The organism is Streptomyces sp. NPDC042346, assembly GCF_055581845.1.
Map to the genome: position 1 here is coordinate 1417838 of NZ_JBVJEH010000001.1, position 113679 is coordinate 1531516.

At 71.9% G+C, this 113679-nt stretch carries 100 protein-coding genes (2 of these 100 only partly in view); 54 read left to right on the forward strand and 46 right to left on the reverse strand.

Annotation, left to right across the window (positions count from 1 at the left end):
• The 16 genes from prfA to ACZ6K0_RS06820 form a co-directional block, all read left to right on the forward strand.
• A protein-coding gene (prfA, locus tag ACZ6K0_RS06745; RefSeq protein ID WP_376400048.1) for a peptide chain release factor 1 crosses the window boundary here: on the forward strand, positions 1–438 show its final stretch. 639 nt of this gene lie to the left of the window's left edge; 438 of the gene's 1077 nt are visible here — the last part of the coding sequence; its start codon lies off the left edge, out of view; its stop codon occupies positions 436–438.
• A gap of 37 nt (positions 439–475) precedes the next feature.
• Complete coding sequence (prmC, locus tag ACZ6K0_RS06750; RefSeq protein WP_024761922.1) at positions 476–1321, forward strand: peptide chain release factor N(5)-glutamine methyltransferase; 846 nt, start codon at positions 476–478, stop codon at positions 1319–1321.
• Positions 1322–1370: 49 nt separating this feature from the next.
• The gene (locus tag ACZ6K0_RS06755) at positions 1371–2018 is read left to right on the forward strand and encodes an L-threonylcarbamoyladenylate synthase (RefSeq protein WP_024761921.1); all 648 of its coding nucleotides are present in this window, start codon (positions 1371–1373) and stop codon (positions 2016–2018) included.
• Positions 2015–2662: an arsenate reductase/protein-tyrosine-phosphatase family protein gene (locus tag ACZ6K0_RS06760; protein ID WP_376400044.1), complete on the forward strand. Its 648-nt coding sequence runs from the start codon at positions 2015–2017 to the stop codon at positions 2660–2662. Before ACZ6K0_RS06755 ends, ACZ6K0_RS06760 begins: the two co-directional genes overlap by 4 nt.
• 118 nt (positions 2663–2780) lie before the next feature.
• A complete protein-coding gene (locus ACZ6K0_RS06765; RefSeq protein WP_376400041.1) occupies positions 2781–4028 on the forward strand; it encodes a serine hydroxymethyltransferase in 1248 nt (415 codons plus the stop codon).
• Between the two features lie 107 nt (positions 4029–4135).
• On the forward strand, positions 4136–5470 hold the full coding sequence (locus tag ACZ6K0_RS06770; RefSeq protein ID WP_376400038.1) for an MraY family glycosyltransferase: 1335 nt from the start codon (positions 4136–4138) through the stop codon (positions 5468–5470).
• A 262-nt stretch (positions 5471–5732) separates the two neighbouring features.
• Positions 5733–6146, forward strand: coding sequence for a hypothetical protein (locus tag ACZ6K0_RS06775; RefSeq protein WP_024761917.1), 414 nt, complete (start codon positions 5733–5735; stop codon positions 6144–6146).
• A gap of 222 nt (positions 6147–6368) precedes the next feature.
• On the forward strand, positions 6369–7178 hold the full coding sequence (gene atpB, locus ACZ6K0_RS06780; protein ID WP_055641315.1) for a F0F1 ATP synthase subunit A: 810 nt from the start codon (positions 6369–6371) through the stop codon (positions 7176–7178).
• Positions 7179–7269: 91 nt separating this feature from the next.
• The gene (gene atpE / locus ACZ6K0_RS06785; RefSeq protein WP_024761915.1) at positions 7270–7536 is read left to right on the forward strand and encodes an ATP synthase F0 subunit C; all 267 of its coding nucleotides are present in this window, start codon (positions 7270–7272) and stop codon (positions 7534–7536) included.
• 40 nt (positions 7537–7576) lie between these two features.
• Positions 7577–8122, forward strand: a complete 546-nt coding sequence (locus ACZ6K0_RS06790; protein WP_024761914.1) for a F0F1 ATP synthase subunit B — start codon at positions 7577–7579, stop codon at positions 8120–8122.
• On the forward strand, positions 8119–8934 hold the full coding sequence (locus tag ACZ6K0_RS06795; protein ID WP_376400032.1) for a F0F1 ATP synthase subunit delta: 816 nt from the start codon (positions 8119–8121) through the stop codon (positions 8932–8934). The genes ACZ6K0_RS06790 and ACZ6K0_RS06795 overlap by 4 nt, the downstream gene beginning before the upstream one ends.
• A 143-nt stretch (positions 8935–9077) precedes the next feature.
• On the forward strand, positions 9078–10676 hold the full coding sequence (atpA, locus tag ACZ6K0_RS06800) for a F0F1 ATP synthase subunit alpha (protein WP_376400029.1): 1599 nt from the start codon (positions 9078–9080) through the stop codon (positions 10674–10676).
• A gap of 20 nt (positions 10677–10696) precedes the next feature.
• Entirely contained in the window at positions 10697–11614 is a 918-nt protein-coding gene (locus ACZ6K0_RS06805) for a F0F1 ATP synthase subunit gamma (protein WP_024761911.1), read from the forward strand.
• Positions 11614–13056, forward strand: a complete 1443-nt coding sequence (gene atpD, locus ACZ6K0_RS06810) for a F0F1 ATP synthase subunit beta (RefSeq protein ID WP_376400026.1) — start codon at positions 11614–11616, stop codon at positions 13054–13056. Before ACZ6K0_RS06805 ends, atpD begins: the two co-directional genes overlap by 1 nt.
• 110 nt (positions 13057–13166) lie before the next feature.
• Positions 13167–13541 (forward strand): F0F1 ATP synthase subunit epsilon, encoded by a 375-nt coding sequence (locus ACZ6K0_RS06815; RefSeq protein ID WP_317599171.1) that lies wholly within the window; start codon positions 13167–13169, stop codon positions 13539–13541.
• Between the two features lie 146 nt (positions 13542–13687).
• Positions 13688–14134 carry a DUF2550 domain-containing protein gene (locus ACZ6K0_RS06820; RefSeq protein WP_267045872.1) on the forward strand — a complete coding sequence of 149 codons (447 nt, stop codon included), beginning with the start codon at positions 13688–13690 and terminating at the stop codon, positions 14132–14134.
• A gap of 74 nt (positions 14135–14208) precedes the next feature.
• Here ACZ6K0_RS06820 and ACZ6K0_RS06825 read toward each other — a convergent pair whose 3' ends face one another.
• The 3 genes from ACZ6K0_RS06825 to ACZ6K0_RS06835 all read right to left on the reverse strand — a co-directional run bounded on the left by ACZ6K0_RS06825 (position 14209) and on the right by ACZ6K0_RS06835 (position 18022).
• Entirely contained in the window at positions 14209–16053 is a 1845-nt protein-coding gene (locus ACZ6K0_RS06825; RefSeq protein ID WP_376400022.1) for a glycoside hydrolase family 18 chitinase, read from the reverse strand.
• A gap of 122 nt (positions 16054–16175) precedes the next feature.
• The gene (locus ACZ6K0_RS06830; RefSeq protein ID WP_376400019.1) at positions 16176–16829 is read right to left on the reverse strand and encodes a response regulator; all 654 of its coding nucleotides are present in this window, start codon (positions 16827–16829) and stop codon (positions 16176–16178) included.
• Positions 16826–18022: a sensor histidine kinase gene (locus tag ACZ6K0_RS06835; RefSeq protein ID WP_376400507.1), complete on the reverse strand. Its 1197-nt coding sequence runs from the start codon at positions 18020–18022 to the stop codon at positions 16826–16828. Before ACZ6K0_RS06835 ends, ACZ6K0_RS06830 begins: the two co-directional genes overlap by 4 nt.
• Positions 18023–18210: 188 nt before the next feature.
• Here ACZ6K0_RS06835 and ACZ6K0_RS06840 point away from each other — a divergent pair, with 188 nt between their 5' ends.
• The gene (locus ACZ6K0_RS06840; RefSeq protein ID WP_469227621.1) at positions 18211–18840 is read left to right on the forward strand and encodes a hypothetical protein; all 630 of its coding nucleotides are present in this window, start codon (positions 18211–18213) and stop codon (positions 18838–18840) included.
• Here the strand turns inward: ACZ6K0_RS06840 and ACZ6K0_RS06845 are convergent.
• The 3 genes from ACZ6K0_RS06845 to ACZ6K0_RS06855 are packed head-to-tail and all read right to left on the reverse strand — an operon-like array spanning position 18757 to position 20875.
• The gene (locus ACZ6K0_RS06845) at positions 18757–19329 is read right to left on the reverse strand and encodes a cob(I)yrinic acid a,c-diamide adenosyltransferase (protein ID WP_376400013.1); all 573 of its coding nucleotides are present in this window, start codon (positions 19327–19329) and stop codon (positions 18757–18759) included. The two genes, ACZ6K0_RS06840 and ACZ6K0_RS06845, sit on opposite strands and share 84 nt — an antisense overlap.
• A 14-nt stretch (positions 19330–19343) precedes the next feature.
• Positions 19344–20093 (reverse strand): ABC transporter permease, encoded by a 750-nt coding sequence (locus ACZ6K0_RS06850; protein WP_376400011.1) that lies wholly within the window; start codon positions 20091–20093, stop codon positions 19344–19346.
• A gap of 8 nt (positions 20094–20101) precedes the next feature.
• A complete protein-coding gene (locus ACZ6K0_RS06855) occupies positions 20102–20875 on the reverse strand; it encodes an ABC transporter ATP-binding protein (RefSeq protein ID WP_376400007.1) in 774 nt (257 codons plus the stop codon).
• A gap of 88 nt (positions 20876–20963) precedes the next feature.
• Between ACZ6K0_RS06855 and ACZ6K0_RS06860 the strand changes: the two genes are divergently transcribed.
• On the forward strand, positions 20964–21602 hold the full coding sequence (locus tag ACZ6K0_RS06860) for a TetR/AcrR family transcriptional regulator (RefSeq protein ID WP_376400004.1): 639 nt from the start codon (positions 20964–20966) through the stop codon (positions 21600–21602).
• Positions 21603–21652: 50 nt separating this feature from the next.
• Here the strand turns inward: ACZ6K0_RS06860 and ACZ6K0_RS06865 are convergent, their stop codons facing one another.
• Genes ACZ6K0_RS06865 through ACZ6K0_RS06875 form a run of 3 tightly spaced genes read right to left on the reverse strand, consistent with a single transcriptional unit; the run spans position 21653 to position 24547 of the window.
• Positions 21653–22801: a cysteine desulfurase family protein gene (locus tag ACZ6K0_RS06865; protein ID WP_469227620.1), complete on the reverse strand. Its 1149-nt coding sequence runs from the start codon at positions 22799–22801 to the stop codon at positions 21653–21655.
• A 31-nt stretch (positions 22802–22832) separates the two neighbouring features.
• Positions 22833–23633, reverse strand: a complete 801-nt coding sequence (locus ACZ6K0_RS06870) for a hypothetical protein (protein ID WP_469227619.1) — start codon at positions 23631–23633, stop codon at positions 22833–22835.
• Positions 23630–24547 (reverse strand): EamA family transporter, encoded by a 918-nt coding sequence (locus tag ACZ6K0_RS06875; RefSeq protein ID WP_376399995.1) that lies wholly within the window; start codon positions 24545–24547, stop codon positions 23630–23632. The genes ACZ6K0_RS06870 and ACZ6K0_RS06875 overlap by 4 nt, the downstream gene beginning before the upstream one ends.
• Positions 24548–24782: 235 nt before the next feature.
• Between ACZ6K0_RS06875 and ACZ6K0_RS06880 the strand changes: the two genes are divergently transcribed.
• The 3 genes from ACZ6K0_RS06880 (at position 24783) to ACZ6K0_RS06890 (ending at position 29133) form a co-directional block, all read left to right on the forward strand.
• A complete protein-coding gene (locus ACZ6K0_RS06880) occupies positions 24783–25631 on the forward strand; it encodes a 3-hydroxyacyl-CoA dehydrogenase family protein (RefSeq protein ID WP_469227618.1) in 849 nt (282 codons plus the stop codon).
• A 127-nt stretch (positions 25632–25758) separates the two neighbouring features.
• The gene (locus ACZ6K0_RS06885; RefSeq protein ID WP_376399989.1) at positions 25759–26082 is read left to right on the forward strand and encodes an STAS domain-containing protein; all 324 of its coding nucleotides are present in this window, start codon (positions 25759–25761) and stop codon (positions 26080–26082) included.
• Positions 26083–26439: 357 nt separating this feature from the next.
• The gene (locus tag ACZ6K0_RS06890; RefSeq protein ID WP_469227617.1) at positions 26440–29133 is read left to right on the forward strand and encodes an ATP-binding protein; all 2694 of its coding nucleotides are present in this window, start codon (positions 26440–26442) and stop codon (positions 29131–29133) included.
• A gap of 123 nt (positions 29134–29256) precedes the next feature.
• Here the strand turns inward: ACZ6K0_RS06890 and nucS are convergent, their stop codons facing one another.
• The gene (gene nucS / locus ACZ6K0_RS06895; RefSeq protein WP_024759240.1) at positions 29257–29928 is read right to left on the reverse strand and encodes an endonuclease NucS; all 672 of its coding nucleotides are present in this window, start codon (positions 29926–29928) and stop codon (positions 29257–29259) included.
• A gap of 228 nt (positions 29929–30156) precedes the next feature.
• Between nucS and ACZ6K0_RS06900 the strand changes: the two genes are divergently transcribed.
• Complete coding sequence (locus tag ACZ6K0_RS06900; protein WP_359669716.1) at positions 30157–30549, forward strand: SCO5389 family protein; 393 nt, start codon at positions 30157–30159, stop codon at positions 30547–30549.
• A 115-nt stretch (positions 30550–30664) separates the two neighbouring features.
• Here ACZ6K0_RS06900 and ACZ6K0_RS06905 read toward each other — a convergent pair whose 3' ends face one another.
• On the reverse strand, positions 30665–31699 hold the full coding sequence (locus ACZ6K0_RS06905; protein ID WP_376399981.1) for an LLM class flavin-dependent oxidoreductase: 1035 nt from the start codon (positions 31697–31699) through the stop codon (positions 30665–30667).
• Positions 31700–31897: 198 nt separating this feature from the next.
• Here ACZ6K0_RS06905 and ACZ6K0_RS06910 point away from each other — a divergent pair, with 198 nt between their 5' ends.
• On the forward strand, positions 31898–32230 hold the full coding sequence (locus tag ACZ6K0_RS06910; RefSeq protein WP_376399978.1) for an ATP/GTP-binding protein: 333 nt from the start codon (positions 31898–31900) through the stop codon (positions 32228–32230).
• A 43-nt stretch (positions 32231–32273) separates the two neighbouring features.
• Here ACZ6K0_RS06910 and ACZ6K0_RS06915 read toward each other — a convergent pair whose 3' ends face one another.
• The 7 genes from ACZ6K0_RS06915 to mce all read right to left on the reverse strand — a co-directional run bounded on the left by ACZ6K0_RS06915 (position 32274) and on the right by mce (position 42588).
• A complete protein-coding gene (locus ACZ6K0_RS06915; RefSeq protein WP_376399975.1) occupies positions 32274–33110 on the reverse strand; it encodes an ABC transporter permease in 837 nt (278 codons plus the stop codon).
• Positions 33107–34312, reverse strand: a complete 1206-nt coding sequence (locus ACZ6K0_RS06920) for an ABC transporter ATP-binding protein (RefSeq protein ID WP_376399972.1) — start codon at positions 34310–34312, stop codon at positions 33107–33109. The genes ACZ6K0_RS06915 and ACZ6K0_RS06920 overlap by 4 nt, the downstream gene beginning before the upstream one ends.
• Before the next feature lie 165 nt (positions 34313–34477).
• The gene (locus tag ACZ6K0_RS06925; RefSeq protein WP_376399968.1) at positions 34478–35257 is read right to left on the reverse strand and encodes an ABC transporter permease; all 780 of its coding nucleotides are present in this window, start codon (positions 35255–35257) and stop codon (positions 34478–34480) included.
• Positions 35258–35260: 3 nt separating this feature from the next.
• Positions 35261–36229 (reverse strand): ATP-binding cassette domain-containing protein, encoded by a 969-nt coding sequence (locus ACZ6K0_RS06930; protein ID WP_376399965.1) that lies wholly within the window; start codon positions 36227–36229, stop codon positions 35261–35263.
• 110 nt (positions 36230–36339) lie between these two features.
• Positions 36340–37275, reverse strand: coding sequence for a coiled-coil domain-containing protein (locus ACZ6K0_RS06935; RefSeq protein ID WP_317599205.1), 936 nt, complete (start codon positions 37273–37275; stop codon positions 36340–36342).
• 114 nt (positions 37276–37389) lie between these two features.
• Complete coding sequence (scy, locus tag ACZ6K0_RS06940; RefSeq protein ID WP_469228001.1) at positions 37390–41922, reverse strand: polarized growth protein Scy; 4533 nt, start codon at positions 41920–41922, stop codon at positions 37390–37392.
• A 213-nt stretch (positions 41923–42135) separates the two neighbouring features.
• Positions 42136–42588 carry a methylmalonyl-CoA epimerase gene (gene mce / locus ACZ6K0_RS06945; RefSeq protein WP_376399961.1) on the reverse strand — a complete coding sequence of 151 codons (453 nt, stop codon included), beginning with the start codon at positions 42586–42588 and terminating at the stop codon, positions 42136–42138.
• A gap of 138 nt (positions 42589–42726) precedes the next feature.
• On the opposite strand from mce, the gene ACZ6K0_RS06950 reads away from it, so the two are divergent.
• Both ACZ6K0_RS06950 and meaB read left to right on the forward strand, forming a co-directional pair.
• Positions 42727–43929, forward strand: coding sequence for an acetyl-CoA C-acetyltransferase (locus ACZ6K0_RS06950; RefSeq protein ID WP_376399958.1), 1203 nt, complete (start codon positions 42727–42729; stop codon positions 43927–43929).
• A 36-nt stretch (positions 43930–43965) separates the two neighbouring features.
• Positions 43966–44922, forward strand: coding sequence for a methylmalonyl Co-A mutase-associated GTPase MeaB (gene meaB, locus ACZ6K0_RS06955; RefSeq protein WP_376399954.1), 957 nt, complete (start codon positions 43966–43968; stop codon positions 44920–44922).
• 61 nt (positions 44923–44983) lie between these two features.
• Here meaB and ACZ6K0_RS06960 read toward each other — a convergent pair whose 3' ends face one another.
• From ACZ6K0_RS06960 to ACZ6K0_RS06975, 4 genes are all read right to left on the reverse strand, one after another.
• The gene (locus tag ACZ6K0_RS06960) at positions 44984–45460 is read right to left on the reverse strand and encodes a MarR family winged helix-turn-helix transcriptional regulator (protein WP_376399951.1); all 477 of its coding nucleotides are present in this window, start codon (positions 45458–45460) and stop codon (positions 44984–44986) included.
• 174 nt (positions 45461–45634) lie between these two features.
• Entirely contained in the window at positions 45635–46420 is a 786-nt protein-coding gene (locus tag ACZ6K0_RS06965; protein ID WP_376399948.1) for an AIM24 family protein, read from the reverse strand.
• Positions 46417–47067, reverse strand: a complete 651-nt coding sequence (locus tag ACZ6K0_RS06970; protein WP_376399945.1) for an AIM24 family protein — start codon at positions 47065–47067, stop codon at positions 46417–46419. The genes ACZ6K0_RS06965 and ACZ6K0_RS06970 overlap by 4 nt, the downstream gene beginning before the upstream one ends.
• Entirely contained in the window at positions 47067–47705 is a 639-nt protein-coding gene (locus ACZ6K0_RS06975) for an AIM24 family protein (protein ID WP_376399942.1), read from the reverse strand. The genes ACZ6K0_RS06970 and ACZ6K0_RS06975 overlap by 1 nt, the downstream gene beginning before the upstream one ends.
• Positions 47706–47812: 107 nt before the next feature.
• Here ACZ6K0_RS06975 and ACZ6K0_RS06980 point away from each other — a divergent pair, with 107 nt between their 5' ends.
• From ACZ6K0_RS06980 to glxA, 7 genes are all read left to right on the forward strand, one after another.
• Positions 47813–48166 carry a DUF3817 domain-containing protein gene (locus ACZ6K0_RS06980; protein ID WP_376399939.1) on the forward strand — a complete coding sequence of 118 codons (354 nt, stop codon included), beginning with the start codon at positions 47813–47815 and terminating at the stop codon, positions 48164–48166.
• Entirely contained in the window at positions 48163–48456 is a 294-nt protein-coding gene (locus ACZ6K0_RS06985; RefSeq protein WP_469227616.1) for an MTH1187 family thiamine-binding protein, read from the forward strand. Before ACZ6K0_RS06980 ends, ACZ6K0_RS06985 begins: the two co-directional genes overlap by 4 nt.
• 154 nt (positions 48457–48610) lie before the next feature.
• Positions 48611–49333 (forward strand): hypothetical protein, encoded by a 723-nt coding sequence (locus ACZ6K0_RS06990; RefSeq protein WP_469227615.1) that lies wholly within the window; start codon positions 48611–48613, stop codon positions 49331–49333.
• 35 nt (positions 49334–49368) lie between these two features.
• On the forward strand, positions 49369–50028 hold the full coding sequence (locus ACZ6K0_RS06995) for a DUF4166 domain-containing protein (RefSeq protein WP_469227999.1): 660 nt from the start codon (positions 49369–49371) through the stop codon (positions 50026–50028).
• A gap of 29 nt (positions 50029–50057) precedes the next feature.
• A complete protein-coding gene (locus ACZ6K0_RS07000; protein WP_376400499.1) occupies positions 50058–50735 on the forward strand; it encodes a TetR/AcrR family transcriptional regulator in 678 nt (225 codons plus the stop codon).
• Between the two features lie 90 nt (positions 50736–50825).
• Positions 50826–52676, forward strand: a complete 1851-nt coding sequence (locus tag ACZ6K0_RS07005) for a glycosyltransferase family 2 protein (protein ID WP_469227614.1) — start codon at positions 50826–50828, stop codon at positions 52674–52676.
• A gap of 3 nt (positions 52677–52679) precedes the next feature.
• Positions 52680–54641: a radical copper oxidase GlxA gene (gene glxA, locus ACZ6K0_RS07010; protein ID WP_469227613.1), complete on the forward strand. Its 1962-nt coding sequence runs from the start codon at positions 52680–52682 to the stop codon at positions 54639–54641.
• A 58-nt stretch (positions 54642–54699) separates the two neighbouring features.
• Here the strand turns inward: glxA and ACZ6K0_RS07015 are convergent, their stop codons facing one another.
• Together ACZ6K0_RS07015 and ACZ6K0_RS07020 are read right to left on the reverse strand one after the other, a co-directional pair.
• Positions 54700–55731, reverse strand: coding sequence for a glycoside hydrolase family 6 protein (locus tag ACZ6K0_RS07015; protein WP_376400496.1), 1032 nt, complete (start codon positions 55729–55731; stop codon positions 54700–54702).
• A gap of 82 nt (positions 55732–55813) precedes the next feature.
• Entirely contained in the window at positions 55814–56806 is a 993-nt protein-coding gene (locus ACZ6K0_RS07020; RefSeq protein ID WP_376399925.1) for an ArsR/SmtB family transcription factor, read from the reverse strand.
• A 171-nt stretch (positions 56807–56977) separates the two neighbouring features.
• Here ACZ6K0_RS07020 and ACZ6K0_RS07025 point away from each other — a divergent pair, with 171 nt between their 5' ends.
• The 4 genes from ACZ6K0_RS07025 (at position 56978) to ACZ6K0_RS07040 (ending at position 60929) form a co-directional block, all read left to right on the forward strand.
• Positions 56978–58228, forward strand: coding sequence for an MFS transporter (locus ACZ6K0_RS07025; protein ID WP_469227612.1), 1251 nt, complete (start codon positions 56978–56980; stop codon positions 58226–58228).
• A 42-nt stretch (positions 58229–58270) separates the two neighbouring features.
• Entirely contained in the window at positions 58271–58780 is a 510-nt protein-coding gene (locus ACZ6K0_RS07030) for a MarR family winged helix-turn-helix transcriptional regulator (protein WP_376399919.1), read from the forward strand.
• A 43-nt stretch (positions 58781–58823) separates the two neighbouring features.
• Positions 58824–59156, forward strand: coding sequence for a DUF3817 domain-containing protein (locus ACZ6K0_RS07035; protein WP_351815410.1), 333 nt, complete (start codon positions 58824–58826; stop codon positions 59154–59156).
• Between the two features lie 72 nt (positions 59157–59228).
• Positions 59229–60929, forward strand: coding sequence for an acyl-CoA mutase large subunit family protein (locus ACZ6K0_RS07040; protein ID WP_376399915.1), 1701 nt, complete (start codon positions 59229–59231; stop codon positions 60927–60929).
• An 86-nt stretch (positions 60930–61015) separates the two neighbouring features.
• Here ACZ6K0_RS07040 and ACZ6K0_RS07045 read toward each other — a convergent pair whose 3' ends face one another.
• Positions 61016–61645 carry a TetR/AcrR family transcriptional regulator gene (locus ACZ6K0_RS07045; RefSeq protein ID WP_376399912.1) on the reverse strand — a complete coding sequence of 210 codons (630 nt, stop codon included), beginning with the start codon at positions 61643–61645 and terminating at the stop codon, positions 61016–61018.
• Between the two features lie 320 nt (positions 61646–61965).
• Here ACZ6K0_RS07045 and ACZ6K0_RS07050 point away from each other — a divergent pair, with 320 nt between their 5' ends.
• The 4 genes from ACZ6K0_RS07050 to ACZ6K0_RS07065 all read left to right on the forward strand — a co-directional run bounded on the left by ACZ6K0_RS07050 (position 61966) and on the right by ACZ6K0_RS07065 (position 66275).
• Entirely contained in the window at positions 61966–62940 is a 975-nt protein-coding gene (locus ACZ6K0_RS07050; RefSeq protein ID WP_469227611.1) for a tetratricopeptide repeat protein, read from the forward strand.
• A 626-nt stretch (positions 62941–63566) separates the two neighbouring features.
• Complete coding sequence (locus ACZ6K0_RS07055) at positions 63567–64241, forward strand: DUF6230 family protein (protein ID WP_376399906.1); 675 nt, start codon at positions 63567–63569, stop codon at positions 64239–64241.
• A 104-nt stretch (positions 64242–64345) separates the two neighbouring features.
• The gene (locus tag ACZ6K0_RS07060) at positions 64346–64915 is read left to right on the forward strand and encodes a DUF6114 domain-containing protein (protein WP_376399904.1); all 570 of its coding nucleotides are present in this window, start codon (positions 64346–64348) and stop codon (positions 64913–64915) included.
• Positions 64905–66275 carry a hypothetical protein gene (locus ACZ6K0_RS07065; RefSeq protein WP_469227610.1) on the forward strand — a complete coding sequence of 457 codons (1371 nt, stop codon included), beginning with the start codon at positions 64905–64907 and terminating at the stop codon, positions 66273–66275. Before ACZ6K0_RS07060 ends, ACZ6K0_RS07065 begins: the two co-directional genes overlap by 11 nt.
• Before the next feature lie 87 nt (positions 66276–66362).
• Here the strand turns inward: ACZ6K0_RS07065 and pyk are convergent, their stop codons facing one another.
• From pyk to pta, 3 genes are all read right to left on the reverse strand, one after another.
• Positions 66363–67793, reverse strand: coding sequence for a pyruvate kinase (gene pyk / locus ACZ6K0_RS07070; protein WP_376399898.1), 1431 nt, complete (start codon positions 67791–67793; stop codon positions 66363–66365).
• Positions 67794–67875: 82 nt separating this feature from the next.
• A complete protein-coding gene (locus ACZ6K0_RS07075) occupies positions 67876–69108 on the reverse strand; it encodes an acetate kinase (protein ID WP_376399895.1) in 1233 nt (410 codons plus the stop codon).
• On the reverse strand, positions 69105–71198 hold the full coding sequence (gene pta / locus ACZ6K0_RS07080; protein WP_469227609.1) for a phosphate acetyltransferase: 2094 nt from the start codon (positions 71196–71198) through the stop codon (positions 69105–69107). The genes ACZ6K0_RS07075 and pta overlap by 4 nt, the downstream gene beginning before the upstream one ends.
• 380 nt (positions 71199–71578) lie before the next feature.
• On the opposite strand from pta, the gene ACZ6K0_RS07085 reads away from it, so the two are divergent.
• On the forward strand, positions 71579–72604 hold the full coding sequence (locus ACZ6K0_RS07085) for an ATP-dependent 6-phosphofructokinase (RefSeq protein WP_376399889.1): 1026 nt from the start codon (positions 71579–71581) through the stop codon (positions 72602–72604).
• 301 nt (positions 72605–72905) lie between these two features.
• A complete protein-coding gene (locus tag ACZ6K0_RS07090) occupies positions 72906–73991 on the forward strand; it encodes an RICIN domain-containing protein (protein ID WP_469227608.1) in 1086 nt (361 codons plus the stop codon).
• Between the two features lie 32 nt (positions 73992–74023).
• Here ACZ6K0_RS07090 and ACZ6K0_RS07095 read toward each other — a convergent pair whose 3' ends face one another.
• The 4 genes from ACZ6K0_RS07095 to ACZ6K0_RS07110 form a co-directional block, all read right to left on the reverse strand.
• On the reverse strand, positions 74024–74764 hold the full coding sequence (locus tag ACZ6K0_RS07095) for a tyrosine-protein phosphatase (RefSeq protein ID WP_469227607.1): 741 nt from the start codon (positions 74762–74764) through the stop codon (positions 74024–74026).
• Between the two features lie 85 nt (positions 74765–74849).
• Positions 74850–75458, reverse strand: a complete 609-nt coding sequence (locus ACZ6K0_RS07100; RefSeq protein ID WP_469227996.1) for a helix-turn-helix transcriptional regulator — start codon at positions 75456–75458, stop codon at positions 74850–74852.
• Between the two features lie 241 nt (positions 75459–75699).
• On the reverse strand, positions 75700–76395 hold the full coding sequence (locus tag ACZ6K0_RS07105) for a response regulator (protein ID WP_376399879.1): 696 nt from the start codon (positions 76393–76395) through the stop codon (positions 75700–75702).
• On the reverse strand, positions 76392–78089 hold the full coding sequence (locus tag ACZ6K0_RS07110) for a sensor histidine kinase (RefSeq protein WP_469227606.1): 1698 nt from the start codon (positions 78087–78089) through the stop codon (positions 76392–76394). Before ACZ6K0_RS07110 ends, ACZ6K0_RS07105 begins: the two co-directional genes overlap by 4 nt.
• A 198-nt stretch (positions 78090–78287) precedes the next feature.
• Between ACZ6K0_RS07110 and ACZ6K0_RS07115 the strand changes: the two genes are divergently transcribed.
• On the forward strand, positions 78288–79697 hold the full coding sequence (locus tag ACZ6K0_RS07115; protein WP_376399873.1) for a cation:dicarboxylate symporter family transporter: 1410 nt from the start codon (positions 78288–78290) through the stop codon (positions 79695–79697).
• A 167-nt stretch (positions 79698–79864) separates the two neighbouring features.
• On the opposite strand, the gene ACZ6K0_RS07120 is transcribed toward ACZ6K0_RS07115, so the two are convergent.
• The 4 genes from ACZ6K0_RS07120 to ACZ6K0_RS07135 all read right to left on the reverse strand — a co-directional run bounded on the left by ACZ6K0_RS07120 (position 79865) and on the right by ACZ6K0_RS07135 (position 84331).
• A complete protein-coding gene (locus tag ACZ6K0_RS07120) occupies positions 79865–80809 on the reverse strand; it encodes a DUF1996 domain-containing protein (RefSeq protein ID WP_469227605.1) in 945 nt (314 codons plus the stop codon).
• Positions 80810–80823: 14 nt separating this feature from the next.
• Positions 80824–82332 (reverse strand): glycoside hydrolase family 16 protein, encoded by a 1509-nt coding sequence (locus ACZ6K0_RS07125; RefSeq protein ID WP_469227604.1) that lies wholly within the window; start codon positions 82330–82332, stop codon positions 80824–80826.
• 125 nt (positions 82333–82457) lie between these two features.
• Positions 82458–83339: an aldo/keto reductase gene (locus ACZ6K0_RS07130; RefSeq protein ID WP_469227603.1), complete on the reverse strand. Its 882-nt coding sequence runs from the start codon at positions 83337–83339 to the stop codon at positions 82458–82460.
• Positions 83339–84331, reverse strand: coding sequence for an NAD-dependent epimerase/dehydratase family protein (locus ACZ6K0_RS07135; protein ID WP_469227995.1), 993 nt, complete (start codon positions 84329–84331; stop codon positions 83339–83341). Before ACZ6K0_RS07135 ends, ACZ6K0_RS07130 begins: the two co-directional genes overlap by 1 nt.
• Positions 84332–84398: 67 nt before the next feature.
• Between ACZ6K0_RS07135 and ACZ6K0_RS07140 the strand changes: the two genes are divergently transcribed.
• The 3 genes from ACZ6K0_RS07140 to ACZ6K0_RS07150 all read left to right on the forward strand — a co-directional run bounded on the left by ACZ6K0_RS07140 (position 84399) and on the right by ACZ6K0_RS07150 (position 85904).
• A complete protein-coding gene (locus ACZ6K0_RS07140) occupies positions 84399–84929 on the forward strand; it encodes an Lrp/AsnC family transcriptional regulator (RefSeq protein WP_376399861.1) in 531 nt (176 codons plus the stop codon).
• 193 nt (positions 84930–85122) lie between these two features.
• Entirely contained in the window at positions 85123–85557 is a 435-nt protein-coding gene (locus ACZ6K0_RS07145) for a MerR family transcriptional regulator (RefSeq protein ID WP_376399858.1), read from the forward strand.
• A 5-nt stretch (positions 85558–85562) separates the two neighbouring features.
• Complete coding sequence (locus ACZ6K0_RS07150; RefSeq protein WP_376399856.1) at positions 85563–85904, forward strand: thioredoxin family protein; 342 nt, start codon at positions 85563–85565, stop codon at positions 85902–85904.
• Here the strand turns inward: ACZ6K0_RS07150 and ACZ6K0_RS07155 are convergent.
• Positions 85901–86602 carry a TetR/AcrR family transcriptional regulator gene (locus ACZ6K0_RS07155; protein ID WP_469227602.1) on the reverse strand — a complete coding sequence of 234 codons (702 nt, stop codon included), beginning with the start codon at positions 86600–86602 and terminating at the stop codon, positions 85901–85903. The genes ACZ6K0_RS07150 and ACZ6K0_RS07155 overlap by 4 nt on opposite strands.
• Before the next feature lie 84 nt (positions 86603–86686).
• Between ACZ6K0_RS07155 and ACZ6K0_RS07160 the strand changes: the two genes are divergently transcribed.
• Positions 86687–87364 carry a DUF4386 domain-containing protein gene (locus tag ACZ6K0_RS07160; protein WP_469227601.1) on the forward strand — a complete coding sequence of 226 codons (678 nt, stop codon included), beginning with the start codon at positions 86687–86689 and terminating at the stop codon, positions 87362–87364.
• A 108-nt stretch (positions 87365–87472) separates the two neighbouring features.
• Positions 87473–89728 carry a HelD family protein gene (locus tag ACZ6K0_RS07165; RefSeq protein WP_469227600.1) on the forward strand — a complete coding sequence of 752 codons (2256 nt, stop codon included), beginning with the start codon at positions 87473–87475 and terminating at the stop codon, positions 89726–89728.
• On the opposite strand, the gene glgB is transcribed toward ACZ6K0_RS07165, so the two are convergent.
• The 5 genes from glgB to ACZ6K0_RS07190 form a co-directional block, all read right to left on the reverse strand.
• Positions 89715–91982 (reverse strand): 1,4-alpha-glucan branching enzyme, encoded by a 2268-nt coding sequence (gene glgB / locus ACZ6K0_RS07170; RefSeq protein WP_469227599.1) that lies wholly within the window; start codon positions 91980–91982, stop codon positions 89715–89717. The two genes, ACZ6K0_RS07165 and glgB, sit on opposite strands and share 14 nt — an antisense overlap.
• A gap of 439 nt (positions 91983–92421) precedes the next feature.
• Positions 92422–93771 (reverse strand): maltokinase N-terminal cap-like domain-containing protein, encoded by a 1350-nt coding sequence (locus ACZ6K0_RS07175; RefSeq protein ID WP_469227598.1) that lies wholly within the window; start codon positions 93769–93771, stop codon positions 92422–92424.
• 233 nt (positions 93772–94004) lie between these two features.
• Positions 94005–95699: a maltose alpha-D-glucosyltransferase gene (gene treS, locus ACZ6K0_RS07180; RefSeq protein ID WP_376399839.1), complete on the reverse strand. Its 1695-nt coding sequence runs from the start codon at positions 95697–95699 to the stop codon at positions 94005–94007.
• A complete protein-coding gene (locus ACZ6K0_RS07185) occupies positions 95696–97681 on the reverse strand; it encodes an alpha-1,4-glucan--maltose-1-phosphate maltosyltransferase (protein WP_469227597.1) in 1986 nt (661 codons plus the stop codon). Before ACZ6K0_RS07185 ends, treS begins: the two co-directional genes overlap by 4 nt.
• A gap of 470 nt (positions 97682–98151) precedes the next feature.
• Positions 98152–99093 carry an SDR family oxidoreductase gene (locus tag ACZ6K0_RS07190; protein WP_469227596.1) on the reverse strand — a complete coding sequence of 314 codons (942 nt, stop codon included), beginning with the start codon at positions 99091–99093 and terminating at the stop codon, positions 98152–98154.
• 117 nt (positions 99094–99210) lie between these two features.
• Here ACZ6K0_RS07190 and ACZ6K0_RS07195 point away from each other — a divergent pair, with 117 nt between their 5' ends.
• The 6 genes from ACZ6K0_RS07195 (at position 99211) to glgP (ending at position 108681) form a co-directional block, all read left to right on the forward strand.
• Positions 99211–100176: an AraC family transcriptional regulator gene (locus ACZ6K0_RS07195; protein ID WP_376399832.1), complete on the forward strand. Its 966-nt coding sequence runs from the start codon at positions 99211–99213 to the stop codon at positions 100174–100176.
• Positions 100177–100329: 153 nt separating this feature from the next.
• Entirely contained in the window at positions 100330–101760 is a 1431-nt protein-coding gene (locus ACZ6K0_RS07200) for a 4-hydroxyphenylacetate 3-hydroxylase family protein (RefSeq protein ID WP_376399829.1), read from the forward strand.
• A 68-nt stretch (positions 101761–101828) separates the two neighbouring features.
• Positions 101829–103262: an MFS transporter gene (locus tag ACZ6K0_RS07205; RefSeq protein ID WP_469227993.1), complete on the forward strand. Its 1434-nt coding sequence runs from the start codon at positions 101829–101831 to the stop codon at positions 103260–103262.
• 182 nt (positions 103263–103444) lie between these two features.
• On the forward strand, positions 103445–104551 hold the full coding sequence (locus tag ACZ6K0_RS07210) for a monodechloroaminopyrrolnitrin synthase PrnB family protein (RefSeq protein ID WP_376399826.1): 1107 nt from the start codon (positions 103445–103447) through the stop codon (positions 104549–104551).
• Between the two features lie 19 nt (positions 104552–104570).
• Complete coding sequence (locus tag ACZ6K0_RS07215; RefSeq protein WP_469227595.1) at positions 104571–105986, forward strand: FAD-dependent monooxygenase; 1416 nt, start codon at positions 104571–104573, stop codon at positions 105984–105986.
• A 139-nt stretch (positions 105987–106125) separates the two neighbouring features.
• On the forward strand, positions 106126–108681 hold the full coding sequence (gene glgP / locus ACZ6K0_RS07220; RefSeq protein WP_469227594.1) for an alpha-glucan family phosphorylase: 2556 nt from the start codon (positions 106126–106128) through the stop codon (positions 108679–108681).
• Positions 108682–108703: 22 nt separating this feature from the next.
• On the opposite strand, the gene ACZ6K0_RS07225 is transcribed toward glgP, so the two are convergent.
• The 4 genes from ACZ6K0_RS07225 to ACZ6K0_RS07240 all read right to left on the reverse strand — a co-directional run.
• Positions 108704–110230, reverse strand: coding sequence for a sensor histidine kinase (locus ACZ6K0_RS07225; protein WP_469227593.1), 1527 nt, complete (start codon positions 110228–110230; stop codon positions 108704–108706).
• Entirely contained in the window at positions 110223–110879 is a 657-nt protein-coding gene (locus ACZ6K0_RS07230) for a response regulator (RefSeq protein ID WP_376399815.1), read from the reverse strand. The genes ACZ6K0_RS07225 and ACZ6K0_RS07230 overlap by 8 nt, the downstream gene beginning before the upstream one ends.
• A gap of 92 nt (positions 110880–110971) precedes the next feature.
• A complete protein-coding gene (locus tag ACZ6K0_RS07235) occupies positions 110972–113002 on the reverse strand; it encodes a M4 family metallopeptidase (protein ID WP_376399812.1) in 2031 nt (676 codons plus the stop codon).
• Positions 113003–113222: 220 nt separating this feature from the next.
• Positions 113223–113679, reverse strand: partial view of a TetR/AcrR family transcriptional regulator C-terminal domain-containing protein gene (locus ACZ6K0_RS07240; RefSeq protein ID WP_469227592.1) — the 3' end only. Its footprint extends 476 nt past the window's final position; the window shows 457 of its 933 coding nt (coding positions 477–933); its start codon lies beyond the right edge, outside the window; it ends in the stop codon at positions 113223–113225.

Below are 113679 nucleotides of genomic sequence, written 5' to 3' on the forward strand. Positions count from 1 at the left end.
GAGGTCGAGGTCGAGATCGTCGCCAACGACCTGCGCATCGACGTCTACCGCTCGTCGGGCCCCGGCGGCCAGTCGGTCAACACCACCGACTCCGCCGTCCGCATCACCCACCTGCCGACCGGCATCGTCGCCTCCTGCCAGAACGAGAAGAGCCAGCTCCAGAACAAGGAGCAGGCCATGCGCATCCTGCGCTCCCGGCTCCTCGCCGCCGCGCAGGAGGAGGCCGAGTCCAAGGCCGCCGACGCCCGTCGCAGCCAGGTCCGTACCGTCGACCGCTCCGAGAAGATCCGGACGTACAACTTCCCGGAGAACCGCATCTCGGACCACCGCGTCGGCTTCAAGGCGTACAACTTGGACCAGGTGCTCGACGGCGATCTGGACCCGATGATCCAGGCGTGCGTCGACGCCGACTCGGCCGCCAAGCTGGCCGCGGCGTAAGTTCCGTAAGCCCCACCCCGCACCACGGAGGACCAGCGTGAACCTGCTGCTTGCCGAGGTGGCCCAGGCCACCCAGCGGCTGGCCGACGCCGGCGTGCCCTCACCGCGTTTCGACGCGGAGGAGCTCGCCGCGTTCGTGCACGGCGTCAAGCGGGGGGAGCTGCACAACGTCAAGGACGCGGACTTCGACGCCCGCTACTGGGAGACGATCGCCCGCCGCGAGGCCCGCGAGCCGCTCCAGCACATCACCGGCCGGGCGTTCTTCCGCTACCTGGAGCTCCAGGTGGGGCCCGGCGTCTTCGTGCCCCGCCCCGAGACCGAGTCGGTCGTCGGCTGGGCCATAGACGCCGTACGCGCCATGGACGTCGTCGAACCGCTCATCGTCGACCTCTGTACCGGCTCCGGGGCCATCGCCCTAGCCATGGCGCAGGAGGTCCCGCGCTCGCGCGTGCACGCGGTGGAGCTCTCCGACGACGCCCTCGTCTGGACCCGGAAGAACGCCGAGGGCTCCCGCGTCACCGTCCACCAGGGCAACGCGCTGACCGCGCTCCCGGAGCTGGACGGCCAGGTCGACCTGGTCATCTCCAACCCGCCGTACATCCCGCTCACCGAGTGGGAGTACGTGGCACCCGAGGCCCGTGACCACGACCCGGAGATGGCCCTCTTCTCCGGCGAGGACGGCCTCGACACCATCCGCGGCATCGAGCGCACCGCCCACCGGCTGCTGCGCCCGGGCGGCCTCGTCGTCATCGAGCACGCGGACACCCAGGGCGGGCAGGTGCCGTGGATCTTCAACGAAGAGGCCGGCTGGGCCGACGCCGCCGACCACCCGGACCTGAACAACCGGCCGCGCTTCGCGACCGCCCGCAAGGCCATGCCATGACCGGCATGACCGCCATGACCAAGCACGTGTACGAGGAGGCCGGGAACTGATGGCACGGCGATACGACTGCAACGAGGCCACCGATCGTGTGACCGGTCTGCGCGAGGCCGCGTCCGCCGTCCGTCGGGGCGAGCTGGTCGTGCTGCCCACCGACACCGTGTACGGGATCGGGGCGGACGCCTTCAGCAGCGAGGCCGTCGCGGACCTGCTGGCCGCCAAGGGCCGGGGCCGCAACATGCCCACGCCCGTGCTCATCGGCTCCCCGAACACCCTCCACGGCCTGGTCACGGACTTCTCCGAGCACGCCTGGGAGCTCGTCGACGCCTTCTGGCCCGGCGCGCTGACCCTCGTCGCCAAGCACCAGCCGTCCCTCCAGTGGGACCTCGGCGACACCCGGGGCACCGTCGCCATCCGCATGCCGCTGCACCCGGTCGCCATCGAGCTGCTCACCGAGGTCGGCCCGATGGCCGTCTCCTCGGCCAACCTGACGGGCCACCCGTCCCCGGAGGACTGCGACGCGGCCCAGCAGATGCTGGGGGACTCCGTCTCCGTCTACCTCGACGGCGGCCCGACGCCCGGCATCGTCCCGTCCTCCATCGTCGACGTCACGGGCAAGGTGCCGGTGCTGCTGCGCGAGGGCGCGCTGTCCCCGGAGGAGCTCCGGAAGGTCGTACCCGACCTCGAGGTGGCACATTGACCGCCCCTGAGGGGCGTGGCATAGCGGGGTTCGACGACAGCAGCACCTTCCGCATCCTCCACGTCAGCACCGGCAACGTCTGCCGCTCGCCGATCACCGAGCGGCTGACCCGCCATGCCCTGTGCGACCGCCTCGGCGACCCTCTCGGCGGCGGCCTGATCGTGGAGAGCGCGGGCACCTGGGGCCACGAGGGCGCCCCCATGGAGGCCAACGCCGAACTGGTCCTCGCCGACTTCGGCGCGGACTACAGCGGCTTCGTGGGCCGCGAGCTCCTCGACGAGCACGTCATCCGCGCGGACCTGGTCCTCACGGCGACCCGCGACCACCGCGCACAGGTCATCTCGATGGGCCACTCGGCGGGCCTGCGCACCTTCACCCTGAAGGAGTTCACCCGCCTCGTCCGCGCGATCGACCCCGCCACGCTCCCGGACCCGCGCGACGAGGGCATGGTCGAACGCGCCCGAGCCCTGGTCCGCGCGGCCGCCGCTCTACGCGGGTGGCTCCTCGCCCCCTCGGTGGACGCGGACGAGGTCAACGACCCGTACGGCGCCCCCATCACCTTCTTCCGCTCGATCGGCGACGAGATCAACCAGGCGCTCGAACCGGTGGTGACCGCACTGACGGGCGTCTCGGCGCGCGACTGACGTCTGACGGCCTTGAGATGCGTCTCGGCGCGCGACTGACGGAGTGCGTGCGGGGTGCCGCGGTCGTGTCGGGCGCTGTCGCCGCGCGGTGTCGGGGGTGCGTGCCTACATTGGTGGCATGCCGGTCACCGCGCCCCCCGATGAGGATCTCGACGTCCTGCGCCGGCAGGACCCGGAGATCGCCGACGTGCTGCTCGGCGAGGAGCGGCGGCAGAGCGACAGTCTGCAGCTGATCGCGGCCGAGAACTTCACCTCGTCCGCCGTCCTCGCCGCCCTCGGTTCCCCGCTCGCCAACAAGTACGCCGAGGGCTATCCCGGCGCCCGGCACCACGGCGGCTGCGAGTACGCCGACGCCGCCGAGCGGATCGCCGTGGAACGGGCCACCGCGCTCTTCGGAGCCGATCACGCGAACGTCCAGGCGCACTCCGGCTCCTCGGCCGTCCTGGCGGCCTACGCGGCCCTCCTGAGGCCCGGGGACACCGTCCTCGCCATGGGCCTGGAGCACGGCGGGCACCTCACGCACGGGTCACCCGCCAACTTCTCCGGCCGCTGGTTCGACTTCGTCCCGTACGGCGTCGACGCCGAGACCGGCCTCGTCGACTACGAGCAGGTCGCCGCCCTCGCCCGGCACCACCGCCCCAAGGCGATCGTCTGCGGCTCCATCTCGTACCCCCGCCACCTCGACTACGGCATCTTCCGCGAGATCGCCGACGAGGTCGGCGCGTATCTGATCGCCGACGCGGCCCATCCCATCGGCCTGGTCGCCGGGGGAGCGGCCCCCAGCCCCGTCCCGTACGCCGACGTCGTCTGCGCGACCACGCACAAGGTCCTGCGCGGACCGCGCGGCGGGATGGTGCTGTGCGGTGCCGAGCTCGCGGACCGGATCGACCGGGCGGTGTTCCCGTTCACCCAGGGCGGCGCCCAGATGCACACGATCGCGGCCAAGGCGGTGGCGTTCGGCGAGGCGTCCACTCCGGCGTTCGCCACGTACGCCCATCAGGTGGTGGAACACGCGCAGGTCCTCGCCGCCGCGCTCGCCGCCGAGGGCTTCGCGCTCACCACCGGCGGGACCGACACCCACCTCATCACCGCCGACCCCGCGCCCCTCGGCATCGACGGCCGCACGGCCCGCGCCCGTCTCGCCGCCGCCGGCATGGTGCTCGACACCTGCGCGCTGCCGTACGGGGAGGGGCGGGGCATCCGGCTCGGCACGGCCGCCGTCACCACCCAGGGCATGGGCGCCCCGGAGATGGCGAGAATTGCCGCACTGTTCACCGCCGCGCTGCGTGATGATCCGGCCGAGACCGCCCGCGTCAGGGCGGAAGTACGTGCTCTGACCGGGCGTTTTCCCCCGTATGGTCGCTGAGTAGGACCCGAGCGCAACCGTTCGGGGGGCCCGCGTGTCTCCAAGCACATGGATGGCACGGCTAGGGTGTGGGGCTGAGATGGCCAGCGATTCCTGTGGGGCAGCCCGTGCGTGATTACCTGCTGACGCTCTGTGTCACGGCCGCGGTGACTTACCTCCTCACCGGTCCGGTGCGGAAGTTCGCCATCGCGACCGGGGCGATGCCGGAGATCCGCGCCCGCGACGTACACCGAGAACCGACACCGCGGCTCGGTGGCATCGCCATGTTCTTCGGGCTGTGCACGGGCTTGCTCGTCGCCGACCACCTGCAGAACCTGAGCAGCGTCTTCGAACTGTCCAACGAGCCGCGCGCGCTGCTCTCCGGCGCCGCGCTGATCTGGCTGATCGGCGTCCTCGACGACAAGTTCGAGCTGGACGCGCTCATCAAGCTGGGCGCGCAGATGATCTCGGCGGGCGTGATGGTCGCGCAGGGTCTGACGATCCTGTGGCTGCCGATCCCCGGCGTCGGCGTGGTCTCCCTGACCCCGGGCCAGGGCACGCTCCTCACGGTCGCCCTGGTCGTGGTCACCATCAACGCCGTCAACTTCGTCGACGGTCTCGACGGCCTCGCCGCCGGCATGGTCTGCATCGCAGCCGCCGCCTTCTTCCTGTACGCCTACCGGCTCTGGTACGGCTACACGATCGAGGCCGCCGCCCCCGCGACGCTCTTCACCGCCATCCTCATGGGCATGTGCCTGGGCTTCCTGCCGCACAACATGCACCCGGCGCGGATCTTCATGGGCGACTCGGGCTCGATGCTGATCGGCCTGATCCTGGCCGCTTCGGCGATCTCGATCACCGGCCAGGTCGACCCGGACGCGCTGAAGATCTTCGAGGGCTCGACCCGGGAGGCCACCCACGCCGCCCTGCCCGTCTTCATCCCGCTGGTGCTGCCGCTGACGATCATCGCGATCCCGATGGCGGACCTGGTCCTCGCGATCGTGCGCCGTACGTGGAAGGGCCAGTCGCCGTTCGCGGCCGACCGCGGGCACCTGCACCACCGGCTCCTGGAGATCGGGCACTCGCACAGCCGCGCGGTGCTGATCATGTACTTCTGGTCGGCGCTGATCGCCTTCGGGACGTTGGCGTACTCGGTCCACTCGGCCTCGATGTGGATCGTCCTCGGCATCACCGTGCTCAGCGCGATCGGTCTGGTGCTGCTCCTGCTGCCGCGGTTCACGCCGCGGGCCCCGCGCTGGGCGCAGGCCGTGGTGCCGCCGCGCTACCGACGCCGCAAGCCGGCAAGGGTGTTGGAGACCGCGGCGAGCGTCGGCGTCGACGCCGACGAGGACGCGGTCGTCACGGAAGAGCTGGTTCCGGTGCCCGCGGGGCTCCACGGGTCCACCGCCATCGGCAACCGCGGGCGCTTCACCGATCGGCGGAAGGCCGGAACACCGAGTTGACGAAAGCCGCTTCGGCGGCCAATAGCAGACAACTCGCCCTCGTGTCGCGCACACACGCGCGGACTAACCCTCATGTGTGACAGTTGGCACACCTTACGGGTAAAGACCTCATCAAATAGTTTGTGATACCGTTCACGAGACCCGGCGACAGAGCCGAAAGACCGTAGTGCGACGGTCCGTTGGCCCCGAGACCCACCTCGGACCGGGCTTACGCTCGTCCATGACGACACCATCGCCCCCTCCAGCAAGCGGAGACACCGCCATGCCGTCCAACGACGCACGCATCCTTCTGCACACCATCGTTCCCACCGCTGTCGTCGGCGCTGTCGCCACGGTCATCAGCGGCGTGCTCGCGGGTGGCAAGGGGGCGATCGGCGCCGTCGTCGGCACTTTGGTCGTGATCCTCTTCATGGGGATCGGGCAGTTGGTTCTGCAGCGGACGGCGAAGTCGCTTCCGCACCTCTTCCAGGCCATGGGGCTGATGCTCTACACGGCCCAGTTGCTGGTGCTCTTCATCTTTCTCGCCTTGCTCAAGAACACGACGCTGTTCGACTTCAAGGCCTTCGCCTTCACGTTGCTCGCGACGACCGTGGTGTGGGTCGCCGCGCAGGCCCGTGCGTACATGAAGGCCAAGATCACGTACATCGACCCCGGAAACACGGGGTCGAAGTCGTGAAGGGTAGGGCCGGGATAAAGCCACGTTCGGCTTCCTGCTATCGTCCGGTGCCAACTGCGGCATTGCGGGCGCGGGCATCCGAGACGCCTGTCCCAGCGCGAGGCTCGATGCCGAACCGCCGCCCCCTTATCCGTAAGACCAGTCCAGTGCCGACCCGCGGCTGCGTGCCGCGCCGACACAACGAGGTTGCCGTACCTATGCGCCACGCTGAAGGAGCCCGCGGTGAGTGCTGACCAGACGCTTGCCTTCGACCCGGATTGCCACATCTTCAGTGGATGCGGCTTCCCGGCTCCGGGCCTGCACACGTTCATGTACGAGCCCATCGCCACGGTGGCCGGCATCGAGATCACGAAGCCGATGCTGCTCGCCGTGCTCGGGTCGATCGTGGTCGTCGGGTTCTTCTGGGCCGCCTTCAACAAGCCCAAGCTGATCCCCGGCAAGATGCAGATGGTCGGCGAGGCCGGTTACGACTTCGTGCGCCGCGGCATCGTCTACGAGATCATCGGCAAGAAGGACGGCGAGAAGTACGTCCCCTTCATGGTGTCGTTGTTCTTCTTCGTCTGGATCATGAACCTCTGGTCGATCATTCCGCTCGCCCAGTTCCCGGTCACCTCGCTGATCGCCTTCCCGGCCGGTCTCGCGCTGATCGTGTACGTCATGTGGATCTCGCTCACCTTCAAGAAGCACGGCTTCGTGGGCGGCTGGAAGAACATCGTCGGCTACGACAAGTCCCTCGGTGCCATCCTCCCGATGGTCGTCGTCCTCGAGTTCTTCTCGAACCTCCTGATCCGGCCCTTCACGCACGCGGTGCGACTGTTCGCGAACATGTTCGCCGGGCACCTGCTGATCGTGATGTTCTCGCTGGCCACCTGGTACCTCATGAACGGCCTGGGCTTCGTCTACGCCGGTGCCTCGTTCGTGATGGTCCTCGTGATGACCGCCTTCGAGCTCTTCATCCAGGCCGTCCAGGCGTACGTCTTCGTGCTCCTGGCCTGCAGCTACATCCAGGGCGCGCTCTCCGAGCACCACTGAGCCGTTCCGGCCCCGTAGCTCCACCCCCGAAACCATCAGTCGTCCGGTGGCCAACCCCCACCGGGTCATTGAAAGAGAAGGAAGTAACGGCATGTCCGCTGCTCTCGACATGATCAACCTTGCCGCCGAAGGTGGCAGCGCCAAGACCAACGTCGTCGGCAACGTCGCCTCGATCGGTTACGGCCTCGCCGCGATCGGCCCCGGCGTCGGCGTCGGCATCATCTTCGGTAACGGTACGCAGGCTCTCGCCCGCCAGCCCGAGGCTGCCGGCCTGATCCGCACCAACCAGATCATGGGCTTCGCCTTCTGTGAGGCGCTCGCCCTCATCGGCATCGTCATGGGCTTCGTCTACCAGTAAGCCGGACCGACTGCCCGATTCTTTTACGGAAGGCACTGATGTGAACGCGCTTCTTCTTGCGCAGGCGGAGGAGCCCCAGCCTCCTCTGATCCCGCATCTTGACGAGCTCGTCATCGGCCTGATCGCCTTCGTCATCGTCTTCGGCTTCCTCGCCAAGAAGCTCCTCCCGAACATCAACAAGGTTCTGGACGAGCGTCGCGAGGCCATCGAGGGCGGCATCGAGAAGGCCGAGTCGGCCCAGATCGAGGCCCAGAGCGTGCTGGAGCAGTACAAGGCCCAGCTCGCCGAGGCCCGCCACGAGGCCGCGCGTCTTCGCCAGGAGGCGACGGAGCAGGGCACCGCGATCATCCAGGAGATGAAGGCGGAAGGCCAGCGCCAGCGCGAGGAGATCATCGCGGCCGGCCACTCGCAGATCGAGGCCGACCGCAAGGCCGCGTCCGCGTCGCTGCGTCAGGACGTGGGCAAGCTCGCCACCGACCTGGCCGGCAAGCTGGTCGGCGAGTCCCTCGAGGACACCGCCCGCCAGAGCCGGACGATCGACCGCTTCCTCGATGAGCTCGAGGAGAAGGCGGAGGCCGTCCGATGAACGGAGCGAGCCGCGAGGCACTGTCCGCCGCCCGCGAGTCCCTCGACGCGCTGACCGACAACACGCCGGTCGACGCGACGAAGCTCTCGGACGAGCTGACCGCCGTCACCGCGCTCCTCGACCGCGAGGTGTCGCTGCGCCGGGTCCTGACCGACCCCGCTCAGTCGGGTGAGGCCAAGGCCGAGCTCGCGCAGCGACTCCTGAGCGGTCAGGTGGGCGGCGAGGCCGTCGACCTGGTCTCGGGCATGGTGCGCAACCGCTGGTCGCGTTCGCGTGACCTCGTCGACGCGGCGGAGGAGCTGGCGAACATCGCCGACCTCACCGCGGCGCAGAAGGCGGGCGCGCTCGACGGCGTCGAGGACGAGCTGTTCCGGTTCGGCCGGATCGTGTCCTCCAGCCCCGAGCTCCGCTCGGCGCTGACGGACAAGGCCGCCACGGCCACCGCCAAGGGCGCGCTGCTCCGCAGCCTGCTCGGCGGCAAGGCCCACGCGACCACCGAGCGCCTGGTCGTCCGTCTGGTGACCCAGCCCCGGGGACGTAGCCTGGAAGCGGGACTCGAGTCCCTCTCCAAGCTCGCCGCGGCGCGCCGGAACCGGATGGTCGCCGTCGTCACCACGGCGGTGCCGCTGTCCGACCAGCAGAAGCAGCGCCTCGGTGCCGTTCTGGCCAAGCTGTACGGCCGGGAGATGCACCTGAACCTCGACGTGGACCCGGCGGTCCTCGGTGGGATCACGGTGCAGGTCGGCGACGAGGTCATCAACGGGACCATCGCGGAGCGCCTCGGCGAGGCGACCCGGCGACTGGCCGGCTGACGGCTGCGGCCACCACAGCAACAAGCATCACAGCATCATTAGCGGCCCGGTTGGGCCGTGCAGAGATTGCAGAAGATTCCTGGGGGTCGGCCCCCAGACCCCTTAAGAAACTTCGGGCCCAACAAGGAGAGCAGGGAACCCAGATGGCGGAGCTCACGATCCGGCCGGAGGAGATCCGGGACGCACTGGAGAACTTTGTCCAGTCGTACCAGCCGGACGCGGCCTCGCGCGAGGAGGTCGGCACGGTCAGCCTGGCCGGCGACGGCATCGCGAAGGTCGAGGGTCTTCCCTCGGCCATGGCGAACGAGCTGCTGAAGTTCGAGGACGGCACCCTCGGCCTCGCGCTGAACCTCGAAGAGCGCGAGATCGGTGCGATCGTCCTCGGCGAATTCAGCGGCATCGAGGAGGGACAGTCGGTGCAGCGCACCGGCGAGGTCCTCTCCGTCGGTGTCGGTGAGGGCTACCTCGGCCGCGTTGTCGACCCGCTCGGCAACCCGATCGACGGCCTCGGCGAGATCGCGACCGAGGGCCGCCGCGCCCTCGAGCTGCAGGCCCCGGGCGTTATGGCCCGTAAGTCGGTGCACGAGCCGATGGAGACCGGCTACAAGGCCGTCGACGCCATGACGCCGGTCGGCCGTGGTCAGCGTCAGCTGATCATCGGTGACCGTCAGACCGGCAAGACCGCTCTGTGTGTCGACACGATCATCAACCAGCGCGACAACTGGCGCTCGGGCGACGTGAACAAGCAGGTTCGCTGCATCTACGTCGCCGTCGGCCAGAAGGGCTCGACCATCGCGTCCGTTCGCGGCGCCCTGGAAGAGGCCGGTGCGCTCGAGTACACGACGATCGTCGCCGCCCCGGCGTCCGACCCGGCCGGCTTCAAGTACCTGGCGCCGTACACCGGTTCCGCCATCGGTCAGCACTGGATGTACCAGGGCAAGCACGTCCTGATCGTCTTCGACGACCTGTCGAAGCAGGCCGACGCCTACCGCGCCGTGTCGCTGCTGCTGCGCCGCCCGCCGGGCCGTGAGGCCTACCCGGGTGACGTCTTCTACCTGCACTCGCGTCTGCTCGAGCGCTGCGCGAAGCTCTCGGACGAGCTCGGTGCCGGTTCGATGACCGGTCTCCCGATCGTCGAGACCAAGGCGAACGACGTGTCGGCGTTCATCCCGACCAACGTCATCTCCATCACCGACGGCCAGTGCTTCCTGGAGTCCGACCTGTTCAACGCCGGCCAGCGCCCGGCCCTGAACGTCGGTATCTCGGTCTCCCGTGTCGGTGGCTCCGCCCAGCACAAGGCGATGAAGCAGATCTCCGGTCGCCTCCGTGTGGACCTGGCCCAGTTCCGTGAGCTGGAGGCGTTCGCCGCCTTCGGTTCGGACCTGGACGCCGCGTCGAAGGCGCAGCTGGAGCGTGGACAGCGCATGGTCGAGCTGCTCAAGCAGGCTCAGTACCAGCCGATGCCCACCGAGAACCAGGTCGTCTCCGTCTGGGCCGGTACCACCGGCAAGATGGACGACGTCCCGGTCGCCGACATCCGTCGCTTCGAGGCCGAGCTCCTGGCGTACCTCCGCCAGAACCACTCGGGTCTCATGACCTCCATCCGTGAGGGCGGCAAGATGTCCGACGACACCCTGCAGTCCGTCGGTGACGCCATCGCGGAGTTCAAGAAGCAGTTCGAGACCTCTGACGGCAAGCTGCTGGGCGAGGACGCTCCTGCCGCCGTCAACGTCTCGAAGTGACGACGGAAGGGACCTGACTCATGGGAGCGCAGCTCCGGGTCTACAAGCGTCGCATCAAATCCGTCACCGCGACGAAGAAGATCACCAAGGCGATGGAGATGATCGCCGCCTCGCGTGTCGTCAAGGCGCAGCGCAAGGTACAGGCATCGACTCCGTACGCGACCGAGCTGACCCGCGCGGTCACGGCGGTGGCCACGGGTGCCAATGACCGGCACCCGCTGACCACCGAGGCGGAGAACCCGATCCGTGCCGCGGTCCTGCTCCTCTCGAGCGACCGCGGTCTGGCCGGCGCCTTCAACTCCAACGCCATCAAGGCGGCGGAAAAGCTGACGGCGAAGCTGGAGGGCGAGGGCCGCGAGGTCACCGTCTACGTCGTCGGCCGTCGAGGCATCGCGCACTACAACTTCCGCGAGCGGAAGCTGGCCGGTACGTGGACCGGGTTCACGGACCAGCCGTCGTACGGCGACGCCAAGACGATCGCGGCACCGCTGATCGAGGCGATCGAGAAGGACACGGCGGAGGGCGGCGTGGACGAGCTCCACATCGTCTACACCGAGTTCGTCTCGATGATGACGCAGACCGCGGTCGAGGCCCGGCTGCTGCCCCTCAGCCTCGACGAGGTGGCGAAGGAGGCCGGCGATTCGGACACGCTCCGTCCGCTGTACGACTTCGAGCCGTCGGCGGAGGACGTCCTCGACGCCCTGCTGCCCCGGTACGTCGAGAGCCGTATCTACAACGCGCTGCTCCAGTCGGCTGCTTCCAAGCACGCCGCCACGCGCCGCGCGATGAAGTCGGCCACCGACAACGCGGGAGACTTGATCAACAATCTCTCCCGACTTGCCAACGCGGCCCGCCAGGCCGAAATCACCCAGGAAATCAGCGAGATCGTCGGTGGCACCGCAGCCCTGGCCGACGCGACCGCGGGGAGTGACAAGTAATGACGACCACTGTTGAGACGGCCGCCGCCACGGGCCGCGTCGCCCGGGTCATCGGCCCGGTCGTCGACGTGGAGTTCCCCGTCGACGCGATGCCGGCGATCTACAACGCGCTGCACGTCGAGGTCATGGACCCGACCGAGGAGGGCGCGACCAAGACGCTGACCCTCGAGGTCGCCCAGCACCTCGGTGACGGCGTCGTCCGCGCCATCTCCATGCAGCCCACCGACGGCCTGGTCCGCCAGGCCCCGGTGACCGACACCGGCACGGGCATCACCGTTCCCGTCGGTGACGTCACCAAGGGCCGTGTGTTCAACACGCTGGGTGAGGTGCTGAACGCCGATGCCTCCACCGTGGCCGACGCGCCGCGCTGGACGATCCACCGCAAGGCCCCGGCCTTCGACCAGCTCGAGTCCAAGACCGAGATGTTCGAGACCGGCCTGAAGGTCGTCGACCTCCTCACCCCGTACGTCAAGGGTGGAAAGATCGGTCTGTTCGGTGGTGCCGGTGTCGGCAAGACCGTTCTGATCCAGGAAATGATCGTCCGTGTGGCCAAGCTGCACGACGGTGTTTCGGTCTTCGCGGGCGTCGGCGAGCGCACCCGTGAGGGCAACGACCTCATGGTCGAGATGGAAGAAGCGGGCGTTCTGGACAAGACCGCGCTTGTCTTCGGCCAGATGGACGAGCCGCCGGGCACGCGTCTCCGCGTCGCCCTGGCCGGTCTGACCATGGCGGAGTACTTCCGCGATGTGCAGAAGCAGGATGTTCTCTTCTTCATCGACAACATCTTCCGCTTCACCCAGGCCGGTTCCGAGGTCTCGACCCTGCTCGGCCGTATGCCCTCCGCGGTGGGTTACCAGCCGAACCTGGCCGACGAGATGGGTCTCCTCCAGGAGCGCATCACGTCGACCCGTGGTCACTCGATCACCTCGATGCAGGCGATCTACGTCCCCGCGGACGACCTGACCGACCCGGCTCCGGCCACCACCTTCGCCCACCTCGACGCGACGACGGTTCTTTCCCGTCCGATCTCCGAGAAGGGCATCTACCCGGCCGTGGACCCGCTGGACTCCACGTCCCGGATCCTGGACCCGCGCTACATCGCGCAGGACCACTACGACGCCGCCACGCGCGTCAAGGGAATCCTGCAGAAGTACAAGGACCTCCAGGACATCATCGCGATTCTCGGTATCGACGAGCTGAGCGAGGAGGACAAGCTCGTTGTCCACCGCGCCCGCCGTGTCGAGCGCTTCCTGTCCCAGAACACCCACGCGGCGAAGCAGTTCACCGGTGTGGACGGTTCGGACGTTCCGCTCGACGAGTCGATCGCCGCGTTCAACGCGATCTGCGACGGGGACTACGACCACTTCCCCGAGCAGGCCTTCTTCATGTGTGGTGGCGTCGAGGACCTCAAGAAGAACGCCAAGGAGCTTGGCGTCTCCTGAGCCCCGTGCTCCCGAGGGGGGCGGGATCCGTCCCGCCCCCCTCACCACGCCCATTAGAATTGACCCCAACACCCGGCACGACCGCCGGGTGGTGACCCGAGGAGCCACCCTTGGCTGCTGAGCTGCACGTCGAGCTGGTCGCCGCGGACCGGAGTGTCTGGTCCGGCGAGGCCACCCTGGTCATCGCGCGTACCACCTCCGGCGACATCGGCGTCATGCCCGGCCACCAGCCGCTGCTCGGTGTGCTGGAGTCGGGCCCGGTGACCATCCGTACCAGTGAGGGCGCGACCGTCGTCGCCGCCGTCCACGGCGGATTCATCTCCTTCGCCGACGACAAGCTGTCTCTGCTCGCGGAGATCTGCGAGCTGGCGGACGAGATCGACGCCCAGCGCGCCGAGCGCGCGCTGGAGCGTGCGAAGTCGGACTCCGACGCCGCCGCCGAGCGGCGCGCCGATGTCCGGCTGCGCGCGGTATCGGTCCGCTGACGGACCGCGCCGAGTAGAAGTGCCCTCAGCCGCGGCACGGTCTGGAATTATCCGGACCGTGCCGCGGCTGAGGCGATGCAGATGCAGGTGTATTTCGGTTGGGTCGGCTGTGCCGGCCACGGGACGCAGCGAGGAGGTCGGTGAAGATGTTCCTCGCTCTGCTCGTGTGCGGCCTGGTCGTCGCACTGGTGGTGATCGGGCTCTTCGTCTTCGGCTTGCGCCGGAGGCTGATCCAGCGTGCCGGCGGCACCTTCGACTGCTCCCTGCGCTGGGACATCCCCGACGAGCCGGACCCGACCGGCAAGGGCTGGGTGTACGGCGTCGCCCGCTACAGCGGTGACGAGATCGCCTGGTTCCGTGTCTTCTCCTACGCGCCCCGCCCGCGCCGTGTCCTGGAGCGCTCGGTCATCGTGGCGCAGGAGCGCCGGATGCCCGAGGGCGAGGAGGAGCTCGCGCTGCTCTCCGACGCGGTGATCCAGGCCTGTACGTACGACGGCGTCCGGCTGGAGCTCGCGATGAGCGAGGACGCCCGGACCGGTTTCATGGCCTGGCTGGAGGCGGCGCCTCCCGGCCAGAGGGTGAACGTTGCCTGAGTTCCCGGTCGCTTGACGCGTGAAGAAGCGGGGGTCGGCGTGCTGCGCCGGCCCCCGCTTCGTCGTGCCGCTTGCTAGTTCAGGCCGGTGTTGATGGCGCCGACGAGCTCGCCGTTGGTGGTGTCACCGCTGAACTCCCAGAAGAACGCTCCGCCGAGGCCCTGGTTCTTGGCCCAGCTCATCTTCGAGTTCACGGTGGCCGGGGTGTCGTAGCTCCACCAGTTGGTGCCGCACTTGGCGTACGCCGTGCCCGCGACGGTGCCGGTGGACGGGCAGGAGGTCTTCAGGACCTTGTAGTCCTCGATCCCCGGCTCGTACGTGCCCGCCGCCGGGCCCGTCGCCGTGCCGCCGGGGGCGTCCTGGGTGACGCCGGTCCAGCCGCGGCCGTAGAAGCCGATGCCGAGGAGCAGCTTCGAGGCAGGGACGCCCTTCGCCTTGAACTTGGCGATCGCCTCGGCGGAGTTGAAGCCCGCCTGGGGGATGCCGGCGTAGGAGGTGAGCGGGGAGTGCGGGGCCGTCGGGCCCTGCGCCGCCCAGGCGCCGAAGAAGTCGTACGTCATGACGTTGAACCAGTTCATGTACTGCGCCGCACCCGCGTAGTCGGCGGCGTCGATCTTGCCGCCGGCGGAGGCGTCGGCCGTGACGGCCGCGGTGACCAGGTTGTTCGCACCGAACTTGGCGCGCATGGCCTGCATCATGTTCTTGAAGGAGGCCGCACCGCTGGTGTCGCAGGAGAGACCGCAGGCGTTCGGGTACTCCCAGTCCAGGTCGATGCCGTCGAAGACGTCGGCCCAGCGCGGGTCCTCGACCAGGTCGTAGCAGGACTGGGCGAAGGCGGTCGGGTTCTGCACGGCCTGGCCGAAGCCGCCGGACCAGGTCCAGCCGCCGAAGGACCAGAGGATCTTGATGTTCGGGTACGCCTTCTTCAGCTTGCGCAGCTGGTTGAAGTTGCCGCGCAGCGGCTGGTCCCAGGTGTCGGCGACGCCGTCGACGGACTGGTCGGCGGTGTAGGCCTTGTCGTAGTCGGCGTAGGCGTCACCGATGGTGCACTTGCCGCCCGTGACGTTGCCGAAGGCGTAGTTGATGTGGGTGATCTTGGACGCGGAGCCCGAGGTCACGATGTTCTTCACGTGGTAATTGCGGCCGTAGACGCCCCAGTTCGTGAAGTAGCCCATCTTCACCACGTTGGGGGGCGGGGTGCCGCCTCCGCCGGTGGTGCGGACGGGGACCGGGCCGGCGGCGGGGCCGGTCTGGTCGATGGTGTCGCGGGCGACGACCGTGTAGCTGTAGTCGGTGCCGGCGCTCAGGCCCTGGTCGGTGTAGGTCAGGCCGGTGAGCGTGGTGACCTTCGTGCCGTCGCGCAGGACGTCGTAGTTCTTGACGCCCTTGTCGTCGGTCGCGGCGGTCCAGGTCAGCTTCACCGAGGTGTCGGTGATGGCGGAGGCGACCGGGGTGCCGGGGGCCGAGGGCGGGTTGTCGCCCGGCTGGGAGGTGCCGTCGCAGGCGGCGCCGTTGATCTTACAGCCGGTGGGCGCGCCCGAGCCGGAGCCGTTGTAGCCGAAGGAGACGGAGGCGCCGGGCGCGAGGGTCCCGTTCCAGCCGACGTTCTTGGCGGTCCAGTGGTTTCCGGAGCTGGTGACGGTGGCGTCCCAGGCGGAGGTGACGGCGGTGCCGGCGGGGTAGTCCCACTCGACGGTCCAGGAGCTGATGCTGGTGGTGCCGGTGTTCTTGATGGTCCAGTTGGCGCCGAAGCCGGTGCCCCAGTCGGACGACTTGGTGTACGTCGCCGTGGCCGAGGTGGCCGCTTCGGCGGGGGTCGCGAGGCCGACCATGGCGGCCAGCGGCAGGATCAGGGCGGTCAGACCGGCGGCGGCCCGGTGTCTGAACCCTGTTCTGCGCGTCGGTGCTTGAGTGCTCAACGGTGCTCCTCAAGTTGCGGACGGACAAGGTGGGGGTGGTCCGTGAAGATGCGCGCGCCCCGCGAGCGTAGGAAGGTCTGGACCAATCGTCAAGAGGTCCAGACCAACGTCGCCGACTTCGCCTACACGCCCAACTCCTGTGCCAGGACCGCCGCTTGGACCCTGCTCCGCAGCTCCAGCTTCCCCAGCACCTTGCTGACGTGCGTCTTCACCGTCGCCTCCGCCATGTCGAGACGTACCGCGATCTCCGCGTTCGACAGACCGCCGCCGAGCGCCGACAGCACCTCCCGCTCCCGGGGCGTCAGGGCGTCGAGCACCGCGGGGTCCCTCCCGGTCGTCGACCGCGCCGGGCGGCCCGTCGCCGCGAACTCGGCGATCAGCCGCCGGGTCACCGCCGGGGCGATGAGACCCTCGCCGCGCCCCACCGTCCGTACCGCCTCGATCAGCTCCCGCGCCTCCGCGTTCTTCAGCAGGAAGCCCGCGGCGCCCGCCCGCAGCGCACCGAACACATACGCGTCCAGGTCGAAGGTGGTCAGGACGAGGACGTCCGCGAGCCCCTCCGACACGACGATCCCGGTCGCCGTCACCCCGTCCATCCGCGGCATCTGCACGTCCATCAGGACCAGGTCGGGGCGGAGTTCGCGGGCCAGCTCCACCGCCCGCTCCCCGTCCGCCGCCTCCCCGACCACCTCGATGTCCGGGGCGCTGCCCAGGATCAGGACGAGCCCCGCCCGTACCGCGCTCTGGTCCTCGGCGACCACCACCCGCACCGTCATGCCCGCTCCTCGTCGTTCGCGCGCACGGGCAGTTCCGCCCGGACCCGCCACCGTTTCCGTCCCTCGTCGTCCGTGACCGGACCCGCCTCGAAGACCCCGTCGAGCAGGGCCACCCGCTCCCGCATCCCCACCAGGCCGGCCCCCGAACCGGGCGCGGTCGGGCCGGACCGTTCCCCGTACGGACTGGTCACCCGCACCCACAGCGCGCCCGGATCCTGCCCCAGGGTCACCCGCACCTCGCCGGGCGCCGCGTGCTTGAGCGCGTTGGTCAGGGACTCCTGCACGATCCGGTACGCGGCCAGCTCCACCGGCGCCGGGAGGCCCGCGGTGCTCCTCCGGGTGTCGTCGAGGACGAGGACGAGACCGCTCGGCTCGGCGTTGGCCGTGGACTGGGCCACCAGCGCGTCAAGACCCGCGAGCGTGGGCGCGGCGGCCGGCTCCGCGTCCCCGCTGCTGTCCCGCAGCAGCCCGATGAGCCGCCGCATCTCGGCGAGCCCCGCCACGCTGTTCTCCCGGATCACGGTCAGCGCCTGCCGGGTCGTGGCCGGCTCGTCGAGCGAGAGCGCGGCCGTCGAGTGGATCGCGATCGCGGAGAGGTTGTTCGCCACCATGTCGTGCAGCTCGCGCGCCATCCGCGACCGCTCGGCCACCACCGCCTGCGTCCGGTCCATCTCGGCGAGGAGCGCGGTCTGCTCGGCGCGCAGCCGGGCGGCGTCCGCCGCGTCCCGGTGGTTGCGGACGACCGCGCCGGTGATCGCGGGGAGGAAGGCGACCATGCCGGTGATCACGCCCACGAGGAGCGCGATCGCGTTCTGCCACCAGACGAGGAACGTCACCGTGGTCGCGACGGTGATGAGGGCCATGGTGTACGGGATGCGCCGGGCCCGCGCGGGCGTGCCGTAGACCACGGCCGCGTAGACCACGTCCGTGAACATCAGGACCGTGGCGAGATTGCCGTTGGTGAACTGGTCGCCGACGATCGCCAGCGTCCCGATGTTCAGGGCGGCCCGGGGAGCGGTACGGCGCAGGGCCTCCGTCCCGGCCATCACGGTCAGCGGGACCAGCGTCGCCCAGCGCTGGTCGAAGACGCGGTCGCCCGTCGTGTACAGCCCGAACGACCACAGGAGCAGGCCGCAGGCGAGACCCGAGGCGGCGATGAGCAGGTCGGTGCGGTGCGGGCGGGGCAGCGTCATCGGGTGGGGGAGCGTCTTCGGGCGGGGGAGCGTCACGTACCCATCCAACACGCCCCCACGTGCGGGGACCTCCTCGTCCGGGCCGATCCGTCCCTCCGTCGAACGATGTAGACGGACTTCGTCACCGGCGACGACGAACCGCGCCCGATCCCACGGGACGCTGAGGGGGAACCGAAAGGGGAACCGTCGTGATCGTCGCGCTGGTCGTCATCTGCGAGGTCGGCTTCTGGGTCCTGCTGGCCGCAGGCCTCGCCACCCGCTATCTCCTGAAGATGCCCCGGGCGGGAGCGGCGCTGCTGCTGTGCGAGCCGCTCCTGGAGGTCCTGCTCCTGGTCGTCACCGCGATCGACCTCAAGAACGGGGCCGAACCGAGCTGGCGGCACGGGCTCGCCGCCGTCTACATCGGCTACACCGTCGGCCACGGCCACCGGACCGTGCAGTGGCTCGACGGCCACGCCGCCCACCGCCTCGGCGGCTGCCCGCCGCCCCCGAAGCCGCCGCGGTACGGCATGGCGCGCGCCCGGCACGAGGGCCGGATCTGGCTCGGCTCGGTGATCGCCGCGTCCGTCGCCTCCGTGCTGCTGCTCCTGGCGGTCTGGTACGTCGGCGGCGACGGGAACACCGATTCGCTGCGGAGCTGGATCTTCTTCGCCTGGCGTGCGGTCGGCATCCACGGCCTGATCGCGCTCAGCTACGCGATCTGGCCGAAGAGGGCCCCGCAGGGTGTCGAAGGCTCAGCGGTCCCCGCCCGGGACCCAGAGCACGTCCCCGACCTCCTTGTTCGCCGACCGGGCAAGGATGAAGAGCAGATCCGATAGCCGGTTGAGGTACGTGGCGGTCAGGGCGTTCATCGACTCGCCGTGCACCTCAAGGGCCGCCCACGTGGAGCGCTCCGCCCGCCGGACCACCGTGCACGCCTGGTGCAGCAGTGCCGCACCGGGCGTGCCACCCGGCAGGATGAAGGAGCGCAGCTTGTCGAGCTCCTCCAGGAAGCGGTCGCAGTCGGCCTCCAGCTTGTCGACGTACGCCTGCTCGACGCGCAGCGGCGGGTACTTGGGGTCCTCCACCACGGGCGTGCAGAGGTCCGCCCCCACGTCGAAGAGGTCGTTCTGGACGCGGACGAGGACCTTCACGACCTCCTCGTCCAGCTGCCCGAGGGCGACGGCCGTGCCGATGACGGCGTTGGCCTCGTTGGCGTCGGCGTAGGCCGAGATCCGCAGATCCGTCTTGGCGGTCCGGCTCATGTCACCGAGGGCGGTGGTGCCCTGGTCGCCGGTACGGGTGTAGATGCGCGTCAGATTGACCATGGGGTCCAGCCTAGTTAGGCGTGGGCGCTCCGGAACGTTCGTGTGCCGACCGTCACGGCGAGCGCCGTCAGGCCGAGGGCGACGAGCACCCCGTACAGCACGGCCGGTGTCGTGTAGTGGCCGATGTACACCTCCCGGACCGCGTCCACCAGATAACGGAACGGCATGAGGTGCGAGACGACGTCCAGCCAGCCGGGGGCGAGGGCCATCGGCAGCATCAGGCCGGACAGCAGCATCGACGGCATCGCGAGCGTGTTGATCGCGGGGCCGAACTCCTGCGGGCTCGGCAGTTTCAGCGCGAGCGCGTACGAGAGCGAGGCGAGCGCCGCCGAGAGCAGGGCGACGAAGCCGAAGCCGATCAGGATCCCGGCGAGCGGCGCCCTGAGGCCCATCGGCACGGCCACCACGACGAGCAGCAGCGCCTGGAAGACGAAGAGCGCGGCGTCCCGCAGCACCCGGCCGAGCAGCAGCGCGAGCCGGCTCACGGGCGTGACCCGCATCCGGTCGAACACGCCCCAGTTCTTCTCCATGATGATCGAGAAGCCGGCGAACGAGGCGCCGAAGAGGCCGAGTTGGAGCAGCAGGCCGGGCACGAGGATCTGCCAGGAGTCGCCCTCACGGCCCAGCGGGAGGCCGGTGAGCAGGGGCCCGAAGAAGAACAGGTAGAGCAGCGGCATCAGGGCGCCGAAGAAGATCTGGAACGGGGAGCGCAGGGTCTGGCGGGCGTAGCGCCCGAAGAGCAGCGCGGTGTCGTGGAGAAGCATCAGAGGTCCTAGACGGCTACGGGAGTGGTGTCGACGGGGGCCGGGCCGCGCCCGGTGATGGAGAGGAAGGCGTCCTGGAGGGTGGCCGCGCCGTGCTCGGCCTTGAGGGCGGCGGGGCTGCCCTCGGCGACGACCGTGCCCTTGTCCACGATCACGAGCCGGTCGGCGAGCGCGTCGGCCTCGTCCAGGTAGTGGGTGGTGAGGACGACGGTCGTGCCGTACTCGTCGCGCAGCCGCCGCACCAGGGCCCACAGGTCGGCGCGGCTGCCGGGGTCGAGGCCGGTCGTCGGCTCGTCGAGGAAGAGGACCTCCGGCCGGTGGGTGAGCCCCATCGCGAGGTCGAGGCGGCGCCGCTGGCCGCCGGAGAGCGCCGGGGTCGGCCGGTCGAGCAGGTCCGTGAGGTCGAGCTCCGCCGCGAGTTCCTCGGCGCGGGCGGTCGCGCGGGTGCGGTCGAGGCCGTAGAGCCTGCCCTGGAGGACGAGCTCGGAGCGGACCGTCTCCTGGGGGTCCAGGCCGCCGGACTGGGCGACGTACCCGATGCGCCGCCGGACGGCCGCGGGGTCCTTGACGAGGTCGTGGCCGGCGATGGTGGCGGCGCCGCCGGTGGGCGGGAGCAGGGTCGTGAGCATGCGGAGGGTGGTCGTCTTGCCGGCGCCGTTGGGGCCGAGGAGTCCGAGGATCTCGCCTGGCCGGACGGTCAGGTCGATCCCGCGGACGGCCTCCACGGGGCCGTTCTTGGTGGGGAAGGTCCGGGCGAGCCCGGCCGTGCTGATGATGGGCATGGCGACTAGAAAAACAGAGTCACTGAAATTTTGCAATGCCACCAAGTTTTGAGAGGGCGCAAAATTTCAGGGAGCCTAGGATGTGGGCATGGCCGAGGGACTCAGGGAACGCAAGAAGCGCGAGACGAAGCAGCGGATCTCCGACATCGCGACCGGGCTCTTCCTGGAGCACGGCTTCGTGGCCGTGACCGTCGCCGACGTCGCCGAGGCGGCGGACGTCTCCGTCAACACCGTCTACAACTACTTCCCGGCCAAGGAGGACCTCTTCCTCGACCGGATGGACGGCGTCACCCAGCGCCTCGCCCGGATGATCCGCGGGCGCGACCGGGGCGAGTCCGCCGCCGCCGCCGTCCTGCGCGAACTGCGCCAGGACATCGGCGCCGTCTCGCCCGCGTACGGACTCATGGACGGCTTCGACGCCTTCATGAACGTCATCGAGCACGCCCCCACCCTCAAGGCCCGGCTCTTCCACCTCCAGCAGCAGGTCCACGACGCCGTCGTCACCACCCTGCGCGAGGAGACCGGGGCCGACGCGGACGACCCGCTGCCGCTGCTCGTCGGCGGCCAGCTCGCCTGGATCGAGACCACGGTCGTCGCCTACATCACCCGGGAGATGACCGCGGGACGCAAGGCGACGACCGTCTCCCGCGAGGCCCTCGTCCTCCTCGACGAGATCGAGGAGCTGCTGGGCGAGCGGGTCCTGACCTACGCCGTACGCGAGGGCTGAGGGGCCCGCCCGGTCCTCCGGTTCCGGTACGCGGGCGCCCCCCCCCCGCGTCAGACGGCCCCGACCGCCGGGCGCGAGACCCCGGCCGCCAGCGCGCGGGCCGCACGGACGACCTCCTCCTCGGTCGTGAAGCGCCCGAAGCCCACCCGGATGCTGCCCCGGATCCGCTCCGGCGCGAGACCGGCGGCCGTGAGGACGTGCGAGGGCTCCTGAGCCGAGCTGTTGCAGGCCGAACCCGTCGACACCGCGATGTCCGTGACCTCCAGGAGGAGCTGCTGGGCGTCCGTGCCCTCGAAGGACAGGTTCACCGCGTGCGGCAGGAACCCCGGCCCCGTACCGCTGTTCAGCGTGTACGGGGCGAGCTCCGCGAGCGTGGAGAGGAACCGTTCCCGCAGCCCCGCCAGCCGTACCGCCTCCGCCTCCCGGCCGGCCGCGAGCAGGCCGACGGCCGTGCCCAGGCCGATGACGGCGGCCGTGTTGACCGTGCCCGCGCGCAGACCGCGCTCCTGCCCGCCGCCGTGCAGGAGGGGTGCCAGCGGCGCGCGGTCCGACAGGCGGTTGGCGACGTACAGCACGCCGATGCCCTTCGGGCCGTAGATCTTGTGCCCGGAGAAGGTGAGGAGATCGACCCCGAGCGCCCGGACGTCGACGGGCAGCGAACCCACGCCCTGGGTCGCGTCGCAGTGCAGCGGCACTCCGGCGGCCCGCGTGACCGCGCCGATCTCCGCCACCGGCTGGACGGTGGAGATCTCGTTGTTCGCGAGCATCACCGAGACCAGCGCGGTCTCCGGCCGGAGCGCCGCCGCCACCTGGCGCGCGGAGACCCTGCCCTCGGCGTCGACGGGCAGCACCGTCACGTCGTGCCCGTCGGCCCGCAGGGAACGGCAGCTGTCGAGCACGGACTTGTGCTCCACCGCCGTGGTCACCACATGGCGCCGCTCGCGGGACGTGACGACTCCCTTGATCGCCAGGTTGTTGCCCTCGGTCGCGCCCGAGGTGAAGTAGATCTCGCTGCGCGCCGCCCCGATGAGGCGGGCGACGGCCCCGCGCGCCCGTTCGACCTCGCGGAAGGCGCGGATGCCGGCCGCGTGCGGGCTGGACGGATTGGCGTAGCAGTGGGTGGCGGCGAAGGTCATCGCCTCGACGACCGCCGGGTCCGCCGGGGTGGTCGCCTGGTGGTCGAGATAGATCGTGGCCATGCCGGTACTCCCTGTCCTCGGTGGCGGTCCGTCAGAAGTCGTCGGCGGTGTAGGGCAGGGCGATCGGATCGGCGCAGGCCGCGTCGGCGAAGACCAGCACGATTTCCTCGCCGGGGACCGCCTGGGTGCGGAGGTAGATCTCGGCGCCCTTCGTCACCTTGTCCCGGTCGGCGAGCGAGCTGATGTCGACGACGTGGCGGCGGGCGCAGTCGGGGAAGGCGGCCCGCAGCCGGGCGAAGTAGCGCGCGAAGTACTCGGCGACGATCAACGGGCAGCGCGGGACGACGTGGTCGTCCTTGACGACCCCGGCGAGCACCTTCTCGTACTGGCGGGAACGGAAGACGATCTCGTCCCCGTCGAGGAGGAACAGCGGGTGTTCCGCCGGGTCGCGCAGCCGGCGCTTCATGGTGCGCGCGGCGCGATTGCGCAGGGTGCGCTCGCGGGTGACGGTGAAGGAGGTCCCGGCCGCGGCCGCCGCGGCGGCGAGCGGGCCGAGGTCGGTCTGCGCGGGGCCGGCGGCCGGCAGCGTACAGACGTCGTCGGAACAGGACAGGCCGAGGTCGTTGACGATGACGTCGTACACCACCTTGTTGCCCCGGTGCAGGCGGCGGGCGGCGGCGCCGGTCTCCTGGGCCAGGGCGAAGGAGCTCAGCGAGAACTCCCCGATGCCGGCGGTCGCTTCGACGTAGCCGCCCGCGACGAGGACCGCCGAGCGGTGGGCGGGGTCGACGGTCTCCAGGAGCGGGGCTACCCGCGGCGGGACGGTGCGGGTGCGGGTGCGGGTGTCGGCGTGGGTGTGGGTGTGGGTGTGAGAAGTGGTCAGGGTGTTCACGTGTGCACTCCGTTCTTCCGGGAAGGGGATCGATCGGACGGTGCGGGGCCGGGGGGTTCGTCGGGTGCGGACGGCCGGCGGGCGGTGCCGACGGCCGCCGTCACCACGCAGAGCACGGCGGCCCATTGGGCGGGGGAGAGCCGCTCGCCGAGGAGGGCGAGGCCCACCAGGGCCGCGATGACCGGCTCCACCGTGGACAGCACGGCGAAGACCCGCGGCGGCAGCCGGCGCAGCGCGGCGAACTCCAGCGAGAACGGGACGACGGTGGTGAGGACCGCCACCGCGAGGGCGGCCCCGAGCACCCGCGGTTCGAGCAGGACGCCGGGGGAGGGCAGGCCGAGCGCCGGAGCGGTGGGCAGCGCGAGGACGGCCGCCACGGCCAGGCCGAGCGCCAGTCCGGAGCCGCCGGGGACCGCGCGGCCCACCCGGCCGCCGAGCAGGATGTAGCCGGTCAGCGCCGCGCCGGTGAGCAGGCTCGCCGCGAGGCCGACCGGATCGTCCATGCCGCGCGTACCGCCGAGGACGAGCAGACCGGCGGCGGCGACCGCCACCCAGAGCCGGTCGAGCGCGCGCCGGGAGGTGAACGCGGCGAGCAGCAGCGGCCCGCTGAACTCCAGCGTCACGACGACGCCGAGGGGCAGCCGGGAGGTCGCCTCGTAGAAGGCGAACTGCATGACGGCGAAGACGGCCCCGTAGGGGAGCAGCAACCGCCAGTGGGTGCGGAGGAGCCGGGGTGCGGGCCGGGACAGCAGGCAGAGCAGGGTGGCGGCGATGAGCAGGCGCAGCAGGGTCGCGCCGGTCGGTCCGGTCTCCTCGAAGAGCCGCTTCGCGAAGGCGGACCCGAACTGCAGGCTGACCATGCCGGTCAGGAGCAGCAGGGGCGCTGGGACGGCTCCCCGGGCGTACGGACGCATGACGGCACCTCCTCTCCGGGCCTCGGCCCCGAGCCCCGACCGGCGGGCGGATGCCGGAGACTCTATACCCCCTAGGGGTATGTCGCGACCGGAATGGGGCACGGAAGAGGTGTCGCGAGTGTGACGTCCGTCAAAGAGGGCGTGACGCGCATTACTTAGCGGTCACATGGCGCCCCGCGACCGCTAATCTCCGCCGGAGAGCCAGAAGTGAACAGGCGTTGAGGGGTGGAACATCGTGGCCAGGAAGCTCGCCGTCATCGGGGCCGGACTCATGGGATCCGGCATCGCGCAGGTCTCGGCACAGGCGGGCTGGGACGTCGTCCTGCGTGACGTCACCGACGCCGCCCTGACCCGCGGCACCGACGGCATCAAGGCGTCGTACGACCGGTTCGTCGCGAAGGGCCGGATGGACGCGGCCGACGCCGAGGCCGCCCTCGGCCGGATCACCGCCACCACCGAGCTCGACGCCGTCGCCGACGCCGACATCGTCGTCGAGGCCGTCTTCGAGAACCTCGACGTCAAGCACGAGATCTTCCGCTCGCTCGACAAGATCGCCAAGGACGGCGCCGTCCTCGCCTCCAACACCTCCGCGATCCCGATCACCAAGATCGCCGCGGTGACCGAGCGCCCGGAGGCCGTCGTCGGCGTCCACTTCTTCTCGCCGGTCCCGATGATGCAGCTCGTCGAGCTGGTCCGCGGCTACAAGACCAGCGACGGCACCCTGGCCACCGCCCGGGAGTTCGCCGAGTCCGTCGGCAAGACCTGCATCGTCGTCAACCGCGACGTCGCCGGCTTCGTCACCACCCGCCTCATCTCGGCCCTCGTCGTCGAGGCCGCCAAGCTCTACGAGTCGGGCGTCGCCACCGCCGAGGACATCGACATCGCCTGCAAGCTCGGCTTCGGCCACGCCATGGGCCCGCTCGCCACGGCCGACCTCACCGGCATCGACATCCTGGTGAACGCCGCCAACAACATCTACACCGAGTCCCAGGACGAGAAGTTCGCGCCGCCGGAGCTGATGCGCCGGATGGTGGACGCGGGTGACATCGGGCGCAAGAGCGGGCAGGGCTTCTACAAGCACTGAGTCCGGCCCGCCACCCCGCCCTCACTCCGTGGGGTGAATTTCGGTATCGGTTCGCTGACAAGGCGCAACGTATCTGCCGGTGCGGCAGTCAGTTGTTGCGAAGACGGAGCACACTCGGGGAGCGCATATGCACATCAGGGGCGACCACGTCGAGCTGGTCGTCGGGGGCCGCCTCGACGTCCGCAGCGCGGCGGACGCCCGTACGGTCCTGCACTCGGCCGTCGACGACGGAGTCGGCGATCTGGTACTCGACCTGACCGGCCTCGACTCCTGGGACGCGACCGGGCTCGGCGTGATCATGGGCGTTCACCGGAGAGCCGGCCGCTGCGGCCGGCGCCTCGTCCTGCGCGGGGTGCCGCCCCAGATGCAGCGGCTGCTCGTGGCCACCAAGCTCCACCGCATCCTCGCCATCGAGGGCGGCCTCGCCGCGGAGTCGCTGCCCCGGGTGTGACCTCGCGGGTGGAACCGGTATGGGCGTGAGCTTTCGGGCGGATCCGGTACGGGCGTGAGCTCGCGGGCGGATCCGGTGCGGTGGGACCCTGCGAGGCGTCTCCGGCGCGGCGGTACCCGGCGGGGCGTCTCCGGTGCGGGTGGGACCCGGCGGGCGGAGGTGACAGGGGGGACACGGCCCTGTGAAGCAGCTGTGTGAACCAGGCGTCACGCTCAATCCTCACAAGACCGTGACGTCTTGGTCTCTGAAGCCCCCCGGCTGTTCCCGACCGCCTGACCACGGTCTAGGGTTCGGTCGCCTGCACATTGACGGACCCACCCGGCGGGCACCTGACACCGCTTCTTGGGGGCTTGGACCATGGACCCGATCAACCCTGGGTCGGAGCAGTACGGTCACGACACCGAGGGCGAGGACGCCCGCCCCGCGCTCGGCGCCGCCCTGCCCGAGCGCTCGCCCGCGGCCCCCGCACGCGCCCGCGTCGTCCGCCTCGTCTCCGGCGAGCTGCTCCTCACCGTCAACCCCGTCGACGGCAGCGAGATAGAGCCCTGCCCGCCGGGCCAGGAGCCCGAGGCCCCCCGCCGCCGCACCCCCGAGGAGCGCGCCGAGGCCGCCCGCGCCGCCGCCCCGCCCGTACCGCCCGGGCCCGCCGCCCCCGCACTGCCCCTCCTCGAACGCCAGGAACAGCGCGAGCGGCTCGCCGAGATCCTCGCCCGCGGCCGCTCCGCCCGCCTCACCGGCCCCGCCGGCTCCGGCCGCACCGTCCTCCTCGACGCGGTCGCCGCCGACTGCGCGGAGCTCGCCCCCGACGGCGTCGTCCGCCTCTCCGGCCACCACCGCACCCCCACCGAGCTCCTCCACGAGCTCTTCAGCACCGTCCGGTACGCCCCGAACCACCGGCCCGACCGGACCACGCTCCCCGACCGGCTCCGCGACATCGGCGCCGTCGTCGTCGTCGACGACCTGGAGTTCGGCGGCGCCGCCCTCGACGAACTCCTCGCCGCCGCCCCCGAGTGCGCCTTCCTCCTCGCCGCCGCCCCCGACGCGCCCGCCCCCTCGGCCGGCGCCCACGTCGAGGAGGTCGCCCTCGCCGGCCTCGGCCGCGGTGCCTCCCTCAAGCTCCTGGAGAGCGCCGTCGGCCGCACCCTCACCGACGAGGAGGCCAACTGGGCCGGCGACCTGTGGTTCGAGTCCGAGGGCCTGCCCCTCCGCTTCGTCCAGGCCGGGGCCCTGCTGCGCCAGCGCGACCGGCTGCGCGTCACCCCGGCCGAGTTCGACGCCTTCGGCGCCCTCGAAGAGGCCTTCGGCCCGACCGACCCCGCGGCGGCCGCCGCTGCCGCTGCCGCCGCCTTCGACGGCGTCGACGACCCCGACGTCGAACTCCGCGAGATACCCCTGCCCAGCCTCGGCGAGGGCGCCGCGCCCGCCGCCCTCCTCGCCTCCCGGCTCAGCCGCTCCGCCCAGGCCGCCCTGCGCTTCGCCGTGGCCCTCGGCGGCGAGGTCCCGCACCAGGCCCACCTGCCGGCCCTGGTCGGCGACACCCACGCCGACGCCGCCCTCGGCGAGCTCGTCGCCTGCGGACTGCTCTCCCCGGTCGGCACCCGCTACCGGCTCGCCGCCGGGGTCCTCACCCAGCTCCTCGCCCACGGGTACGAGCACGACGCCGCCGACCGCGTCCACACCACCGCCCAGCACTACGCCTGGTGGGCCGGCCACCCCTCCGTCACGCCCGAGCGCGCCGCCGCCGAGTCCGACGCCCTCCTCGCCGCCCTGACCGCACTCGTCGCCGGCGCCGAAGCCGGCACCGACGGAGAGCGCCGGACCACCGCCGTCCTCCTCGCCCGCGCCGCCGCGCCCGCCTTCGCCGCCGGACTGCACTGGGGCGCCTGGGAGCGGGTCCTGCGCGCCGGACAGGAGGCCGCCCGGCTCACCGGGGACGTCGCCGAGGAGGCGTACTTCCACCACGAGCTCGGCGTCCTCGCGATCTGCGCCGGAAACCTGGAGCGGGCCCGCGCCGAGCTGGAAGCCTCCATCGGCATGCGCGGGGTGCTCGCCGACAAGCGCGGCACCGTCGCCGGCCGCCGGGCGCTCGCGCTCGTCGCCGACCTCTCGGGAGAGCACGGCACGTCGGCCGCGGCCCGTGCCGAGGAGCCCGTCTCCCCGCCGCGCGGCACCCCGGCCCTGCGCCGCACCACCCCCCGTCCCGCGCCCCCGGTCCCGGAGCCGCTGACGGCCCCGCTGCCCGGTGGCCCCGTGCGCGGCCCGGCGACCTCCCCGGTGCCCGCCTTCCCGGACTTCGCCGACGAGGGCCCCACGCTCATCACCCGCCCGGACACCGTCCAGGGCAGCCGCCGCCCGGGCCTCAAGGGCGGCATCCTCACCGGCGCCCGCCGCAACCTGGCCGCCGTCGGCGCCGGTGCGCTCCTCGTGGCCGTCCTCGGCACCGTCGTCACCCTCGGCGCGACCTCCGGCAACGGCGAGGACCCCGCCACGAACCGCGTCACCTCCGACAGCACGGCGACCGACGACGGCACCGACGACGGTCTCGACGGCGCCGAAGCGCCGGCCGACGGCGACGCGGGGGAGGGCGACGAGCCGGGTGACACCGGCGAGTCGGGCAAGCCCACGGACTCCGGCTCCCCGAGCCCCTCCGGCTCCGACGGCACCTCGCCGTCGAACGGGCCGACGAGCCCCGGCGCCACCGGCTCCCCGAGCTCGACGGACGCGTCCGAGTCCTCGTCCCCGTCGTCCTCGGCGCCGTCCCCGTCGGACAGTCCTACGGGCACCACCGCCCCCACCACGACCCGGCCGCCGTCGAGCCCGTCGGCCAGCACCGGCGGGCCGCGTCCGACCTCGTCGAGCCCGGTTCCGTCGACCACCCCGCCGTCGCCGTCGACCACCCCGCCGACGACCCCGCCCCCGACGACCACCGCGCCGCCGACGACCAGCGCTCCGCCGCCGGGGGAGAACTCCCCGAGCAACTCCGCCTCGGCGTCCCTCGGCGGCCCGTCCGCCTCCGACACCCCCGCCGCCTCGGAGACGCCGATCGCCTGACCCGGGTCCGGAAGCGGAAGCGGAAACGGATACGGATACGGAAGACGAAATACGGGGACGGCCCCGGGCGCGCTCACCGCACCCGGGGCCGTCCCCGTACTCGTACCGCTTCGTCCGTCGGCTCTAGAAGAGCCGGAGCTTGTCGTCCTCGATGCCGCGCAGCGCGTTGTAGTCGAGGACCACGCAGCCGATGCCGCGGTCCGTCGCGAGCACCTTCGCCTGCGGCTTGATCTCCTGCGCCGCGAAGACGCCCTTCACGGGGGCCAGGTGCGGATCGCGGTTGAGCAGCTCCAGGTAGCGGGTCAGCTGCTCGACGCCGTCGATCTCGCCGCGCCGCTTGATCTCCACCGCGACCGTCCCGCCGTCCGCGTCGCGGCAGAGGATGTCGACCGGGCCGATCGCCGTCGGGTACTCGCGGCGGATCAGGGTGTACCCCTCGCCGAGGGTCTCGATGCGGTCGGCGAGGAGCTCCTGGAGGTGGGCCTCCACGCCGTCCTTGATGAGACCGGGGTCCACACCGAGCTCGTGCGAGGAATCGTGGAGGATTTCCTCCATCGTGATGATCAGTTTCTCGCCCGCTTTGTTGATCACGGTCCAGATGCCCGCCTCACCGTCCGCACCCTCCTTCAGGGTGCACGGCGGGGACATCCAATTGAGCGGTTTGTACGCCCGGTCGTCCGCGTGGATCGAGACGCTCCCGTCGGCCTTGATCAGGATCAGACGGGGTGCGGAGGGCAGGTGGGCGGTGAGCCGACCCGCGTAGTCCACGGAGCAACGGGCAATGACGAGACGCATGGTCCGCAACGCTACAAGACGGGCGCTCTTCCGCGCGATTCGGGCATCATCCTGAGCCGAACACCCGTCGGTTATCAGCCTGTTGTGTTCCCAATCTTCTGGTGCGACCAGGTCTGCGCGCTTACCGTGGAAGCTGGAGGTCGTCGTCCGTGCACGCTGCGTGGCGGGCGGCCCGGCCTTCGCCCCTGCCCGCAAGACCCCGTCCGCGGGGTCGCGAGAGGAGAACCCATGTCGCTCGACGTCTCACCGGCACTGTTGGAACAGGCCGAGCGAGGCGAGGTCGACGAAGCCGACTTCGTCGACTGCGTCCGGACCTCCCTGCCCTTCGCATGGGAGATGATCAGTTCTCTGGTGGCTCAGCTGAAGGTCGACGGCGGAGAATTCGCCGACAACCAGACGCCGCCGCCGAATGAGCAGGCACGTGGTCAGCTGCTGCGCGCGCTCGCGAGCGATGCCATTCGTGGCGCCCTGCAGCGGCACTTCGGGGTGCGTCTCGCCTTCCAGAACTGCCATCGCGTGGCGGTGTTCCCGCTGGACCCGGCGGTGGACGAGCGGCTCGCCCGCTTCACGTCCGTACGGGGGCAGCTGCTCAACCAGTCGCCGGAACTGCGCGACTGCTGAGACATGGTGCTGCCGCTCCGCATTGCGGGAGACGCGGTCGACGCGTGCCGACACGCGTCGACCGCGCGGAGATGCCGGAGCGGCAGCGCACTCTCTCCGCCGGGCCGCGGCCCGGTCAGACCAGCAGCGGAAGGACCTCGGCGCCGAGCCGCCGGACGTTCTCCTCGGTCGCCGCGAGGTCGCCCGAGCCCTCCGCGAGCAGAGCGAACCGCGTGATGCCCGTACGCTCCGCCGTCGCCGCGAGCCGGTCCGCCGCCAGCCGGGGCGTACCCACGGGGTGCAGTCGGCACAGCAGCTCCGTGTACGCCACGGGGTCCCGCATCGCCCGGTGCCGGCCGTCGACCGTCACATGCGCGTCGAGCCCCTGCTTCAGCCAGCCCGGCATCGCCTTCACCAGCGCCTCGGCCGCGTCCGGGCCGCGGTCCGCGAGCTGGGCCACCCCCGCCGAGACGTGCCCGGCGCCGATCCGCGCGATCTCGTCCGGGTCCCGCCCGGCCTCCCGCGCGCAGCGCGCCCAGGCCGCGACCATCTCGGCCTTGTCCTCGTCGCCGCAGTGCATCCCGAGCAGCATCGGAAGCCCCCGCTCCGCGGCGAGCCGCACGCTCTTCGGCGAGGTGCAGGCCACCACCACCTCGGGCCCCGCCCCGCCGCCGATCAGCTCGTCCGCGCGGGGCACCACCGCCACCTCGCGGAAAGCGAATCGTTCCCCCTCGGCGCCGACCCGGGGCTCGCCCAGCCACCGCAGCAGCAGATCGAGCGATTCGGGGAAGCCTCCTTCGTACGCCTCCAGGCCCGCGCCGAACACCTCCAGGTCGACCCAGGGACCGCCCCGCCCCACCCCGAGGGTGAACCTGCCGCCCGACGTGAGGTGCAGCAGCGCGGCCTGCTCTCCCAGGGCGACCGGGTGGACGGTCGGCAGCACACTCACCGCCGTGCCCACCCGCAGCCGCCGGGTGCGGCCGAGGAGCAGCGCGGCGAGCGTCACGGCCGAGGGGCAGACCCCGTACGGCACGAAGTGGTGCTCGGCGAGCCAGACGGAGTCGAGCCCCGCCTCTTCTGCGACCTCGGCGGTCCGCACCGCCCGGTGCAACGCCTCCCCTTGTCCCTGGCCCGGGAACTGGGCGGCCAGAACGAACGTACCCACGCGCATCGCCTTCTGCCTCCTTGCGGCCGACGCGTATCTCCCCTCGCACAGGCAACAACGTCTGACACGTGCCAAAGGCAACGGCCGTTCATGAAGTTCTTGCGATTTTCGGCTAAGCCGCCGTGGACGGGGCCCGGGGCACCGCATCGCGGCCCGTAGGCTGGAGAGAACGGTCCGTGTTCCCAGACCCCGTGAGGTGTGCCCGTGTCCCCGCGCCACAACCGTTCCCGAGGCGGCGATAAGCCCGAGCAGCCGCAGCCGGGCGAACCCGGCGACCGGTACGGCGGTGCGCAGCGCAGCGAGACCTGGCAGGGCGAGGAGTGGTACGTCCGCCTCGTCGCCGGAGCGAGCTCGCCCGGGAAGCGCTACCGCTGCCCCGGCTGCGACCAGGAGATCCCGCCCGGGGCCCCGCACGTCGTCGCCTGGCCCGAGTACGGGGGAGTGGACGACCGGCGCCACTGGCACAAGGCCTGCTGGAACGCGAAGGACCGCCGCACCAGCAGGGTGCAGCGGTCCCGTAACGCGCCGAAGTACTAGCCGACGTACCGGGGACTGTCCGCCCCGGTCCTCGCCGGCGTCCTCACACGTCCTTGCTGTTCAGCAGGGCGTAGGCGCCGGCCAGCGCCGCGGCCGTGACGCCGGTCACGATCAGCAGCGGCTCCCAGCCCGCCGGGCCGCTGTCGCCGAACGGCGGACGCTCGCTGTACAGCGCGATCATCTGCGAGGGGATCGCGTAGGTGAAGAGGGCCTCCTGCACCGACCGGAGCGCCTCCGAGAACATGAACAGCGCCGCCACCAGCGGAAGCAGCAGCAGGCCGATCATCACGGTGATCGCGCCGGCCGAGTGCCGGATGAGCGTCCCGAGCGCCAGCGACAGCAGACCCAGCATCGCCAGGTAGGCGCCCGCGCCGACCGTCGCCCGCAGCCATTCGCCGCCCGTGGGTTCCCGCGCGTCCACCATGGCGACCTGGGCCACCGCCACCAGCGTCGCGAAGACGGTCGTGACCGTGAAGACCAGCAGGAAGAAGACGAGCGCCTTCGCCGTCAGCACCCGCGCCCGGCTCGGGCAGGCGGTCAGGGTCGTACGGATCATGCCCGTGCCGTACTCGGAGGCGATCGTCAGGACCCCGAGCGTGATCACGCAGATCGATGCGGGAAGCATCCCGAAGAAGCCGAAGCCGAGCGCGGACTCCTCGCCCATCGGCGCCTCGGAGGTCGCGGCGATCGCCGCGACACCCAGGCCGATGCCCAGCATCAGCAGGATCATGACGCCGAGCGTCCACAACGTCGACCGGACCGAGCGGATCTTCGTCCACTCGGAGGCGAGCGCGTCCCCGAGGTGCGCCCGGCGGACCGGGATGGGGGAGACGTAGGCGGCGTGCGGCGCCGGAGCGTGGTGGTGGGTGGGGGCGGTCATCGGGCGTCCTTGGTGGTGTCGCTCGGCTGCGGGGTGCCCGGCTGCGGAGCGGCCGGAGCGGTCGGAGGGGCCGCCGGCGCGCTCGGGGCGGCCTGGTGCGGCGCGGCGTACGGGCTCGGCGCCGCGGGGGCCTGCGGAGCCCCGGCGTACGGGTTCTGTCCGGGCGGCGGCGGGGCGTACCAGCCCTGCTGCGGCACCTCGGGGGACATCGGCTGCTGCTGCGGCGGCATCCCGTACCCCGGCTGCCCGGGCTGCTGCGGCGCCTGGAGGTGGGCGAGCCGGTCGTCGGTGGAACGGTAGTCCACCGCGCCCTGCGTCATCCGCATGTACGCCTCCTCCAGGGAGGCCTGGTGCGGGGAGAGCTCCCAGAGCCGTACGTCCGCGCCGTGCGCCAGGTCGCTGATCCGCGGCAGGGGCAGGCCCGTCACGCGCAGCGCGCCGTCCGGCTCGGACAGCACCTGGCCGCCGGCCTCCATGAGCGCCGCCGTCAGCTTCTCCCGCTGCGCCGGCTCGGTCTGCGGCGTCCGCACCCGGGCGAAGTCGGCGGAGTTCGCCGAGATGAAGTCCGTGACGCTCATGTCCGCGAGCAGCTGCCCCCGGCCGATCACGATCAGGTGGTCCGCCGTCAGCGCCATCTCGCTCATGAGGTGGCTGGAGACGAAGACGGTCCGGCCCTCGGCGGCCAGCTTCTTCATCAGGTTCCGGACCCAGAGGATGCCCTCCGGGTCCAGGCCGTTCACCGGCTCGTCGAAGAGCAGCACCTGCGGGTCGCCGAGGAGCGCCGCCGCGATGCCGAGCCGCTGGCCCATGCCGAGCGAGAAGCCCTTCGAACGCCGCTTGGCCACGTCCTGGAGGCCGACGACGCCGAGGACCTCGTCGACGCGCTGCGCCGGGATGCCCGCCAGCTGGGCGAGCGACAGCAGGTGGCTGCGCGCGCTCCGGCCGCCGTGCACGGCCTTGGCGTCAAGGAGCGCGCCGACCTGCCGGGGCGCGTTCGGGAGCTGCCGGAAGGGGTGGCCGCCGATCGTCACCTGACCCGCGCTGGGCCGGTCGAGCCCGAGGATCATGCGCATCGTCGTCGACTTCCCGGACCCGTTCGGGCCCAGGAAGCCGGTGACCACACCGGGCCTCACCTGGAAGGAAAGGTTGTACACGGCCGTCTTGGCGCCGTAGCGCTTCGTCAGGCCGACTGCCTCGATCATTCTCCAGCCCCATCGACAGGTCGTCGCATCCGTGTCGGGGCGTGGCGGCCGACGGCCGGAGCCCCCCGTATGAATGAGGAGCTTATCCAGCCGTTGACGGTTCCAGCGAAGCGGAAGGGAAGCGGAAGGGAATCTCCGGGAGATTCCCAGGTGGACCCCTACGGGTCAGGCGTCGCGCTTCTTCATCACCAGGTAGCCGCCGAGGACCGCCGCCACCACCCAGACGAGCATGATCCCGAGCCCGCCCCACGGCCCGTACGGCGCCTCCTCCGTGCCCATCGCGTCCGGCACCACCTGCATGATCTTGGAGCCGGCCTGGTCGGGGAAGTAGAGGGCGACCTCCTTGGCCTTCGGGACCGCCGAGAGGATCTGCGAGATCAGGAAGAAGAACGGCACCAGGATGCCCAGCGACAGCATCGAGGAGCGCAGCATCGCCGCCACGCCCATCGAGAAGATCGCGATCAGCCCCATGTAGAGGCCTCCGCCGACCACCGCGCGCAGCACGTTGTCCGCGCCGAGGGTGGTGCGGTGCTCGCCGAGGAGCGCCTGGCCGAGGGAGAAGGAGAGGAAGCTGGTCGCCAGGCCCACGAGCAGGGCGAGCCCGCCGGCTACTGCGATCTTCGAGAAGAGGAAGGTGGCGCGCTGCGGGACCGCCGCGAGCGAGGTGCGGATCATGCCCGAGGAGTACTCGGTGCCGACCACCAGGACGCCGAAGACCACCATCGCCAGCTGGCCGAGGATCATCCCGGAGAAGCTGGCGAACGTCGGGTCGAAGGTGGCCCGCTCCACTTCGCTGAGATCGTCGAAGGTCGACTTGAACAGGGCGCAGAGCGCCGCGCTCATCACCACCGTGACGAGGAGGGCGCTCGCCAGCGTCCAGACGGTCGACGACACCGTCCGGATCTTGGTCCACTCGGACTGGAGAACCGCGGATGCCGCTGCCATCGTTCAGGCTCCCTTGGAGGTCGAGCCCCACTGGGGGCCGGGCGCCGGTGCGGCGCCGTGTACGTCGGTGCCGTGCGCGTGGTACTCCACCGCACCGGCCGTCATCTGCATGAACGCTTCTTCGAGGGAGGCGCGCTGCGAGCTCAGCTCGTGCAGTACGAGCCCGTGCTCCGCCGCCAGCTCGCCCAGCTTCTCGGTCGTCGCCCCGTCCACTTCGAGGTGTCCGTCGCCCACCTCGATGGCCGTGAATCCGTTGGTGTGGAGCACGTCCCGCAGCCGTTCCTGCTGCGGAGAACGCATCCGCACATAACTCCTGGAATTCTGCTGGATGAAATCCGCCATCGACGTGTCGGCCAGCAGCTTTCCCTGCCCGATCACGATCAGATGATCGGCCGTCAGCGCCATTTCGCTCATCAGATGGCTGGAGACGAAGATCGTCCGGCCCTCGCCGGCCAAGGCCTTCATCAGATTGCGGATCCAGTGAATTCCCTCGGGGTCCAGACCATTGACGGGTTCGTCGAACATCAGGATCTCGGGATCACCGAGCAGTGCCGAGGCGATGCCGAGCCGCTGGCCCATGCCGAGGGAGAAACCCTTCGACTTCTTCTTCGCGACCGGCGTCAGACCCACCAGGTCGAGCACCTCGCCCACCCGGCTCTGCGGGATCCGGTTGGACTGCGCGAGACACAGCAGGTTGTTGTACGCGGAGCGGCCGCCGTTCATCGCCTTGGCGTCGAGCAGCGCGCCGATGTACTTGAGCGGTTCCGCGAGGTCCCGGTAGTGCTTGCCGTCGATCCGGACCGTACCGCTGGTCGGGTTGTCCAGGTCGAGCATCATCCGCATCGTCGTCGACTTGCCCGCCCCGTTCGGCCCGAGGAAACCGGTGACGACGCCCGGCCGGACCTGGAAGGAGAGATGGTCGACCGCTGTCTTCGTTCCGTAGCGCTTGGTCAGGCCCTCAAGCTCGATCATGCGTACCAAGTTAAGGGCGCGCAAAACCCCCCGCCACCGGAGTGACGGGGGGTTTTGCGAGCTGTCGCCTACGCGTTACCGCGACGTGCTGCTCCTGGGGCCGCGGGGCCTCAGCGGGACTGCTGGGCCGGGACGCCGGCCGCGCGCTCGTCGTCGATCGGGGAGCCGGCCGCCGCGACGGCGGCACCCGTCAGGGTCGCCAGCATCTCGCGGACGTTGGTCAGCTGGGCGTTGATCGAGTCGCGGCGGTTCGTCAGCGCCGCGAGCTCGCGCTCCGACTCGCTGCGGATCCGGTCGGCCTTCGCGTTCGCGTCGGCCACGATGTCCTCGGCCTGGCGCTGCGCGGTCTCCACCGTCTGACGGGCGCGGCGCTCCGCGTCCGTACGCAGCTTCTCGGCCTCCAGGCGGAGCTGCTCGGCGCGGTGCTCGATCTCCGCGAGGCGCTTCTCGGCCTTGGCCTGACGCGAGGCCAGGTCGCGCTCCGACTGCTCGCGGCGCTTCGCCAGGTTGGTCTCGAAGTCCGCGGCGGCCTGGGCGGCCTTGGCGCGGGTCTCCTCGAAGAGGGCGTCCGCCTCCTCGCGCTTCGACTGCGCGTCCTTCTGCGCCTCGCCACGCAGCGAGTTGGCCTCGCCCTGCGCCTTCTCGACGATCCGGACGCCCTCGTCCTCGGCCTTCGACTTCCGCTCGGCCGCGAAGGACTCCGCGTCGTTGCGCACCTGCTGGGCGGCCGACTCGGCGAGCTCGCGGTGCTGCTCGGCGGCGCGACGGGCCTCCTCGCGCAGGTCCTTCGCCTCCTCCTCGGCGAGTCGGAGGATCTTCTCGACACGGGCACCGAGGCCGGCGTACGACGGCTCCGCGTCGGTGACCTGCGCCTGGGCGTTCTGCGTTTCGAGGTGGAGTTCCTCGATGCGCTTCTCCAGCGAGGTGATGCGGGACAGTGCGCTGTCGCGGTCGGAAACGAGCTTGGTAATGCGGTCGTCCACCTGACCGCGGTCGTAACCGCGCCGCACGAGCTCGAAGCCGAAGGGGGAGGAAGTGTCGCTCATGGGTTTCCTGTCGAATGAGACCGGTGAGGTGTTAGAGGGAATCCTAGGGGCCGAAGCGGCGTGTCATCGAGCGTATGCCCGTTTGATCTGGAGAATGTCCAGCCTTTTGAGTGGCTAGCCGTCCTGGGACTTGCCACTCGAACGAGTGGCCCCCGTCGACACACCCGCCTTGAGCCCGTCCTTCGCCCCCGCCGACGGCGTCTCGAAAGACTCCAACGCCTCCAGCACGTCCTGGACACGGGAGATCTCGGCATTGATGTCCTCGCGCCTGCGCACGAGCACCTCCAGCTCCCGCTTGCCCTCGGCGACGGTCCGCTCGGCCTCGGCCTCCGCGTCGGCCCGCAGCCGCTCGGCCTCCGCCTTGATGCCCTCGGCCTCCGCGACGAGCGACGCCTTCTTCTGCTCGGCCTCCTTGAGGAGCGCCTCCGCCTTCCGCACCGCCGCGATGCGGACCTTGCTCGCCTCGGAACTCGCCTCGGAGACCAGCTCCTTGGCCTTCTCCTCGGCCTCGGTGCGCTGCTCCGTGGCGGCCTTGACCAGCTTGTCGACGCGCTCGCCGGCCGTCTTCATCTGCTCGGCGTTCTCGCGCCGCGCCCGCTCGTGCAGTTCCTCGATCTCGCCCTCGACGCGGCCCCGCAGCTCCTCGGACCGGTCCCTTATGGCCGTCGCGTCGCTGCGTGCCCCGACGAGCAGTTCGTCGGCGTCCGTACGGGCCTTCTCCACCAGCGAGTTGCCCTCGACGGTCGCCTCGGCGACGATCCGCTCGGCCTCCTTGCGGGCCGCGCCGACCATCGTGTCCGCCTGAGTCTCGGCCTCGGTGGTGGCGCGCAGCGCCTCCTCCTGGGCCTTGGCGATGAGCTGGTCCGCCTGCTCGGCCGCGTCCGAACGCTTCCGCGCGCCGGCGTCCCGGGCCTCGTCGAGCGTCCGGTCCGCCTCCGCGCGGGCCTCCGACCGCATCTGCTCGGCCGCCGCCTCGGCGTCCGCCCTGAGCCGCTCCGACTCGCTGCGGATCCGCTCGTCGTCCTGCTGCGCGGCGGCCACCGTCGCGGCCGCCGCGGCCTCCGCGTCGGCCTTGGCCCGCTCGCCTTCGGCGATGGTCCGCGCGGCCTGCTCGGCGGCCTCCGCCGCGACCCGCTCGGCGTCGGCGCGCGCGTCCGCCGTGACCGCGTCGGACAGCTCGCCCGCCTCGCGGGTGAGCCGCTCGGCCTCGCTCGTCGCCTCGGCGATGAGCGCGTCGGCCTGCTCGGCGGCGTCGCTGCGGCGCTTGTCGGCGGCCTTGCGGGCCTCGTCGAGGACCTGCTCGCCGTCGGCGAGGGCGGCCGTCCGCAGCGCCTGGGCGTGCGCCTCCCCGTCGGTCTTGACCTGCTCGGCCTCGGCACGGAGCCGCCGGGCGTCCTGCTCGGTCGTCTCCATGAGCTCGACCGCCTCGGCGGTGAGCCGCTCGGCCTCGCTCGTCGCCTCCGCCATGAGTGCGTCGGCCTGTTCGGCGGCGTCGCTGCGCCGCTTGTCGGCGGCCTTGCGGGCCTCGTCGAGGACCTGCTCGCCGTCCGTGATCGCCGCGGTCCGCAGCGCCTCCGCGTGCGCCTCCCCGTCGGCCTTGACCTGCTCGGCCTCGGTACGGAGCCGGCGCGCGTCCTGCTCGGTGCTCTCCAGGAGCTCGGCGGCCTCGGCCGTGAGCCGCTCGGCCTCCGCGGTCGCCTCGGCGGTGACCCGCTCGGCCTCCGCGAGCGCCTCCGTCGTGACCCGCTCGGCCTCGCTCGTCGCCTTGCCCACGAGGGTGTCGGCCTGCTCGGCGGCGTCGCTGCGGCGCTTGTCGGCCGCCTTGCGGGCCTCGTCGAGGACCCGCTCGGCCTCGGTGCCGATCCGGTCCGCCTCCGCCCGTGCCTCGCCGACCGCCGTCTCGGCGCGCTCGGCGGCCTCCGAACGGATCCGGTTCGCGTCGTCCCGGGCGTCGGCCCGCGTACGGGCGGCGTCCTGCTCCGCCGAGGCGAGCGAGTCCGTCACCTCGGTCCGTACCCGCTGCGCGTACTCCGCGGTGTCCGCCCGCAGCTTCTCCGACTCGGCGATCGCGTCCCCGACCGTCCGCTCGGCCAGCGCCTTCGCGGCCTCCGACTCCTCCTGGGCGCGCGCCCGGGTGCGGGAGGCGTCCTCGGACGCCCGCTCCCGCTCCTCGTACGCGTCGGCCCGGACCCGGTCCGCCTCCTCCTGCGCCTCCGTACGCGTCCGCTCGGCCGCGTGCTCGGCGGCGCTGCGCAGCCCGGCGATCTCCTCCTCGGCCTGCTCGCGCAGCCCGGCCACCGAGTCCCGCACCTCCTGGGCGGTCTGCTCGGCCGCGGTGACCATCTCGGTCGCCCGCGCGTCCGCCTCCTCGACCAGGCGCTGGGCCTCGGCCTGGGCGTCCTCGACCCGCTTGCGGGCGGCGGCGAGGAGCTCCTCGGACTGCTCGCGGGCGTGCTCGCGCTCCCGGCCGGCCTCGGAGCGGGCCGACTCCAGGGTCGACTCGGCCTCGCGGCGGCGCCGGTTGGCCTCGTCCTGTGCGGCGGCCAGCGCCTCGGCGGCCTCGGCGGCCACCCGCTCGGCGGCGGCCCCGGCCTCCGCGCGGACGCGGTCGGCGGTCTCCTGCGCCTCCGACTTCAGGCGCTCGGCCTCCTCGCCGGCCTCCGTGCGGAGCCGTACGGCGGCGGTCTCGGCCTCGGTGCGCGTGGTGGACGCGTCGGCCGAGGCCTCGGCCCGCAGCCGCTCGGCCTCCTGCTCGGCCTGCTCCTGGAGCGTACGGATGCGCTCGGCGGCCTCCGTGCGGAGCCGCTCCGTCTCCTCGGCGGTCTCGCGCCGGATCCGCTCGCTCTCGGCGCGGGCGTCGGTCAGCTCCCGGCCGGCCGCCGCCACCTTCGTCTCGGCGTCGGTGTGCAGCCGGGTCAGTTCCTCGGCGGCCTCGGCGCGGCGGGCCTCGGCGGCCCGCTCGGCGTCCGCGCGCAGCCCGGCGGCGGCCTCCTCGGCCGTCTCCCTGACCGACTCCGCCTGCTCCTCGGCCTCGGCGCGCAGCCGCTCGGCCTCGGCGCGGGTGCGCTCCAGGGTCTCCTCGGCCTGGGCGCGGAGCGTCTGGGCGCGCTCCACGGCCTCGGACTTGACCCGCTCGCCCTCGGCGCCGGCCTTGGTGCGGAGCTCCTCGGCGTCCGTACGGGCCTTGGTGAGCAGCTCCTCGGCGGTGCCGGCGGCCTCCTCGATCTGCTGGAGGGCCTCGCGCCGGGCCTCGCCGCGGATCCGCTCGCCCTCCGCGACGGCCTCGGCGCGCAGCTGCTCGGCCTCGCCGCGCAGCCGGCGGGCCTCCTCCTGGAGCTCGACCGTCTTGGCGCGGTACTCCTTGGTGTCGTCCTTCGCCGAGCCGAGCAGTTCGTCGGCCTGCTCCTCGACCCGGGCCCGCAGCCGGTCCATCTCGGCCTCGGCCTCGCGGCGGACCCGCTCGGCCTCCTCGGCGGCCTTGCGGGTGGTCTCGCGGGCGTCGTCGGACGCCTTGGTGAGGATCTCCTCGGCGCTGCGCGCGGCCTTGGCGAGAGCGGCGGCGGAGTCCTCGGCGACGGCCGTACGGGCCTTCTCCGAGGCCTCCGAGAGCAGCTTCTCGGCCTCGGCGGTCGCCTCGCGGAGCTTCTCCTCGGCCTCGGCCTTGAGGGCCTCGGCGTCCTTGGTGGCCTCGCCGACGAGCCGGGCGATCTCCGTCTTGGCCGTGCGGGTGCGCTGCTCGTTGACGGACTCCGCGGAGGCGAGCTGCCTGGCGGCGGCGTCCTTGGCCTCCGTGAGGGCCTTCTCGGCCTCGGCGCGGGCCAGCCGGAGCTTCTCCTCGGCCTCCTGCATGCGCTGCTCGGCGGCGCGGGACAGCTCGGTGGCCTGGCGGCGGGCCTGGTCCGTCTCGGCGGTGGTCGTCGAGCGGAGCTGCTCGGCGTGGCTCGTGGCCTCCTGCGCCTGGCTGGAGGCGGCGCCCAGGAGCCGCTCGGCGTCCTTGCGGGCGCGCAGCAGGATCGCCTCGGCCTCGGCGCGGGCCGCCTCGGCCTCGGCGCCGACGCGGCGGCTGGTCTCCTCCGCGAGCCGGGTGGCCTCGGCGCGGGCGGTGGCGAGCGACTGCTCGGCCTCCGCGCGGGACTCCTCCATCAGGCGGCGGGCCTGGGACTCCGTACGGGCACGCAGCTGCTCGGCCCAGGCGACGTTCTCGTTGACGTGCGCCTCGACGGTCTGCCGGCGCTCGTTGAGCTCCTGGTCCAGCTGCTGGCGGCGCTGGACCGCCTCGTTGTGCAGCTCGGCCTGGAGCCGCGACTGGTGCTCGGCGTGCTCCTGGAGGATGCGCTGCGTCTGGGCGCGGGCCTCGCGCAGCTCGCGCTCGGCGTCCTGCCGGAGCTGTTCGGCCTGCGCCTGCGCGTTGCGCAGCAACTGCTCGGCCTGGTAGCCGATGTCCGCGCTGTCGTACGCGGGCCTGGACGCGATGGTGCGGCGCGCCTCGTGGAGCTTGGCACGCAAGACCTCGACCTGGTAACCGAGGTCCTCGGCGTGCTGGACGGCCTTTTCCCGCTCGGTCTTCAGCCGGTCCATCTCGGCTTCGAACCGTGCGAGATGGTCGTCTTCAGCTCGGTGGCTCTCCTGGCGTTCGTAGCCCCGCACTGCGCGGTCCATCCTTCCCCGAGCTCTCCGAGCAGGGGAGACCCCAACCCTGTCCGCAACTCCAACGAGCACCGTCTTCACCGACGAGGACGGACCCCCGGGGAATCGTGGCAGATCGGACGACCCCGACATCCCGACTTCGGTGCCACGCGGAGCAGCCCCGACCGGCCCCGGCCCGGAGCCGCCCACTCTACCGGGCCAGGAATCCGGAGGTCAGTGCTCCGCTGAGGAGTGGTCAGCGGAGGGCTTCGCCGAGGTGACCAGTTCCGTGAGCACGCCGTGGCAGTCCTTGGGGTGCAGGAAGGTGATGCGGGAGCCCATCGAGCCGATCCGCGGCTGGTCGTAGAGGACCCGGACGCCCTTCTCGCGGATGTCCGCGGCATCGCCGTCGACGTCCGCCGTACCGAAGGCGATGTGGTGCACGCCCTCGCCGTTCTTGGCGAGCCACTTGCCCACCGCCGAGTCCTCCCGGGTCGGCTCCAGGAGCTGGAGGTAGGAGGCCCCGCCGTCGGAGGTCTCGTTGATCTTGAGCATGGCCTCGCGGACGCCCTGCTCCTCGTTGACCTCGGTGTGGAAGACCTCGAAGCCGTATGTCGCACGGTAGAACTCGACAGTCTTGTCGAGGTCGAAACAGGCGATCCCGATGTGGTCGATTCGCGTCAGCATGCCCCCTAGTCCATCGCCAGGAAGGCGGTTACGCAACGTGCGCGCGATCACACCGGCTGCCCGGTGACCTCGCAGCGCGCCCCTCAGTACATTGGCGGTAAACCCTCGTTCACTCCTCATCCCTAGGGGCCGTGCCTCATGTCTGGAACGACCGGTACCACCTCAGTGATCGTCGCGGGCGCCCGCACGCCCATGGGTCGCCTGCTCGGCTCGCTCAAGTCCTTCTCGGGCGCGGACCTCGGCGGCTTCGCGATCAAGGCCGCCCTCGACCGTGCGGGCATCGGCGGCGACCAGGTCCAGTACGTGATCATGGGCCAGGTGCTCCAGGCGGGCGCCGGGCAGATCCCCGCGCGTCAGGCGGCCGTCAAGGCCGGCATCCCGATGAGCGTCCCGGCCCTCACCATCAACAAGGTGTGTCTGTCCGGCCTCGACGCGATCGCGCTCGCCGACCAGCTGATCCGCGCGGGCGAGTTCGACGTGGTCGTCGCCGGCGGCCAGGAGTCGATGACCAACGCCCCGCACCTGCTGCCGAACTCCCGCGAGGGCTACAAGTACGGCGCGATCGAGATGCTCGACGCGATGGCGTACGACGGCCTCACCGACGCCTTCGAGAACATCGCCATGGGCGAGTCCACGGAGAAGCACAACACCCGCCTGGGCATCCAGCGCCCCGAGCAGGACGAGATCGCCGCCCTCTCGCACCAGCGCGCCGCCACCGCGCAGAAGAACGGCATCTTCGAGGCCGAGATCACCCCGGTCGAGATCCCGCAGCGCAAGGGCGAGCCGGTCGTCTTCTCCAAGGACGAGGGCATCCGCGCCGAGACCACCGTCGAGTCCCTCGGCAAGCTCCGCCCGGCCTTCGCCAAGGACGGCACCATCACCGCCGGCACCTCCTCGCAGATCTCGGACGGCGCCGCCGCCGTCGTCGTGATGAGCAAGGCCAAGGCCGAGGAGCTGGGCCTGGACTGGATCGCCGAGATCGGCGCCCACGGCAACGTGGCCGGCCCGGACAACTCGCTCCAGTCGCAGCCGTCCAACGCGATCCTGCACGCCCTCAAGAAGGAGGGCCTGACCGTCGACGACCTCGACCTGATCGAGATCAACGAGGCCTTCGCCGCGGTCGCCGTCCAGTCAATGAAGGACCTCGGCGTTACCCCCGAGAAGGTGAACGTCAACGGTGGCGCCATCGCCCTGGGCCACCCGATCGGCATGTCCGGCGCCCGTGTGGTGCTGCACCTCGCCCTGGAGCTCAAGCGGCGCGGCGGCGGCATCGGCGCCGCGGCCCTCTGCGGCGGCGGCGGGCAGGGCGACGCGCTGATCGTCCGCGTCGCCGGCAAGTAACCGGCAAGTAATTCCGGCACCTAAGGAGCAGTGCAGATGGTGGACGTCCCCGCACTCGTCGCCCAGGCGCGCGAGGGCAGGCCGCGGGCCGTGGCCCGGCTGATCTCGCTCGTGGAGGGGGCGTCCCCGCAGCTGCGCGAGGTGATGGCGGCGCTCGCGCCGCTGACCGGCAACGCCTACGTGGTGGGCCTGACGGGCTCGCCCGGCGTCGGCAAGTCCACGTCGACCTCCGCGCTCGTCTCCGCGTACCGGCGGGCGGGCAAGCGGGTCGGCGTCCTGGCCGTCGACCCGTCCTCCCCCTTCAGCGGGGGAGCGCTGCTCGGCGACCGGGTCCGGATGTCGGAGCACGCCTCCGACCCGGGCGTCTACATCCGCTCGATGGCCACCCGCGGCCATCTGGGCGGTCTCGCCTGGTCCGCCCCGCAGGCCATCCGCGTCCTGGACGCGGCCGGCTGCGAGGTGATCCTCGTGGAGACGGTCGGCGTCGGGCAGTCCGAGGTGGAGATCGCCTCCCAGGCCGACACCTCGGTCGTGCTCCTCGCGCCGGGCATGGGCGACGGGATCCAGGCCGCGAAGGCGGGCATCCTGGAGATCGGCGACCTGTACGTGGTCAACAAGGCCGACCGGGACGGCGCGGACGCCACCGCCCGCGAGCTCAACCACATGCTGGGCCTCGGCGAGGCGCGGTCCGCCGGTGACTGGCGGCCGCCGATCGTCAAGACGGTCGCGGCGCGCGGCGAGGGCATCGACGAGGTCGTGGAGGCCCTGGAGAAGCACCGCGCGTGGATGGAGGAGCACGGGGTGCTCGCGGACCGCCGGCGGTCCCGTGCCGCGCGCGAGGTGGAGACGATCACCATCACGGCCCTGCGCGAGCGCATCGGCGACCTGCACGGCGACCGGCGCCTGGACGCGCTCGCGGAGCGGATCGTCGCGGGCGACCTCGACCCGTACGCGGCCTCCGACGAGCTGGTCGCGAGCCTGACGGGCAACTGAGCGGTACGCGAAAGGGCCTCCCCGGATCGCCGGGGAGGCCCTTTTCGTACGCGCTCGGCGGCTACGGCTTGCCGCGCCGCCCGCGGAGCTGCTCCGCGATGGGCTTCAGGGACTCGTGGAGGTCGCCGAGGGCGTCGGCGCCGATCTGGTCGATGAAGTGCCTGCGCACCGACTCGACGTGGTGCGGGGCGACCTTGCGCATGGTCTCCATGCCGTCGTCCGTCAGGACGGCGTACAGGCCGCGCCGGTCCGACTCGCAGTTCTCGCGGCGGACGAGTCCGGCGTTCTCCATCCGGGTGATCTGGTGGGAGAGCCGGCTCTTCGACTGGAGGGTGGCCGTGGCGAGGTCGCTCATGCGCAGCCGCCGCTCCGCCGACTCCGAGAGGTTCACCAGGATCTCGTAGTCGTTCATCGTCAGGCCGAAGGGCTGGAGGTCCTTCTCCAGCTGGTGCGCCAGCATCCTCTGGACGTCCAGGAACGTGCGCCAGGCGCACTGCTCGCCGTCGGTGAGCCACGGGGTGGCCGTCTCGGTCTCCATGTATGGATTCTACCTAAGAAGTTGAATTCTTGACGAAGTCTGGGAGTGTGACGCCGGGCACCGGGCGCCGGGCGCCGGGCGCCCCGGTCCTCGACCCGGGCCGTACACCCCGGTCCTCGACCCGCTCGGCGCGGGCGCAGACGTTCGAGGGCGTCACACTCCGCAGACTACCGCTCACAGGCCGAAGCGCCGCTGGAGGTCGCCCAGCTGGCCGGGAAGGCGCGGTACCGAACCGGGCACGGCCTGGCCGGAACCGTGCGCCCCGTGACCGCCCGGCACTCCCGCCTGCGCGGGCGGACCGCCGATCGCCCGCTCGGCCATGAGCAGCTCCGTCGACTGGAGCAGGACCGTACCCGCGCCCACGAACTCGAACTGGTGCTCCTCGCCCGAGGTGCCGCCGATCCCCGTCAGGGCCCGTACGCCGCCCATCACGCCCGTCATGTAGCCGTGGTCGTAGTGGTGGCACGGCGAGGGGCAGTCCGCCCAGCCGACCAGCGCCTGCGGGTCCACCCGCATCGGCGGCTCCATGAAGACCACCGGACCGTTCGACGCGGCGACGAACTTGCCCGTGCCGATCAGCGTCACGAAGCCCGGCACGATCGACTGCTTCAGCGCGAGCGTGGGCTGATAGGCGAGGAGGTTGCCCGAACGGATCGTCAGGTTGCCCTTGTCCAGGTCGAACGAGTTCACGTCGAAGGCCCGGTCCGCGAGCAGCATCTTGCCGCTGCCCTCGGCCACCACCCAGTCGCTCGCGTGCAGCGGTGAGTGGAACGACGTCCGGACCAGCCGGTCGAGCCGCCCGTGACCGATGCCGTTGAACTCGATCCGCCCGTAGTAGGCGATCATCTTGCCCTTCTGCAGGAACCACTGGGAGCCCTTGAGCTCCACGCAGAAGGTGTACGGATTCACGTTGTCGTCCGACGGGAGCGTCGTCGGGTCGTGGATCACCGGGGTGCTCACAGCTTCTCCTCCGAGGCCTGGACGTACACCGCGCCGCTGCCGCTCAGCTCCAGCTGGAAGGCCTCGCCGGAGCCGCGCCCCACCATGTCGCGCCAGCCCAGCGCGGTGGAGAGCTTGTTCCGTACGTCGCCGTGGTGGGCCACGTACGCCTGCGGGTCCACGTGGACCGGGCGGCCCGGGGCGATCGGCAGCTCGACGACCCCGCCGTGCGCCATGACGGCCACCGCGCCGTGTCCCTTGAGGGTGGTGGTGAAGAGGCCCTGGCCGGTCACCTGGCCGCGGACCATGCCCATGACCCCGCCCTGCGAGCCCATGAACATCGTGCCCTGCTCCAGGGTGCCGTCGAAGGCCAGGAGCCGGTCGGCCTCCACGTACAGGGTGTCGCCCGTCAGGCCGATCACCTGGATGTGGTGGCCGCCGTGCCCGAACATCACCGTGCCGTTGCCCTCGACCGTCATCAGCGGCGTCGCCTCGCCGGCCACGCGACGGCCGATCATCGACATCACGCCGCCCTGACCGCCCGCCATGTTCGGCGTGAAAGTGACGTCGCCGCGGTACGCGAGCATCGCCCCGCGCTGACTGAACATCCGCTGCCCGGGAACGACGGTCGCCTCGACCATCTTCGAGTTGATCTCGCGGAACGGCATCAGACGTCGCCCCCGATCGTGTTCCGCTCGCTCGGCTGGACGTACACGAGGCCGTCCCCCTCGAAGCGGATCTGGAACGCCTCGCCGCCGCCCTCGCCCATGAGGGTGCGGAAGGTCACACCGGACTGGAACTGCTGCTGGAGGTTTCCCTGGTGCGCGATGTACGCGCCCGGGTCGACCTGGAGCGGGTACTGCGGAGTCACCCGCAGCACGACCGCCGGACCGTCGGACATGATCGCCGCCTGCCCGGTGCCCTCGACGGTGGTCGTGAAGAGGCCGTTGCCGGTCGCGCCGCCGCGCAGGCCCGTGAAGGTCGTGCCGGTGCGCAGCCCCGCGTCGGTGCAGAGCAGATTGCTCGCCTCGACCCAGAGCTTCTCGCCGTGCAGGGACACGAGGTTGATCTCGGAGGCCCGGTCGGCGAACCAGCAGGTCCCCTGGCCGCGTACCTCCATCACCTCCATCTGCTCACCGGTGAGCCGGCGGGTCACCATGCCGCGCAGACCCTCACCGCCACCGCTCATCTTCTTGAACGCCATCTGGCCGTCGTAGGCGACCATCGAGCCGTTCTTCGCCTTGACGGAGTCGCCGGTCATGGAGACGGCGAGCACTTTGCTGCCTTGGAGTCGGAACGTTGCCACCCGAGGAAGGTACTGGGGACCCGGATAAAGAGACAGCAAAGTCGGCGTGCACAATGGACGGGCCCTTGTGCATCCGTTCACAAGATCGAACGAAGGTGACCCCCTCCGTGGACATCAAGACCGCTTCCTCCCTCCACCGGCTCCGGCTCGTCTCCGCGCCGGAGGCCGTCTCGTTCCTGCTTCTGCTCGTCTGCTCGGTGCTCAAGCGGACGACGGACTTCAACGCGGTGCCGGTCATGGGCGCGGTCCACGGCGTGCTGTTCATCCTGTACGTCCTCTTCTGGCTGGACGCCTGGAACCGCACCAAGTGGAGCTTCGGCACCGCGGCGCTCTACTTCGTCCTCTCGGTGCTGCCGTTCGGCGGCTTCTACGCCGAGCGGAAGCTGAAGCGCGAGGCCGCCGACGCGGTCATCGCCTCCCGCGCCCGCGCGGAGAGCGCCGAGGGTGCGGTGAAGGCGTGATCGTCGCGTTCTCGGTCACCCCGCTGGGCGTGGGGGAGGAGGTCGGCGAGTACGTCGCCGACGCCGTCCGGATCGTCCGCGAGTCCGGCCTCCCGAACCGTACCGACGCCATGTTCACGTCCATCGAGGGCGAGTGGGACGAGGTCATGGACGTCGTGAAGCGTGCCGTCGCCGCCGTCGAGGCCCGCGCGCCGCGCGTCTCGGTCGTCATGAAGGCCGACATCCGTCCCGGCGTGACGGACGGTCTGACCTCGAAGGTCGAGACGGTGGAGCGCCACCTCGGCGCCTGACGGCGCATCGCGGCAGCGGAGACCCCCGGTCCTGATCAGGGCCGGGGGTCTCTTCGTATTCGCTGGTTGAGCGAGTGCTCAAAATCGGCTACCTTCACTCGCGGGCAGTTTTGAGCAGTCGCTCAAGATGCTGGATGAGCTGGGGGGGACACCCATGGGTCTCTACATCGAGACACGTGTGCACGCGGACCTGGACACGCTCTGGGAGCGGACGCAGGAACCCGGCCGCCACCAGCGCTGGGACCTGAGGTTCACGGAGATCTCCTACCTCCCGAAGGCCGGGGACGAGCCCCAGCGCTTCCGGTACGCGACCCGCGTCCTGCCCTTCCTGGCCGTCGCCGGCACCGGTGTCTCCGCGGGGGAGCGCCACCGGGCCGGCGGCGACCGGGTCTCCGCCCTCCGCTTCTCCTCGTCCCACCCGCTGTCGCTCCTCGCCGAGGGCAGCGGCTACTGGCGGTACGTCCCCACCTCCGACGGCATCCGCTTCCTCACCGGCTACGACTACCGGCCCCGCTGGGGCCTCCTCGGCCGCGCCGCCGACCGGCTCCTCTTCCGGCCCCTCATGGGCTGGGCCACGGCCTGGTCCTTCGACCGGCTGCGGCTCTGGTGCGAGCGGGGCGTCACCCCCGAGCGCTCACGGAACCGCTGGCTCCTCGAAGCCGCCGTCCGGGTGCTGCTCGTGGCCGTGCCGATCGCCCTGACCCGGCTGCCCCTCGGGCTCGTGTCCCTCTACGCCGTGCCGCTCACCGTCCTCGGGCTCGCCGCCGCCGTCCTCGTACCGCCCTCGTCGCGCGCCCCCGCGGCCCGCCGCTGTCTGCGCACCCCGCCCGCCCGCAGCCGGGAGCCCCGGCTCCTCGCCACCCTGGAGCAGCCGTGACGACCCGGAGCGCGCCCTCGATCTTCCGTACCGCCATGGGGGACGCCGAGTTCGAGCGGCTGCACCCGGAACTCCGGCGGCGCTTCTCGGTGGGGCTCGCGAGCGGGGAGCTGTGCGTCGGACGCGGCGTCATGGACCGCATCTGGCACGGCCGGGCCTTCGTGAAGCCCTTCCTCGCGGTCGGCGGGCTGCGGAACATCCTGCTGCCCCGCACCGGCCGGGACGTCCCCTTCAGCATCGAGAACGTGCCGTACGCCGACTCGTACGGACGGGAGACCGTCACCTTCGTCCGCACCTTCGCCCTGCCCGGCGGCCCCCGGCGCTTCGACGCCACCATGGTCCACAGCCCCGAGCGGGGGTGCGTCCTCGACTACCTCGGAACCCACCAGCACCTCGCCAGCGATCTGCACCTGTCCGCCGAACCCGACGGCTCGCTCCTCATCACCTCCGGCGAACACCGCTTCCGCGAAGGCCCGTTGGACGTGCGCGTCCCCGAGCTCGTCGGCGGCCGGGCCGAGGTCCGCGAGTCCTTCGACGAGCGCACCGGCCGCTTCCGCATCGACGTCCGGGTGGTGAACCGGCACTTCGGTCCGCTCTTCGGCTACGAGGGGTCGTTCACCGCCGCATACGCCGACGTAGGCTCCCACGGGGTGCGCGCGGGGCTGCGCCCGGTGCGCGAGGAGGTACGGGCGTGAGTGCGGAGACCGCGATCGGGAAGGCCGCGATCGGGAAGGCCGCCGGCGGCGCGAGGGGTCAGGACGCGCGGAGCCAGGAGACCCGGGACAAGCTGCTCGACGGCGCCCTGCGCACCCTCGTCGAGCAGGGCATCGCCAAGGCCTCCGCGCGCGCGATCGCAACCACCGCCGGGGTCAACCAGGCCCTGGTCTTCTACCACTTCGGCTCCGTCGACGAGCTGCTCGCCGCCGCCTGCCGGCACGGCGCCGAACTGCGCGTCGCCCGCCACCGCGAGCGGCTCCGCTCCGTCGGCAGCCTCTCCGAGCTGCTCGCCTTCGGGCGCGAGATGCACGCGGAGGAGCGGGACGCCGGACACGTCGCCGTCCTCGGGCAGCTGCTCGCCGGGGCCCAGACCCACCCCCGGCTCGCCCCGGCCACCGCCGCCGGGCTCGACCTGTGGATCGCCGAGATCGAGCAGGTCCTCGTCCGGGTCCTCGCCGGGACCCCGCTCGACGGGTTCGCCGACCCCGCGGGGCTCGCCCGCGCCGTCGCCGCCTCCTTCGTCGGCCTCGAACTGTACGAGGGCGTCGACCCGGCCGGCGCGGAGGCCGCGCTCACCGCGCTCGAACAGCTGGGCTTCCTGATGGCCGCGATCGAGGAGCTGAACCCGGTCGCCCGGAAGGCCGTCACGTACACGCTGCGTCGACACAGTGATCGCAACAGGTAAGGACGCCCACTCGGACTACTCCAGTCGACACGCCGAACGAAGTCCCCTTTTGTTGGGGTATCGACCCGTTCGACGACAGCTGGAGGCACCGTGCGGCCGGAAGGCTACGACTACGACACCTACAGCCGACTCGCCGGTCCGCTCACGGACCCGGACACGGACCCCGCGGCCTACACGGTGCAGTACCGGAGTCTGCTCTCGAAGGAGCCGCACCGAATAAGGGCCGTCCTGCTCATGTGCCTGGCGCCGGTCCTGTCGGCGGTGCTCCTGGCCTATCTCGTCTGGCCGAGCCACTGGACCGTCCGGGAGGGCGGCGAACCCTGGCTCGTCCACCTCGACACCGTCATGCTCGTGTCGATCGGCCTCATCTGCTTCTTCATGCTGGTGAACGTCACGTCGATCGCCCACGCCACGATGGTCGCCCGCGACCCGATACCCGTCCACGAGGAGCCCGGCACCCGCGTCGCCTTCCTCACCACGTACGTCCCGGGCAAGGAACCGCTCTCCATGGTCCGCGCCACCCTCGAAGGCGCCGTCCGGCTGCGCCACGACGGGCCGCTGGACGTCTGGCTCCTCGACGAGGGCGACTCCGCCGAGGCCAAGGAGCTCTGCGCCGAGCTCGGAGTCCGCCACTTCACCCGTGCCGGCGTCCCCGAGTGGAACCGCAGGAAGGGCGTGCACAAGGCGAGGACCAAGCACGGCAACTACAACGCCTGGCTCGCCATGCACGGGAACGCGTACGACTTCTTCGCCTCCGTCGACACCGACCACGTCCCGCTCCCCAACTTCCTGGAGCGGATGCTCGGCTACTTCCGCGACCCCGACATCGCCTTCGTCGTCGGACCGCAGGTCTACGGCAACTACACCAACATCGTCACCAAGGCCGCCGAGTCGCAGCAGTTCCTCTTCCACGCCCTCATCCAGCGGGCCGGAAACCGCTACCGCGCGCCCATGTTCGTCGGCACGAACAACATCGTCCGGATCTCCGCCCTCCAGCAGATCGGCGGCCTGTACGACTCCGTCACCGAGGACATGGCCACCGGCTTCGAACTGCACCGCAGGAAGAACCCGCGCACCGGCCGCTTCTGGCGCTCCGTCTACACCCCCGACGTGCTCGCGGTCGGCGAGGGCCCGGCCTCCTGGACCGACTTCTTCACCCAGCAGCTCCGCTGGTCCCGGGGCACGTACGAGACGATCGTCAAGCAGTTCTGGAAGGCGCCCTTCCGCACCCCGCCGGGCCGCTTCCTCAACTACACGCTGATGCTCGTCTACTACCCGATGACGGCCGTCAACTGGTTCGTGGGCATCCTCAGCTGCGTCCTCTACCTCTGGTTCGGCGCCTCCGGCACCCAGGTCTCCACCCAGGTGTGGCTGATGATCTACAGCGACGCCGTCGCCCTCCAGATCGGGCTCTACCTCTGGAACCGGCGGCACAACGTCTCGCCCCACGAACCCGAGGGTTCCGGCGGCCTCGCCGGCATGGCGATGTCCGCGCTCTCCGCGCCCATCTACCTCAAGTCCCTCGGCTCGGCGGCCCTCCGCACCCGCGGCCGCTTCGTCGTCACCCCCAAGGGCGGCGAGGCCAGCCCCGACCGGGTCGCCACCTTCCGCATCCACCTCTACTGGGCGGTGATCCTCATCGCCTCGCTCGCCGCCTCCGTCCACTACGGCCACACCCACGCGGCCATGCGCACCTGGGCGTCCCTCGCCCTGGTCATCGCCCTGACCCCGGCCCTCCTCTGGGTGTGGACATCGGTACGGGCCCGGCGCGTGCGGCGCGTCCGGGACCGCGCGAGGGCCCGCGCCCGCAGCCGCGGCCTCGCGGACGCCCGCGAAGGGGTCGCCCGCGAAGGAGTCGCCCGCGAAGGGGTCGCCGTCCTCCCGGCCGCCATCCCGCCCACGCCTGCCGCCCCGGCCCCGACGACGACCGGAGGGAACTGAGCCATGGCCTACCGGCCGTCGAAGAAGTTCAAGAAGACGCTGCTCGGCAGCGGGGCCGTCGTGGTCCTCGCCGCGCTCAACGCCCCCGCCGCCGTCTCCTTCGCGGAGGAGAAGTACCACGCGTACAAGATCGCCCAGCCCGGCTACCAGCAGGAGTTCGGCTCCTGGGCGGAGGTGGACGTCCCCGAGCAGTACCGCATCAACGCCATCCACGCGGCGCTCCTGCACACCGGCAAGGTGCTCCTGATCGCCGGCTCGGGCAACGACCAGAAGAACTTCGACGCGGGGACCTTCGAGACCATCCTCTGGGACCCGGTGAAGAACACCTTCAAGAAGATCCCCACCCCCGTGGACTTCTTCTGCTCCGGCCACACCCAGCTCCCCGACGGGCGGCTGCTCGTCGCCGGCGGCACCGCCCGCTACGAGGTCCTCGGGGACGGCGTGAAGAAGGCCGGCGGCGGCATGCGGGTCAAGAACGAGAGTCCCGACAAGGCGGTCACCCTCAAGAAGGGCACCGTCTTCCGCTCCCCGTCCGGGGTCGAGTACGTCTCCAAGTTCGACGTCACCGTCCCCAAGGCCAAGCGCGAGTTCGAGATCTCGTACTTCAAGAGCGGCCAGATGAAGCCCTGGGAGACCAAGGTCACCGCCGCCGAGTCACGGGTCTTCGTCGAGGCGAGGAAGGCGGGCCCGCAGGCCCTCACCACCGAGGCCGCGCAGTACGAGGTCGTCGGCCTCAAGGGCGACGAGGCCGACGACGTCTACGGCCTCGCGCAGAAGCTCACCACCGAGAAGCAGGACTTCCAGGGCATCAAGGGCGCCTACGAGTTCGACCCCCGGGCCGAGAAGTACATCCCCGTGGCCCCGATGAAGGACGCCCGCTGGTACCCGACTCTCCTCACCCTCGACGACGGCAAGGTCCTCGCCGTCTCCGGGCTCAACGACGTCGGCGACGTCGTCCCCGGCGACAACGAGATCTACGACCCCGAGACCAAGAAGTGGTCCAAGGGACCCTTCCGCTACTTCCCCACCTACCCCTCCCTCTTCCTCACCCAGGGCGGCAAGGTCCTCTACACCGGCTCCAACGCCGGCTACGGCCCCGCCGAGAAGGGCCGCGAACCCGGCCTGTGGGACCTGGAGAAGAACTCCTTCACCAAGCTCGGCGGGCTCACCGACCCCGACCAGCTGGAGACCTCCGCCTCCCTGCTGCTGCCGCCCGTCCAGGACCAGAAGGTCATGGTCCTCGGCGGCGGCGGGGTCGGCGAGTCCCCGAAGTCCACCGCCCGCACCTCGATCGTCGACCTCTCCAAGGACAGCCCCGTCTTCACCGACGGGCCCGCCCTCCCGCAGGGCACCCGCTACCTCAGCAGCGTCCTGCTGCCCGACGACACCGTCTTCACCAGCGGCGGGTCCGAGGAGTACCGGGGCCGCAGCGGCAGCGACATCCTCAAGGCGCAGTTCTACGACCCGAAGGCCAACGCCTTCACCGAGGCCGCCGAACCCACCGTCGGCCGCAACTACCACTCCGAGGCACTGCTGCTCCCCGACGGCCGGGTCGCCACCTTCGGCTCCGACCCGCTCTTCGACGACAAGGACAACACCAAGCTCGGCACGTTCGAGCAGCGCATCGAGGTCTTCACCCCGCCCTACCTCCACCGGGCGGGCGCCGACCGGCCCGCCCTGGGGGAGGGGCCGCGGGAGCTCGACCAGAACGGCCGCGCCACCTTCAGGACCGCCGACGCCGGGCGGATCGCCGGGGCCCGGCTGATGCGGCCCAGCGCCGTCACCCACACGACGGACGTCGAACAGCGCTCGGTGGAGCTCGGCCTGATGAAGGGACAGGACGGGAGGACGGTCACCGTCGACGTACCGCAGGACCGCACGCTCGTGCCGCCCGGCTGGTACATGCTCTTCGTGACGGACGCGAAGGGCATCCCGAGCGAGGCGAAGTGGATCCAGGTGGGGTGAGCGCTTGCCCCGGCGCTCGGGTCCCGGGCTTCAGGTCCCTGCGCTCAGGTCCCGGACCTCAGGCCTTCGCCCGCCGGGCGAGGCCCAGGGCGTACTCCGGCCACCACGTCCCGGCGGCCGGGCCGCCCCTGCACTGACCGTCCGAGTCGCCGGGGCGCTTGATCCACAGATAGGCGTCGACCAGCTCGTCCCCGGTCCGGTCCGTCGGCGGTACGCCGAGGGCCCGGCCCGGCGGATTGCACCAGGCCTCCGCCCGGTCGCCCGGGAGGGGGCCGTCGCCGTTCCGGCTGGTGTCCACCGTGAAGTGGGTGCCGCCGAGCAGCCCCGAGAGCATCGAGCCGAAGCCCTTCACCGTGTCGTTCGTCTGGAAGTTGGAGACGTTCAGCGAGAAGCCGTCCGCGCGGGCGATGCCCGCCCGGCGCAGCGGCTCCACCAGCTTGCCCGGGTCGTCGATCCACGCCGGATTGCCCGCGTCCAGGTAGACCCGGGTGCGCGGCTGCCGCTTGAGCCGCTCGATCGCCTCGGCGAGCAGCCCGTACCGCTCGTCGTGGTACTGCGACGGGGTGCAGCCGTCCACGATGTGCGGCACCGCGTCCGGCTCCAGGACGACGATCGCGGAGGAGTCCCCGATCGCGGACGCGAAGGAGTCGACCCAGGTCCGGTAGGCCCGCGCGTCGTGCGAGCCGCCCGCCGAGTACATCCCGCAGTCCCGGTGCGGGATGTTGTACGCGACGAAGACCGGGGTCCGGCCCTCGGCCGCCGCGCCCCGGACCGCGCGCGTGACCTCGGGGACGGGGTCGTCCCCGGCCGGCCAGTCCGCGACCGGCCGCTCCGCGATCCGCTTCAGGACCTCGGCGTCCTCGGTCCTGCCCTGCGCCTCGTACTGCCGGACCTGCTTCGCCGCGTCGCTCTCCGGGTCGACCCAGAAGGGGGAGCCCGCGGAGGGGGCCGGTGCCTCTCCCGCCGAGCCCTCGCCGGCCGCGGACGGCGGGCCGACGGGCGTCCTCGCGGAGTCGTCGCCGGAGCATCCGGTCAGGAGCAGCGCGGAGACGAGAGTCAGGGCGGCGGCGATGACGGTGCGGCGGGACATCCGGCCCCCAGGGTCGGGTACGGCGGGTGCGGCGGGCATACGCGGGAGGTGCGGGATAATCGGGGCCATCGTGGCATGACGGTCATTCCGTTCCGGGCTGCGACACCGCGATGCCCAGCGGCGTCCGCTCGTACAGCACCTGGTGGCCGTACCGCCGGGACGCGAGCAGCCCCGCGTCCCGCAGCACCGCCAGATGCGCGGAGACGGAGGAGGGCGCGAGGCCGAGACGGTGCGCGAGCGCCGTCGTCCCCGTCGGCTCGTCCAGGGCGCACAGGACGTCCGCCCGGGCGCGGCCCAGCAGCCGGGCGAGCACCTCCGGCGTGCGGTCCCGGGGCTCGGCCCACAGCCCGCCGATCCCGCGCGCCGGATAGGCCACGGTCGGCTGCCACGGCGGATCGAAGCCGCTCACCACGTCGGGCCAGGTGAAGACCGAGGGCATGAGGACGAGCCCCTGCCCGTCCAGCGGGCGGTCGTGCTCCCCGGCGTAGGCGACCTGGAGGGTCGCGGTCTCGGCGGCCCAGGCGAAGGCCGGGTGCAGCTCGCTCAGGAGCCGTTCGAGCCCGCCCTCCGCGAGCCGGCGCGAGTGGTACGCCACGTCCGCCTCCAGGAGCGCCCGCAGCCGGGGCCACTCGGGAGCGATCAGCGCCTCCCAGGCCGCCTCCAGGAGCACGGTCAGCCGCCGCACCCCGTCGGCCGGATCGGCCAGCAGCCGCCGCCCCTCCTCCGTGGCGGCCGCCCCCGGCGTCTCGGCGAGCGCCCGCTCGAAGTCGACGAGCGCGAGGGCCGGGTCGGTGTCCCGTACGGCGGCGATCTCCTCGTCGAAGGTGGCGGCGGGCCCGAGCGGCGGCGGATAGAGGAAGTCCGGGCTGTGCCCGCGGAGCGGCATGAGGAGCTGGAGCGGCCCGAGGTCGAGCCCCCGCGCGGCGCCCGCGATCCGCCGCATCCACGGCAGGTGGTAGCTCTGCTTCCCGGGCCGCGCGAGGACCCGCACGGCGGAGTGCGTCTCCCAGAGCGGCGAGATCGCGAACCGGATCCGCAGCGGATCGGCCTCGCCGAAGCGCAGGTGGTACGGCACGGGGCACCCTCTCCAGGACGCGGAGGATCGGAACGGCGGAACGGCGGAACGGCCGAGCAACGGAACAGCGGAGCAGCCGAGCAACGGAACAGCGGAGCAGCCGAGCATCGGAACATTCGCGTGGAGCCGAAAGTCTAGGGCGCGGGCGCCACCCGACGGCACGCTGCCGTCATGCCGAACACCGCCTCTCCCGCCACCTCCCTGCCCGCTGCCGCTCCGGAGCCACCGCCCGGCCCCGGGTACCGGGCCGTGTTCCGGGTGCGGGAGTTCCGGTTCGTCTTCGTGGCGCACCTCTTCTCCCTGCTCGGGGTCGTCGTCAGCGAGCTCGCCCTCACCGTGCTCGTCTACGACCTCACCCGCTCCCCGCTCCTCTCCTCCCTCACCTTCGCCCTCGGCTTCCTCCCCTACCTCATCGGCGGCACCCTCCTCGCCGGCCTCACCGACCGCCTCCCGCCCCGCCGGATCCTCGTCGTCTGCGACCTCGTCTGCTCCGCCTGCGTCGCCGCGATGGTCGTCCCCGCGACCCCCGTCGCCGTCCTGCTCGTCCTGCGCTGCGCCATCGCCGTCGTCTCGCCCGTCTTCAACGGCACCCGCATGGCGACCCTCGCCGACATCCTGGGCGAGGGCGACCTCTTCGTCCTCGGCCGCTCCCTCCTGCGGATCGTCTCGCAGAGCGCCCTCCTCACCGGCTTCGCCGTCGGCGGCGTCCTCCTCACCGTCGTCCCGCCGCGCGGCGCCCTCGCCGTCACCACCGTGACCTTCCTCGTCTCGGCGCTGCTGCTGCGCCTCGGCACCGCCCGCCGCCCCGCCCGCGCCGCCGGGAAGTCGGCCGCGAGCGGCCTCGCCGGCACCTGGGCCGTCCTGCGGAACCGGCGCGTGCGCGCCCTGATGCTGATGTTCTGGGTGCCGCCGCTGTTCGCCGTCGTACCGGAGGCGCTCGCCGCCCCGTACGCCGACGAGATCGGCGTCTCCACCGCCGCCCTCGGTCTTCTCATGTGCGCGCTGCCCGTCGGCACCATCGCGGGCGAGCTCTTCGCCGGGTCCTTCCTCGACGCGGTGACCCGCTCCCGGATCGTGCTCCCGCTCGCGGTGACCGGCGTCCTCCCCTACCTCCTGTACGCCCCCGAGCCCGGCGTCGCCCTCGCGGTCGTCGCGCTCTTCCTGGCGGGCGCCACCGGCGCGTACACCCTCGGCCTCGACGCCTGGTTCGTCGCCGCCGTCCCCGAGGACCAGCGGGGGAGGGCCATGACCCTGATGACGGCGGGCATGATGACCGTCCAGGGGATCGGCATGGCGGGAGCCGGGATCGCGGCCGAGTTCGCCCCCGTCCACACGGTCGTCGCCGGCACGGGCGTCGTCGGCACGCTCTGCCTGCTCGCCGCCGCGGCGGAGCTGAGGGCCTCCGGGGCGACCGAGAAATGAGACGGGGCTGACCGCCAAGTTCCCCATGGGTAAGGTCGACGCGTGCCGAAGCCGCTCAGTCTCCCCTTCGACCCCATCGCCCGCGCCGACGAACTCTGGCAGAAGCGCTGGGGCCCGGTCCCCTCGATGGCCGCGATCACCTCGATCATGCGCGCCCACCAGATCCTCCTCGCGGAGGTCGACGCCGTCGTCAAGCCGTACGGGCTGACCTTCGCGCGGTACGAGGCCCTGGTCCTGCTCACCTTCTCCAAGGCGGGCGAGCTGCCGATGTCGAAGATCGGCGAGCGGCTGATGGTGCACCCCACCTCGGTGACGAACACCGTGGACCGGCTCGTGAAGTCCGGCCTGGTCGCCAAGCGCCCGAACCCCAACGACGGCCGCGGCACCCTCGCGACCATCACCGAGAAGGGGCGCGAGGTGGTCGAGTCCGCGACCCGCGACCTGATGGACATGGAGTTCGGTCTCGGCGCGTACGACGCGGAGGAGTGCGGCGAGATCTTCGCGATGCTGCGCCCGCTGCGGGTGAGCGCGCACGATTTCGACGAGAGCTGACCCGCGCGAAGATCGCCCGGAACGTGCCGTTACGCTCGACGGCATGAAATCCAGCGTGCTGACCCGTTACCGCGTCATGGCCTACGTGACCGCCGTCATGCTGCTCGTGCTCTGCACGTGCATGGTCTTCAAGTACGGGTTCGACATGGGTGAGGACGTGACCTTCGCGGTCTCCCAGGCCCACGGCGTCCTCTACATCATCTACCTGGTCTTCGCCTTCGACCTGGGCTCCAAGGCCAAGTGGCCGTTCGGCAAGCTCCTGTGGGTGCTGCTGTCCGGGACGATTCCCTTCGCCGCCTTCTTCGTCGAGCGCAAGGTCGTCCGCGAGACGTTGCCGCTGGTCAGCGGCGTGCAGCCGGAGCCGGTGAAGGCCTGACCCCCACCTCCGCACGTATGTGCGGAGGTTTGCCATCGACATTTACTAGGACGTCCTAGTAAATTCGAGGGTATGGACGCTGACGCCATCGAGGAAGGCCGCCGTCGCTGGCAGGCCCGTTACGACAAGGCCCGCAAGCGGGACGCCGACTTCACCACGCTCTCCGGCGACGCCGTGGAGCCCGTCTACGGGCCCCGGCCCGGCGACACCTACGAGGGGTTCGAGCGCATCGGCTGGCCCGGTGAGTACCCCTACACCCGGGGACTCCACGCGACCGGCTACCGGGGCCGGACCTGGACCATCCGCCAGTTCGCCGGCTTCGGCAACGCCGAGCAGACCAACGAGCGCTACAAGATGATCCTGGAGGCCGGCGGCGGCGGCCTCTCCGTCGCCTTCGACATGCCCACCCTCATGGGCCGCGACTCCGACGACCCGAAGGCGCTCGGCGAGGTCGGCCACTGCGGTGTCGCCATCGACTCCGCCGCCGACATGGAGGTCCTCTTCAAGGACATCCCGCTCGGCGACGTCACCACCTCGATGACGATCTCCGGTCCTGCCGTGCCCGTCTTCTGCATGTACCTGGTCGCCGCCGAGCGGCAGGGCGTCGACCCGGCCGTACTCAACGGCACGCTCCAGACCGACATCTTCAAGGAGTACATCGCGCAGAAGGAGTGGCTCTTCGAGCCCGAGCCCCATCTGCGTCTCATCGGCGACCTGATGGAGCACTGCGCGCAGGGCATCCCCGCGTACAAGCCGCTCTCCGTCTCCGGCTACCACATCCGCGAGGCCGGGGCGACGGCCGCGCAGGAGCTCGCCTACACCCTCGCCGACGGCTTCGGCTACGTGGAGCTGGGCCTCTCCCGCGGCCTCGACGTCGACGTCTTCGCCCCCGGCCTCTCCTTCTTCTTCGACGCGCACCTCGACTTCTTCGAGGAGATCGCCAAGTTCCGCGCGGCCCGCCGGATCTGGGCGCGCTGGATGAAGGAGGTCTACGGCGCCAAGACCGACAAGGCGCAGTGGCTCCGCTTCCACACCCAGACCGCCGGTGTCTCCCTCACCGCCCAGCAGCCGTACAACAACGTCGTCCGTACGGCGGTCGAGGCCCTCTCCGCCGTCCTCGGCGGCACCAACTCCCTCCACACCAACGCCCTCGACGAGACCCTCGCGCTGCCCAGCGCGCAGGCCGCCGAGATCGCCCTCCGCACGCAGCAGGTGCTGATGGAGGAGACCGGCGTGGCCAACGTGGCCGACCCGCTGGGCGGCTCCTGGTACGTCGAGCAGCTCACCGACCGCATCGAGGCCGACGCCGAGAAGATCTTCGACCAGATCAAGGAGCGCGGCCGCCGCGCCCACCCGGACGGGCAGCACCCGATCGGGCCGATCACCTCGGGCATCCTGCGCGGCATCGAGGACGGCTGGTTCACCGGCGAGATCGCCGAGTCCGCCTTCCAGTACCAGCAGTCCCTGGAGAAGGGCGACAAGCGGGTCGTCGGCGTCAACTGCGCCCACGGCTCCGTCACCGGCGACCTGGAGATCCTGCGGGTCAGTCACGAGGTCGAGTGGGAGCAGGTCCGGGTCCTCGGCGAGCGCAAGGAGCGCCGTGACGACGCCAAGGTCCGCGCCTCGCTGGACGCGATGCTCGCGGCGGCCCGGGACGGCTCGAACATGATCGCCCCGATGCTGGAGGCCGTCCGCGCCGAGGCCACCCTCGGCGAGATCTGCAACGTCCTGCGCGACGAGTGGGGCGTCTACACCGAGCCGCCGGGCTTCTGACCGTCGGCCATCGCTACGCCGGCAGGGGCGGTACGGGGACTCCCGTACCGCCCCTGCCGGCGTGCGAGGTGACGTACTTCCGGCACCTAACCGAGGGCCGCCACCGCGCCCAGGCCACCCACGAGGAGGGCCGAGAGGCGGGCCACCCACTCCCCGTCGACCGGCTCGGCGCTCACGAGGGCGCGGTGGACGACCGCGCCCGCGATGACGTCGAAGATCAGGTCGTCCGTGGCGTCCACGGCGACCGGATCGCGGTCCGCGGGGAGTTCGCCGCGCTGCTGGGCCCGTCGGCGGCCCGCCAGGACGAGCCGCTTCTGGCGGTCGACGATCGAGGCGCGGATGCGCTCGCGCAGCGGTGCGTCGCGGGTCGACTCGGCCACCACCGCCATCAGGGCCGTCTTGGTCTCCGGGCGTTCGAGGAGCGCCGCGAACTGGATCACGACGTGCTCGATGTCGGCCTGGAGGGAACCCAGGTCGGGCAGTTCGAGTTCATCGAAGAGGACGGCGACGGCGTCCACCACGAGCTCGTTCTTGTTGGCCCAGCGGCGGTAGAGGGTCGTCTTCGCAACCCCGGCGCGGCCGGCGACGTCCCCCATCGTGAGCTTGGACCAGCCGAGGTCGACCAGGGCGGCGCGGGTCGCCTCCAGGATGGCCGCGTCGGCCTCGGTGGAGCGAGGGCGACCGGTACGGCTGTTGCGGGGGGTACTGCTGCACATGGGGATCGACCATACCCGCCGGTAGGTACGGCGCCAGAGGTGCGCGATGTGAGGCAGTTCACCGAGCGGATCGCTCCCGCGCCCTCCCCGCCGATCCTCCCGGAGAGTTACGCTACGACCTGTAGCGAAAGGCTTTGAGCGGCCCGAGCGACAACCAACTGCCGGGTGGGGATCCGGCAAGCACCGGGTGGGGACCCGGTGCGGATCGAAGACGAAGAACCGTGTTGCCCACGCGTCTCGCACACCGGCGGGAGACGTACGGGCGGCACGGTTCAGCCATGACTTACCGGTTACACGCGCGGAAGGGGGAGGATGTACGCATGCAGCCCCGAAACATGTCCATGAGCGGCGTCGTCGACCTTGCCGCGGTGAAGGCGGCCGGAGAGGCCAAGGCCAAGGCGGAGCAGGTCCGCGCCGAGGCCGCCCGGCAGGGTGGTTCCGCCGCGGTGCCCCCCTCCGCCCTGGTGATCGACGTCGACGAGGCCGGCTTCGAGCGCGATGTCATCCAGCGCTCCGCCGAGGTCCCGGTCGTCCTCGACTTCTGGGCCGAGTGGTGCGAGCCGTGCAAGCAGCTCGGCCCCCTCCTGGAGCGGCTGGCCGTCGAGTACAACGGCCGCTTCCTGCTCGCGAAGATCGACGTCGACGCCAACCAGATGCTGATGCAGCAGTTCGGCATCCAGGGAATTCCGGCCGTTTTCGCGGTGGTCGCCGGTCAGGCGCTGCCGCTCTTCCAGGGCGCGGTGCCCGAGGCCCAGATCCGGGAGACCCTCGACCAGCTGATCCAGGTCGGCGAGGAGCGCTTCGGTCTCACGGGCATCGCCGTGGACGCGGACGCGGACGCCGAGGGATCGGCCGCCCCCGCCGCGCGCCCCGCCGGCCCGTACGACGCCCTCCTCGAAGCGGCCATGTCCGCGCTCGACGCGGGTGACCTGGCCGGCGCCGTCCAGGCGTACAAGAACGTGCTCGCCGACGACCCGGCCCACCCGGAGGCCAAGCTGGGCCTGGCCCAGGCCGAGCTCCTCACCCGGGTCCAGGACCTCGACCCCGCCGCCGTCCGCAAGAACGCGGCGGACAACCAGGCCGACGTCGCCGCGCAGATCGCCGCCGCCGACCTCGACCTGGTGGGCGGTCACGTGGAGGACGCCTTCGGGCGCCTCGTGGAGACCGTGCGCCGCACGTTCGGCGAGGACAGGGACGCGGCGCGGCTGCGGCTCCTGGAGCTCTTCGAGGTGATCGGCGTCGACGACCCGCGGGTGACGACGGCCCGCCAGGCGCTCGCCCGGGTCCTTTTCTGAGACGCCTTCCGGGACGTCTTCCCAGGCGCCTTCCGAGGCGTTCCTGACCCGCCGGATCGTCCGACGATTTGGCGACACAGCGACAAACAGCGGCCGCGCTTTACCAAAACTTGGTAATCGCGGCCGCTGTTACTTGCAGTAAATCAAACCGAGGATTCTGTCCGCATTCATACGGCTATCTGCTGATATTGGGCATCACTCGACCGCACCCTGCGTGCCCGTTCGGCGCCACCCCGCCATGCCCCGGTTATCCACCCGTTACTAGCGAGTAACGAACCCCCTTGTGCGACGGCCCGGAATCGACCACGATCGGCGACGCTCGGTCCGAACCGCACACCCCGGCAACCAACCGGGACACGGCAAGGGTCCCCACCGGGCGGTCGGTGCCCCAGGCGCCGGCCATGGACAGGGGGGTTCCCGCTCGCACCGAACGGGGCCTGTCCAATCCGGTCACGCGCAAAGCGTGGCTCATGGTTGTCGCTCGGGGGTGATCGCCGGTGATTCGGACGCGCATCGCGCCGCCTGATGCCTCGGTGCTCCCCTTCCCGAGGACGTAGCTCTTCTCCCATCCCGGGACGGGCCCCCCGGCCCTTCCGGCGATGTACGTCCGAGAAGGAGGAATTCTCATGAAGTCCCAGGTTCGTGGCGGCACCAGATGGAAGCGGTTCGCCGTCGTCATGGTCCCGAGCGTGGCCGCGACGGCTGCGATCGGTGTCGGCCTGGCCCAGGGCGCGCTGGCCGCGTCCTTCAGCATCTCCGGCCAGGAGTTCAAGGTTAAGGCCGACAGCCTTGTCGGCAAGGACTTCGTCCAGTACGGCAGCGTCGACGGCGGCAAGGACCTGGAGGGCAAGCCCTTCGCCGAGCCCGTCGCCGTCTCGGGCTTCTCCGAGGCCTGGATCACCAACATGTGCCAGTCGGTGGTCACGCCGAAGGTGCCGTTCATCGGTGACTCCGTCACGCTCCGGCTCGAGGCCGGAACGGAGCCGAACAAGCCGGTCTACGCGAAGGGCATCTACCTCGATGTCTCCGAGCTGAAGGCCGATGCCGAGTTCGGCAAGATGGACCTCGGCATCGCGGCCGGTGCGCTCAACACCGGGCCCGACGGCAAGCCCGTCGACGGCAAGCCGGGCATCCAGCCGAACACGCAGGCCAACCCCTTCGGCTTCGGTCAGCGTGCCCAGGACGCGACGCTCAACAACGTCAGGCAGAAGGCGTGGGCCACGACGGCCGCCACCTTCAAGCTCCCCAACCTGAGCCTGTCCCTGCACCGGGGCACGTCGGAGGAGTGCTACAAGGGCTGATTCGGTCCGGCGGGTGCGGGCCGTCCCGTACGGCCCCGCCCGCTCCGGCCTCAGCACCACCTTCTTCACCTTCTCAGCAACACCGCTTCCAGGGAGCTGTATCCATGAGCGCCGAGATCCCCGCCTCCCGTGAAGTCCCCAAGGACAACCGGTTCAAGGTCTGGCGGCAGACCCGGCCCTTCTGGGCGGGAATCTTCACCATGATCGGCGGAGTGCCGATCGCCTACCTGCCGTACGGGGACATGCGGCTCGGCAACGCCACGCTCGCCATGCAGACGACCGCCGGGGCCGGTGCGCTGATCATCGGTGTCCTGCTCATCACGCTCGGCTTCACGATGTGGTTCCAGCCCATCGTCCGTGTGTTCGCGGGCGTCGCGACGATCATCCTGGCGCTCGTCTCCATCCCGGTGTCGAACTTCGGCGGCCTCGTCATCGGGTTCCTGTTCTCCCTCATCGGCGGCGGCATGTCCGTCGCGTGGGCGCCCGCGCCCCCGGTCGAGGAGAGCGCCGACGACGCAGAGCACGACGGCCGGCCGGAGGCCTCCGAAGAGGCCGGAGCAGAACTCGAGACCGCGGTCGTGCCGGCGGCCGACATCCCGCAGCAGTACGAGGCGGAGCACCAGGCGACCGAAACGACGATCGACGCCAACGGCGGGAGGAACAGTGCGGGGTGACGAGACTCAGTCGGCGCTCGCGAAGGAGGGCCCGCGGCACGCGGCCCCGCGCAAGTCGCTGCTGAACAGGATCCAGGGCCCTGCGGGCAAGGCCATGGCGCTGGCCGCCATGCCGACCGCGGTGCTCGTGGGCATGGGCCTCACGCCCAAGCTCGCCCTCGCCGACGACAAGGACATCCCCTTCGCACCGGGACCTTGCGTGACCCGCTCGGACGAGCCGACTCCGGAGGAGACGGCGACGCCCACGGCCAAGCCCACGGAGAGCGCGAAGCCGACGGCGACCCCCTCGGCGACCTCGACCGCGTCCGCGAGCCCGAGCTCCACGGCGACGACCGGCCCGACGGCCACGGCCACCGCCTCGGCGAGCGCCACCGCTACCCCGACCCCGACGCCGACCGCGACGGAGACCGGGCAGGCGACCACGCAGCAGAACAGGGAGCCGGCGCCGACCGCGACCCCCTCGGCCACGGCCACCCCGACCCCCACCCCCACGAAGTCGACGAACCCGCTCGACCCGCTGGGCGTGGGCGACGCGCTCAAGGACCTCTTCGACGGCCCGGACCCGAAGCCGACGGCCACCACGGCCGCGCCCACGACGGCGGCTCCGACGACGACGGCCCCGGTCCAGAAGCCCGCGACCGCCGACGATCCGACCGCGCCCGCGGACGAGCCGACCGCGACGGCTTCGGCCACCGCCACCGCGCCCGCCGAGCCGAAGCCGAAGCCGACCGTCGACCCGGCCGCCGACGCGACCAAGAAGGCGATCGAGGAGGCGGCCGACAAGGCCGGTGCCACGGTCAAGGAGCTCCCGAAGAGCGCCCAGGGCCTCGACCCCAAGAAGGACGAGTCCATACCCGACGGCGCCAAGCCCCGCTTCCCGTGCCCCGAGCTCGACGCCGAGGCACTCGCCGCGGCCGAACTGGAGCCGGGCATCCCGCTGCTCCCGGACGAGCCGTGGCGCCTGGAGAGCACGCTCCTCACCCTCAAGGGCCTCAAGTACCACGGCATCGTCGAGGTGAAGACCGGCAGCGGCAAGATCAAGAAGGTCCTGAAGTTCACCGCGACCGGCATCGACATCAAGGACCTTCACCAGCTGACGGTCCACTCCGAGGGCTTCACCGGCCACGTCCGCTCCGACAAGGGCTCGACGTCGACCATCACCGACGGCACGGTGACCATGTACACCGAGGAACTGAAGGGCAACCTCTTCGGCCTCATCCCGATCACCTTCGGTCCGGAGTCCCCGCCCCCGCTGGACGTCCCCTTCGCCTTCTTCACCCAGGTGAAGCTCAAGCAGGCGGGCCAGTTCGGCGGCACCCTCAAGGTCCAGGGCCTCCACAACACGATCGAGCCCAGCTGATCCCCGTACGCGTACGCGCATACGGCTGTGGGCCGCACCCCTTCTCCAGGGGTGCGGCCCACAGCCGTGTACGGATCAGGCGGGACGTCAGGCGTGCTCGCCGCCGCCGAGGTGGTGGACGCGGACCATGTTCGTCGTGCCCGGGACGCCGGGGGGCGAGCCGGCCGTGATGACCATGGTGTCGCCCTCGCTGTAGCGCTGGAGCTTCAGGAGCTCGGCGTCCACGAGGTCGACCATCGCGTCCGTGGTCTCCACGAACGGGACGAGGAAGGACTCGACGCCCCAGCTCAGGGTGAGCTGGTTGCGGGTGTTCTCGTCCGTCGTGAACGCGAGGATCGGCTGCTGCACCCGGTAGCGGGAGAGGCGGCGGGCCGTGTCGCCGGACTGGGTGAAGGCGATCAGCGCCTTGCCGCCCAGGAAGTCGGCGATCTCGCAGGCCGCGCGGGCGACGGAGCCGCCCTGGGTGCGCGGCTTCTTGCCCGGGACCAGGGGCTGGAGGCCCTTGGAGAGCAGCTCCTGCTCGGCCGCGGTGACGATCTTCGACATCGTCTTGACGGTCTCGATCGGGTACGCGCCGACCGAGGACTCGGCCGACAGCATGACCGCGTCCGCCCCGTCCAGGATCGCGTTGGCGACGTCGCTCGCCTCGGCGCGGGTCGGACGGGAGTTGGTGATCATCGACTCCATCATCTGGGTCGCGACGATGACCGGCTTGGCGTTGCGGCGGCACATCTCGACGAGACGCTTCTGCACCATCGGGACCCGCTCCAGCGGGTACTCGACGGCGAGGTCGCCACGGGCCACCATGACCGCGTCGAAGGCCGCGACGACGGCCTCCATGTTCTCGACGGCCTGCGGCTTCTCGACCTTGGCGATGACGGGGACCCGGCGGCCCTCCTCGTCCATGACCTTGTGGACGTCCTTGACGTCGTCGGCGTCGCGGACGAAGGAGAGGGCGACCATGTCGCAGCCCATGCGGAGGGCGAAGCGGAGGTCGTCGACGTCCTTCTCCGACAGGGCGGGGACGTTGACGGCCGCGCCGGGCAGGTTGATGCCCTTGTGGTCGGAGATGACACCGCCCTCGATGACCACGGTCTTGACCCGGGGGCCGTCGATCTCGACGACCCGCAGCTCGACGTTGCCGTCGTTGATGAGGACCTGGTCGCCCTTGGAGACGTCGCCGGGCAGACCCTTGTAGGTGGTGCCGCAGATGGACTTGTCGCCGGGGACGTCGTCGGTGGTGATGGTGAACTCGTCACCGCGCACCAGCTCGACCGGGCCCTCGGCGAAGGTCTCGAGGCGGATCTTGGGGCCCTGGAGGTCGGCGAGGACGCCGACGGCGTGCCCGGTGTCCGCGGAGACCTGCCGGACGCGGTCGTACCGCTCCTGGTGTTCTGCCTGGGATCCGTGGCTGAAGTTGAATCGGGCCACGTTCATGCCGGCCTCGATGAGAGCCTTCAGCTGCTCATACGAGTCGACGGCGGGGCCCAGCGTACAGACGATTTTGGAACGGCGCATGAGGCGGATCCTATCGGTTTGTTTCACTGCGGAATATTCCGACTGGCGGAAAGTACAAATGGGCGCGGGCCCGCTCAAGCGTTCACTCGTTCGAGCTCGCCGAGCTCTGAACGAGCGCGAAACTCTGCCGTGCGATCTCCAGTTCCTCGTCCGTCGGCACCACGGCCACCGCCACCCGCGCGTAGTCCGGAGAGATCAGCCGCGCCTCGTCGGAACGGACGGAGTTGAGGTCCGCGTCCACGGCGAGACCCAGCTCCTCCAGGCCCGCGATCGCAGCCTCCCGCACCGGGGCGGCGTTCTCGCCGACCCCCGCCGTGAACACCACCGCGTCCACCCGGCCGAGCACCGCGTAGTACGCGCCGATGTACTTCTTCAGACGGTGGACGTAGATCTCGAAGGCGAGCGTCGCCGCCGGGTCCCCCTCGTCCACGCGCCGGCGGATCTCCCGCATGTCGTTGTCGCCGCAGAGCCCGACCAGGCCGGACTTCTTGTTGAGGAGGACGTCGATCTCGTCGGCCGACATGCCCGCCACCCGCTTGAGGTGGAAGGTGACCGCCGGGTCGATGTCGCCCGAGCGGGTGCCCATGACCAGGCCTTCGAGGGGCGTCAGACCCATCGAGGTGTCCACGCACCGGCCGCCCCGCACCGCCGAGGCGGAGGCGCCGTTGCCCAGGTGCAGCACGATCACGTTCACCTCCTCGGGAGCCCGGCCGAGCAGCTTCGCCGTCTCGCGCGAGACGTACGCGTGCGAGGTGCCGTGGAAGCCGTACCGCCGGATGCGGTGCGCGTCCGCCGTCGCCACGTCGATCGCGTACCGCGCCGCGGACTCCGGCATCGTCGTGTGGAAGGCCGTGTCGAAGACCGCCACCTGCGGCAGGTCCGGGCGCAGCGACATCGCCGTACGGATGCCGGTGAGGTTCGCCGGGTTGTGCAGCGGCGCCACCGGCACCAGCCGCTCGATCTCCGCGAGCACCTCGTCGTCGACGACCGTCGGAGCGCTGAACCGCAGCCCGCCGTGCACCACCCGGTGGCCGATCGCGGCCAGCTCGGGGGAGTCCAGACCGAGGCCGTCCGCCGCCAGTTCCTCGGCGACCGCCTTCAGCGCCGCCGCGTGGTCGGCGATCGGGCCGTTCTTCTCGCGCCTCTCCCCGCCGCCGCCCTGGAGCGGGGTGTGCACCAGCCGGGAGGTCTCCTCGCCGATCCGCTCCACCAGGCCGGCCGCGAGCCGACTGCCGTCCGCCATGTCGAGCAGCTGGTACTTGACGGAGGACGAACCGGAGTTGAGGACGAGGACGCGGGTGGGGGTGCCGGTCATGCGGGGAGCTCCTGACCCTGGGAGGGGACCTGGGACTGGATCGCCGTGATGGCGACCGTGTTGACGATGTCGCTGACGAGCGCGCCGCGTGAGAGGTCGTTCACGGGCTTGCGCAGACCCTGGAGCACCGGGCCGACGGCCACGGCGCCGGCCGAACGCTGCACGGCCTTGTAGGTGTTGTTGCCGGTGTTGAGGTCCGGGAAGATCAGCACGGTCGCCTGCCCGGCCACCTCCGAGCCCGGCAGCTTCGTGGCGGCGACGGACGGCTCCACCGCCGCGTCGTACTGGATCGGGCCCTCGATCCGCAGCTCCGGATGCGCCTCGCGGACCAGCTTCGTCGCCTCGCGCACCTTGTCGACGTCCGCGCCGGAGCCCGACGTCCCGGTCGAGTACGAGAGCATCGCGATCCGCGGCTCCACGCCGAAGCGCGCCGCCGTGGCCGCCGACTGGGCGGCGATGTCCGCGAGCTGCTCGGCGTTCGGGTCGGGGTTGACCGCGCAGTCGCCGTACACGAGCACCTTGTCGGCGAGGCACATGAAGAAGACCGAGGAGACGATCGACGCCTCCGGCTTCGTCTTGATGATCTCGAAGGCCGGGCGGATCGTCGCGGCCGTGGAGTGCACGGAGCCGGAGACCATGCCGTCGGCCAGGCCCTCCTGCACCATCAGGGTGCCGAAGTAGTTCACGTCCGCGACGACGTCGTACGCGAGCTCGACGGTGACGCCCTTGTGGGCGCGGAGCGCCGCGTACTTCTCGGCGAACGCGTCGCGCAGCTCCGAGGTCTGCGGGTCGATCAGCTGCGTGTCACCGAGGTCCACGCTCAGTTCGGCGGCCTTCTTGCGGATGACCTCGACGTCGCCGAGCAGCGTCAGGTCGCACACGTCGCGGCGGATCAGCACGTCGGCGGCGCGCAGCACGCGCTCCTCGGTGCCCTCGGGGAGCACCACCCGGCGCCGGTCGGTGCGCGCCTGTTCGAGGAGCTCGTGCTCGAACATCATCGGGGTGACCCGGCCGCTGCGGGCGACCGAGACCCGCTTCAGGAGGTCGGAGGTGTCCACGTGCCGCTCGAAGAGGCCGAGGGCGGTCTCCGCCTTGCGCGGGGTGGCGGCGTTCAGCTTCCCTTCCAGGGAGAAGAGTTCGGCCGCGGTGGGGAAGCTGTTGTCGGCTACGGAGATGACCGGGGTGCCGGGCGCGAGCCGGGCCGCCAGGGTCAGGATCTCCTCGCCGGGCCGCTCGTCGAGGGTGAGCAGCATGCCGGCGATGGGCGGGGTTCCGGCCGAGTGCGCGGCGAGCACGCCGACGACCACGTCGGCCCGGTCCCCGGGGGTGACGACGAGACAGCCGGGGGTCAGCGCCTTGAGGACGTTCGGCAGCATCGCGCCGCCGAAGACGAAGTCGAGGGCGTCCCGCGCGAGGCCCTGGTCGTCGCCGAGGACCACGGAGGCGCCGAGCGCCTGGGTGATCTGGGAGACGGTGGGCGCGGCGAGCGCCGGCTCGTCCGGCAGGACGTAACAGGGCACGGGCAGCCGGGCGGAGAGACGCTCGGCGATGACCTCACGGTCCTCGGCCGCCACCCGGTTGACGATCATCGCGAGCACGTCGCAGCCGAGCCCGTCGTACGCGCGGAAGGCGTTGCGGGCCTCGGCCCGTACGGACTCCGAGGGCTGGCCCTTGCCGCCGACCACCGGGATGACGGAGGCGCCGAACTCGTTGGCGAGGCGGGCGTTGAGCGCGAGCTCGTCGGGGAGCTGCGTGGCGGCGAAGTCGGTGCCGAGGACGAGGACGACCTCGTAGTCGCGCGCGACGGCGTGGAACCGGTCGACGAGCTGCGAGACCAGTTCGTCCGTGCCCCGCTCGGCCTGGAGGTCCGAGGCCTCGTGGTAGTCCATGCCGTAGACCGTCGAGGGGTCCTGCGAGAGCCGGTAGCGGGCCCGCAGCAGGTCGAAGAGGCGGTCGGGGCCGTCGTGCACCAGCGGCCGGAACACCCCCACCCGGTCCACCTGGCGGGTGAGGAGCTCCATGACTCCCAGCTCGACGACCTGGCGGCCGTCACCGCGGTCGATCCCGGTCACGTACACGCTGCGCGTCACGCCGTGGTCTCCTGTCCAGTCCTGCGGATCGGGGCGGTCCTGGGGAACGGGCCGGGTGGATGCCTCGCGGCACCCTCGCGGCCCGTGCGTCGATCGCCCGCTCGTGCGTCGATTGCTCGTGCCTCGCTCGCTCGTGCGTCAACCGGCGGCCCTCGGAAAGCCCCTATAGGGCGGCATTACCCCCTTGACAATACCCCCGCCAGTGGTTACGTCGCCCGCCGGACGAAGGGCCCGGAACCCCGGGACGAAAGGCCTCCGCGGGAGCCCGACGGGGGCCCCGGGAGGGACGCGCGGAGCGGCGACGAGCGTCCCCGTCAGGCCGGGCGTGTGAGAATTGCCGTGGCTCATCTGGACCGCGACCGAGCAGGAGACACAGCACGATGCGCATCGGAGTTCTCACCGCAGGCGGCGACTGCCCCGGCCTGAACGCAGTGATCCGGTCGGTCGTGCACCGGGCGCTGACCGGCCACGACGACGAAGTCATCGGCTTCGAGGACGGGTTCAAGGGCCTCCTCGACGGCCACTACCGCCCCCTCGACCTCAACAACGTCAGCGGCATCCTCGCCCGCGGCGGCACGATCCTCGGCTCCGCGCGCCTGGAGCGCAACCGGCTGGCCGAGGCCGCCGAGTCGGCCCCCGACCTGGCCCGGCAGTACGGCATCGACGTCCTCATCCCGATCGGCGGCGAGGGCACCCTGACCGCCGCCCAGATGCTCTCCGACGCGGGCATGCCCGTCGTCGGCGTCCCGAAGACGATCGACAACGACATCTCCTCCACGGACCGCACCTTCGGCTTCGACACCGCCGTCGGCGTCGCCACCGAGGCCATGGACCGGCTGAAGACCACCGCCGAGTCCCATCAGCGCGTGATGGTCGTCGAGGTGATGGGCCGCCACGCCGGCTGGATCGCGCTGGAGTCCGGCATGGCCGGCGGCGCGCACGGCATCTGCCTCCCCGAGCGCCCCTTCCAGGTCGACGACCTCGTCAAGATGGTCGAGGAGCGCTTCGCGCGCGGCAAGAAGTTCGCGGTCATCTGCGTCGCCGAGGGCGCGCATCCGGCCGAGGGCTCGATGGAGTACAAGAAGGGCGAGATCGACCAGTTCGGTCACGAGCGCTTCCAGGGCATCGGCAACCAGCTCGCCGTCGAGCTGGAGCGGCGCCTCGGCAAGGAGGCCCGCCCGGTCATCCTCGGCCACGTCCAGCGCGGCGGCACGCCGACCGCGTACGACCGGGTGCTCGCCACCCGCTTCGGCTGGCACGCGGTGGAGGCGGCGCACCGCGGCGAGTTCGGCCGGATGACGGCGCTGCGCGGCACGGACATCGAGATGGTGCCGCTGGCCGAGGCCGTGACGCAGCTCAAGACGGTTCCCGGGGACCGGATCCGCGAGGCCGAGTCCGTCTTCTGACCGTGCCCTGACCGGTCTTCCGGCCGTGCTCTGACCGGTCTGCCGGCCGTGCCCTGACCGGTCTTCCGAAGGTCCTTCCGGTCGGGACCTCCGTCCCGACCTGTCCCGGATCCTCTCCGGGACCCGGACACGCCCGAGTGGCCCCGACCCTCCCCCCGTGGAGGGTCGGGGCCACTCGTCGTGACCGGCATCACCACCGGAATTGCCGGGTTCCACTCTTGAGCCGGAGCGTGAGATCAACAAGGCTTGAGGCTTGTCCCGGACATGTCCCAACCCTGTCCGGCGGAAGGGGGAGACGCGGATGATGCCGGGGGAGAAGGCACCCGACCCGCGGGAGACACGGAACGCCGCGGAGTTCGTCGCGTGCCTCCAGGCGCTCAAGGACTGGTCCGGCCTGACCTACCGCGAGCTCTCGGCCCGGGCCGAGGCGCGCGGCGACGTCCTGCCCCGGTCCACCGTCGCCAACATGCTGGCCCGCGCCACCGTCCCCCGCGAGGAGCTCCTGCTCTCGTTCGTCCGCGCGTGCGGGGTGGGTCCGGGCGGCCTTGAGGAGTGGCAGGCGGTACGGAAGGGGCTCGCGGTACGGGGGGTGTACGAGCCCGAGGGCGAGGGCGAGGGCGAAGGCGCGGGCGCTGGCGCTGGTGAGGCCGAGGGCGCGGGCGAAGGGCCGGTCGGGGGAGCCGACCCTGGCGACGGCCCGCACGCGGAGACCGACCCCGTGCCGGCCGTCGGGCCCGCGGTCGTCTGGCCCGGGGAGCCGGTGGAGCCGCAGGACGGCGCCCCCGCGGCCCGGCGGCCGGGGCCCCGGTCCCGGATACGCCGCGCCCTCGTCGCGACGGTCGCGCTGGCCGGTCTCGTACTCGCCGGGTTCAGCGTCGTCGCCGTCCTGCGGGACGGGCACGGCGCCCACCCGCCCCGTACCCTCACCGCGCCCGCCGCCGGGGACGTCCGCATCCGGGTGATCGGCGCGGACCTGTGCCTCGGCGAGCGGCGCGGCTCCCGCACCGGGCAGATCCACCAGGTGCCGTGCGCCGACGCGAAGGTGCCGCTGTACTCGCTGACGGAGCGCGGCGGGGGCCGGTGGAGGATCGTCTCGGACCACCCGGACTACGGCCCCGGCTGCTCCGGCATACCCTCCGGCGGCCGGATACCCGACGCCGCGTACGAGGACTCCGAGTGCGGCGACCCGAGCCGGGTCGAGGAGTTCGTCCTGGAGCCGTACGGCGCCCCCGTCGAGGGCTACCGGATCGTTCCGGCGGACTCCGCGACGCCCGGCAGCTGCGTCACCGTCGTCGGCGACCGCTCGGCGGACTGGGCGCGACTGGCCCAGGCCCCCTGCGCGCCGGACGCGACCGGTCAGCTCTTCAGCTTCGACCGCCGGAGTTAGGGCCTGTCCGGCCATGATCCGCCGGACAGGCCCTAGGCCGGGTCGACCAGCCGGGTCCTGAGCGCCGTCACCACCGCCGGGTCGAGCCCGACGTGGCCGGTGACGTACCCGTACACCGAGCCGTACCGCTCGCGCAGGTCCGCGAGGAACAGCCGAAGGATCTCGGCCGGCGCCCTGCCGTAGCCCGGCCAGCGGAGCTCACGGCCCGGGTGCGACGCCTGCCAGTCGGCGATCAGCCGCTCCGTGGCCAGCTCGGTGAGCGCGAAGTCCGCGAGGATCTCCTCGTCGGGGACGTCGAGGAGCGCGAGGACGAGGGCCGCGATCAGCCCCGTGCGGTCCTTGCCGGAGGCGCAGTGGAAGACGAGCGGTCCGTCGGCCGCGGCGATGACCTCCAGGGCCGTACGGATCTCTTCCGCGCCGTCCTCGGCGACCTCGGCGAACCGGTCGGCGAGGTAGCGCCACGGGTCGAGGTCCGGGTCGATCTCCGCCTGGTCGTACGGCCGGTGCTCGATGGACAGGTTGTGCCAGGCGACCTCCTCGGTCTCCGGCAGGCGGCCCTTGGCGTCGATCTCCCACGGGTAGCGCAGGTCGATCACGGTGGCCACGCGCAGCGCGCGGAAGCGGGCGAGGTCGTCGGTGCCGGCTCCCGCGAGCTTGGCCAGGGAGTCGGAGCGGTAGAGGGTCTCCCACCGCACGGTCCCGCCGTCGGGGGTCCGATAGCCGCCCAGGTCACGGAAGTTGTGGAGTCGTTCGAAGGGTATGTGTCGAATCACGGTCGCCAATGTACGGCGTCCCCTGAACGGCCTCCCCTGTACGGCCTCCCCCAGGCCGATGGTCGGACGTCCGTCGGTCCGGCCGCTACAGACCCACCGCCGCCCAGAAGTGATCGGTGATCCCCTCCAGGTACGCGCGCCCCTCGTCGCCCGTCGCCCCCGAGGCGCCCCAGCTGCTGGTCGCCGCCATCCGCGCGTGGTACTCCGAGTGCAGCCGCTGGAGGGCCGACTCCACGGTCCGCTTGGGCAGCGGCACCATCTTCACGGCCGGTTTCACGTAGGCCTGCCAGCGGGTGGTGGCCGCGTCGCGCAGCACCTCGGCGAGGCTCTCGTCGCCGCCGGTGGCGGTGATCAGCGCGCGCGGGCCGAGGCCGAGGACCTCCGCGAGGGTGGCCGTCTGGCGTTCGGTGCCGCGCCAACGGCCTTCGTCCTCCATCCGCTGGTACGCGTGGGCCGCGACACCGATCCGGCGGGCCAGCTCCTCCGCGGACAGTGCGCGGGCCAGCCGGTGCTCGCGCAGGGTCGTCGCGGCGGCGATGAGTTCGGAAGGGTCGCACCAGAGGACGCCCGCGAGGGCGGTGAGTTCCTGCTCGGTCGGAAGGAGGCGGCCGCGTTCCCAGGCGGCGACGGTATCGGGGGTGACGAACAAGCCGTACTGGGCGCGGAGGCCGTACGCGACATGTCCCGGGGCCATGCCGAGTCCTTCGCGCAGACGGCGCGCGGCCAGGGCGTTGAAGGGGGGAGAGGGTTGGTGCACCCGGCCACGGTAGGTGCGGACCGTGACGGCTGGCTACGGTGCGTTCCCCCAACGTGCGACGTCGTAGGAACATGGGAACCGATCGGTAACCGCAGGCCGAGCCGCGGAACGGAAACCGCAGGTCAGACCCCGCACATCAGCCCCCGCACATCAGGCCCCGCACATCAGCCCCCGCACCTTAGTGGCCGCGGGCCCGGCCGTCGAGCCAGCGGTACTGGAGCTCGGGCCGCCCGATCTGCCCGTACTGCGGGGCGCGCACGGCCCGGCCCTCGGTCACGAGGTGCTCCAGATAGCGGCGGGCGGTGATCCGGGAGATGCCGACCGCCGCGCCGGCCTCGGCGGCGGTGACCCCGGCCGGGGTGTCCCGGAGGGTACGGGTGACGGCCTCCAGGGTCGGGGCGCTGAGTCCCTTCGGCAGCGTGGCGGGGTGCGGGGCCCGGAGCGTGGCGAGCGCCCGGTCCACCTCGTCCTGCCCGGATGCCTCCCCGGCGGACGCCCGGAACTCCGCGTACCGCGCGAGGCGGTCCCGGAGCGTGGCGAAGGCGAAGGGCTTCAGGACGTACTGGACGACGCCGAGGGACACGCCCTCGCGGACGACCGCCAGGTCGCGGGCGGAGGTCACGGCGATCACGTCGGCGGAGTGCCCGGCGGCGCGGAGCGCGCGCAGCAGCTGGAGGCCGTGGCCGTCGGGCAGGTAGAGGTCGAGCAGGATCAGATCGACCGGCGTCCGGTCGAGCAGCCGCACGGCGGCGGCCCGGGAGTGGGCGACCCCGACGACGGTGAAGCCCTCGACCCGCCCGGCGTACAGCGCGTGGGCGTCGGCGGCGACGGGGTCGTCCTCGACGACGAGGACACGGAGGGGGTGCGTGCTCACGGGGTCACCTCGGATCCGGTGGGAGTGGTGCCGGGCGCCGCCGGACGACCCGGCGCGGGGGCGGCACTCGGCGCGGGGGCGGCACCCGCCGCCCCGGGCCCGCCGTCCCGCGGCAGCGGCAGTCGTACGGTGAACTCCGCGCCGCCCTCCGGCGCGTCCGCCAGCTCCAGGGTGCCGGCGGCGCGGGAGACCGCCTGGCCCACCAGGGCCAGGCCGAGGCCGCGGCCCGGACCCCGGGTCGACCAGCCGCGGCCCAGGACCGCGTCCCGGTCGGCCGGGCGGACGCCGGGGCCGCTGTCCCCGACCCGCAGCAGCAGCTCGCCGTCGCCCGCCCGGGCCGCGACCGTGACCCTCACCCGCGCGTGCGGGGTCCCGCCCACCGCCTCCACGGCGTTGTCGATGAGGTTGCCCAGGATCGTGACCAGGTCACGGGAGGGCAGGGCCGCCGGCACCCGGCCGTCGTCGATCCGGCTGTCCTCGGTCAGCACCAGCTCCACGCCCCGCTCGTTGGCCTGTGCCGCCTTGCCGAGCAGCAGCGCCGCGAGGACCGGTTCGCCGACCGCGTCGACGACCCGGTCGGTGAGCGCCTGCGCGAGCTCCAGCTCCGCCGTCGCGAACTCCACCGCCTCGGCCACCCGGCCCAGTTCGATGAGCGAGACGACGGTGTGCAGCCGGTTCGCCGCCTCGTGGGCCTGCGAGCGCAGCGCCTCGGTGAACCCGCGCTCGGAGTCCAACTCCCCGGCCAGCGACTGGAGTTCCGTACGGTCCCGGAGCGTGACGACGGTGCCGCGCCGCTCCCCGCCCACCACCGGGCGGGTGCTGACCACGAGCACCCGGTCGGCCGTCAGATGGGTCTCGTCCACCCGCGGCTCGGAGGAGAGCAGCGCGCCCGTCAGCGGTGCGGGCAGGCCGAGTTCGGCGGCCGGGCGGCCGACGACCCCTTCGTCCAGGCCGAGCAACTCCCGTGCCCCGTCGTTGATGAGGGCGATCCGCCGCCGCCCGTCGAGCATCACGAGCCCTTCGCGCACGGCGTGCAGCGCGGCCTCGTGGTAGTCGTGCATCCGGCTCAGCTCCGCCGCGTTCATGCCGTGCGTGTGGCGGCGCAGCCGGGCGTTGACGACATACGTCCCCGCGCCGCCGAGCGCGAGTGCCGCGCCCGCCATGAAGAGCAGGGCGGTGACCTGCTCCCGTACCTGCTCGCTGATCCTCTCGATCGTGATGCCCGCGCTGACGAGGGCGACGATCCGGCCGTCGTCGTAGACGGGCGCCACGGTCCGTACGGAGGGGCCGAGGATCCCCAGGTGCGTCTCGGAGAAGGTCCGCCCCCGCAGGGCCTCCTCGATGTGACCGAGGTACGTCCGGCCGATCTGGGCCGGCTCCGGATGCGTCCAGCGGGTCCCGTCGGGCGCCATGATCACCACGAAGGCGACGTCCGCGTGCCGGCGCAGCGCCTCCGTGTACGGCTGGAGCACCGCCGACGGGTCGGCCGAGCGGGCCGCGGCGACCACGGAGGGGGAGTCGGCGACGGCCGCGGCGGTCGCCGTCGACTGGCGGCGCGCGGTCTCCTCGGCCTGGGCCCGGTCCGTGACGTACGCGAAGACCGCGCAGCCCGCCACGACGACGGCCACGAGCACGACCTGCATCGCGAAGAGCTGACCGGCCAGGCTGCGGGGGCGGGTACGGGGGAAACGCATGCGGGTAAGTGTGCACGGCGGAATTTGCGCCAAGGCATTGCGTTCCCGAATCGTTCTCTTCCGCTCGTTCGCTTCCGCCCGTCCTCTTCCGCCTCTTCCGTGGGCCCCGGGCAGGCGGCCCACAACCCCCCGTCGACCCCCGTCAGACGCTTCGGTCGTGAACGAAACGTACGCAACCGTGACCCCGGTCACAGGCTGATGGATAGTCGCGGAGTCCACCGGGACGTGGACACCCATCAGCGCGAGGAGGACCCCGTGGCCGCACGACGGGACCGTACCCACTATCTGTATCTGGCCGTCATCGGCGCCGTACTGCTCGGCATCGCGGTCGGCTTCCTGGCGCCGGGCGTCGCCGTCGAGCTCAAGCCCCTGGGCACCGGCTTCGTCAATCTGATCAAGATGATGATCTCGCCGATCATCTTCTGCACGATCGTCCTCGGCGTCGGATCGGTCCGGAAGGCCGCGAAGGTCGGCGCCGTCGGCGGACTCGCCCTCGGCTACTTCCTCGTGATGTCGACCGTCGCACTCGCGATCGGCCTGCTCGTCGGCAACCTCCTGGAGCCCGGTTCCGGCCTCCACCTCACCAAGGAGATCGCCGAGGCCGGCGCCAAGCAGGCCGAGGGCGCGAGCGAGTCCACACCGGACTTCCTGCTCGGGATCATCCCCACCACCCTCGTCTCCGCCTTCACCGAGGGCGAGGTCCTCCAGACGCTCCTCGTCGCCCTGCTCGCGGGCTTCGCGCTCCAGGCGATGGGCGCCGCCGGGGAGCCGGTGCTGCGCGGGATCGGCCACATCCAGCGGCTCGTCTTCCGCATCCTCGCCATGATCATGTGGGTCGCCCCGATCGGCGCGTTCGGCGCGATCGCCGCCGTCGTCGGCGCGACCGGCGTCGACGCCCTGAAGTCCCTCGCCGTCATCATGATCGGCTTCTATCTGACCTGCGGACTCTTCGTCTTCGTCGTGCTCGGCACGATCCTGCGCCTGGTCGCCGGGATCAACATCTGGACGCTGCTGAGGTACCTGGGCCGCGAGTTCCTGCTGATCCTCTCCACCTCCTCCTCGGAGTCCGCGCTGCCGCGGCTCATCGCGAAGATGGAGCACCTGGGCGTCAGCAAGCCGGTCGTCGGCATCACCGTCCCGACGGGCTACTCCTTCAACCTCGACGGCACCGCGATCTACCTCACGATGGCCTCGCTCTTCGTCGCCGAGGCGATGGGCGACCCGCTCTCGCTCGGCGAGCAGGTCTCGCTCCTCGTCTTCATGATCATCGCCTCGAAGGGCGCGGCGGGCGTCACCGGCGCCGGCCTCGCGACCCTCGCGGGCGGCCTCCAGTCCCACCGGCCCGAACTGGTCGACGGGGTGGGCCTGATCGTCGGCATCGACCGCTTCATGAGCGAGGCCCGCGCCCTCACCAACTTCGCGGGCAACGCCGTCGCGACCGTCCTCGTCGGCACCTGGACGAAGGAGATCGACAAGGCGAGGGTGGCGGAGGTCCTCGCCGGGCACATTCCCTTCGACGAGAAGACCCTCGTCGACGACCACGCCCCCGCTCCGGTCCCCGACCAGCGGACCGAGGAGGGCGAGGAGAAGGCCCGCGCGGGCGTCTGACGAGCCCCGGGTCCCGGGCCTTGAGCCGGATCCGGGCCCCGGGAGAAGGACGGTACCGGCCGCCGCCGCGGCCGGTACCGTCCTTCTCGTGCTGTCGGCCCCGGGACCGTCCTTCTCGTGCTGTCGGTCCCGGGACCGTCCTCCTCGTGGCCCCGGACCCGGCCCCGCTACTGCTGGATCGGGTGTCCGTCCGTGCCGCAGACGTAGCCCGCGTTGACGCAGTCGGCGACCCGGCGCCTCAGCTCGCCCTCGTCCCAGGCGTTGAAGAAGTCGCCGTGGAAGGTGTAGCCGGGTGCGTCGGTCACGTTGGTCCCGTTCCGGGTGCCCGCCAGGCTCAGTCCTCCGCCGTTCACCGGCCAGGTGATCAGCAGTTCCAGGCGCGGCACCGGGACGGGGTGACTGGCCGGGCAGGTCGGCCCCGCCGCGTACGCCATGTGGTCGCGGTGGTTGGGGCTGTCCAGGTTCTTCCCGTCCCAACAGGTCGGGAAGTCCAGGTAGTTCTCCAGTTTGGTGCCCGGCGGGCAGTTCAGGAAGTCCCGCCCGGACTCGGTTCGGCCCACGCAGGACCAGCGCGCGGCCGGGTTCTGCTCGGGTCCGGTGGCCAGGGCGTTGCCGACGACGTAGCGCAGTCCGCGCGGGTGCGCGACGGCGCGGGTGGGGTCGGTGATGCCCTGGTAGTAGACGGTGACGCGCTCGGGGGCGACGGGCACGCCGTTCTGGTAGAGGGTCGGGGTCCAGTAGGAGGAGAGGTCCGTCTGCGGGCTGCAGTTGGTGGTCCCGGCCGCCAGCGACTGGAGCGTCGAGGAGGCGTTCGCCGTCCTGTTCCCGTAGAACTCGTGGATGTGCGAGCGGCCCGCCTGCCCGGGGAAGACGATCGGGTCGTCGCCCCGGCGGTGGCTGGAGAAGCAGTCCGCGCGGAACTCCGAGCCGCGGACGGGCGCCGCGGCCTGGGCGACGATCGCCGCCTGCTGGGGCTTCGTGTACGTGTACTGGTGGGCCGCGTGGCCCGAGGAGCGGTCCGAGGTGTGGTCAGGCCGGGCGGTCGTGCAGCCGGCGGTGGCCAGGACCAGGACGGCGCCCGCGCCCGCGAGCAGCCTGCGGATCAGATTCATCCCGTCGCCCCCGCTCAGCCGAAGGGGATGCGGACGACGGACTGGTTGCCGATGCCGAGCGTGCTCGGCCCGTTCCCGATGGCGTTCCACACCTCGACGCGGACCTTGCCGTTCACCAGGTTGCCGTGGCTGCCGGTGGCGGACCGGAGACCGCGCGCCTGGGTGTAGTGCTCGTAGCCCGGTACGGGATCGGTCGCGAAGTACTGGTACGTCTCCGTCCGTTCCCAGCTCCCGTCGCCGGTGCGGTCGTAACTGACCCGAACCTGCTGCCCGTTGGCGACGGCCGTGCCGGCGTCCACGAACAGGTCGAACTGGGTCGCGCCGCCGTTGTACGTCCGGGTGACCGGCCCCGAGGTGAAGACCTGGGGGTCGGCCGGGGTCCCGTCGTGGTTGGCGCCGCCCGCCGAGGCGAGCGCGACCGTCGAAGCCGTGGTCGCGTCCCCGGCGCCGCCGCCCGCGCGCAGGTACAGCTGCGCGGAGCCGGACGGCGGGGGAGTGGTCGGCGGCGTCGTGGGCGGAGTGGTCGGCGGGGTCGTGGGCGGGGTGGTCGGCGGTGTCGTCGAGCCGCCGCCCTTCGTCCACACCGCCACGTAGTCGACCACCATCGGCCGCCCGGGAACGGTCGCGGCGGTCGGGGTCTTCCCCGCGAGCGCGTCCGGGAACGCCCCGCCCATCGCCACGTTGAGCAGCAGGAAGTACCCGGCGTGGCCGGTCATGTCGGCCCAGGTCTGCGCGCCGACCCTGGCCTCGTTCACGCTGTGGAAGAGCTGGTCGTCCACGTACCAGCGCAGCTCGTTCGGGGAGGTCGAGCGGTCCCACTCGAAGCGGTACGTGTGGAAGGCCGACTGGCAGCTCGCGCCGGGGCAGGCGCGGCTGGCGCCGATGCCCGTCGTCTCGCCGCAGGGGCCGCCCGGGTTGACGCCGCAGTGCAGCACGCCCCAGGCGGAGTTGAGGCCGTTGACGTTCTCCATGATGTCGAACTCGCCGATGGCGGGCCAGTTCCAGTAGTTGCCCCGGTACGGCGAGCCGAGCGCCCAGAACGCGGGCCAGTAGCCGAGGGCCGCGTCACCCGTGACGTTCGGCATCTGGATGCGGCCCTCGATGCGCAGGGTGCCGCCCGCGGGGGCCTTGAAGTCGGCGCGCCGGGTCTCGATCCGGCCGGAGGTCCAGTTTCCGGCGCCGTCCCGGAGCGGGGTGATCCGCAGGTTGCCGGTGCCGTCGAGGCGCAGGTTGTCGGGGCTCGCGGTGTAGTTCTGGATCTCTCCGGTGCCCCAGTTGCCGGGCCCGCCGGGGTAGGCGTGGCCGGTGTCGATCTGCCAGTCGGCGCCGTTCGGCAGGGCGCGGTCGGGGCCGTTGAAGTCGTCGCTCCACTGGAGCGACCAGCCGGGGGCGGGCGGGACGGCGCCGTTGGCGCTGCCCGCTCCGCCCAGGCCGAGAAGGGCGCCGGCGGCGAGGGCGCCGGCGAGGAGCGAGGCGAGCAGAGGGGTGCGGGATGTGCGTCTGGCGCGGCTCGGGGAACGCAAGGGGAACACCTCCGGGGGGGACGGTACGCGGGGTGTGCACAGGATCTGAGAGCGCTCTCAGAGCGCTCTCAGGAAGCTTTTGTAGTTGGAGACACCGGCCCCGTCAATGGGTCCGGTGCCTTCGGTTACTGAACGACCAGTCGGGACAACTCCTCGGGAGAGAGGGCGAGTTCGGCCGCCGCCGCCGAGTCCCGTACCGTCTCCGGACGGCTCGCCCCCGGGATCGGCAGCACCGTCTCCGACCGGCTGAGCAGCCACGCGAGCGCCACCCGCTGCGGACTGACCCCCCGCTCCCGCGCCACCCGGTGGAACCCCCCGAACTCCGGGTCCTCCTCCAGGGCGGACGTCCCGTCGAGCGAGCTGCGCGAGATCCCGCCCAGCGGACTCCAGGGCATGAACGCGATCCCGAGCTCCGCGCAGAGCCGCAGCTCCGCCTCGCTCTCCCGGACCGCAGGCGAGTAGCGGTTCTGTACGGAGACCAGCCGGTCGCCCAGGATCTCGCGGGCCAGCAGGATCCGCTCCCCGTCCACGTTCGAGATCCCGGCCAGCCGGACCGTACCCGCGTCGAGCAACTCCCGTATCGCGCCCAGTGATTCGGCGTACGGGACGGCCGGGTCCGGCTTGTGCAGCTGGTACAGGCCGATCGGCGTCCCGCCGAGCCGCCGGGCCGAGTCCTCCGCCGCCCGCCGCAGGTGCGCGGGCCGCCCGTCCACGGTCCAGCCGCCGTCCGCCGTCCGGCCGCGCCCGCCCTTCGTCGCCACGAGGACGCCGTCCGTGCCACCTCCGTACGAGGCCAGGGCCCGCGCCACGAGCAGCTCGCCCTCGCCGGGCGCACCGCCCGGCGGGTGGTAGGAGTCGGCGGTGTCGAGGAGCGTCACGCCCGCGTCCAGGGCCGCGTGCACGGTCGCCACGGCCCGGGCCTCGTCGGGGCGGCCCTCGATCGAGAGCGGCATCGTGCCGAAGCCGACCGCCCCGACCCGTACGTCCCCCAGCGTTCTCGTACGCATCAGCCCGTCGCCTCGATGTTCGTCGCCCCGATGTCCGTCGCCCCGGAGTCCGTCGCTCCGGAACTCGTCGCCCCGGAGCCCGTCGCCCCGGCGTCCCTCGCGCCGACCGTCTCGGACACCGCGAGCGAAAGCCACTCGGCCGAATGCCGGAAGGAATAACCGAGAGCGAGAGCACGGGAGTTGTCCATCCCGTACGCGCGGGCGAACGAGAACGGCGATACCTCGCCGACCTCCACCTCCCGGAACACCGTCCGGCCGCCCACCTGCCTCTCGATCTCCGCGCAGATGTCGGCCGTGGTGAGCGGACCGTGGGAATGCGCGTTGACCGGGCCGGTGAATTCCGCCTCGACCGCCCAGGCGAGGAACGCGGCGATCTCCTCCACGTACACATAGGTCGCCGGGCGGTTCACCACGGGGACGGCGATCGGTTCGCCGGCCCGGATGCGCCGCGCGTAGTGGTCGAGCCGGCCCGTGAAGTCGTCCGCGCCGCCCAGCACGTGGGCGACCCGCACCGACGTCCAGGCGAACGGCGACCCGGCCGCGAACACCGCCTCCGCCTGCCGCTTCCCCTCCCCGTAGTGCGCCTCGCGGAACTCCGGGTCCTCCCAGGCCAGGCCCGTGTCGACGGTCACCCCCGCCAGGTCGAGGGCGGACTCGGCGACGGGCACGCCCGCGGCGGAGTCCTCGTACTCGTACACCTCCACCGTCGACGTCATCACATAGCGCCGGGTGCGCTCCCGGAACACCCGCCGGGCGATCTCCGCCTGGCGCGGGGTGTAGCAGACCTGGTCCACGACGACATCGAAGGAACGGCCCGCCAGAACGGATTCCAGGGCGGCCTCGTCGTCGCGGTCCGCCACGAGCTGTTCCATTCCCTCGGGGGCGGCGGAAGAGCCCCGATTGAGCACGGTGATCCGGTGTCCGGATTCCCTCAGCAGGGCGATGAGCCGCTTTCCGAAATAGCGATTCCCGCCGATGACCAGAATGTCCATCATTCCCAACTCCCTTGTGTCGCACGACAAGTGTTACGTTGTGCGCTCGCCGTCTGAAGGGGTATTCATGGGATTTCCGGCCGCCGCACCGAAGGAACCTCGGCCTTCGCGCCCCGCCGCCGACGATTCCTCGGCAGCCGCTTTCGACGCCATCGACCGGCAGATCCTGGACCTGCTGCAGACCGACGGCCGGATCAAGCTCAGCGAGCTCGGGCGCCGCGTCCGGCTCAGTCCCGCGGCCGTCACCGAACGGGTCCGCCGCCTGGAGGCGAGCGGGGCGGTCACCGGCTACGGCGCCCATGTCTCCCCGGCCCGGCTCGGCTACGGCATCCAGGCCTTCATCCGGGTGAATCCGCACGGCGGCTACACCCTGAAGCACCCGCGGACCCTGGAACTGACCGCGCGCCCCGAGGTCCTGGAGGTCCACCACGTGGTGGGCGAGGACTGCTGGATCCTCAAGGTCGCCGTCACCGACACCGTCCACCTGGAAGACGTCCTGGAACAGACCTCGGCGCTCGGCCGGACCACGACCTCGGTCGTCCTGTCCTCGCCGGTGGAGCGGAAGCCACTGCTGCCGCCCGGCGGGCAGCGCGCTTGACAGCCCCGCGGCCGCGCGGCTGAGATGAGGGAACTCGCGTCGCGTGCCGGTCCGCGCTGGAAAGCGGAGGCATGGAGGCAAGAGGACAACAGGGACGGCTTTGCCTCTCCACTCCCCTTCACAGATCGTCAATGAACCTCCCCTTCGCTCCCTGCTTGCCTTGACGTCGGCGTCAAGGCTTACGTTCGGGGACATGCGCATCGGAGAGCTGGCCGAGCGGGCGGGAACCACCACGCGGACTCTGCGGTACTACGAGTCCCGGGGCCTCCTGACCGCGCGGCGCACGGAACAGGGCTACCGCACGTACGACGAGGACGACCTGCGGCTCCTCCAGCAGATCAGGACCTTGCAGGACTTCGGGTTCGAGCTGGAGGAGACGCGGCCGTTCGTCGACTGCCTGCGCGAGGGGCACCCGACGGGTGACGCCTGCCCCGCGTCGATCGCCGTCTACCGGCGGAAGGTCGCCGAACTGGACGGCCTGATCGAACAGCTCCAGGCGGTACGCGCCCAGGTGGGCGCCCAGCTGCTGCGGGCCGAGGCGGAACTGCCGCACGGCCCGGAACCCCGGTGCGAGCTCGGCACGGAGTGGGACGCGGACACGGACGCGGCCCCGGAGACGGAGGGGTGACGGAGATGACGACGTACACGGAGGGCGTGGCCGAGGTCACGGACGCGGACTTCGGCACGGAGGTGCTGGAGGCCGAGCTGCCGGTCCTGGTGAAGTTCACCGCGGAGTGGTGCGGACCGTGCCGGCAGCTGAAGCCGGTGCTCGGCGCGATCGCCGCGGAGGAGGCGGCGCGGCTGCGGATCGTCGAGATCGACGTCGACCGGAACCCGGAGACCACGGTGAAGTACGGGGTCCTCGCGACCCCGACGCTCATGGTCTTCCGGGCGGGCGAGCCGGTGAAGTCGATCGTCGGGGCCCGCCCGAAGCGCCGCCTCCTGGCGGAGCTGGAGGACGTCCTGGCCCCCTAGACCTGTCGGGCGGAGGTCCAGCCCTGCTCGTGGAGGCGTTCGATCCCGTCCAGGAGGAGGTCGAGGGCGAACGTGAACTCGAACTGGTCGTCGCAGCCTCCGCCGACGGTCGAGCCCGCGTCGTGGGCGGCGGCCGCGGCGATCTCCGCGACCCGGGGATAGGCCGCGGCCGCCTGCGCGGCGGCCTCGTCAGACACGCCGGACGCGTCCTCCGCCCCGCCGCCGGTGGCGAACAGCTCGGGGGAGAAGCCCAGCAGTCGGGTGCCCAGCGCGTGCATCGCGTGGTGCGTGAGGTCCGCGGAGAGACCGCCGTCCCGGAACGTGCCGATCACCGAGTCGAGGTGGGCGAGGACGGCGGGCGTCGGCCCGGGGCGCGACTCGATGACGGAAGCGGCCCAGCGGTGGCGCAGCAGGACCTGCCGGGCGGCGAGGATCTGCTGCCGTACGGCCGGCTTCCAGGGCGCTCCGGGGACCGGCGGGGCGATGTCGCCGACGACGACGTCCACCATGCCGTCGAGCAGCTCGTCCTTGTTGGCCACGTGCTTGTAGAGCGCCATCGGGACCACGCCGAGCTCCTGGGCGAGGCGGCGCATGCTGAACGCCTCGGCCCCGGTCCCGTCGGCCAGCGCGACGGCGGCGCGCAGGATCCGCTGCCTGCTCAGGGGGGCGCGATCGGCCGCTCCGCGGTGCTGAGTCATGTTGACGAGTGTACGCCGTACACCTACCGTGTCCTCCGACAGGCAGGTGTACGCCGTACACCCCTGGAGGGGAAGGGGAGACTCGTGGACGCGACACGAAGGACCGCGGTGGTGACCGGGGCGCTGTTCCTGGTCACCGAGGTCGCGGCGGTGGCGGGACTCGCGCTGTACGGCCCCGTGCTCGACGGCGCCGCCCATGTCGTCGGACCGGGCACGGACGCCCGCGTCCGGGCCGGGGCGCTGTGCGAGATGGTGCTGCTCGTCGCCGTGATCGGCACGGGGGTCGCGCTGTATCCCGTCATCAGGCGTCGCCACGAGGCCCTGGCGGTCGGCTATGTGTGCGGCCGGCTGCTCGAAGCGGCCGTGATCGCCGTCGGCATCGTCGCCGTCCTCGCGGTGGTGACCCTGCGGCAGGACCTGGCCGGCGGTGCGGGCCAGGCCGGCGAGGTGGCGGCGAGCGCGCTGGTCGCGGTGCACGACTGGGCGTTCCTGCTCGGCCCCAACGTCGTCCTCGGGGCGAACACCCTGGTCCTGGCGTACGTGATGCTCCGCACGGGACTCGCGCCGCGGTGGATCGCCCTGCTCGGCCTGGTGGGCGGCGGGCTCATCTGCGCCTCGGCGGTCGCCGTGCTCTTCGGTCTCTACGAGCAGGTGTCCGCCCCGGGAACTCTCGCGGCCCTCCCGGTCTTCGCCTGGGAGGTGACCCTCGCCGTCCGGCTCCTCGCCCGTGGATTCCGGGTGACACAGAAATACCCCGACTAGAATTGACAGTCGGGGTATTGCATCGCGTATATTAATGGATTCCGTGTCCAGAAAAACAAAAGGCACGGAGACGTTCAATAAACGCACTGTATCGCGCCGGGAGTCGAATTGTCAACCGAGGAATTTCGGAATGAGCAGCAATTCATCACCGATCTGTACGCACGCCTCGACGACCTGAGGGACCGTGCCGAGGCCGCCGTCGCCCAGGCCCTGCGCACCCCCGGGGTCGGCAGCAACCAGGGCCGTCTCGAACGGGACGTGACCGTCGCCGAACAGTCCGGGCTGCTCGCCGCCTTCGACGCGGGGGAGAGCGGCCTCTGCTTCGGCCGGCTCGTCTTCCGCGACGGCCGCGACCACCACATCGGGCGGCTGGGCATCCGCAGGGACGACCCGAACCGCACGCCCCTCGTCGTCGACTGGCGCGCCGAGATCGCCCGACCCTTCTACCTCGCCACCGGGTACGAGCCCATGGGCCTCTCCCGCCGACGGCACATCACCACCCGGGGCCGCGAGGTCACCGCCCTCCACGACGAGGTCCTCGACCTCGGCGACGCCACCCGCACCGGCCACGAGAGCCGCGACGCCGACGAGGTGCTGCTCGCCGCGCTCGACGCCGCCCGCACCGGCCGCATGCACGACATCGTGCAGACCATCCAGGCCGAGCAGGACGGCATCATCCGCTCCCCGCACCAGGGCGTCCTCGTCGTCGAGGGCGGCCCCGGCACCGGCAAGACAGCCGTCGCCCTGCACCGGGCCGCGTACCTCCTCTACGCCCACCGCGAGCAGCTCGCCAAGCGGGCCGTGCTCATCGTCGGCCCCAACCCCGCCTTCCTCGGCTACATCGGGAACGTCCTGCCGTCCCTCGGCGAGACCGGCGTCCTGCTCGCCACCCCCGCCGAACTCTTCCCCGGCGTCCGCGCCACCGGCACCGACACCCCCCGCGCCGCCGCCGTCAAGGGCTCCGCCGCCATGGCCGAGGCGCTCGCCGCGGCCGTACGGGACCGCCAGCAGGTCCCCGAGCGCGGCGCGCCCCTCGTCGTCCCGCACGAGGACGGGGACCTGGTCATCGACTGGGACATGGCCCTGGAGGCCCGCCACAAGGCCCGCGAGACCGTCCTCCCGCACAACCTCGCCCGCCCCTACTTCGTCTTCCGGATCCTGGACTCGCTCGCCGAGCAGCTCGCCGACCGCATCGGCGCCGACCCCTACGGCGGCCCCAACTTCCTCGGCCCCGACGACCGCGCGCTGCTCGCCAAGGGCATCGCCGCCAACCCCGACGTGCACGCCGCCGTCGACACCCTCTGGCCGTCCCTCACGCCCCAGGAGTTCCTGGCCGACTACCTCGTCGAGCCCACCCACCTCGACGACGCGGACGCCGCGGCGATCCGGCGCGAGACGGGTGACTGGACCCCCGCCGACGTGCCGCTCCTCGACGAGGCCGCCGAGCTCCTCGGCGAGGACGACTCGGCCGCCCGCGCCGCCCAGGAGGCGGAGCGGCAGCGCCAGATCCAGTACGCGCAGGGCGTCCTCGACGTCTCGTACGCCTCGCGCACCTACGAGTTCGAGGACAAGGAGGAGCTGGACGAGGACGCCTCCGAGGTGCTCTCCGCCCACGACATCATCGACGCCGAGCGGTTCGCCGAGCGGCACGAGGAGGCCGACCACCGCACCGCCGCCGAACGGGCCGCCGCCGACCGCACCTGGGCGTTCGGCCACATCATCGTGGACGAGGCCCAGGAGCTCTCCGCGATGGCCTGGCGGCTCCTCATGCGCCGCAGCCCGACCCGCTCCATGACCCTGGTCGGCGACCCCGCCCAGACCGGCGACCCGGCCGGCGTCGGCGCCTGGGAGCGGATCCTCTCCCCGTACGTGCAGGACCGCTGGGAGCACGTCCGCCTCGGGGTCAACTACCGCACGCCCGCCGAGATCATGGAGGTCGCCGCCGAGGTGCGGCGGGCCGCCGACCCCGGCTTCGAACCGCCCCGCTCCGTCCGCTCCACCGGCGTGGCGCCCTGGGACCGGACCGTCGACGACCCGGTGAAGGAGGCCGCCGACGCGGTCGCCGCCGAGCTGCGGACGGAGGGCCGGCTCGCGGTGATCGCCCCGGACCACCTGCTCCCCGGCCTGGTCGCCGCCCTGCCGGACGCCGCCCACGGAGCCGCCCCGGACCTCACCCTGCCGGTGGTCCTCCTCGACCCCCGGCAGGCGAAGGGCCTGGAGTTCGACACGGTCCTGGTCGTCGACCCGGAGGGCATCGTCGCCGGCGCCCCGCACGGGATCAACGACCTGTACGTGGCGCTGACCCGGGCGACCCAGCGCCTGGGCGTGATCAGGAGCGCCACGCGGGAGGTCACGCCGGCCTGAGCCAGACCGTCGCGAGCGGCGGCAGCGTCATCCGCACGCTCGCCGAACGGCCGTGCCACGGCACCGACTCGGTCTTCACCGGGTCGGTGCCGACCACGTCCCCGCCGCCGTACCGGGCGGCGTCCGTGTTCAGGACCTCCGCCCAGGCGGCGAAGGTGTCCGGCACACCGATCCGGTAGTCGTGCCGGACGACCGGCGAGAAGTTGCAGACGGCGAGCAGCGGGGAGCCGAAGCCGTCGAAGCGCAGGAACGCGAAGACGTTGTCCTCGGCGGCGTCCCCGACGACCCACTGGAAGCCGTCCGGGACGGTGTCCCGCTCCCAGAGCGACGGGTTCGCCGCGTACACCGTGTTCAGGTCCCGCACCAGGTCCCGCACGCCCCGGTGGTCGGACTCCGCCCCGTACGCCGGGTCGAGCAGCCACCAGTCGGGCCCGTGCTCCGCCGACCACTCCCCGCCCTGCGCGAACTCCTGCCCCATGAAGAGGAGTTGCTTGCCGGGGTGGGCCCACATGAAGCCCAGGTAGGCCCGGTGGTTGGCCCGCTGCTGCCACCAGTCGCCCGGCATCTTCGAGACCAGCGACCGCTTGCCGTGCACGACCTCGTCGTGGGAGATCGGCAGGATGTAGTTCTCGCTGTACGCGTACACCATCGAGAAGGTCATCTCGTGGTGGTGGTACTTGCGGTGCACCGGCTCCTTCGCCGCGTAGCCCAGCGAGTCGTGCATCCAGCCCATGTTCCACTTCATGCCGAAGCCCAGGCCGCCGAAGCCGCCGGGGCCCACCTGGTCGGTCGCCCGCGTCACGCCGTCCCAGGCGGTGGACTCCTCCGCGAAGGTCACGATCCCCGGGCAGCGCCGGTACACCGTGGCGTTCATCTCCTGGAGGAAGGCCACCGCGTCCAGGTTCTCCCGGCCGCCGAACTCGTTCGGCAGCCACTCGCCGTGCTCGCGCGAGTAGTCGAGGTAGAGCATCGAGGCGACCGCGTCCACCCGGAGCCCGTCGAGGTGGAACTCCTGGCACCAGTAGACGGCGTTGGCGACGAGGAAGTTCCGCACCTCCTTGCGGCCGTAGTCGAACTCCAGGGTCCCCCAGTCGGGATGGTGCGAGCGGCGCGGGTCCTCGTGCTCGTACAGCGGACGCCCGTCGAACTCGGCGAGCGCCCAGTCGTCCTTCGGGAAGTGCGCGGGGACCCAGTCCATGAGGACGCCGATGCCCGCCCGGTGCAGGGCGTCGACCAGGTACTTGAAGTCGTCGGGGCTGCCCATCCGGGACGTCGGCGCGTAGAAGCCGGTGACCTGGTAGCCCCAGGAGCCGCTGAACGGGTGCTCGGCGACGGCCATGAACTCGACGTGCGTGAAGCCGAGGTCGAGGACGTAGGCGGGCAGCTGCTCGGCCAGCTCCCGGTACGTCAGCCCGGGCCGCCACGACGGCAGGTGCAGCTCGTACACGGACAGCGGCGCCTCGTGGTGCGGGCGGGTGCCGCGCCGCGCCAGCCACTCGGCGTCGTCCCAGGTGTAGTGCGAGGCGGTGACGATCGACGCGGTGTTCGGCGGGCACTCGGTGCGGCGGGCCATGGGGTCCGCGCGCACGGTGTGCGAACCGTCCGGCCGGGTGATGTCGTACTTGTACACGGCGCCCTCGCCGACGCCCGGCACGAACAGCTCCCACACGCCCGTCGAACCGAGCGAACGCATCGGCAGCGCGGTGCCGTCCCAGTGCGTGAAGTCGCCGGTGACGCGGACCCCCCGCGCGTTCGGCGCCCAGACGGCGAAGCGGGTGCCGGCCACGCCCTCGTGGACCAGGGTGTGGGAGCCGAGCGCCGTCCACAGCTCCTCGTGCCGCCCCTCACCGATGAGATGGAGGTCGAGCTCGCCGAGGGAGGGCAGGAACCGGTAGGGGTCGACCACGGCCAGCTCCTCGCCCCCCTCCTCGTACCGGACCCGCAGCTCGTACGCGGGCACCTTGCGCAGCAGGGGCAGCAGACCGGAGAAGAGCCCGTCGCCGTCGTCGTGCAGCACGACGCGGCGCCCCTTGGTGAGGACGGCCACCTCCTTCGCCCACGGGCGCAGCACACGCACCACGACGCCACCGCGCACCGGATGCGCGCCGAGCACGCCGTGCGGGTCGTGGTGCTCGCCCGCGAGCAGCCGCCCCCGGTCACCCGGACCGAGGGGTGGCGCCTTCCGCACGGCGGTCCGGTCCGGTGCGGGCGTCTTCCTTGCGCGGGACGTCTTGCCTGCGGATCGGGCGGTCACGGGGGTGCCTCCTGAGGGGCGAGGGGAACAGGGGTACGGGGTAGGAAACGGCATCCCGCGGGCGCGGGACACTCGGCCGAACGGGGCGCGTGAGGGTCGCCGCAGGCGAGAGCGGTACGGTCCCGCCTGCGGCTGGGCCGAACGGGTCTGGGCGCCCCCTGCGCGGGCAGGGCGCCCCGCCCCCCCCCGTGTGGGCATTCGTCCCGCTGGGGCGGGACGGGTGGGCACACGGGACGGCGCCCTTGGCGGCGCCTACGCCCCCTGCACCGACCCGCACCACCAGGACCCGCGCCGTCCAGCGCCCCGCCCGTCGGGGGGCACAGGGAGCGGACGCGCCCGGACAGGGCGCCGTCCCGTTGTGCCCACCCGTTCCGCCCCAGCGGAACGACTGCCCACAACGGGGGTGGGGTGTCAGCCCGGTGGGGCGGCTGGGTGCGGGTCACCGTGAGGCTGCGAGGCGTTCGATGGCGGACATCGGGACCGGGAGCCAGTCCGGGCGGTGGCGGGCCTCGTAGACGACCTCGTAGACCGCCTTGTCGGTCTCGTAGGCGCGGAGCAGGGCGGGGTCGGCGCGCGGGTCCGCGCCCGCCACCTCGGCGTAGCCCGTGCAGTACGCGGCCCGGCAGCGCGCCGCCCAGTCCGCGTTCCACGGGCGGTGGGTGCGGGCCGCGTAGTCGAAGGAGCGGAGCATGCCGGCGACGTCGCGGACCGTGGGCTGGGGGCTGCGCCGTTCGTCGAGGGGCTTCGCGGGTTCGCCCTCGAAGTCGATGACGGCCCAGCCGCCGTCGGAGCCCCGCAGGGTCTGCCCCAGGTGCAGGTCGCCGTGGATGCGCTGGAGCGCCCCCGCGCCGGGCGCCTCGCCGGCCGCGGCGAAGACGGCCCGCAGCCCCGGCACGTACGGCAGGAGCGCCGGCACCGCCTGCGCCGCCGCGTGCAGCCGCCGGTCCATCGCGGCGGCGAGGTGCTCGGTCTCGGACCGCCGCAGCCGCCGGGTCGGCAGCGCGTCGGCGAGGGCGAGGTGGACCTCGGCCGTGGCCCGGCCGAGGGCCCGCGCCTCGGCCGCGAACTCCCGTCCGTCGGCCAGCGCGTCGAGCGCGAGCCGCCAGCCGTCCCGGGAGTCCCGGAGGTAGGGCTGGAGGACGCCGAGGGTCGCGGCCCCGGACTCGAACCAGGCGACCGGCGCCGGGACCCGGGCGCAGCCGGCCCGGCTCAGGGCGAGGGGGAGTTCCAGGTCGGGGTTGGCGCCCGGACTGACCCGCCGGAAGATCTTCAGGATGTAGGAATCGCCGTACACGAGCGAGGAGTTGGACTGTTCGGCGTCGAGCATGCGGGGGGCCAGGGCCGGCGGGAGCGCCGTCGTGGCGTGGAAGCACAGCGGGCCGGTCCGGCCCGGGGTGCGCAGCCGCTCGTAGAGGAGTCCCGCGAGCCGCGGGTCGCGCAGCCCTTCGTAGACCGCGCGTCCGGCGAGCGGGCCCTGCCGGATCCGCCCGATCAGGGCGGGGGCGAGGCGGGGCGGGAGCTGGGTCCGTACGCCCAGGAGCAGTTGGTAGCAGTCGGCGGGCGTGCCGGCCGGGCGGCCGGGCTGGTCGACCCGTACGAGGAGATGGAGCAGACCGGGTCCCGCGCCGTCCAGGGGCAGCAGCTCGGTGGCCGCGTCCAGCGTGAATCCGATGACCCGGCGGCCCTTGCCCGCGAACCAGCGCTGCCGGGGCAGCCATTCGTGGAGCAGGGGGGCGAGGGACGGAAGGAGGGCGTCCGGGGCCCGGGTGGTGGATGCGGTCTCCGGCATGGCATCGCGTCCTTTCCCCGGGGCGCGCAGTTGGGCGTCGTATGCGTTCAAATGCGCAGAGTGTCCCGGATGGCGGCTTGGACTGTCCGGAAGTGCGGGACGTGTCGGAAGGGGAAGATCCGTATGGGTCCGGCAAGAAGGCCCGTATGGACCTGAATCGTGTGTGGGTCACAGTGCCCAGAGGGGGACGGGGGAAACCGTCCCACCCCGGACGAATCCGAACTGACCGTCGGTCAGCCCTTCTTGAGACGGAACCAGTAGAAGCCGTGTCCCGCAAGGGTCAGGAGGTAGGGCAGCTCGCCGATGGCCGGGAACGTCACCCCGCCGATCAGCTCCACCGGCTGGGTGCCGGCGAAGCGCCGTAGATCGAGCTCGGTCGGCTGCGCGAACCGCGAGAAGTTGTTCACGCAGAGGACGAGGTCGTCACCATCCTCCCGCAGGAAGGCGAGCACCGCCGGGTTGGACGCCGGGAGTTCCGTGTACGTGCCCGTGCCGAAGGCCCGGTTCTGCTTACGGATCTCGATCATCCGCTTCGTCCAGTGCAGCAGCGAGGACGGCGAGGCCATGCCCGCCTCGACGTTGGTCACCTGGTAGCCGTGGACCGGGTCCATGATGGTCGGCAGATAGAGCCGCCCCGGGTCGCAGGAGGAGAAGCCCGCGTTCCGGTCGGGCGTCCACTGCATCGGGGTCCGCACCCCGTCCCGGTCGCCCAGCCAGATGTTGTCGCCCATGCCGATCTCGTCGCCGTAGTAGAGCACCGGCGAACCGGGCAGCGAGAAGAGCAGCGCGGTGAAGAGCTCCATCTGCTTGCGGTCGTTGTCGAGGAGCGGGGCGAGACGCCGCCGGATGCCGATGTTGGCCCGCATCCGCGGATCCTTGGCGTACTCGGCGTACATGTAGTCGCGCTCTTCGTCCGTGACCATTTCGAGGGTGAGCTCGTCGTGGTTGCGCAGGAAGATGCCCCACTGGCAGCCGGAGGGGATCTCCGGGGTCTTCGCGAGGATTTCCGAGACCGGGTAGCGGGACTCGCGCCGCACGGCCATGAAGATCCGCGGCATGACCGGGAAGTGGAAGGCCATGTGGCACTCGTCGCCGCCCGAGCGGAAGTCGCCGAAGTAGTCGACGACGTCCTCCGGCCACTGGTTCGCCTCGGCGAGCAGCACCGTGTCCGGGTAGTGGTCGTCGATCTCCTTGCGGACCCGCTTGAGGAAGCCGTGGGTCGCCGGGAGGTTCTCGCAGTTGGTGCCCTCCTGCTGGTACAGGTACGGCACCGCGTCGAGCCGGAACCCGTCGATCCCCAGGTCCAGCCAGAACTTCAGCGCGGAGAGGATCTCCTCCTGCACCGCCGGGTTCTCGTAGTTGAGGTCCGGCTGGTGCGAGAAGAACCGGTGCCAGTAGTACTGCTTGCGGACCGGGTCGAAGGTCCAGTTCGAGGACTCGGTGTCGACGAAGATGATCCGCGCGTCCGCGTACTGCTTGTCGTCGTCGGCCCAGACGTAGTAGTCGCCGTACGGCCCTTCGGGGTCGCGCCGCGACTCCTGGAACCACTCGTGCTGGTCGCTCGTGTGGTTCATGACGAAGTCGATGACCACGCGCATTCCGCGCTGGTGGGCCGAGTCGACGAACTCGACGAAGTCGGCCAGGTCGCCGAACTCGGGGAGTACCGATGTGTAGTCGGCGACGTCGTATCCGCCGTCCCGCAAGGGGGACTTGAAGAACGGCGGAAGCCAGAGGCAGTCCACGCCCAGCCACTGGAGGTAGTCCAGCTTGGCCGTGATGCCCTTCAGGTCGCCGACGCCGTCGCCGTTGCTGTCCTGGAAGGAGCGGACGAGGACCTCGTAGAAGACGGCCCGTTTGAACCAGTCGGGATCGCGGTCCTTGGCGGGGGTGTCCTCGAAGGTGTCGGGGACGGGCTCGTTGACAGTCATGATGTGGGTGACCCTCCGGTCTGCGGGGACGGTCGCAGGACGAGGACGTGCGCGGGTGTGACACCCGGCTCTAGGCGCACGTAGTCGGTCCTGCCCCAGTGATAGGTCTCGCCGGTGAGCTCGTCGCGCACCGGCACGGTCTCGTGCCAGTCGAGGCCGAGTTCCGGCATGTCCAACGAGACCGTCGCCTCCTGGGTGTGGTGCGGGTCGAGGTTGACGACCACCAGAACGGTGTTCGAACCCGAACGCTTGCTGTACGCGATCACCTGCGGGTTGTCGGTCTCATGGAAGGTGATGTTCCGCAGCCGGCGGAGCGCCGGGTGACGGCGCCTGATCCGGTTCAGGGCGGTGATGAGCGGAGTGATCGTCCTCCCGGCCCGCTCCGCCGACTCCCAGTCCCTGGGCCTGAGTTCGTACTTCTCCGAGTCCAGGTACTCCTCGCTGCCGTCCCGCAGCGCGGTCCCCTCGCACAGCTCGTAGCCGGCGTACATGCCCCAGGACGGGGAGAGCGTCGCCGCGAGCACCGCCCGCGCCTCGAACGCGGGCCGGCCGCCCTCCTGGAGGTAGGCGTGCAGGATGTCGGGGGTGTTCACGAAGAAGTTCGGCCGCATCTGCGCGGCCGTCTCCCCGGACAGCTCGGTGAGGTACTCCGTCAGCTCCTCCTTGGTGTTGCGCCAGGTGAAGTACGTGTACGACTGCTGGAAGCCGATCGCGCCGAGGGTCCGCATCATCGCCGGCCGCGTGAACGCCTCCGCCAGGAAGATCACGTCCGGGTCCGCGCCGTTGATCTCGCCGATCACCCGCTCCCAGAACACCACCGGCTTCGTGTGCGGATTGTCGACGCGGAAGATCCGCACCCCGTGGTCCATCCAGTGCCGCAGCACCCGGACCGTCTCCGCGACGATCCCGTCCATGTCGGCGTCGAACGCGATGGGGTAGATGTCCTGGTACTTCTTCGGCGGGTTCTCCGCGTACGCGATCGAACCGTCCGGACGGTGGTGGAACCACTCTGGGTGCTTCTCCACCCACGGGTGGTCCGGCGAGCACTGGAGCGCGAAGTCCAGGGCGATCTCCAGCCGCAGCTCCCGGGCCCGCGCCACGAACGCGTCGAAGTCCTCGAAGGTGCCCAGGTCCGGGTGGAGCGCGTCGTGCCCGCCCTCCGGGGAGCCGATCGCCCACGGCACGCCCACGTCGTTCGGCGACGCCGAGAGGGAGTTGTTCGGGCCCTTGCGATGGGTCTCGCCGATCGGGTGCACCGGCGGCAGGTACACCACGTCGAAGCCCATCGCCGCGACCGCCGGGAGGCGCTCGGCCGCGGTACGGAAGTTCCCCGGGACCGTACGGCCCTTGACCTTCCGCACGCCCTCCGAGCGCGGGAAGAACTCGTACCAGGAACCGAACAGGGCCCGCTCCCGCTCCACCTGGAGCGGCAACGCGGGGGAGGAGGAGAGGAGTTCGCGCAGCGGGTACCGGTCGAGGGAGTCGACGACCCGCGGGGCGAGCGCCGCCGCCAGCCGGACCGCGGCCGGGCGGGAGACGTCGCGCAGCGCGTCCGCCGCGGCGAGCACGGCCTCCCGGCCGCCGCCCTTCTTCGGGACGCCCTTCGCGGCCCGCTCGTGCAGCTCGGCCCCCTCGGCGAGGACCAGTTCGGAGTCGATCCCGGCCGGGATCTTGATCTTCGCCGTGTGGCGCCAGGTGGCCACCGGGTCGCTCCACGCCTCGACGGTGTACGTCCACGGGCCCTCGGCGTCCGGGGTGACCTCGGCGCCCCACCGGTCGGTACCGGGGGCCAGTTCGCGCATCGGGGTCCACGGGCCGGGGCGGCCGGACGGGCCGCGCAGCACGACATTGGCGGCGACCGCGTCGTGGCCTTCGCGGAAGACGGTCGCCGTCACCTCGAAGGTCTCTCCGGCCACCGCTTTCGCGGGGCGCCGGCCGCAGTCGACCAGCGGGCGTACGTCCAGTACGGGAATGCGTCCCATGAGCGGATTCACAGCATCACCTGACGGGTTACGGGGGTGCGGGTGGTGGTGCGCTCTTTCTAGCTCCGTCGACGGCCGGCGGGTTGCGGGCATGGCCGCTCCTGTCCGCGTTCACTCGGATGGCGGGTCCACAGGGAGTACGCGTTGCACGGGTCCGGGGGTGTGTACCGGAGGAGCCTTCCCACCGTTCTCGGGTGGGCAATCCGGCGCTTTGTTAACTACTAGGACGTAGCCACCCCGGCAAGGACCCCGACGACCAAAAAAGCCCCGCCCCTCCCTTTTCGGGGCTCGGTTCACCTCCGGGGCGCCGGAGCCGGGGGAACAGGGGCGGCCGTGCTCGAATCGCTCGTTCCTCACGATCCTCCGCGCGCCCGCCCCTGTTCCCCCGGCGCGCCCCTTCGGCTCACTCGCCGGGCGCACGCGAAGCGGCCCCGTCCGGGAGGGGGACGGGGCCGGTTCCTGTGCGGCTGTCAGAGGCGCGGGGAGGTGTCCGGCTCCTCCGCGTCCGTCGACCAGACCTGCCACGGCTGGCGGGACACCCACTCCTCCACCGGGGCCGGTTCGAGCACGAGCACCTCCGCCGACACCCCGTCGTCGCCCGCCATGAGCAGCGGGTCCGCGCCGGTCGCCATGTAGTGGTAGACCCCGGCCACCCCGGCCGCCGCCGCCGGGCCGACGAGCCCGGCGAGACCGTGCTCGAAGTCGACCGGATCCAGCTCCTGGTAGCGCACCGCCCGGCCGAGGCCCCGCCCGAAGGCCGCCGCGAGTTCGCCGCCCGTCAGCGCCGTCGCGCCGCCGATGTCGAACGTCCGCCCCTCCAGGCCCTCCCGGGTCAGCGCCGCCAGCGCCGCCTCGGCCAGGCCCCGGTGCGAGAGCCACGCCGTCCGCGCCGACTCCGGCAGCGGATAGGCGAGCACGCCGTCGTCGACGAGAGCGGGGCCGTTCCACGGCGAGAACAGGTTGTCGAGGTAGACCGGCGGCCGGATCACCACCAGCGGCACCCCGCTGTCCCGCAGCACCCGCTCCGCGAGACGCCGCGTCTCGAAGGCGGCGAACTCCGTCGGACCGTGCGGGATGCGCGTGTTGGCGTTGAACACCAGCCGGATCGTGCCCGCCCCGAGCGCCGCCTCCGCGATGTTCCGCGCGTACGCCTCCACCCGCTCCGGCTCGTACACCAGCGGCATCGTGACGAACGCGTGCGTCGTCCCCTCGAAGAGCCGCCGCACGTCGCCCGGCCGCCCCAGGTCGCCGGCGAGGAAGAACGCGCCGGGAAGCGGCGGCCGGTCGGCCTCGGGCCGCCGCGTCAGGGCACGGACCCGGTGGTGCCGCTCGGCCAGCAGGCGGGCCACCGCGCCGCCCTGGAAACCGGTCGCGCCCACGACCGCCACCCGCATCGGAATCTCACTGGACATGTGTTTCTGAGGCCCTTCGATAGGCTGTCGCTGCTGTCGTGTCGGCTGCTTCCAGGCTCGCCGCGACGGCTTCGGCCGTTCAATTAACAAACCGGGGCGGAAGTTGAAGGATCGTCCATGGAAACCGTGGGAACCGACCGTCACGACCAGCGCGAGGACCTCCTCAGTGAACTGCTGAAACCCCTCCGGCTCACCGGAGTCTTCGACAGCCGCTGGCACGTCCGCGCCCCCTGGGCCATCGAGGGCGACGCCGAGCGCAGCTGCGCCGTCCTCCACTACGTCGTCGAGGGCGACTGCTGGATCACCACCGACGGGGAGGCCTCCGTCGAACTGCACGCCGGAGACCTCGTCGTCTTCCCCACCGGCACCGCGCACCGCCTCTCCGACCGCCCCGAGCGTCAGGGCGTCCCCCTCAAGGCCGTCCTGCCCGAACGGCAGCCCGGCACCTCCGGCGAGATCGTCATCGAGGGCACGGGACCCGAGGCCCGGCTGCTCTGCGCCGGACTGCACTACGACGCCAGCGCCGCCACCGGCCTGTACACCTCGCTGCCCTGGGCCCTCGTCCTCGACGGCGCCCAGGTCGACCGGGAGCCGCTGCTGCGCGACACCCTCCGGCTGCTCGCCGCACCCGACCGGCCCGTGGGCCCCGGCGACCGGCTCATCACCCTGCGCGCCTTCGAGATGGCCCTCGTCCTCGCGCTCCGCCCCCTCCTGCGCGAACTCGCGGGGAACCCCGCCTCGCTGCCCCTGCTGCGGCACCCCGGCATCAGTCGGGCCGTGGTCATGATGGCGACCCGGTTCGCCGAGTCCTGGACGATCGACTCCCTCGCCCGGGAGGTCGGCATGTCCCGCTCCGCGTTCACCGCCGCCTTCCGCGAGCTCGTCGGCGAGTCCCCGGCCCGCTACCTCGCCGCCCGCCGCATGCAGGAGGCCGTACGGCTCCTCTCCGAGACGTCGCTCCCGCAGTCGGCCCTGCCCGCCCGCATCGGCTACCAGAGCGCCGTCGGCTTCCACCTCGCCTTCCGCAAGTGGTTCGGGGTGACGCCGGGCGAGTACCGCGCGGGGGTCGCCAGGGCCGCCTGAGCCGGACCGGGCCGTTCACGGCGTGTCCAGGCGGCACGCCGGGGCTGGCCGGTTCATAAGGACACCTGGACGGACGTTCATTGCCCGGACGCTCCTCGCCGGACAGGCTCGGGACGGCAGAGCCGTGACACCCCGAGGAGAGGCGAGCGACCGGTGACGAGGTCCGGGCAGGAGTATCTGGAGGCGCTGCGGGACGGGCGCGAGATCTGGCTCGACGGGGAGCGCGTCAAGGACGTCACCGCGCACCCCGCCTTCCGGGCCACGGCGGCCTCCTTCGCCGGTCTGTACGACCTCGCCGACGACCCCGTGCACCACCCCGTCCTCGTCCAGGGCGGGGTGCGGCGCGCCTACGCCGTGCCCCGCGCCTACGAGGACCTCGTGGCCCGGCGCCGGGCCTTCCGGACGACGGCCCGGGCGAGCTACGGATTCCTCGGCCGCACCCCCGACTACATGGCCGCCGGCGCGGCCGGGTTCGCCGCCCTGCCCGGCGTCTTCACCGGCGAGACCTTCGACGGCGCCGAGCACGCCCTCGGCTTCCACCGCCGGCTCGCCGAGGGCGACCTGCACGCCGCCTTCACCCTCACCAACCCGGCCTCCGGCCCCGGCGAGGACGACCTCACGCTCCGGATCGTCGGCGAACGGGACGGCGGGATCGTCGTCCGCGGCGCCAAGACCATCGGCACCGGGGCCGTCTTCGCCGACGAGATCCTCGTCGGCACCATCGAACCGCTGGCCGCCGACGACACCGAGCACGCCGTCACCTTCTCCTTACGGCTCGACACCCCCGGCCTCAAGCTGATCTCCCGCACCTCCTACGAGGGACGCTCCCGGTCCGTCTTCGACCACCCGCTCTCCTCCCGGTACGACGAGAACGACGCGATGCTCGTCTGCGAGGACGTGTTCGTGCCCTGGGAGCGGGTCCTCACCTACCGGGACCCGGCCACCACCGGCGCCATCTGGTGGCAGACCCCCGCCTACCTCAACTTCGTCCACCAGTCCGCCACCCGCTTCTGGACGAAGCTGGAGTTCCTCACCGGCCTCGCGATCCTCGTCGCCCGCTCCCACGGCACCGAGAAGCTGCCGCCCGTCACCCAGGCCCTCGGCCGGCTCCTCGGCATGGTCGCCCAGGCCAAGGCCTTCGTCCTCGCCGCCGAGGCCTCCTTCGAAGAGGTCGACGAGGGCCGCGGCGGGGTCCGCCCGGGCCAGGAGATCTCCTTCGCCCAGCGGATCATGGCCGGCGAGCTCTACCCGCGCGCCGTCCAGGACGTCAAACTCCTCGCGGGCGGCGCCCTCGTCCAGCTCCCCGCGAGCGGCCGGGACCTCCTCCACCCCGAACTCGGCCCGCTCGTCCGGCAGTACTTCCGCACCCCCGGCCACCCCGCGGAGGACCGCCTCAAACTCCTCAAGCTCGCCTGGGACGCGCTCGGTTCCGAGTTCGCCGGCCGCCACGAGCAGTACGAGCGCTTCTACCACGGAGCCCCGCACGTCTACCTGACCATGCAGACCTGGGCCGGCTCCGCGGGGGAGTGCGAGGGGCTCGCCCAGGACTGCCTCGACGGCTACGGCCTGGGGACGACCCGGTGACGACGCCGCCACCGGGGCCGCGGCGCGGGGCGCTCGCGCTGCTCGCCTCCACCCAGCTGCTCCTGATCATGGACACCGCGATCGTCAACGTCGCCCTGCCCTCCGTCGGCGCGGACCTCGGCTCCGGCTCCGCCGGCCTCTCCTGGGTCGCCAACGCCTACCTGATCACCTTCGGCGGACTGCTCCTCCTCGGCGGACGCGTCGCCGACCTCCTCGGCCACCGGCGGGTCTTCCTCGCCGGACTCGCCCTCCTCGCCGCCGCCTCCGCCGCCGGCGGGCTCGCCCCCGGCGCCGCCTCGCTCGTCGCCGCCCGCGCCGCCCAGGGCGTCGGCGCCGCCCTCGCCGCGGCCGCCGCCTTCGCCCTGCTGCTCCTGCTCTTCCCCGACGGCCCCGCCCGGCACAAGGCGCTCGGCGCCTTCGCCGCGATGGGCGGCCTCGGCGGCGTCCTCGGCACGGTCCTCGGCGGCGCCCTCACCGACCTCCTCGGCTGGCGCTCCACGTTCTGGCTGAACGTCCTGCTCGCGGCCGCCCTCGCCGCCCTCGCACTCCGACTCCTGGACGACCGCGGGGGAGCGGACGCGCGCGGCGGAGCGGACGCGCCGGGTGGAGCGGACGCGCCGGGTGGAGCGGTCGCGACCGGGGGAGCGGTCGCGCCCGGCGGCTTCGACCTCGCCGGGGCGCTCACCGCGACCGCCGGACTCGGACTCGTCGCCTATGCCCTCGTCGGCGGGGCCGAGGCCGGCTGGACCTCCGCCCGTACCCTCGGCGCCGGCGGAGCCGGACTCGCGCTGCTCCTCGCCTTCGCCGCCGTCGAGACCCGCGCCGCCGCCCCGCTCGTCCCGCCGCCGGTGCTCAGGCGCCCCGCGCTCCGCCTCGCCAACGTCCTTGCCGCGCTCGCCCAGACCACCCTGTTCCCGATGTTCTTCCTGGTCAGCCTCTACCTCCAGAGCGTCCTCGGGTACGCGCCCCTGGGCGGCGGCCTCGGCCTGCTGCCCCTCTCGCTCGTCGTCGTCGCGGTCGCCCCGCAGACCGGCCGGATCCTCTTCCGCATCGGCCTGCACCGGACCATGACCCTCGGCTTCGCCCTGCTCTGCGCCGGCACCCTCTGGCTGGCCCTCGCGCTCACCGCCGACGGCACCTTCGCGACCACCGTCCTCGCACCCAGCCTGCTCCTGGGCGCCGCGCTGCCGCTCGTCATGGTCACCACCAACGTCGCCGCCACCGCCGAGGCCGCGCCCGAGGAGACCGGACTCGCCTCCGGACTCGTCAACACCAGCCAGCAGTTCGGCTCCGTCCTCGGCCTCGCCGTCCTGGTGGCCGTCGCCACCTCCCGTACCGAGGCCCACGACGCCGCCCGCGCCGTCGCCGAGACGGCCGGCTTCCGCGCCGCGCTGCTCACCGGCGCCGCGTTCGCCGCCCTGGCCGCCCTGCTCTCCGTACGCCTCCACCTCCCGGAACGGGACCCGTCATCGGAGGAGGACCGGGTACCGGACCCTCTCTGACCACCCGTACGCCACGTGAACGATGCCCACGACCACCGGCGAGTGAGCCGAAGGGGCGCGCGGCTGTCGAAAGGGAGAGCGCGCAGAGGTCCCGAGGAACGAGGGACCGAGCACGGTCGACCGTCGACAGCCGCACCAGCGCCCCGGAGGCGAACCGAGCCCTGAAGAAGAGGAGCGTTTTCTTGTTCGGCGATCCGCGCCATCGCACCGAGGACATACGTGCCGCCGACCCGCTCGGCGCCGACGCCCTGCTCGCCGCGGTGCCCGCGATGAACGACCGGGCCGACACCGCCGCCCTGACCGTCGCCCTGCGCGCCCTGGTCCCCGATCAGGACCGGGCCGCCCAGTGGAGCGTCGGGGCCGCGCTGGCGGCGATGCGGGACCTCGGCATCCTGCTCGGCTCGCTGAAACGCCACGGCGTGCAGCCCCTCGCCGCCGTCCCCGAGGCGCTGCCGGTGCTCGAACTCCTCGGCCGCCGGACGGACATGGTGCCCCGGGACACCGTCCACCACTACACGACCTGGAACCCGCCCGGCCCGCGCCGCCGCTCGTACACCGGCCATCCGACCGAGGCCCGGCTCCAGGAGGCGGTCCGCATGGTCTTCCCTGGGCTCGTCGCGGCGCTCGACGACTGCTCCCGGGTCGCCCGGCTCGAACCGTACGACCCCTGCTTCGCCGCCGCCCTGGACCGGATCGCCCGCCACGTACGGGCGATGGTGGACTCCATCGACCTCACGGTCGCGCAGGTCTCGCCGGAGTACTTCGCGGTGACCCTGCGGCCGTACTTCGAGGAGGTCGAGGTGGCGGGCCGCGACTACCTGGGGCCGGCCGCCGCACAGGTCCCGCTCTGGCTCGTCGACCTGACGCTGTGGCAGTGCGACCGCTCCGACACCGCCTACGACGCCTTCCTGGCCGAGTCCCTGCCGTACGCCCTGCCGGCCTGGCGGGAGTTCCACGCCCGGCACCGGGGCGGGGTGTCGGCCGTGAGCAAGCTGTCGGCGGCGGTGAGCTGGGAGGAGGTCGACCGGCTGCCGCCCGAGCTCGTGGCCTCGGCGGCCGCGCTCGGCCGGGTGTTACGGATCCTCAAGACGTTCCGGGCCCGGCACATCGGCATCGCCCGCAAGGCGTACAGCGACGACGTGCGCCTGTACGAGGAGGGCAGCGGCGGCGCCCCGATCGCGCTGCTGCGCTCGATCCTGGACCTGACCAGGGAGAACGAGACCATGGTGCGCCGCGCGACCGTGCGACGCCGTCCCGCAGGGGCCCCTGTCGGGCCCGCCGCCGCGTAGCGGCCCGAAGGAGCAGTCGATGTCCCTCCACGCTTCCTCCCCCGCTTCCGTCCCCGTGTCCTCCCTCTACGGACGGAGCCCGCACATCGTGATCGCCGGCGGCGGCATCGCCGGGCTCACCACCGCGCTCTCCCTGCACGCCGCCGGATTCGAGCGGGTCACGGTCGTCGAGGCGGCGGCCGCGATCCGCCCGGTGGGCGCCGGACTCAACCTGATGCCGAACGCCGTCCGCGAACTGGACGCCCTCGGCCTGCTCGACGCGCTGGAGGCCGGCGCCCTGCGCACCCGCGAACTGCGCTACTACCACCGCTCGGGCGGCCTGATATCCCGCGAGCCGCGCGGCCTCGGCGCGGGCTACCGCTGGCCGCAGCTCTCGGTGCACCGCGCACACCTCCAGCAGGTCCTCGCGGGGGCGGTCCGGGCCCGGCTCGGCGCGGCGGCGCTGGTGACCGGGGTCCGGGTGAGCGGGGTGGAGCCGCTGCCCGACGGCCGGCCCCGGCTGCGCCTGGAGCACCGGTCGGGGGCCGTGCGGGGCCGGGCCTCGCTCGAAGCGGACGTGCTGGTGGGCGCGGACGGCATCCGGTCGGCGGTCCGGGCGGCCCTGTACCCGGGCGAGGGCGGGCCGCCGTGGAACGGGATGCTGGTGTGGCGGGGGGTGTCCCGGATGCCGGCGCGGGCGGTGGGCTCGTTCATGCTGATCGCCGGCGACGACCGGCAGAAGGCCGTCGTGTACCCGATGGGCCGGCCGACGGGGCCGGGCCGTGAGGTCCTGGTGAACTGGGCGCTGGCCCGCCCGGCGGAGACCGGCAACGGGTCCGGGAGCGGGGCCGGCTCCGGGTCCGGCTCCGGCATCGGCTCCGGCTCCGGCATCGGCTCCGGCGAGGAGCGGCTGCGCGGCGACTGGGACCGTTCCGTGCCCGTGGAAACGTTCCTCCGCTTCTACGAGGGCTGGGAGTTCGACGGCGTCAGCGTCCCCGACGTCCTGCGCGCCGCCGACTCCGCGCACGAGTACCCGATGGTCGACCGCGAACCCCTCGACCGCTGGACCCACGGCCGGACGACCCTCGTCGGCGACGCCGCCCACGCCATGTACCCGACCGGGTCCAACGGGGCCACCCAGTCGATCGTCGACGCCCGCGCCCTCGCCCACGCGCTGGCCCGGCACGACGACCCGGCCGAGGGCCTCGCCGCGTACGAGTCCGAACGCCGGCCCGCCATGACCGCGCTCCAGCGCGCCAACCGGCGGCTCGGCCCCGAGGTCGTCATCAACCTCGCCCACGAGCGCGCCCCGCACGGCTTCACCGACATCCACGACGTCCTCCCGGCCGAGGAACTCGCCACCGTCGCCGGGCGGTACGCCGCCGCCGGGGCCTTCGACCCCGACACGGTCAACCAGGGCTCCCCGTACGAGGTGCGGCTCCCCGCCATCGGCTGAAACCCACCGGGCCGACACGCCGCGCTCCCCGACGCGCCGTGGCCCCACGAGGCGAGGTGACCTAACGTCGGAGCGGAACGACGGACGCACAGCGTGGTGCGTCCACTCCGCTCCGTACTCGCCTGCGAAGGTGGAACACGTGAAGGCAATCCGTCGATTCACCGTGCGTCCCGTCCTCCCCGACACCCTTCGACCCCTCGCCGACCTCGCGCACAACCTGCGCTGGTCCTGGCACGAACCCACCTGCGCGCTCTTCTCGTCCCTCGCCTCCGAGGACGTGGCCGGCGCCGATCCCGTCCGGATCCTCGGCAGCCTCGAAGCCCCCCGGCTCGCCGCGCTCGCCGCCGACCGGGACTTCCTGGCCCGGCTCGCCGTCGCCGCAGAGGACCTCGACACCTATCTCCACGCCCCCCGCTGGTACCAGGGGCAACCCGGGCAGCCGCCCGCCGCCGTCGCCTACTTCTCTCCCGAGTTCGGCGTCGCCGCCGCCCTGCCCCAATACTCCGGCGGCCTCGGCATCCTCGCCGGCGACCACCTCAAGTCCGCCAGCGACCTCGGCGTCCCGCTGATCGGCGTCGGCCTGCTCTACCGCCACGGCTACTTCCGGCAGTCCCTCGGCCGCGACGGCTGGCAGCAGGAGCAGTACCCCGTCCTCGACCCCGGCGAGCTGCCGGTCACCCTGCTCCGCGAGGCCGACGGCACCCCCGCCCGGATCACCCTCGCCCTGCCCGGCGGGCGCAGCCTGCACGCCCACATCTGGATCGCGCAGGTCGGCCGCGTCCCGCTCCTCATGCTCGACTCCGACGTCGAGGAGAACGCCCCCGGCGAACGGAGCGTCACCGACCGGCTGTACGGCGGCGGCAGCGAGCACCGGCTCCTCCAGGAGATGCTGCTCGGCATCGGCGGCGTCCGTGCCGTCCGCACGTACACCCGGCTCACCGGCACCCCCGCACCCGAGGTCTTCCACACCAACGAGGGCCACGCCGGACTCCTCGGCCTCGAACGCATCCGCGAACTCCAGGGGGAGGGGCTCGACTTCGACGCCGCCCTGGAGACCGTCAGGGCCGGAACCGTCTTCACCACCCACACCCCCGTCCCGGCCGGCATCGACCGCTTCGACCGCAGCCTGGTCGCCCGCCACCTCGGCCAGGACGGCGCCCTCCCCGGCGTCGACACCGGCCGCGTCCTCGCCCTCGGCGACGAGACCCCGCTCGGCGGCGACCCCGGCGTCTTCAACATGGCCGCCATGGGCCTGCGCCTCGCCCAGCGCGCCAACGGCGTCTCCACCCTCCACGGCGCCGTCAGCCGGTCCATGTTCGCCGGGCTCTGGCCGGGCTTCGACGCCGACGAGGTGCCCATCACCTCGATCACCAACGGCGTCCACGCCCCCACCTGGGTCGCCCCCGAGGTCGGCCGGCTCGGCCCCGACGCCTCCGACCGGGAGCTGTGGGAGCTGCGCCGCACCCTCCGCGAACGGCTCGTGACCGACGTACGGGACCGGCTCCGGGCCTCCTGGCGGCACCGCGGCGCCGCCGCCGCCGAACTCGGCTGGACCGACTCCGTCCTCGACCCCGACGTCCTCACCATCGGCTTCGCCCGCCGCGTCCCCTCGTACAAGCGGCTCACGCTCATGCTGCGGGACAAGGACCGGCTGCGCGCCCTGCTGCTCCACCCCGAGAGGCCCGTGCAGCTCGTCGTCGCGGGCAAGGCACACCCCGCCGACGACGGCGGGAAGCGGCTCGTGCAGGAGCTGGTCCGCTTCGCCGACGACCCCCGGGTCCGGCACCGGATCGTCTTCCTGCCCGACTACGGCATGGCGATGGCCCGCGGCCTCTACCCCGGCTGCGACGTCTGGCTCAACAACCCCCTCCGCCCCCTGGAGGCCTGCGGCACCAGCGGCATGAAGGCCGCCCTCAACGGCTGCCTCAACCTCTCCGTCCTCGACGGCTGGTGGGACGAGTGGTTCGAGTCCGACTTCGGCTGGGCCATCCCCACCGCCGACGGCGCGGCCGCCGCCGACGAGGAGCGCCGCGACGACCTGGAGGCCGCCGCCCTCTACGAGCTGATCGAGCGCCGGGTCGCCCCCCGCTTCTACGACCGGGGCCCCGACGGCGTGCCGGCCGCCTGGACGGCGATGGTCCGGCGCACCCTCGCCGACCTCGGCCCGAAGGTGCTCGCCGACCGGATGGTCCGCGAGTACGTCGAGCGGTTGTACGTCCCCGCCGGCGCCGCCCGCCGGGCGCTCACCCCGGACCGGGCGCGGGAACTCGCGGCCTGGAAGGCCCGGGTCCGGGAAGGCTGGCCCAAGGTGTCCGTCGACCACGTCGAGGTCGGCGACGAGCTCGCGGACGACCTGGCGGACGCGGAGCTCGGCTCGACCCCGGTCGTCCGGGTCCGGGTCGCCCTGGGCGAACTCGGCCCCGACGACGTCGAGGTGCAGGCCGTCACCGGCCGGGTCGACGCCGACGACACCCTCGCGGACACCCGCACCGCCACCCTGAAGCCGGCGGGCGGCCCGGACCTGGAGGGGCGGCTGCCCTACGCGGGCACCCTGGAGCTCGACCGGACCGGGCCCTTCGGCTGCACCGTCCGCGTCCTGCCCGCGCACCCGCTCCTCGCCCACCCGTCGGAGCCGGGCCTCCTGGCCCTGCCGGAGGAGACGACGGGGGAGGGCGCGGGCGTCCTGCTGCGGTAGACGGCGCCGGCGCACGCCGGCGTCAGCGCACCTCGGCCTTGTCGGCGAGGTGCCCGCCGGTGAAGCAGAGCCGGTACACCGGGACCGCGGCGAACAGCGTGGACCGGTAGTACCGGCACTCGTCCACACCGGGCGGCTCCGCCGGAACACCCTTCGGCGGGCCGTCCAGCGGCCGGTCGGGCAGGTCCTCGGCCTCGGTGATGTCGTGGAGGGACTGCCCGATCCGCATCCGCTCGTAGTCGTCCGGCTCCAGGTACGACTGGTGCTGGGTCCACAGCGCCACCCCGGCCATGAGCAGACCGAGCGCGGCGAGCAGCGCGAGCGGGATCCAGATGGCCTGCGCGAGGCCCTTGCGGACCTGGCGGCGGACCCGGTCCAGCTCCCGGGCCGACATGGGCGCGGTGGGGGAGGGCGTGGCGGTCGGGGCGCCGGTGGGCGTCCGGCGCGGCAGGGTCGCCCGGACCGCGAAGCCCCCGTCGGGCGTGGGCCCGTGCGACAGGACCCCGCCCGCCAGCCGTACGCGCTCGTCGAGGCCGACGAGCCCCGTGCCGCCCGAGGCGAGCGGCGACCCGGCCGTACCCGGACCGCTCACGACGTCCACGGCGACGCGCTCGGCGCCGGAGTCGACCCGGACGTCGACGCCGCCGCCCGGCGCGTGCTTCGCCGCGTTGGTGAGCGCCTCCCGCACGACCCGGTGCAGCGCCCAGCCGGCCATCCCGTCCGGCTCCCGCCCCGACCCGGTCACCGTCAGGGTCACCGCGAGGCCCGAGGCTCGGGCGCGGGAGACGAGCTCCTCGACCGGTTCGCCGCCCGGGGCCGTGGGCGCCGGGTCCTCGTCGGGCTGGCGCAGGACGCCGATCACGTCCCGGAGGCGGGCCGTCGCGTCGGCCGCCGCCCGGCGCAGCTCACCGGCCGCGTGCTGCTGGTCCGGGCCGAGCGCCGGGTCGACCTCCAGGGCGCCCGCCCGCACGGCGATCAGGGCCAGGTCGTGGCCCAGGGAGTCGTGCATGTCGCCCGCGATCCTGGACCGCTCCCGCAGCCTCTCCCGGTCGGCGACGGCCGCCTGTTCGCGCTCCATCCGGTCGGCGAGCTCCCAGCCGCTGTGCACGAGCCGGTCGTACTGGCGGACGTACCGGCCGATCAGCCAGGGCGCGACGATCGCCAGGGCCAGCGCGAGGAGCAGCGTGAACCACTGGCCGAGCGAGGTGGCGGTGATACGGGTGAGGAGCAGGCCGACCGCGGCCACCGCGCCGAACAGCCACAGTGCGCCCCGGGTGTGCTCCTGGCGGCGCCCCGCGAGATAGCCGAAGGCGATGAGCGCCAGGCTGTACGAGGGGGTGAACAGCTCCAGGGTGGCGGGCAGGCTCGCCGCGACCGTGACCGCGATCGGCGCCAGCGGCCACCTCCGGCTGACCGCGACGCAGCCGCCGAGCACCACGATGCCGATCGCGACCTGCGCCCAGCTCCCGCCGTCGTTGGGGTCCGACCTCAGCAGCACCGGGACGCACAGCAGCAGCCAGAGACCCAGGTCGAAGAGGCGCTCACGCATCGGGGACCATGCCCGCCTCGTACGCGAGGATCGCGAGCTGCACGCGGTTGCGCAGCCCCAGCCGGCCCAGGACGGCGCTCACGTGCGCCTTGACGGTGCCCTCGACGACGTACATGCGGTCCGCGATCTCCTGGTTGGAGAGACCCGCGCCGAGGAGGGCGACGACCTCCCGCTCGCGGCCGGTGAGCGGCTCCAGCCGGGCCCGCGCCTCGGCGGCCCGGCCCAGGCGTTCGCCGCCGAGCGTGTCGATGACCCGGCGGGCGACGGCGGGGGAGAGCGCGGCGCCGCCGGCGGCCACGGCCCGGACCCCGGCGATGAGTTCGCGCGGGTCCCCGGACTTGAGCAGGAAGCCGCTGACGCCGAGGGCCAGCGCCCGCGCGATGTAGGCGTCCTCGGAGAAGGTGGTGAGCATGACGGCGGCCGTGTCCGGGACGGTCCTGCGGAGCTCCTCCGCGGCGCCGAGCCCGTCGAGCCGGGGCATCCGGATGTCGAGCAGGGCGACGTCGGGGCGGTGCAGCCGGGCGAGCTCGACCGCCTCGTGGCCGTCGCCGGCCTCGGCGACCACCTCGATCCCGGGGTCGGTGGTGAGGATCGCCCGGACCCCTGCCCTGATCATCGTCTCGTCGTCGGCCAGCAGCACCCTGATCATGCGCCCAAGAGTATGCAGACGCGCGGACGCCCGGAGGGAACGATCCCTCCGGGCGTCCGCCCTGTCACTTCAGGCCGAGTGGGCCTTCCCGCTTACGGGAAGGTGAGCTTGAAGTTGTTGATGTAGCCGGTGTCGATCGAGGCCTTGTCCTGGACGCGGAGCTTCCAGGCACCGTTGGCGACCTCGGTGGAGGCGTTCACGGTGAAGGTCTGGACGATGTTGTCGGCGCTGCCGCCGGAGCGGTTGCTGAGGCTGTAGACCGAGCCGTCGGGGGCGACGAGGTCGACGACGAGGTCACCGCGGTAGGTGTGGACGATGTCCACGCCGACCGAGAGGTTGCTCGGGGCGTTGCCGGTGACACCGGTGACGTTGACCGTCGAGGTGACCGCGGCGCCGTTGTCCGGGACGGACACGTCGGCCGAGTTCTCGAAGACCTTGCCGGTGGGCGGGGTGCCGCCGCCGGAGCGCGGGCCCACGTTGATGGCGGCCCAGGCGTCCTCGACGGCCGCGACCTCGGGGCTGGTGGCGCCGTAGAGCGCCTTGGCGACGTCGACCGTTCCGGTGCGGGCACCGGCGTAGTCCGTCGTCGTGCCCCACTTGGTGGTGAGCGCCTTGAACCAGATCAGCTCGGCCTTGGCCCGGCCGATGCCGGTGACGGGCAGGCCGTCGGAGGTCGGCGAGTCGTAGGTGACGCCGTTGACGGTCTTGACGCCGCTGCCCTCGGAGAGCAGGTAGAAGAAGTGGTTCGCCGGGCCCGAGGAGTAGTGGACGTCGATGCCGCCGAGGCCCGAGTACCACGCGTCCTTGGACGAGCCGTCCTTGCTCGGCTTGTCCATGTAGCGGAGCGGGGTGCCGTTGCCGCGGATGTCGATCTTCTCGCCGACCAGGTAGTCGCCCGGGTCGTTGGCGTTGTTGGCGTAGAACTCGACGGCCGCCGCGAAGATGTCCGAGGTGGCCTCGTTGAGGCCGCCGGACTCGCCGCTGTACTGCAGGCCGGCCGTGTTGGAGGTGACGCCGTGCGTCATCTCGTGCGCGGCCACGTCGATGGACGTCAGCGGCTTGGTGTTGCCCGAGCCGTCGCCGTACGTCATGCAGAAGCAGGAGTCCGACCAGAACGCGTTGACGTACGCGTTGCCGTAGTGGACCCGCGAGTACGCGCCGACGCCGTCACCCTTGATGCCGGTGCGGCCGTGCACGTTCTTGTAGTAGTCCCAGGTGAGCGCGGCGCCGTAGTGCGCGTCGGCGCCGGCCGTCTCCTTGTTGGACGGGCTGCCGTTGCCCCACACGTCGGTGGTGTTGCTGAACAGCGTCCCGGTGCCCGACGAACCACCGTTGAGGTTGTACGTCTTGTGGTTGCCGCGGCCGGTGTCGGTCAGCGTGTACGAGGGCGCGGTGCCGAGGGTCACCTGGCCGCTGTACTGCGTGTTGCCGGTGCCGGTCTCGATGGCCTGCCACTCGTACAGCTTCGCGCCGGTCTTGGCGTCCGTGACGACGTGCAGCTCGTTCGGGGTGCCGTCGTGCTGGAGGCCGCCGACGACGGTCTCGTACGCGAGGACGGGGGCGCCCTTGGCCATCCAGACGACCTTGCGCGGGGCGCGGTTCGTCTCGGCCTTGTCGGAGCCCTCCGCCTTCGCGGCGCCCAGGGCCTGCTTCGACGCGGCGGCCGGGGTGACGGTGGCGCTGGTGTCGACGTTCTTCAGCTCCGCGCGGGAAGCCTTGGAGACGCTCTGACGGGCGCCGGCCTTCGACTCCTCGACGATCAGGTCACCGCCGAGGACGGGCAGTCCGGCGTAGGTGCGCTCGTAGCGCGTGTGGGTCGTGCCGTCGCGGTCCTGCACGACGTCGCGGACGACCAGCTTCTCCTGGGCGCCGAGGCCGAGGGACTTGGCCGTGGCGGCCTTGTCGGCGTCGGCCGCCTTGATGAGCGCGACGCGCTCGGCGGGGGTGAGGTCGGCCGGGAGCTTGCCGGGGTTCGCCGAGGTGCCCTTCTGGGCCTGGGGGGCGATGTTCCAGGGGGTGTTCGCCGCGGTGGCGGAACCCGTCTGGACGCCAACGGCGATCATGGCGGCGGCAGCGATCAGAGCGCCGGTCGCGGTGGCGCGACGGCTGGGCGTGGATCTCACGCAGACTCCTTATGCGAGGGGGGTACCGGCGGCCTTGGGTGGGTCCGTCCGGGCAGAGCAAGGAGAGCTGTGGAGCACGTTCGGGGTGGAACTCGTTCGGGTGAAGCGCTGAACAGTGATGCGAAGAACCGGGGAGAGAGTGACAGGAATGACGGGGACCTGTCATGAGTGCGTCAGCAAGTTGGCCGGAATTCGTCCGCTGCCCGTACGTCCGTGTTCGTTAACCGGACGTTTCGTCGATCATGGACGCGATGCCGTCCAACGTTCGCTGAAGCCCGAATTCGAAGAGCGCGTCCAGGTCCAGACCGAACTCGCCGCCGCTGGTCACCGAGTTCAGCTCGGGGTACGAACCGCCCGCCTGGATCGCGTCGAAGCGTGGCTCATTCTGTTCCATCCACTCGCCGTCGGAGATCCCCGTGTCCTGCCGCGCCTGCTCCTCCAGATCGGCCGCCATCGACAGGCCCTGCACGTAGGCGAAGATCAGCAGATGCGCGTGGAGCTTCTCCGTGTGCGTCAGCGGAGTGCCCCGCAACGACTGCAACACCCACTCCAGGTACGCCATCGCGTTCCGCGTCGCGACCGGCCGCGTGAACGAGGCCATCGCGTGCGCCATCCACCGGTGCCGCGCGTACACCCCGCGCAGCCAGCGCGCCCCCCGCTCAAGACCCACCCGCCAC

What these genes read in the sequence shown, in the direction of transcription:
- ACZ6K0_RS07175 (WP_469227598.1), bottom strand. Translation starts at nt 93,771, where the DNA reads ATGCCGGAGACCGCATCCACCACCCGGGCCCCGGACGCCCTCCTTCCG.
- atpE (WP_024761915.1), top strand. Translation starts at nt 7,270, where the DNA reads ATGTCCGCTGCTCTCGACATGATCAACCTTGCCGCCGAAGGTGGCAGC.
- ACZ6K0_RS07110 (WP_469227606.1), bottom strand. Translation starts at nt 78,089, where the DNA reads ATGCGTTTCCCCCGTACCCGCCCCCGCAGCCTGGCCGGTCAGCTCTTC.
- ACZ6K0_RS07140 (WP_376399861.1), top strand. Translation starts at nt 84,399, where the DNA reads ATGGGATTTCCGGCCGCCGCACCGAAGGAACCTCGGCCTTCGCGCCCC.
- ACZ6K0_RS06835 (WP_376400507.1), bottom strand. Translation starts at nt 18,022, where the DNA reads ATGACGCTGCCCCGCCCGCACCGCACCGACCTGCTCATCGCCGCCTCG.
- ACZ6K0_RS06820 (WP_267045872.1), top strand. Translation starts at nt 13,688, where the DNA reads ATGTTCCTCGCTCTGCTCGTGTGCGGCCTGGTCGTCGCACTGGTGGTG.
- ACZ6K0_RS07130 (WP_469227603.1), bottom strand. Translation starts at nt 83,339, where the DNA reads ATGCGTACGAGAACGCTGGGGGACGTACGGGTCGGGGCGGTCGGCTTC.
- ACZ6K0_RS06765 (WP_376400041.1), top strand. Translation starts at nt 2,781, where the DNA reads ATGCCGGTCACCGCGCCCCCCGATGAGGATCTCGACGTCCTGCGCCGG.
- treS (WP_376399839.1), bottom strand. Translation starts at nt 95,699, where the DNA reads ATGACTGTCAACGAGCCCGTCCCCGACACCTTCGAGGACACCCCCGCC.
- atpD (WP_376400026.1), top strand. Translation starts at nt 11,614, where the DNA reads ATGACGACCACTGTTGAGACGGCCGCCGCCACGGGCCGCGTCGCCCGG.
- ACZ6K0_RS07190 (WP_469227596.1), bottom strand. Translation starts at nt 99,093, where the DNA reads ATGTCCAGTGAGATTCCGATGCGGGTGGCGGTCGTGGGCGCGACCGGT.
- glxA (WP_469227613.1), top strand. Translation starts at nt 52,680, where the DNA reads ATGGCCTACCGGCCGTCGAAGAAGTTCAAGAAGACGCTGCTCGGCAGC.
- ACZ6K0_RS07185 (WP_469227597.1), bottom strand. Translation starts at nt 97,681, where the DNA reads ATGGGACGCATTCCCGTACTGGACGTACGCCCGCTGGTCGACTGCGGC.
- ACZ6K0_RS07035 (WP_351815410.1), top strand. Translation starts at nt 58,824, where the DNA reads ATGAAATCCAGCGTGCTGACCCGTTACCGCGTCATGGCCTACGTGACC.
- ACZ6K0_RS07100 (WP_469227996.1), bottom strand. Translation starts at nt 75,458, where the DNA reads ATGGCCCCGGGACATGTCGCGTACGGCCTCCGCGCCCAGTACGGCTTG.
- mce (WP_376399961.1), bottom strand. Translation starts at nt 42,588, where the DNA reads ATGCTGACGCGAATCGACCACATCGGGATCGCCTGTTTCGACCTCGAC.
- ACZ6K0_RS06875 (WP_376399995.1), bottom strand. Translation starts at nt 24,547, where the DNA reads ATGCGTCCGTACGCCCGGGGAGCCGTCCCAGCGCCCCTGCTGCTCCTG.
- ACZ6K0_RS07225 (WP_469227593.1), bottom strand. Translation starts at nt 110,230, where the DNA reads ATGCGTGAGCGCCTCTTCGACCTGGGTCTCTGGCTGCTGCTGTGCGTC.
- ACZ6K0_RS06905 (WP_376399981.1), bottom strand. Translation starts at nt 31,699, where the DNA reads ATGCGCGTGGGTACGTTCGTTCTGGCCGCCCAGTTCCCGGGCCAGGGA.
- ACZ6K0_RS06860 (WP_376400004.1), top strand. Translation starts at nt 20,964, where the DNA reads ATGGCCGAGGGACTCAGGGAACGCAAGAAGCGCGAGACGAAGCAGCGG.
- ACZ6K0_RS07045 (WP_376399912.1), bottom strand. Translation starts at nt 61,645, where the DNA reads ATGTGCAGCAGTACCCCCCGCAACAGCCGTACCGGTCGCCCTCGCTCC.
- ACZ6K0_RS06775 (WP_024761917.1), top strand. Translation starts at nt 5,733, where the DNA reads ATGCCGTCCAACGACGCACGCATCCTTCTGCACACCATCGTTCCCACC.
- ACZ6K0_RS06915 (WP_376399975.1), bottom strand. Translation starts at nt 33,110, where the DNA reads ATGACCGCCCCCACCCACCACCACGCTCCGGCGCCGCACGCCGCCTAC.
- ACZ6K0_RS06995 (WP_469227999.1), top strand. Translation starts at nt 49,369, where the DNA reads ATGGGGGACGCCGAGTTCGAGCGGCTGCACCCGGAACTCCGGCGGCGC.
- ACZ6K0_RS07090 (WP_469227608.1), top strand. Translation starts at nt 72,906, where the DNA reads ATGATGCCGGGGGAGAAGGCACCCGACCCGCGGGAGACACGGAACGCC.
- atpA (WP_376400029.1), top strand. Translation starts at nt 9,078, where the DNA reads ATGGCGGAGCTCACGATCCGGCCGGAGGAGATCCGGGACGCACTGGAG.
- ACZ6K0_RS06805 (WP_024761911.1), top strand. Translation starts at nt 10,697, where the DNA reads ATGGGAGCGCAGCTCCGGGTCTACAAGCGTCGCATCAAATCCGTCACC.
- ACZ6K0_RS06950 (WP_376399958.1), top strand. Translation starts at nt 42,727, where the DNA reads ATGTCTGGAACGACCGGTACCACCTCAGTGATCGTCGCGGGCGCCCGC.
- ACZ6K0_RS07015 (WP_376400496.1), bottom strand. Translation starts at nt 55,731, where the DNA reads ATGTCCCGCCGCACCGTCATCGCCGCCGCCCTGACTCTCGTCTCCGCG.
- ACZ6K0_RS06890 (WP_469227617.1), top strand. Translation starts at nt 26,440, where the DNA reads ATGGACCCGATCAACCCTGGGTCGGAGCAGTACGGTCACGACACCGAG.
- ACZ6K0_RS07215 (WP_469227595.1), top strand. Translation starts at nt 104,571, where the DNA reads ATGTCCCTCCACGCTTCCTCCCCCGCTTCCGTCCCCGTGTCCTCCCTC.
- ACZ6K0_RS07205 (WP_469227993.1), top strand. Translation starts at nt 101,829, where the DNA reads ATGGACACCGCGATCGTCAACGTCGCCCTGCCCTCCGTCGGCGCGGAC.
- ACZ6K0_RS07150 (WP_376399856.1), top strand. Translation starts at nt 85,563, where the DNA reads ATGACGACGTACACGGAGGGCGTGGCCGAGGTCACGGACGCGGACTTC.
- ACZ6K0_RS06850 (WP_376400011.1), bottom strand. Translation starts at nt 20,093, where the DNA reads ATGCTTCTCCACGACACCGCGCTGCTCTTCGGGCGCTACGCCCGCCAG.
- meaB (WP_376399954.1), top strand. Translation starts at nt 43,966, where the DNA reads ATGGTGGACGTCCCCGCACTCGTCGCCCAGGCGCGCGAGGGCAGGCCG.
- ACZ6K0_RS07115 (WP_376399873.1), top strand. Translation starts at nt 78,288, where the DNA reads ATGGATAGTCGCGGAGTCCACCGGGACGTGGACACCCATCAGCGCGAG.
- ACZ6K0_RS07075 (WP_376399895.1), bottom strand. Translation starts at nt 69,108, where the DNA reads ATGACCGGCACCCCCACCCGCGTCCTCGTCCTCAACTCCGGTTCGTCC.
- ACZ6K0_RS07120 (WP_469227605.1), bottom strand. Translation starts at nt 80,809, where the DNA reads ATGAATCTGATCCGCAGGCTGCTCGCGGGCGCGGGCGCCGTCCTGGTC.
- ACZ6K0_RS06795 (WP_376400032.1), top strand. Translation starts at nt 8,119, where the DNA reads ATGAACGGAGCGAGCCGCGAGGCACTGTCCGCCGCCCGCGAGTCCCTC.
- ACZ6K0_RS06990 (WP_469227615.1), top strand. Translation starts at nt 48,611, where the DNA reads ATGGGTCTCTACATCGAGACACGTGTGCACGCGGACCTGGACACGCTC.
- ACZ6K0_RS07195 (WP_376399832.1), top strand. Translation starts at nt 99,211, where the DNA reads ATGGAAACCGTGGGAACCGACCGTCACGACCAGCGCGAGGACCTCCTC.
- nucS (WP_024759240.1), bottom strand. Translation starts at nt 29,928, where the DNA reads ATGCGTCTCGTCATTGCCCGTTGCTCCGTGGACTACGCGGGTCGGCTC.
- ACZ6K0_RS06960 (WP_376399951.1), bottom strand. Translation starts at nt 45,460, where the DNA reads ATGGAGACCGAGACGGCCACCCCGTGGCTCACCGACGGCGAGCAGTGC.
- ACZ6K0_RS07135 (WP_469227995.1), bottom strand. Translation starts at nt 84,331, where the DNA reads ATGGACATTCTGGTCATCGGCGGGAATCGCTATTTCGGAAAGCGGCTC.
- ACZ6K0_RS07060 (WP_376399904.1), top strand. Translation starts at nt 64,346, where the DNA reads ATGAGCGCCGAGATCCCCGCCTCCCGTGAAGTCCCCAAGGACAACCGG.
- ACZ6K0_RS06930 (WP_376399965.1), bottom strand. Translation starts at nt 36,229, where the DNA reads ATGATCGAGCTTGAGGGCCTGACCAAGCGCTACGGAACGAAGACAGCG.
- ACZ6K0_RS06920 (WP_376399972.1), bottom strand. Translation starts at nt 34,312, where the DNA reads ATGATCGAGGCAGTCGGCCTGACGAAGCGCTACGGCGCCAAGACGGCC.
- ACZ6K0_RS06755 (WP_024761921.1), top strand. Translation starts at nt 1,371, where the DNA reads ATGGCACGGCGATACGACTGCAACGAGGCCACCGATCGTGTGACCGGT.
- ACZ6K0_RS06830 (WP_376400019.1), bottom strand. Translation starts at nt 16,829, where the DNA reads ATGACGGTGCGGGTGGTGGTCGCCGAGGACCAGAGCGCGGTACGGGCG.
- ACZ6K0_RS07155 (WP_469227602.1), bottom strand. Translation starts at nt 86,602, where the DNA reads ATGACTCAGCACCGCGGAGCGGCCGATCGCGCCCCCCTGAGCAGGCAG.
- ACZ6K0_RS06845 (WP_376400013.1), bottom strand. Translation starts at nt 19,329, where the DNA reads ATGGTCAATCTGACGCGCATCTACACCCGTACCGGCGACCAGGGCACC.
- ACZ6K0_RS06900 (WP_359669716.1), top strand. Translation starts at nt 30,157, where the DNA reads ATGTCGCTCGACGTCTCACCGGCACTGTTGGAACAGGCCGAGCGAGGC.
- ACZ6K0_RS07230 (WP_376399815.1), bottom strand. Translation starts at nt 110,879, where the DNA reads ATGATCAGGGTGCTGCTGGCCGACGACGAGACGATGATCAGGGCAGGG.
- ACZ6K0_RS07055 (WP_376399906.1), top strand. Translation starts at nt 63,567, where the DNA reads ATGAAGTCCCAGGTTCGTGGCGGCACCAGATGGAAGCGGTTCGCCGTC.
- ACZ6K0_RS06935 (WP_317599205.1), bottom strand. Translation starts at nt 37,275, where the DNA reads ATGAGCGACACTTCCTCCCCCTTCGGCTTCGAGCTCGTGCGGCGCGGT.
- ACZ6K0_RS06885 (WP_376399989.1), top strand. Translation starts at nt 25,759, where the DNA reads ATGCACATCAGGGGCGACCACGTCGAGCTGGTCGTCGGGGGCCGCCTC.
- ACZ6K0_RS07040 (WP_376399915.1), top strand. Translation starts at nt 59,229, where the DNA reads ATGGACGCTGACGCCATCGAGGAAGGCCGCCGTCGCTGGCAGGCCCGT.
- ACZ6K0_RS06855 (WP_376400007.1), bottom strand. Translation starts at nt 20,875, where the DNA reads ATGCCCATCATCAGCACGGCCGGGCTCGCCCGGACCTTCCCCACCAAG.
- ACZ6K0_RS07085 (WP_376399889.1), top strand. Translation starts at nt 71,579, where the DNA reads ATGCGCATCGGAGTTCTCACCGCAGGCGGCGACTGCCCCGGCCTGAAC.
- ACZ6K0_RS06970 (WP_376399945.1), bottom strand. Translation starts at nt 47,067, where the DNA reads ATGCCGTTCCGCGAGATCAACTCGAAGATGGTCGAGGCGACCGTCGTT.
- ACZ6K0_RS07025 (WP_469227612.1), top strand. Translation starts at nt 56,978, where the DNA reads ATGCCGAACACCGCCTCTCCCGCCACCTCCCTGCCCGCTGCCGCTCCG.
- ACZ6K0_RS07050 (WP_469227611.1), top strand. Translation starts at nt 61,966, where the DNA reads ATGCAGCCCCGAAACATGTCCATGAGCGGCGTCGTCGACCTTGCCGCG.
- ACZ6K0_RS06925 (WP_376399968.1), bottom strand. Translation starts at nt 35,257, where the DNA reads ATGGCAGCGGCATCCGCGGTTCTCCAGTCCGAGTGGACCAAGATCCGG.
- ACZ6K0_RS06865 (WP_469227620.1), bottom strand. Translation starts at nt 22,801, where the DNA reads ATGGCCACGATCTATCTCGACCACCAGGCGACCACCCCGGCGGACCCG.
- pyk (WP_376399898.1), bottom strand. Translation starts at nt 67,793, where the DNA reads ATGCGCCGTTCCAAAATCGTCTGTACGCTGGGCCCCGCCGTCGACTCG.
- ACZ6K0_RS07145 (WP_376399858.1), top strand. Translation starts at nt 85,123, where the DNA reads ATGCGCATCGGAGAGCTGGCCGAGCGGGCGGGAACCACCACGCGGACT.